We start from the raw sequence: 85,398 nt of genomic DNA on the forward strand, positions 1-85,398 counted from the left end.
TCAATGACGACCGGATTCCAGTTGCCCCCGGATAAAAGAAGGGGGTCACATCACAGGCGACCGAATCCGGGGCGGCGATTGGAAGATCGACAACTACATGAGCTCTCTCCGGCGTGGCGATGCGATTTCCGAAAAAGTGGCGTTCGTCCTGCAACGCACGAGCTCGGTTCCCATATAGGCAAAGTGGTTGTGTTTCGTGCCGCAGGTGAGCGATGCTATTCCAGCGTAATAAGACCGAGATGCCGACGGTGGAGACTGCGCTTCCGGGCCGCGCGACGGCGCTGCCGACTGCGGCCGAGCACGTCCTCTTCGGCCGTGCGCTCAAGGGGCCGTATCCGGCAGGGCTCGAGAGCGCCATGTTCGGCATGGGCTGCTTCTGGGGCGCGGAGCGCAAGTTCTGGCAGCTCGGCGCGGGCATCTGGGTCACCGCGGTCGGCTATGCCGGTGGATTTACGCCCAATGCCACCTACGAGGAGGTTTGCACGGGGCGCACCGGGCATGCCGAGGTCGTGCTCGTTGTGTTCGATCCCCGGACAATATCCTACGGGACGCTGCTCAAGACGTTCTGGGAAAGCCACGACCCGACGCAGGGGATGCGGCAGGGCAACGATGTCGGCACGCAGTACAGGTCCGGCATCTATATCTTTTCCGATGCGCAGCGGCAGGCGGCCGAGGCGTCCAGGGCGTCCTATCAGGAGCGGCTCACGGCGGCCGGATATGGCCCCATCACGACCGAGATCGTGCCGGCGCCGGCGTTCTATTTCGCCGAGGAGGACCATCAGCAGTATCTGGCCAAGGTCCCGCATGGCTATTGCGGCCTCGGGGGAACGGGCATTGCCTGTGCATTGCCGACCGGCGTGACGGCTGCGGGCTGAGGCTCCTCTAGGGTTTATCCCGTGACGCCTGCGTCATATTCTCCTGGTGCGAGCTTTTCATCTGCCCGGCACCGGCCTTTGCGCCGGCTGTGGCCCATCGATCCCACGGGGCGCCGCGGCCGGCCGCCCGAGGATCGGAAAATTCCTCCCTTTCCCAACGGCTTGTGGGACGGGCTGGACCGGTGCGCCAAATATGTCTCCCGCCATCAAGCCTGCTGTTGCCGAGGTGGCACTTATTTCCGCATTTAACCTTTTCCCCCAATTGGTTATCGCAATGCACAATGCAGCCGTTATCGTGCGGTGAAAGGGGCCGTAGATCCGTGTGAAGACGGGGGATGAAAATGCGTGCAAAGCGATCCTTGCTGGCCTGTGCAGGGCTTTTGGCAGCCGGTGCGGCCGGGGCCGAGGACTTCAAGCTTCCGCCCGAGGTCACGCCGTCTCTCAGAGCGGCCTGCGAGACCGATGTCCGGCGCCTCTGCATCGGGCAGAACCCGACCGTCGCGAAGGTCAAGCGCTGCGTGATGGTCAACTATTTCCAGCTCGGCAGGAAGTGCCAGGTCGAGCTGGCGTCCCTCGGCTTCGGGCGCTGAGCGTCGCAAGCGCGCCCTTCTCCGGCGCATTCGTCCGTCACGGGACGCGGTCCGACGCCGTCCGCGTGAAGGTGGCCCGAGGACGATGCGGGGTCTTTTCCCAGCTGTACGGTGTCGATACGAGCTGAAACAGGGCCCTGTAGGCGGCGAGCGAGATCAGGAGCCAGTAGGCCGGCATCATCCACGCCGATGCAGCGAGGCGCAGGCGTCGACGTCCGGCGACCGCCACGCACCCGAGCGCCACGCCCGTGACATAGCCGAGCACGAGGTTGGTGATGGAGAACACCTTGACGAAATCCGACAGGGGTCCGGGGTGCATCTTGAGGATCGGGCCGAATGTGAGCTCGGCTGCGGCGGCGATGTAGAACCAGGGATGGACCAGGGCGGAGAGGATGATGCCGCCCATGATGACCTGCAGGCCGAGAAACCGGAACCAGCCGAGATCGCGGATCGTAGCGCGGGGCAAGCGCATGTGCACGAGATAGGTCTGGATCCATCCCTTGAGCCAGCGCGTGCGCTGCTTCAGCCAGGCGCTGAAGGTTGCCGGCGCTTCCTCCCAAGTCGTCGAGGCCAGGACCTTCACGCCCCAGCCACCGCGCGCGAGCCGGATGCCGAGATCGGCGTCCTCGGTGACGTTGAACGGATCCCAGCCACCGACCTCCTCGAGGGCGGCCCGCGAGAAATGATTGGAGGTGCCGCCGAGTGGCACCGGCAGGCCGAGGCGGTCGAGCATCGGGAGCAGGCAGTCGAAAAGCACCGTATACTCGATCGCGAACTGGCGTGTGAGCCAGGTCTCCCTATCGTTCAGCACGTTGAGCTGCGCCTGGACGCAGCCGAGCCTGGGATCGGTCGCGAGACATGTGGCGGCACGGCGCAACTGGTCGGGATCGGGGACGTCCTCGGCGTCGTAGATGACGATCAGGTCTCCCGTCGCGCGGCGGAGCGCGAAGTTGAGTGCGCGCGGCTTGGTGCGCGGAACTCCGTCCGGGACGATGACGGCGCTCATGTATGGCGGCAGCGGGATCGCTGCGACAGCTTCGCGCGTCTCGGTGTCGGCGCGCTCCAGAACGAGCAGGATCTGCAGGCGGTCGGGCGGGTAGTCGATGGCGCTCAAGGCGGCAACCAGATCGGGCACGATGGCGGCCTCGTCGTAGACGGGAACGAGGACGGAGTAGCGCGGGAGTGGTGTGGGATCGACTATGGTCGCCTGCGAGATCGGCGGGGCCGAGGGAGGTACGGCGGTGCTCCACAGGGCGGCGGTCCGCAGCACAACGACGCAGGAGAACGGTACGATCAGAACGGCGGCGAGACCGAAGATGGCGAGCTTCGAATCGAGGAGCGCTGCAACGGCGAAAGCGGCCGGCGCCAGGAGAAGGATCCATTTCTGCCAGGCCCAGATGGGCTCGCCCGCCGACAGATCCGGCCGCGCTCGACGCAGGGCGTTGACGGCGAGGTCCAGATCCTGGGCGTCGCCGGGCTCCGACGTATTCGAAGCATCGGGACCAGCCGGCCGTGCGTGCGTGTCAGACGGCGAATGCAATTGGACCCGCGGCGCAAGCAGCGCGCGGCCGTCACGTCGTTTCTGCACCCGTCGATCGCTCCCCGAAGAACGCCGGTTTTTTGGGAGCGGGCGTTCACGCTGCTCGCCCCGCCGGCAATCTTGCCATATTGCTTTCGATGTTGAATAGGATTCTGCGCCATGCTCATCGCGAGGCCTGCCGCATCATGACAGCCAAGACCGTCGTTCGCGCGCGCGGGTGCCGAGCGCGCGCCTCTGGACGCCCGATCCATGGGCGATTGCTCCGTGAGCGATCGCTCGCCGGCGTCCTTCTGGCTGCTGCGTTCTTCTGCGTGGCGGTCGCGGCCGGCATGGCGGGTGCTGTCTACGCCCAGGAGGCGGGTCTCGCCGCCGGGAGTGCGGAAACCGATGCGGTGCCCACCGAGCCGAGGCGGTTCGTGATCCGCTTTCTCACGGAAGGCGAGTTTCCGCCGTTCAACTATTATGATGACGAAGGCGTCCTCTCCGGTTTCAACGTCGATCTTGCGCGGGCTATCTGTCTCGAGGCGAGCGCGGCGTGCGACATCAAGGTGAAGCCGTGGGAGGACTTGCTGGTCGCGCTTCGGCGCGGGGATGCGGATGCGGTGATCGCGGCTCACCGGGTTACCGCGGGCGCGCTGGCGGAGGTTGATTTTTCCGATCGCTACTTCTATACGCCCGGCCGTTTCGCGGCCCGCAAGGGAGACGCCCCGGAGGACGTGAGCCCCAACGGGCTCGACGGCGTCATGATCGGCGTCGCCAAAGGCACGGCACACGAGGCGTTCGTCAAGGCGTTCTATCGCGACAGCCGTGTCGTGCTGTTCGAGAATCCGGAGCTGGCGCGGGAAGCGCTGCAGCAGGGCAAGGTGGAACTTGTGTTCGACGATGCCATCAGCCTCGCGTTCTGGCTCAACGGGTCGTTGTCGCGACAGTGCTGCGAGTTCAAGGGCGAGGCCTTTCTCGAGCCCAAGTATTTCGGCGACGGCCTGGCGGTGGCGCTTCCGCGCAACGATCCGCAGATCAAGATGCTGATCAACAATGCGCTGAAGCGGGTACGCCAGAGCGGCCGGTTTCAGGAGCTGGTCGAGCGCTATTTTCCGGTTCGCATTTACTGATGGGCGACGCGCCACGATGCGGTCTGCGCGGTGCGCGCCGGCTCGCCGTTCTCGGCACCCCAGGCCATGACCTGACGCCCGTGCTCCACTTCGTGCGCTCACTGTCACCCGGCGGAGCGCAACCGCCTTACGGGAAACGTAAGGTGCGGGTCCGAATTTGCTCTGGCTCCCCCTTTTGAATTGGCTATTGTCACACGCTTCCGAGACAAGTTTGCCTCAAGGCGCGCACGCGGACGAGGGGGCCGAGGTGCGTTCTTTCGGCGGCGGGGGACAGATTTTGTGATGGCGTTGTTCTCGAGGTTCGGCCGCTCTCTGGCGATCGCCGTCGCATGCTGCATCGCGCCTTACGCAGCCGATGCGAAGTGCCGGATCAAAAATCCTGACATTTCAATTGCCGGTATTCTGCTCACCGACAGTGTCAGCGCGGCGAGGGTCGTCGGCGCGGGGGCGAAGCTCGAAGAGAGCGAGGACGATCTTCCGCACGCGCGCTTCGTGTCGAGCAACGGGGCGCAGGAAATGGTGCTGTTCGCCCACTACGGGGCGGACGACGACGAATATGCCGAGGTGGAAGTGCGCGTGGCCGGTCTCGAGGCGATCGCGCTCAACGACCTGCCCATCGAGAGCTTCAAGACCGGGAGAGGCGTGGAGCTCGGCGTGAGCGCCGCCGAGGTGCAGGCGCTGTTCGGCACCTGCTTCACGTCGCGACATAAAAACGGCGACGTCCTGTTCTTCGAATACGTGCTCGAGAACGCCGACCGCGAAGAGGACCTCAAGAACTTCGGGTTTCCCGTCTATTACGCAGAGTACGAGTTTAAACGCGATAAGCTCGTGCGGTTCCGCTTCGGGTTCGCGTTTCCGTAGCCGGCCGTCAGCGCGGACGGCGCGGGCCGCCGCCGGGGCCGACGGATGAAGGCGGTGGGCCGGAGCGGGCGTCCTTGTGGCGGAAGTTAATGCGGCCCTTGGTGAGGTCGTAGGGCGTCATCTCGACAGTGACCTTGTCGCCGGCGAGAATGCGGATGCGGTTCTTCTTCATGCGCCCGGACGTGTAGGCGATGACCTCATGTCCATTGTCGAGCTTCACGCGGCAGCGGGCGTCGGGAAGCACCTCTTCCACCACACCTTCGAACTCGAGCATCTCTTCTTTCGCCATTCACACTCCCGGGCGATCCCGTTCGCCGTACGATCAAATTAGAGGTCGTAGAAAAGCAACGGGGAGCAGGCATCGCCGCTCCCCGTGCCCATCCGTTTCCCGCGACTTAGAGCGGACGCAGGTTCACGGCAGCGATCTTGCCGTTACGTCCACGCTCAGTCTCGTAAGAAATTTTCTGTCCCTCGCGGAGAGTCTGCAGCCCGGCGCGCTCGACGGCCGAGATGTGCACGAAAACATCAGCCCCACCTTCCTCGGGCTGAATGAAGCCGTACCCTTTTTGACCGTTGAACCACTTTACGGTGCCGTTCGCCATTATAGTGCCTCCAAAGCAGGTCGTCATATCTCCGGACCCGATGACCGGAGATCATCAAATCGCGCGATGGAGACTTCAGTTTCAGCGTGGCGCGCTGTCGAGAGTGAACCAAGGCGTGTTCGATGGCCTTATATGAACCGGCTTTTCTGCAAAGGCAAGGTGTTGTAGGGGGCTCCGACGGTCATGTTCTCTAGACCTCGTCCCGGTTCTTCAAATTGAACGGCATGAGTAAATAATTTAAATAATTATAGTCTGCAGCAAGTCTCGAACCGAGACGGGAGGGAGCAGTCCAATGCTGCACCTGTCGCACTTCTTTTAAAATAGAGCCAAGACGGGCCACAATGATTGTCTAGTCAACTTGTGTAAAGCTCTCCGTCGCCTCAAGAATTTTGCCGCCTCAGGGATTCTTAAGTCGAGCGGGGCCGAGCCCGCTCAAGGGGTGCGGGCCTCCTGCCGGCGGAGAGCGCACGGAACTCCATGTTGCAAATGGGAAAGCGCGCCCGTATAAGTCGCGACTGAGCCGCCCGGCGGGGCATGCCGTGGCGGCTTTTATGCTTTTACAATCCGCGGTCTCCGCAAAAGCAGCCCGTTCTCTCGCTCCAAGGGCGAAGTGCAGGGTCCGCCCGCCGGTCTCTCGGCTGGGCGCGGGGCCGTCTCGAATGCAAGGAGAGCAAAATGCCCAAGATGAAGACCAAGAGCGGCGCAAAAAAGCGCTTCAAGATGACCGGCACCGGCAAAGTGAAGGCGGCGGCCCAGGGCAAACGGCATGGCATGATCAAGCGGCACGCGAAGTTCATTCGCGATGCGCGCGGCACGATGGTGCTCAACGACAGCGATGCCAAGATCGTCAAGAAATACATGCCCTACGCCCGCTGAGCTCGTGTTTCGAGATCGGCTCCCCTCACTTTTTTCCGACCCGTCATAAGGAAGCAGACCCATGGCTCGCGTCAAACGCGGCGTCACCGCCCACGCCAAGCACAAGAAGGTTCTGAAGGCCGCCAAAGGCTATTACGGCCGGCGCAAGAGCACCATCCGCGTCGCCAAGCAGGCCGTCGAGAAGGCCCAGCAGTACACGTATCGCGACCGCAAACGCAAGAAGCGCACGTTCCGCGCGCTCTGGATCCAGCGCATCAATGCGGCCACCCGCGAGCACGGCCTCACGTACGGCCGCTTCATCTTCGGGCTTTCCAAGGCCGGGATCGAGATCGACCGCAAGGTGCTGGCCGATCTCGCCGTTCACGATGCGGCCGCCTTCAAGGCGCTCGTCGATCAGGCTCAGTCCGCCGCCAAGGCCGCGGCTTGAGCCTGCGTTCCGCATCGTCCCAGGCCACGAGTTGCGGCGGGGATCGCCTTTCCGCCGCAGGCGCTGAAGCGCGGTTATTTCCTGTTTCGAACCGGACCCGCGCTCCGATCTTTTGACGAGACTTACGCGTGAGGCTTCGGACGGACAGGGCCCGAAGCGGTCACGGTCCAGGGCAGGGGCGCTCATGTCTGGCACATCCCAATCCGGCACATCCGAGCTCGAAACGCTCAAGGCCGAACTCATGGCGGACATCGCCGCGGCGACGGATCTCGCGGCGATCGAGGCCGTGCGCGTTGCGGCGCTCGGCAAAAAGGGGCGCATCGCCGGAGAGATGGCGAAGCTCGGCACGCTGCCGCCCGAAGAGCGCAAGACGTTCGGCGCCGCCACGAACGCGCTCAAGGACGCGGTGAGCCAGTCGCTCGAGGCGCGGCGCGCGGCACTCGAGGGGGCGCTCCTCGACGCGCGGCTCGCGAGCGAGCGGGCAGACGTGACATTGCCCGTGCGGCCGGGACCGGAGGCGCTGGGGCGCATCCATCCCGTGAGCCAGGTACTCGAGGAGTGCATCGAGATCTTCGCCGATCTCGGTTTCGACGTCGCCGAGGGGCCGGACATCGAGACCGACGAGATGAACTTCGGCAAGCTCAACATCCCGCCCGAGCATCCGGCGCGGCAGGAGCACGACACCTTCTACTTCCCGCCGAAGGCCGACGGCTCGCGGCTGCTTCTGCGCACGCACACGAGCCCGGTGCAGATCCGCACCATGGAGGCGCGCAAGCCCCCGATCCGCATCATCGCGCCGGGGCGTGTCTACCGCTGCGACAGCGACCAGACGCACACGCCGATGTTCCATCAGATCGAAGGGCTCGTCATCGACGAGACGACCCACATGGGGCATCTCAAGTGGGTGCTCCAAGAGTTCTGCAAGGCGTTCTTCGAGGTATCGGACGTGAAGATGCGCTTTCGCGCCTCGCACTTCCCCTTCACGGAGCCGTCGATGGAGGTCGACATCGGTGCCGAGGCGATCGGCAAGCCGGGACAGTGGCTCGAGATCCTCGGCTGCGGCATGGTGCATCCGAACGTGCTCAGGAACTGCGGGCTCGACCCCGAGGTCTATCAAGGCTTCGCGTTCGGCATGGGCCTCGACCGCCTGACGATGCTGAAATACGGCGTGCCGGATCTGCGCGCGTTCTTCTCCGCAGATCTGCGCTGGCTGCGCCACTACGGCTTTTCCGTGCTCGACGTGCCGACGCTGGCCGGCGGCTTGTCGAGCTGATTGAAGGCTTCAGGTGCACTGCGTTCGACAGTCCCAGAACCTTACCTCCGCCCTTAACCCCTCCCCGGGAGGGGGATACGTCGCGGCTTGTCTGAGGATGCGCCCATGAAGTTCACGCTCTCCTGGCTCAAGGATCATCTCAAGACCAAGGCGACGGTCGAGGAGATCGCGACGAAGTTGTCGGCCATCGGGCTCGAGGTGGAGAGCGTCGAGGATCCGGCCGAGAAGCTCGGTGCGTTCCGCGTGGCGCGCATCGTGGAAGCGAAGCGGCACCCGAACGCCGACAAGCTGCAGGTCGTCATGGTTGAGGTCGAGAAGGGTCAGCCCCTGCTCGAGGTCGTGTGCGGGGCGCCCAACGCGCGGGCGGGGCTCGTCGGCGTGTTCGCGCCGCTCGGCGCCTACATCCCGGGCTCGAAGATCACGCTCGAGAAGAAGCCGGTGCGCGGCGTCGTCTCGAACGGCATGATGTGCTCGGCGGCGGAGCTCGAGCTCTCCGAGGAGAGCGAGGGCATCATCGAGCTGCCGGCGGAGATGGCCTCTCAGGTCGGCGTTCCCTACATCGATGCGGCGGGTCTCAACGATCCCGTGTTCGAGGTGAAGCTGACGCCGAACCGGCCCGACTGCACGGGCGTACGCGGGATCGGGCGCGATCTGGCGGCGGCCGGCCTCGGCACGCTGAAGCCCGAGAAGGCGATCGCCGGCGTCGAGGGCGGCTTCGATACGCCGATCGAGATCCGGCTCGCGTTCCCGGATGGTGCCGAGGACGCGTGCCCCGTGTTCGCCGGCCGCCTGATCAAGGGCGTGACCAATGGGCCCTCGCCCGACTGGCTGCAGGCGCGGCTCAAGGCGGTGGGGCTGAGGCCGATCAATGCGCTGGTCGACGTCACCAACTACATCAGCCAGGATCGCGGGCGGCCGCTGCATGTCTACGACGCCGACAAGCTCAAGGGCGCGGTCGTCGCCCGGCTCGGCAGGCCCGGCGAGACGTTCCGCGCCCTCGACGGCAAGGACTACGCCGTCGACGAGACCATGTGCGTGATCGCCGACGACAGCGGGCCGCTGGGCCTCGGTGGCGTCATCGGCGGGGAAGCGTCCGGCTCGACGGAGACGACGAGAAACGTGCTCGTCGAAAGCGCGTATTTCGATCCGCTGCGGACGGCGGCCACGGGACGCAAGACGGGCCTCGTCACGGACGCGCGCTACCGCTTCGAGCGTGGCGTCGATCCCGAGAGCGTGCTGCCGGGGCTCGATCTCGCCACGCAGATGATCCTCAAGCTCTGCGGCGGAAAGCCCGCGAAAGCGACGGTTGCCGGCAAGGTCCCCGATCCGCGCCGCGCCATCGTGTTCGATCTCGGGCGCGTCGAGAAGCTGTCGGGGCTCTCGCTGCCGGTGGACGAGATCACGAGGATCCTCGAGGCGCTGGGATGCGTGCTGGTCGGCGAGGGGAGCGTACGCGAGGTCACACCGCCCTCGTGGCGGCCCGATATCCACGGCGGGGCCGATCTCGTCGAGGAGGTCGTGCGCATCGCGGGGATCGACCGCATTCCGGCGACGGCGCTACCGCGGACGAGCGGCGTCGCGCGTCCGGTGCTGACGGAGACGCAGAGGCGCGCGCGCCGGGCACGCCGCGCGCTGGCGGCGCGCGGCCTGGTCGAAGCCGTGACGTGGTCGTTCCTGCCGAAGGCGCAGGCGGAAGTGTTCGGCGCCGGCGCGACGCTGGTCGAGCTCGCCAATCCGATCTCGGTCGAGCTCGCCGTCATGCGGCCGAGCCTGCTCGCGGGTCTCGTGACGGCCGTCGAGCGCAACCGGAACCGCGGTTTCGCCGACGCGGCGCTGTTCGAGCTCGGCCAGGCGTATCGCGGGGAAGCGCCAAAAGACCAGTACCTGTCCGCTGCCGGCGTGCGTGCCGGGACGGCCAGCGTCTCGGGCGGCGGGCGGCACTGGGATGGGAAGGCGCAGGACGTGTCCGTGTTCGACGCCAAGGCGGATGCGGTTGGCGTGCTGGCGGCGCTCGGCATTGATGTCGCGAAAGCGCAGATCACCCGCGATGCGCCGGCTTGGTATCATCCGGGGCGCTCGGGCACGCTGCGGCTCGGCCCCAAGACGGTGCTGGCGTATTTCGGAGAGATCAATCCGCGGACGCTCGGCGCGCTCGACGTGGCGGGGCCCGTGGTCGGGTTCGAGGTGTTCCTCGACGCGTTGCCGCCGGAGAAGCGCAAGTCGCTCGCCAAGGCACCGCTGGCCCAGTCCGATCTGCTCCCAGTCCGGCGCGACTTCGCGTTCGTGCTCGACGGACGCGTCAACGCCGGCGACGTGGTCAAGGCCGCGCTGGGAGCGGACAAGGCGCTGATCGCGGCGGTATCCGTGTTCGACGTCTTCGAGGGTGGGGCGCTCGCGGCCGAGGGCAAGAAGTCGGTGGCGATCGAGGTCACGCTGCAGCCGGTCTCGGGGACGCTCACCGACAAGGACATCGAGGCGATCTCGCAGGCGGTCATCGCCAATGTGAAAAAGGCGACCGGCGGCGAGATCCGGAGCTGAGCCGAAGCCCGGTCTGCTCCTCACCGACCGAAACAGGGCTTTGCTCTGACGGGGAAAGGTGAAGGGCCGGGCTCACCTCCGCGCGCCCCGAAGGGTTACTCCATCGATAGTCTGTCAATGCTCCGGGGGTTCCTGCTACTCTCGAGGCTTCTGCTCGGGCGCGGTGATGTTCGAGCGGATTGGAGCCGTGCTCTAAGTTTTTGGTTGACGCGTTTTCTTAACGCGGAGTGGTGTCCACTTCTCTTGAAAACGCTTTAAAGTTTTTGATGAAACCGATGCGTGACGATCGGGGCCGATCGGGTCCGGGAGCGTCATGGTCCAAGAAACTATGTCACCAATCAGCGGCGGGAGAGGCGAGATGGGTGCGGATGTCACGACGGCAACGGAAGGCGCGAGACCTCTGGTCCTGCCCAAGCCCGATCTTCACCACATCGTCGTGGTGGGCGGGGGAGCGGGCGGGCTCGAGCTTGCGACGCGCCTTGGCGACAAGCTCGGGCGCGATACCTGGCTGCACAAGCGCCAGGCGGCCATCACGCTCGTCGACCGGTCCCGCACGCACATCTGGAAACCGCTGCTGCACGAGATCGCCGCCGGCAGCATGGAGGTCGACCGGCACGAGGTCGAGTATCAGGCGCACGCTCACTGGCACGGGGTCAAGTTCCGCTACGGCGAGATGATCGGCCTCGACCGGGCGAGGAAGCTCGTGCATCTCAAGCACACGCTCGATGAGGACGGCCGAGAGATCACGCCGGACCGCTGGATCCCCTACGACACGCTGGTCATCGCCGTCGGCAGCGTCTCCAACGATTTCGGCGTGCCGGGCGTCAAGGAGCATGCGCTGATGCTCGATACGCCGGAAGAGGCCGAGCGCTTCAACCGGCGGCTGCTCAATGCATGCGTGCGCGCCAACACGCAGTCCGAGCCTATCAGGCCGGAGCAGTTGCACGTTGCGATCATCGGCGCCGGGGCGACGGGGACAGAGCTCTCGGCCGAGCTGCACGGGACAGCGCGCGGCGTGGTCGCCTTCGGCCTCGACAAGATCGATCCCGAGAAGGACATCAGGATCACGCTGATCGAGGCGGCGCCCCGGATCGTGCCGGCCCTGCCGCCCCGCATCTCGGCGGCAACGACCGAGATCCTGACCAAGCTCAATGTCGACGTGCGCGTCGACGCGCGCGTGACCGAGGTCACGGCCAGCGGCGTAAAGCTCGCCAACGGCGATTTCATCGGCTCGGAGCTTGTCGTGTGGGCCGCCGGCGTCAAGGGGCCCGACGTTCTGGCCCACCTCGACGGCCTCGAGGTCAGCCACTCCAATCAGCTCCTGGTCAAGCCGACGCTCGAGACGACGGTCGATCCCGATATCTTCGCGCTCGGCGACTGCGCCTATCTCGTTCCGTCCGGAGAGACGGAGCCGATCCCGCCGCGCGCGCAGGCCGCGCATCAGGAAGCCTCCCACCTCGTGAAGCAGATCAAGGCGCGGCTGCGCGGGGAGCCGCTGAAGCCGTTCAAGTATCGCGACTTCGGCTCGCTGGTATCGCTCGGGCACTATTCGACCGTCGGCAGTCTCATGGGCTTCGTGACCGGGCGCAAGATGCTCATCGAAGGGTTCGCCGCCAAGCTCATGTACCGCTCGCTCTACAAGATGCACGAGACGGCGTTGCACGGGTACGGGAAGGTGACGCTGGATACGATCTCGCGGATTTTGACGCGGCGCACGGAGCCGCATGTGAAGCTGCATTGATGTGGGGGAGGCAGCGGGCAACAGGCAGGGGTGAGGGAGTGGGGAGGCTGGCGATGGCGCGGGAGGTGACTGCGGCCGGAGGATGCCTCTGCGGAGCGGTGCGCTTCAAGGTCTCGGGCGTCCCCATCCGCATGGCGCAGTGCCACTGCCGCGATTGCCAGCGTGCGTCGGGGACGGGGCATATGTCGAATGCGATCTTCGATGTGGCGGACGTCGAGATCGTGGGGGCGACGGCGTCCTATGCCAGCCCGTCCGACAGCGGCAATACGCTGACGCGGCATTTCTGCCCAACGTGCGGAAGCCGCCTCTTTCTCTACAGCGAGGCGCGGCCGGACATGATCGTGATGGCCGCGGGCGCGTTCGACGACAGCAGCTGGTTCGAGCCGGAGGTCGTCCTCTACACGAAAAGCCGGCCGCCGTGGGACATCACGACCGACCGGGTGCCGGGCTTCGAGGGAATGCCGCCCCGCAGGCCGAAGTAGGCTTTTCTGACCTCCGGCCGCCGGTTCCGGCGGGATGCCTCGAATTTTAGGGACCCCTTCAACCGGCGATTGACGAGGATTTGCTACCTTGGCGCTGCGGGCCCCGGCGGGCTCCGCGGGAGGACGCAAGCCTCATGTGCTCGCTCGGTGTCGTTCTGGCGTTCGTAATCGCGCATATCGTGGCCTGCTCGGCGCTCGGCGGCGGCTGGCGCGGGGCAGGGCGGGCTCCGTTCGCCGTCTTCTTTCCGGCGCTGGCGCTCCTGCTGCTCGATGCGGTGTGGAGCGATTCCTATGCCGATCTCGGCAGGAGGATCGGCCTGCTCGCGAGCTGGGAGATGCTCTATTTCTTCCTCTATGCCTGCCTGCGGATCGCGTTCAGGCCGGCGGCTCGCGCTCACGCCCTGCCGCGCAGATAGCCGATGTGTCCGCGCGAGACCTCGCGCAGGCGCTCGAGGTGGGCCAGCGTCTCGCGGGGGTGCAGCGGGAACCCCGTCATCTTCACGTGATCCGCATCGAGTGCGGCGAGTGCGGGCATCACCTCCTCGGCTGATTTGTGCAGCATGACGACGGTGGCGACGCACGAGCGCTTCATGTTGCGCGGCACTTTCGGTACGACGCTCGCCAGCAGGGTCTTGGCGTGCTCCGAGAGATGGCTCGAAAGGCGGCCGAAGACGGAGATGAGCTTGATGACGAACGTCTCCTCGAAACGGTCGCCGCGCGTCTCCATCCACTCGAAGAACTTGGTCATGATCATGTCCTGCCGGCGCAGCAGCGGCGTCAGGCGGTAGTCCTGCCATTCGGCAACGAGGTCGAAGCGCGGGTCGAGGTCGACGTCGCCGGGAGCAAAGGATTCCCTGGCCTTCACACCGACCGATCTCAGGAACACCTTGTTGCGGCGGTGATCGAAGCGCGTCATGAACGCGGGGAGCTGGACCGTCCCGTCGCTCGCATCGGCATAGGCCTGGGCGACGAGCTTGGCGCAGAACAGCTTGCGGCGCCCCCTCATGCGCATGGAGAAGTCGTAGGGGATGTGGGCGGTGGCCCCTATCGTGCTGGCGTGCACGCGATCGTAGGCGAGCTTGGCCGCGCGCTCGGCGAGGGCGGCGTCCTTGCAGCGGTAAAGCACGGCGCGGCCGAGCCCGTGGTCGAGCACGCGGGCAAGCGGGTTGATGATGGCGCCCTCCTCGATCAGCGCCTCGACCATCCAGTGCGTGCCTTCGGGGTCGATGTAGACGATGGCGATGTGGCTGAACTGGGTGTCCACATCGCCGATGCGGGCGATGGCGGCGCTGTTGTGGGCGCTGCCGCGCATGAGGATCAGATCGCCCGAGCGGAACGGAATGTCGCGGCCGGTGTCGTAGTCCGGGTGAACGAGCGTGTTCCAGGACGTTCCGGTGAAGGCGCGCCTGCTCTTCTCGCCCGGAAGGAGGCGGTCGTTGCCCGACGCGATCTCGCCCAGCATGTCGGAGGCGTAGCGGGCGATGCGGAAGAGGTCGCGCAGCGCGCTTTGCGCGGGGCGGGTGAACACGCCCTGGTCCTGCCATCCCGCGATGCGGTCGCGCAGGCGCATGCGGGCCAGGAAGAGCCGATGCAGGAGGAGCGGCGCCGCTTCAGCCACGGCGCGGCGGTCGGATTCTGCGATGTCGGTCTCGTCGATGTGACGGTAAGCGGCGCGGAGGGACGCCTCGAGCTCGTCGGCCGATGTCGCCGGCAGGTCGGCCACCCCGCCGATCGCGGCCAGTTGCTCCTCGAGCTCCCTCACGACGAATCGCTGCACGGTACGCCTCCCCTCTTCAGTCCGCCGTGCTTTCGACGGCGGGTCCCTCCGCCCGGATGGGCCCCGGCGCGCCGCCTCGCCGCCGTGGGCCGTGTCCCCGAGACCATCCGGCGCCCCCGCGCATCCGATCCCGCCGGCCCCGTCGGAGCCAGCCTCGCCGAAAGAGTGATAGGGGCTCGCGCGCGGCTGGTAAAGGCTTGGCCGGCGAGGCCGATGCGCGAAGCCGTCAGCCGTTGCGCAGCGCGGCCAGAAGCTCCGGCGTCGGATAGGAATCGGCAGGCAGCTTGTACTTCATCTGCATTGCCTTGATGGCCTGACGGCTCTTCAAGCCGATCAGGCCGTCGACCTCGCCCACGTCGTAGCCGCGCGCGATGAGCTGGCGCTGCAGCTCCTTGGCCTCGTCGATGCCAAGCGTCGGGATTCCCTCGCGACCGCGGCGCATGGGGGGCGCGCCGTTGATGCGCGTCGCCAGGTAGGCGGCGGTGGTGGCGTAGTTCAGGGACTGATTCCACTGCAGGTAAACGTCGAAGTTCGGCAGCGCGAGGAAGGCCGGTCCGAAGCGTCCCATCGGGAGCAGGAGCGACGCCTGCATCGCGTCGGTCTCGAGTGGCTCGCCGTTCGCCTTCGTCACGCCCCAGGCGGCCCACTGGGAGCGCGGGTGCTTGATCGTGAGGTCGGCCTGATCCCACGGCATTTCGCCCGGCACGCGAACCTCCTGCAGCCACGGCTCGTTCGGGCGCCAGCCCAGATGGGCCATGTAATTGGCGGTGGTGCCGATGATGTCGGTTGCGTTCGAGAAGAGATTCGGGCGGCCGTCGCCGTCGTAGTCGATGGCGTGCTCGAGGTAGCGCGTCGGCAGGAACTGGGTCTGGCCGATCTCGCCGGCCCAGGAGCCGATCATGGTCTCGGGTGTCATGTCGCCGCGGTCGATGATCTCCAGCGCGGCCAGAAGCTCGTCGCGGAACATGGGGCCGCGGCGGCAGTCGTAGGCGAGCGTCACGAGCGAGCGCATGATCGGCAGCTTGCCCATGCCGGCGCCGAAATCGCTTTCGAGCGCCCAGAAGCCGGTGATGACGCCCGGATCGACGCCGAACTCCTTGACCGCGCGATCGAACGCGGCGCGGTTCTTCTCGATTTGCGCGCGGCCGTTGGTGACCCGGTTCGAGGTCGCGAGCTTGGCCGAGAAATCGAGGAAGCTCTGGGCGAAGAAGCCTTGGCGGCGGTCGCGCGCGATGACGCCCTGATCGGGCGTCATGCCGTCGAGCGCGCGCGAGAGGGTGCGCTGGCTGATGCCGGCGGCGGCAGCCTCCTTGCGGAAGTCGCGCATCCAGGTGTCGAACGACCACGTCGTCTTGCAGTTGCGGGGTGCGGCCGGCGGCGGCATGCCCTTGGTCGAGACGCGCCCCGAAGAGGTCTGCGGCGCGGCCGGGGTTTCAGGTGCGACGGAGGTCTCCGGTGCGACGGGAGTCTGGGCGGCGGCCGGGGTCGCGGCCGGCGTACCACCATCGGCAGGTCCCTCCGGGATCGGGACGGCGGCCGGCGCCGGCGTCCGTTTCTTTTGCGCCTTGGGCGTTTCGTGGGCGGGGCCGAACTCGATGCCGCCGGCGGTCGCCGGGCTATCGTTGGCGGGGGCGACCAGGGCCATGAGGGCTGCTGCGGCGATCAGAGGTGGGGTGAAGCGCATTGTCCGTCCATTCCAGGGGCTCGATTTCGCCGCCACTCATGCCGAGCCATATGGCGCCGTCAAGACATGGGCGTCCCGTCCGCCGGCCGGTTTCCGCTCCTCGCCGATCGTTATCGAGGGAGGGCTTGAAATTTCTGGGGTATTTCTAGACTAAAGCGCAAACGGCGGCCGGGCGGCGCGGTCGATGGCCGCTCCGAACGCCCTTTTGCCCCGCTCTATGAGGTGATAAGCACGCGCGCATGACCGATATCTCCCTGATCCGCAACTTCTCCATCATCGCGCACATCGACCACGGCAAGTCCACGCTGTCGGACCGGCTGATCCAGATCTGCGGCAACGTCACCAACCGCGAGATGAAGGAGCAGATACTCGACTCGATGGACATCGAGCGCGAGCGCGGCATCACCATCAAGGCGCAGACGGTGCGCCTCGACTATCGGCATACGGACGGAAAGACCTATCAGCTCAACCTGATGGATACGCCCGGGCACGTGGACTTCGCCTATGAGGTGTCGCGGAGCTTGGCTGCCTGCGAAGGGGCGATCCTGGTCGTGGACGCGAGCCAGGGCGTGGAAGCCCAAACGCTCGCCAACGTCTACCAGGCGCTCGACAACAACCTCGAGATCCTCCCCGTCCTCAACAAGGTCGACCTGCCGTCGGCGGACGAGGACCGGGTCAAGACGCAGATCGAGGACGTGATCGGCCTCGACGCGTCGGACGCCATCGGCGTCTCGGCCAAGACCGGCCTCAACGTCGAAGCCGTGCTGGCGGCCATCGTCGAGCGCCTGCCGCCGCCCAAGGGCGACGCGTCGAAGCCGCTCAAGGCCATGCTGATCGACAGCTGGTACGACGCCTACCTCGGCGTCATCGTGCTCGTGCGCATCATCGACGGTACGCTCAAGCGCGGCCAGAAGGTCAAGATGATGGCGACCGGCGGCAGCTACCAGATTGAGCGGGTCGGCATTTTTCGCCCGAAGCAGGAAATGCTGCCGGAGCTCGGTCCCGGGGAGGTCGGCTTCTTCACGGCTGCGATCAAGGAGGTTGCCGACACGCGCGTCGGCGACACGATCACGGATGAGAAGAACCCGACGGCCGAGCCGCTGCCGGGCTTCAAGCCGGCGCAGCCGGTGGTGTTCTGCGGTCTCTTTCCCGTCGATGCGGCCGACTTCGAGGACCTGCGCGACGCGGTGGCGCGGCTCCGGCTCAACGATGCGAGTTTCTCGTTCGAGACGGAGAGCTCGGCGGCGCTCGGCTTCGGCTTCCGATGCGGCTTTCTCGGCCTCCTGCATCTTGAGATCATCACCGAGCGGCTCGAGCGGGAGTTCAATCTCGACCTCATCACCACGGCGCCGTCGGTCATCTACCATCTGCATATGACCGACGGATCGATGATCGAGATGCACAATCCGGCCGACATGCCGGATCAGGTGCGTATCGATCATATCGAGGAGCCGTGGATCGAGGCGACGATCCTGGTGCCGGACGAGTATCTCGGCGCGGTCCTGAAGCTCTGTCAGGACCGGCGCGGGCGGCAGAACCAGCTCACCTACGTGGGCAACCGCGCCATGCTGATCTATGAGCTGCCGCTCAACGAGGTGGTGTTCGATTTCTACGACCGGCTGAAGTCGGTCTCGCGCGGCTATGCGTCGTTCGACTATCACATCAAGGGCTACGAGGAGGGCGATCTCGTCAAGCTCACGATCCTGGTCAACGGCGAGCCGGTCGATGCGCTGTCGATCATCGTGCACCGGACGCGCGCCGAAAGCCGCGGCCGCTCGATGTGCGAGAAGCTCAAGGAGCTGATCCCGCCGCATATGTTCCAGATCCCGGTGCAGGCGGCGATCGGCGCCAAGGTCATCGCGCGCGAGACGATCAAGGCGCTGCGCAAGGATGTGCTGGCCAAATGCTACGGCGGCGATATCACGCGCAAGCGCAAGCTGCTCGACAAGCAGAAGGCCGGCAAGAAGAAGATGCGTGAGTTCGGCAAGGTCGAAATCCCCCAGGAAGCCTTCATCGCCGCGCTCAAGATGGACGAGAACTGATCGCGTCGCCGGACAGGCGCGTTTCGTCGCGAACGGTGACACCTCAGCTTTCACGCTCGCCGTCCGGCACGCAGCACCTCGGACGAGACGCTCGGGGACGGCCGCGCTGCTATTCGGCGGCGGTGTCGAACGCGGTGCTTTCCAGCATCGGCAGCGTGAGGGCGTCGATCTCGTCGAGCGCCTTGCCGGCGATGCCCTGGACGTCGCCGTACATGCCGACGGTCGCTTCGATGACGCCTTTGATCTGCGCCTCGCGCTTGGCCCAAAGCCGCATCATCGCCTTGCGCTCGCGGTCGAGGTCGGCCTGCATGTCGGTGAATTTCTCGACGATCGCCTCGACGCGGTGGCGGAACCGAGGGCCGGTCAGGTAGTCGTAAACCAGCTCCATCTTGGTTTCCTGGCCTTCGCGGGCATGGCGTGCGGACGCGAGCTCGATGAGCGATTGACGTAGGGCGATAGCGACGGGAATGGCGCAGCGCGGCTCCACGACCCAAACACCGTCGATGAGATCGAACCCTACGACCTCCCTGGGGAGTGCGTTCGAGACCAGGAGCGCCATGTCGGCCTTGGCCGCGCGCTGATCGCCGCGCAGCTTGGCGAGCCAGCCGTCGGTCCAGTTCTTGGTGCGCTTCGATTCCCAGAGGATTGTGCCGCAGGGCTGGTCCAGGGGACCGAGCACACGCTGCAGCACGTCGCCGCCGAACTCGCCCTTCGGCACCGGCTCGATGATGTCGCGCGGGAACCTGGCGCGGATCGCGGCTTCCAGCTCCAGTTCCAGGACTTCACCCTGGAGCTGCTGCGAGCCCTGCTCGGCCTTGCGTTTCAGCTCCTCGATCTGGCGCTGCATGGAGGACATCTGCTCCTCCTTCTCGAGCAGCTTGAGCTTGAGCCCTTCCTCGGCTTCCAGCCTGGCCTTGTCGCGGACGGCGGCCAGCGATTCCTGCACCTTTGTCTCGATGGTAAGATCCATCTCGCGCCGCGCGTCATCCAGCTCGCGCTGCTTGCGGATCAGCTCGGCTTGCGCCTTCTGCGCGTCGGCCAGCTTGGCGTCGCGCTCGCGCAGCACGTCCTGGAGATCGGCAAGCTCCTTTTTCTTCTGCTCCATGTCGGCCGCGGCCAGGAGCTTTGCCTTCCTGGCTTCCTCGGCCGCGATGCGCGCGCGCTCGGCCGCGACGCGCTCGGCGACCTGCTCGCCAATGGCCGCCTTCTCCTGTTCGAGGGCCGCGAGCTGGCTGCGGACCTGCGTCTCGCGCCTGGCGATCTCCGCGTCCTTCTGCGTGAGGGCGTGCTCGTACCGCCGACGCGTGTCCGCGATCAGCGGCGCGGCGAGGGACTCCGTCAGCTTGATCTCGGTGCTGCAGCTCGGGCACGTGATCGTTGGCTCTGCCATGGGTCTTATTCCAACTCACTGGAATGAAATGGAGAATCTCACGGTCCAGATTCGGACTCGCTGATATTGTTCTCTAAATGTTCTCAGCTATTCGCGGCTGTGTCAAGGCGGGCGTTCGGCCCGTCCACCGCTAAGGACACGTTTGTGGTAGCTGCAACTTGTGGCGTGGGACGATCAGCCGAGGGCCATCAACGTCTTCAGCTCCGCCGAGGACATCACGTTGCAGTAGATCATGTTGATGATCTCGAGCTCCTTGCGATGCAGCTCGTCGCTGCCGGCGGCGCAGCAGTCCTCGACGACTACGACGTTGAAACTCTCGTCGGCCAGGCTGCGCACGGTCGAGGAGACGCACTGATCGGTGAAGATCCCGCAGCAGACCACAGTCTTGATGCCGAGGTTGGTCAGGATCAGGCGCAGGTTGGTTCCGGTCAGGGCGCTGTCGGTCGTCTTGGTGACGACGATCTCGTCGCCGACCGGCGCGAGCGCATCCGGAATCTGCGACGGCGCCTCGTCTTTCGGCAGCAGCAGGTTGTTCCAGCCGGGCATCTTCTGCGAGAGAGACCGGTCGCGGCCGTCCTTCGTGTGGCAGGCGATGCGCGCGAACAGGCATTCGATGCCGTGCTCGCGGAACCTGGCGAGGAGATCCCGGGTGCGTGGAATCACAGTCGCGTGCATGCGGTCGTGGAAGGGCGTCCACGCGTCATAGTCCGCCTGCGCGGCGGGAGGCAGTGCCGCGCGCTCAGGGCGCGCGAGGTAGACGTTCTGCACGTCGATGACGAGGAGCGCGGTATGGGCCTTGCCGAGATCCGGGTCGGCGGGCTCGGGCGCGCCGCGGTAATAGATCGACCGGTAGGCGGTTTTCCAACTCATGCAAGGCTCCCCAGACTCAAACGTCACGCTCCTGGCTCGAGCTTAGAGAGTTTTCAGCGTCGGCGGGTGCGCAAATCGTCATGCAAAAAAGAGCCCCGGCGTGGGGCGCCGGGGCTCTATCGTTCGGGAAGGATTGCGTCACCGATGATCGCGGCGGTCGTCGCGCCGGTCGTCCCTGTGGTCACGTCGATCGTGAGGGCGTTCCATGCGCCGCCACTTGTTGGGGGGCGGTCCCATGCCGACCGGTGCGCGATAGTCCTTGCGCCACCAGCCGGCGTTGCGCGGACCCGGGGGAGGCGCGTGCCATCCGGCGCGTGGGCGCACGTTGTAGGCGTACCAGCGATCGCGATCGCGATACCACGGGCGGCCGACGTAATAGCGATCCCAATAGTCCCGCGCGACGAAGGTCACGAAGGGAATGTGAAACGCCGCGGGGCCCACGTCCGGCAGCGACACGTAACCGCCGCGTTGCTCGAAGGCGAGATATTCGCTGTAGACCCAGCCGCGGTTTCCTGCCCAGATCACATCGCACCAGGATTCATCGCGCAGGCAGCCTGCGATCTCGATCTCGTCGCCTTCCGGAATGACGCCGACGCTCGGGAACTCGGTATCGGGGCCGGTCCGGATGTTCACGTCCGCCGTCGAAAATCCCGGGGCGGCTTGCGCCGAGGCCAAGCCCAACACCATCAGGCTGGCCACAGCGCCGATGAGGCGTCTGATTTTCATGTTCACTCCAATCTCGGCGTGCGCGTACAGCATTCACGCGAACGCGACGCGACGATGGTCGTCCGTCTTCACGCCATCGAGAAAGGAACGAATGCGGCGGGAGGTTCCGTCGTGCCGCGGAATTGTCCCGCCGGTGTCACGGACGGGCTACGCGCGTCTCGCAGTATCTTCCTTGCAAGCCGTTTCGACGGCCCGCGCAGTTATGCTCGGCGCCGTGCCTGTCTGCGAGGGGAGCGGAACCGCTCACATACTTCGGACGGACAGGGTCCGAGGCGGTCCGGGACGAGCCGCAGTGGTCATTCGCCGCGCCAGCGGCGGCGCAGGCGCTCGACCTGCGGCAGGTCGAAGACATCGAAATGGGGGCTGGTGCCGGGCGGATAGTCTTCGGCGAATTTCCAACCTCCGTCACACCACGGATTGCCTTGGAAGCCGGAGGGGCCGTTGAAGGGTCTGCAGTCCCGCTCGACGACGGGGCGGGCGCCTTTCATCCGTCTGCCGGCGGCATCGGCTGTCGTCAGGGGGACCGTCAGGAAGGCTACCGTGCCGATTGCCGCGGCCACCCAGTATCTCGTCGTCATCGGTTGGCTCCTTGCCTCAGGACGCGCCCTGGGACCCAACGGGACACCGAGAGGCATCACCAGGAATCCGCACGTCGGAAGCTACAAGGCCCTGAGGGTGCCGGGAGGGCGACCTTTGATCTCCGCCGCATTTTCCGTCCGGGCCGTGACCCATTCACCACGCGTATGCTCAGAGCTTCACGCGGTTGAGCCGCAGCGCGTTGGCGACGACGCTCACCGAGGAGAGCGACATGGCGGCTGCCGCGATCATCGGCGACAGGAGTAGGCCGAAGACGGGATAGAGCACGCCGGCCGCGATGGGCACGCCGGCGGCGTTATAGATGAAGGCGAAGAACAGGTTCTGGCGAATGTTGGACATGGTGGCGGCCGAAAGCGTCCGCGCGCGCACGATGCCCGTCAGGTCGCCCTTGAGGAGCGTCACGGCCGCGCTTTCCATCGCCACGTCCGTGCCGGTGCCCATGGCGATGCCGACATCGGCGGCGGCGAGCGCGGGCGCGTCGTTGATGCCGTCGCCGGCCATGGCGACGATGCGGCCCTCGCGCTTCAAGCGGGCGACGACGGCGCTCTTGTCCTCGGGCAGCACCTCGGCCTCGACGTCCGTGATGCCGAGCGTCCGTGCGACGGCGTTCGCCGTGGTGCGCTGGTCGCCGGTCAGCATGACGACGCGGATGCCGTCCTCCCTGAGCGCGGCGATGGCGGCGGGCGTCGTCGCCTTGATGGGATCGGCGATGGCGACGATGCCGGCGGGCTTGCCGTCGACGGCGACGTAGATGGCGGTTGCGCCGTCGCGGCGTAGCTCGTCCGCGGTGGCGTCAAGGTCTGCCGTATCGATGGAGGCGTCGGCCATGATGTGGCGGTTGCCGATGACGAGGCGCTTGCCGTCGACCGTGCCGATGACGCCCTTGCCGACCGGGGTTTCGAACCCTTGCGGCTCCGAGAGCGGCAGGCCGCGTGCCTCGGCCGACTGCACGATGGCTGCTGCGAGGGGGTGCTCGCTCGCACGCTCGAGACCCGCGGCGAGGCGCAGGAGCTCGGTCTCGTCGACGCCCCGGACGGGGCGGATGGCGACGACCCGCGGCTTGCCCTCGGTCAGCGTGCCGGTCTTGTCGACGAGCAGCGTGTCGACCTTCTCCATGCGCTCGATGGCTTCCGCGTTGCGGATCAGGACGCCCGATCCGGCACCGCGCCCGATGCCGACCATGATCGACATCGGCGTCGCGAGGCCCAAGGCGCACGGGCAGGCGATGATGAGGACGGAGACTGCGGCGATGAGCGCGGTGGAGAAGCGCGGCTCCGGTCCCCAGACCGACCAGGCCGCGAAGGCCAGTGCGGCGACCGCGATGACGGCCGGCACGAACCAGGCCGACACCTGATCGACAAGGCGCTGGATCGGCGCGCGGCTGCGCTGGGCATCGGCCACCATCTGCACGATGCGCGCCAGCATGGTATCGCGGCCCACCTTCTCGGCGCGCATGACGAAAGCGCCCGATTGGTTGGTGGTGCCGCCGATGACGGCTTCGCCCGCGGCTTTGGTCACGGGCATGGATTCGCCGGTCACGAGGGATTCGTCGATCGTGCTGCGGCCTTCGAGGATCTTGCCGTCGACGGGGATGTGCTCGCCGGGGCGCACCCTCAGGCGGTCGCCGGCTGCGACGCTCTCGAGGCTCACGTCCTCGTCGGTGCCGTCGGCGCGGATGCGGCGCGCCGTTTTCGGCGACAGGTCGAGAAGCGCGCGAATGGCGCCGCTCGTGCGCTCGCGCGCGCGCAGCTCCAGCACCTGCCCCACCAGCACGAGCACGGTGATGACGGCGGCCGCCTCGAAATAGACGGGGACGGCGCCGTCGTGACCGCGCATGGAGGCGGGGAACAGACCGGGCCAGAGCGTGGCGACGATGCTGTAGATCCAGGCAACGCCCGTGCCCATGGCGACGAGCGTGAACATATTGAGGTTGCGGGTCCGGATCGAAGCCCAGCCGCGGGTGAAGAACGGCCAGCCGGCCCAGAGGACGACGGGGGTCGCGAGCACGAGCTGGATCACATTCGACGTCTGCCGGCCGAGCCAGTGCTCCAGCCCCGTCAGGTGTCCGCCCATCTCGATCAGGAAAACGGGGAGTGCGAGCGCGAGGCCGATCCACAGGCGGCGCGTCATGTCGACCAGCTCGGGGTTGGGTCCGGCGTCGGCGGTCGGCGTCTCCGGCTCGAGGGCCATGCCGCAGATCGGGCACGCGTCGGGCCCCTCCCGGCGGATCTCGGGGTGCATGGGACAGGTGTAGATCGTGCCCGGAGGCGGGGCGGGCTCAGGCTCGGCTTGGCCGGGATCGAGGTAGCGCTCCGGGTTCGCGATGAACTTCTCGCGACAGCGGGCCGCGCAGAAATAGTAGGTCTTGCCGTTGTGGGCCGTGTGGTGCTTGGCGGTCAACGGATCCACCGTCATGCCGCAGACCGGATCCTTCTCCACCTGAGCGCCGGGCGTGGCGGCCGGAGCGTGAGATTTGTGCGCTGAGCAGCATGATCCGTGCGTCTGGCTCTCGTGCGTGCGCTCGGCCATGGTGTCTTCTCCCTTCGTAACCCGTCTTCGCAATCCGTCGCCCATACCCCCATGGGGTATCTATTGACAGGTATACCCCATGGGGGTATGAATCAAGGCATGACGAAGGTCTCCAAAGCCGGCCGCCTGAAACGCCTGTCTCGCATCGAGGGACAGGTGCGCGGGCTCGCCCGTATGGTCGAGGAGGATCGCTACTGCATCGACATCGTCACCCAGATCGCGGCCGTGCGGGCGGCGCTGAGGCGTGTCGAGGAGGAGGTGCTGCGGGACCATATCTCGCATTGCGTCGCGCATGCGATGGCGAGCGGAGACAAGGCCGAGCAGACGCAGAAGATCGACGAGTTGATGGGCGTGCTTGCGCGTAGCGCGCGTTAGGCTCGTGACCTCATGCTCCGAGGGAGCAGTGATGGGCCGCTGCAGGCCGCGCGAAAGTCCTCGCATCAGTGCCCATCCAATCATAAGGTTGCATCCTCGCGTATCTGGCGGGGAGAGCGCAGGGAGATCGGCAACATGAGTGCCAGCCGGCGTGACATGCTTCGTTGGGCTATTGCGGTGCCGGCACTCGTCGCCACCGGGGCGCGGGCCGAGGCTGCGGTGCGCGTGATCGTGTTTCGCGATCCCGGCTGCGGCTGTTGCCATAAGTGGGTCGAGCATCTCGAGGCGAACGGCTTTGCCGTCACGGTCCATGACACGCCGGAGATGACGGCCGTCAAGGCGCGGCTCGGCGTGCCGCCGGAGGTCGCGTCGTGCCACACCGCCGAGGTCGGCGGTTACGTGATCGAGGGCCATGTGCCTGCCGTCGCGATCCGGCGCCTGCTGGCAGAGAAGCCCCAAGGGCGGGGGCTCGCGGTGCCGGGGATGCCGGTCGGATCGCCCGGCATGGAGGGCGGCGTGCCCGTGACCTATGAGGTCTTGCTGTTCGGGGCCGGCGCGCCGACTCGTTTCGGCCGGTTTCGTGAAGACAGGGCCGTGTAATCTCCGGGCTCACGCGCGAGACCTTCGAGCGTAACCCGCGCGCCTCAGGCGATCACGTCGACCTTCGGGATCGGGACGATGAATTTGCCGCCCCAGTCGCGGATGAAGCTCAGCGTCTCCATGATCTCGTCGCGGATGTTCCAGGGCAGGATCAACACGTAATCCGGCCGCGACTCGGCGATGGCGTCGGGGTGTCTCACCGGAATCCGCGTGCCGGGCAACAGGCGGCCCTGCTTCACGGGGTTGCGGTCGACGACGAAATCCACGAAATCCTGGCGGATGCCGCAATAGTTGAGCAACGTATTGCCTTTGGCGGCGGCGCCGTAGCCGGCGATGCGCTTGCCGTCTCGCTTGGCCGCGATGAGGAAGGCGATGAGGTCGCGCTTCACCTCGCGGACGCGCGGCTCGAAGCCGGTGTAGCCGGCGATGGTGGCGAGGCCGGCGGCCCGCTCGCGCGCGAGCAGGGCTGCGACGCGCGGCGTGCGCTCGGGGGCCGGCTCACCGGTGTGGCGGGCGTAGATGCGGAGCGAGCCACCGTGGGTCGCGAGCTCGTCGACGTCGAAGATCGCGAGGCCGTGGTGCGTGAAGATGCGCTCGACGGAGGTCAGCGACAGGTAGGAATAGTGCTCGTGATAGATGGTGTCGAACTGGACGCCTTCGATCAGCCGGGCGAGATGGGGGAACTCCATCGTGATGACGCCGGCCGGCTTCAGGGCGATCTTCATGCCGGCCACGAAATCGTTGATGTCGGGCACATGCGCCAGCACGTTGTTGCCGAGCAGGAGATCGGCCGATCGCCCGGCGGCCGAGAGATCCGCCGCCAGCCTCCGCGTGAAGAATTTCGTGAGCGTGGGCACGCCCTTCGCCTCCGCCGCGGCCGCCACATTGGCCGCGGGCTCGATGCCGAGCGCAGGAATCCCCATTGCAGTGAAATATTGCAGCAGATAGCCGTCGTTCGAGGCGATCTCGATCACCTGCGAGGTCTTGCCGAGCGAGAACCTCTCCGCGGCCATTTCGCAGTAAGCCTTGGCGTGGGCGAGCCAGCTCTCGGAAAATGACGAGAAGTAGACGTAGTCGTCGCCGAAGATCCGGTCCGCGCGCGTGTGCTCGGGGAGCTGGACCAGAAGGCAGGTGCCGCAGACGTAGACGTTGAGCGGGTAGAATGGCTCGGGCCTCAGGGCATCCTCGGGCTTGATGAAAGCGTTCGAGAGGGGCTGCGCGCCGAGATCACAGAACGATTGCGTCAGAGCTGCGCCGCAGTGCCGGCAGGCGAGGACCGTCATCCCGCGCTCCGCAAGGCTTGATAGCGCTCGATCTGTCGCACGGTCACGGTTCGCATGTCGCGTTCCTCGCCGTGGGCGCGGTGCCATTCGACCACCCAGGCGAGCGCCTTGTCGAGGGAAAGCCGTGGGGACCAGCCGAGCATGGCGCGCGCCTTCGATGCGTCGAGCGTGAGATGGCGCGCCTCGTGGGGGCCTTTCTCCGGATCCTCCGTCCAGCGTCCTCCGCCCCACAGCGTCGCCATCCGCCCGACGATGTCGCCGACGGAGCGGGCATCGTCGGCGGAAGGGCCGAAATTGAAGCTCTCGGCCATTGTCTGCGGCTCCTCGTAGAGCCGCTCGGCAAGGGCAAAATAGCCGGCGAGCGCATCGAGCACGTGTTGCCACGGGCGGACGGCGCCGGGATTGCGGATGGCGACCGCTTCGCCGGCCGCAAAGCTTCTCACGACGTCGGAGATCAGGCGATCCTCGGCCCAGTCGCCGCCGCCGATCACGTTGCCGGCGCGAGCGCTCGCGAGCCCCATGCCGGCGGTCGCGAAATACGCGTGGCGATAGGCGGCGATGACGAGCTCGGTACAGCCCTTGGAGCTGGAGTAAGGGTCATCGCCGCCCATCGGCGCGTCCTCGCGGAAGGGCTCGGCCTCATCCCGGTTCCGGTAGCACTTGTCGCTCGTCACGACGACGACGGCGCGGGCGTTCGATCGGCGGCGGAGGGCATCGAGCAGATGCACGGTGCCTTGCACGTTGGTGGCATAGGTGCCGACGGGATCGCGGTAGCCGCGGCGCACGAGTGCCTGGGCGGCCATGTGGAGCACGATGTCGGGCTTGGCCGCATTGACAGCGGCGTCGACGGCGGCGAGGTCGCGCACGTCGCCCAGGATCGATTGGATCCCGTGTCCCGCGCGCGCTGCATCGAAGAGGTTGGGTGACGTGTCGGGCGGGAGAGCGAAGCCCGTGACGCGGGCGCCCATGGAGGCGAGCCACAGGCTCGCCCAGGCGCCCTTGAACCCCGTGTGCCCGGTGACGAGGACGCGCTTGGCGTTCCAGAAGGCCGCGGTCATGTCATGGCCGCTCTCATGGCCACGTTCGCCACGGGGCCTTGCCGCGGCTCCAGAGGTCTTCCAGATAGTTCTTGTCGCGCAGCGTATCGAGCGGGTGCCAGAAGCCGCTGTGGGTATAGGCCGCGAGCTGCCCGTCCGCGGCCAGCTGCTCGAGGGGGCCCGCCTCCCAGACCGTGTCGTCGCCCTCAATGTAGTCGAGCGCCTTGGGCGAAGCGACGAAGAAGCCGCCGTTGATCCAGTTGCCGTCGCCGCGCGGCTTCTCGACGAAACGGGAGACGCGCGTCGCGTCGAGCTCGACCGCGCCGAAGCGGCCGGGCGGCTGCGTTGCGGTCATGGTGACGAGGCGGCCTTCGCTCAGGTGAAAGGCGACGAGGCTGTCGATGTCGATGTCGGCCACGCCGTCGCCATAGGTGAAGCAGAACGCCGGCTCATCGGCGACGTAGCTTCGGATGCGCCTGAGGCGCCCACCCGTCATGCTGTCGTCGCCGGTGTTGACGAGCGTCACGCGCCATGGCTCCGCCTTGGCCTCGTGCACGGTCATCTGGTTTTTGGCGATGTCGAACGTCACGTCCGACATGTGCAGGAAGTAGTTCGCGAAGTATTCCTTGATGACGTAGCCCTTGTAGCCCAGGCAGATCACGAAATCCGTCGCGCCGTAAGACGCGTAGATCTTCATGATGTGCCACAGAATGGGGCGGCCGCCGACCTCCACCATCGGCTTCGGGCGAACCTGCGTCTCCTCGCCAATGCGCGTGCCGAGACCTCCGGCTAGGATCACCACTTTCACAGGAGCACCGTGTGCGGCTGTCGGTTGAAGAACGGGGTAGGACTAAAGCGAATCGGGCCACCGAACAAGGATCGTCCCCGACCGTTGCACGCCGGACCATCGCTGCGCCGGGCACGACCTAGCCGTCCCGGACGAAGATGTCCCGGATCATGCCGTTCCAATCCTGCGACGGGTCATAGAGGGTCCCGCCGGCCAGCTTGATCAGCATGGTGGCTCTTGAGTGCTGTGACTGGGGAGGCTTGATGCGCTCAAGCGGCATCCAGCGGGCGCGCGGTCAGCATCGTCATGAATTCCGCCCGCGTTGACGGGTCGGTCCGGAAGCATCCGGTCATGCGGCTCGTGATCGTCACCACGCCGGGCTTCTTGATGCCGCGCGTCGTCATGCACTGGTGCGCCGCCTCGATGATGACGGCCACACCCTTCGGCTTCAGGACCTCATTGATGGTGTCGGCAATCTGCGCCGTCAGCACTTCCTGGATCTGCAGCCGCTTGGCGTAGATCTCGACGAGGCGGGCGAGCTTGGAGATGCCCACAACGCGTCCCTCTGGCAGATAGGCGACATGAGCCCGGCCGATGATCGGCACCATGTGATGCTCACAATGCGATTCAAGGCGGATGTCGCGCAGCATGACGATTTCGTCGTAGCCGGCCGTTTCCTCGAACGTCCGCTCGAGGATTGCCACCGGGTTTTCGGTATAGCCGGCGTAGAACTCTTCATAGGCGCTCACCACACGATCCGGCGTGGCAAGCAACCCTTCGCGATCCGGGTCGTCTCCTGCCCACTCGATCAGCGTGCGAACCGCCGTCTCTGCCGCTTCGCGACTGGGGCGCTTGCGGGGCGCCTTTGGCTGCAGATGTGCCACGCGCATGTCCATTCGTATGATCCTTCACTCACCTTCCAAACTCGTTTCAAGCAGCCGAGCTTTTTCTGCTGCCGCTGATCCGGGGCGACCGATGCACGAGAGTTCTCTTGTCTGACAGAACGCGCGCCCCGCGTTCTACGCCGCCTCCCGCGCCCACGTCGGGAAAGGATCGGGGAGCTTTGACCAGGCGCTCGTGTCGACCGGTCCGGTCTCGGGCACCTGCATCAGGCACGCGTCGAGTTCCGCGCTCATTGCGGCCTTGTCCATCTCGCGGGTGCCGATGAACACGATCTCCTGTCGGCGGTCCCCCCAGAGCTTGTGCCAGGTCTTATTGATGCGGCTGACGAGGTCCTCGTCCTCCGGCCAGTTCTTCTTCGGCACCGCCGCCCACCAGTAGCCAATCGCCTCGTGCTGCACGAGCGAGCCCGCTTGCGCGATCTCACCGACCCACTGCGGCCGCGTCGCGAGCCAGAAGAACCCTTTGGCGCGCACCACGCCCGGCCAGGACTTGTTGAAGAACGCATGGATCTTCGCCGGCTCGAACGGCGCGCGGGCGCGGTAGACGAAGCTCGAGATGCCGTATTCCTCGGTCTCCGGCTGATGGTCCCTGAAGCCATTGAGCTCCTTGAACCAGGTTGGATGACGATGCGCGGTCTCGAAGCTGAAGAGACCCGTATCCAGGATCTCCCGAGGCGCAACGCGTGCATGGCTCGTCTCGACGATGCGGGCGTCCGCGTTGAGCGAGCGGATGATCGACCGCGCCGCCACGAGCTGCTCCGGTGTCGCGATGTCGACCTTGTTCAGAACGATGACGTCCGCGAACTCGATCTGATCGACGAGCAACTGGACCAGCGATCTCTCGTCGGCATCGCCCGCGATCTCGCCCCGGTCCTTGAGGAAGTCCTGCGAAGCATAATCCTTCAGTAAATGGGCCGCATCGACGACCGTCACCATGGTGTCAAGCCGCGCCACATCCGAAAGGCTTTGCCCGTCCTCGTCGCGAAACTCGAACGTCGTGGCGACCGGAAGCGGTTCCGCGATGCCAGTCGACTCGATCAGGAGATAGTTGAACCGGCCCTCGGCCGACAGGCGGCGCACCTCCTTCAAGAGATCGTCGCGCAAGGTGCAGCAGATGCATCCATTGGACATCTCGACCAGCGTCTCATCGGTCCGCGAGAGGTTCGCGCCGCCCTTCTCGACCAGATCGGCGTCGATGTTGACCTCGCTCATATCGTTGACGATGACCGCGACCTTGAGGCCTTCGCGGTTGTTCAGGACGTGGTTGAGCAGCGTGGTTTTTCCGGCGCCGAGAAAGCCCGAAAGCACGGTGACGGGCAGGCGTTTGTCGACGCGCTTTGCCGATTTATCGAGGTGGGCCGCAAGTTCAGGATCCATTCTCTAACCCTTTCCAGCGTTGATAAAATTGTTTTGGATATTATAACATCCATAAGATTAGCCATCAATCGCCATGAAAGGGCAGCGGAGACATCATCGAGGATCGCGCCTCCGCCAGTCATCGGGCGCGGCGAGGGAGAAGGTCCGATCAGTTGAGGTTGATGCTGCCGAACAGGCGCACGCTGGCCCCAGGCAGAAGCACATCCTCGCGACGCTTGAAGGAGGCGTGGTTCAAGACCTCATCATCAGCGAGGTTCTCGCCCTTGATGCCGATGGTCGCGATGGGCGTTATGCCCGCGATCGACTTCTCCTGGAACGTGTAGCTCAACTCAGCCGAGACCAGCGTGTAGCCCGGCGTGGCGATTTCCTCCTCGCCGAACTGATTCTGGTCGAACGCGTGAAGCACGCCCGCGCGCGCAAACCAGTTAGGATCGCGGTAGTAGATGCCGCCGCCCAGACGATGCGGAGGGATGCGCGGCACATACTCGCCACCATCGAACTTGGCGTGAACGAAGTCATACTGGCCATCGATGCCCCATAGGCCGTTCCAGATCGGCGCCACGTCGTACTGGAAGGACAGCTCCGCACCATAGAAATTGGCGTCGCGCTGGCGGAAGAAGACGAGATCGAAGGCGTGATCATGCTCGTCGGCGTCATCGTCATCATGATCGTGGCCGGCATGGCAATGGAATTCCCCACCCACGGCCACGGGGTCGCACTCGAGACCCTGCAGCGCCCGATAGATAAAACCATTATAGCGCGTGTAGTAGGCCGACGCGTCGAACCGGAAGGCGCCCCTGGCCTTTCTCAGGCCGATCTCCGCTGTCGTGGACTTCTCCACATCAAGGAAGGGATTGCCGACCTCGAACGTGCCCGTTGCCTCGTGCATGCCCTTGGAGAACAGCTCCGCGGCATCGGGGGCGCGCTCGACATAAGAGCCCGTCAGACGCCCCTCCATATCGAACGGTAGTTTCTGGAGCAGTCCCAAGCTGGCGCCAAACGGGGTGAAGCTGCGCTCGCCATCGAAGAGATGACCATGCATGTGGGCATGGTCGCCATGATCCTCGACGTGGACCTCTTCCCAACCCGTGCCGTCTACCGCCGTGTGCTCGATGCGGACCGCAGCCTGCAGACGAAGGAACGGATTGAGCTCGATCTCTTCGAACCAGAAAGCCGCGATGGTGTCTGTCTCGGCCGGCTCCAGCAGCGATTCTCCCTCGAAGGACTGGCCGCGCGTCTTGCGGTGGCCCCAGTGTGCGCCGATTGCGCCCGACATCTCGCCCAGCGTCGTGCCGACCGGCACGTGCTGAATCTCGATGCGCCCCTCCTGCTCCCTGTTGGTGAAGCGAGACCCGAGCGAGAAGCCGTGCTCGTGCTCCTCCTCTTCGTCCTCGTCCTCATCGTCATGGTGTTCGTGCCTGGCCATCTCGTTGTGCCGGTAGTCGGATGCGCCAAACCACACGCGGATCGCATCGATGCCGAAATCGCGCACGCGCCATTCGCCTTTCGCGAGCACTTTATCCTGGACCATGTCGATGTACGGATCGACACCTTCCTCGGCCTCCTCTCCGGGAATGCCATACTCGCTCTCGATGCGGGCGTAGGAGACGCCGAAGAACCCATCGCTGCCGATCAGCGAGGCTCCGAGCGAACCGCCTTTGCTCTCGACGAAGCTGTTTACGACGGTGCCGCGCGGTGAATCGTAGTCGTCGGCATCGCGCCAGAACCCGTCGGCGTGCACGGCGACGCCGTTCGATCCGGCGGTGGCCTTGAAGGATCCATCCAGACCGTCGTCGACCGAGGTGCCGGCACCCGTAACGGCTCCGCTGAACCCGCCCTTCGGCATATAGGTGGGGATGCGCTGGTTCTCGACCGACACGACACCGCCAATCGCTTGCGAGCCATAGCGCAACGTCGCCGGACCGCGCACGACCTCGATCCGATCCGCCGCATTGGGATCGATGGGAACGGCATGATCCTCGGAGATGGCGGCGACGTCATGCGTGCCGATGCCGTTCTCCTGCGTACGGACACGATAGCTGTCGAGGCCGCGGATGATGGGGCGGTTGGCGCCCGGCGCGAACGTGCTGCCGATGATGCCGGGCTTGGTCTGCAGGGAGTCCGTGATCGTCTGGCCGCTCGTGGACAGAACCTCGCGCTCCGTGACGACGGTCACCGAGCTGAAGGTGTCCTCGGTGACGATCAGCGTGCCGGGCAACGGCTCGAGGACCGGAGTTTCCTCTGCCTGGACCGCGGGCGCTGCCGATGCACTCGGTGCAGGGCCGCTCGTCCGCCGGGCAGACTTTTTAACCGGGCTCGGTGTCGTCACCTCGATCGGCGGCAATTCGGTCGCCGCTGCCTGAGCCGACGCGGGATTTGAGTGGGCCAGCAGCGCCATCGCCGGAAGCACGCTCGCAGTCGCCCACAGGCTGCTACGTCTCTGTAAGGACACCAGAAAAAACCCCAAATCAGTGGATGTTATAATATCCATACTATCGTCGGTTATAGATGCTGACAACCGAACTCAGAGTACGGTACCGACATTTGCTTTCGCCCGTGTCCGAACAGGCACAAGGTCGAACAGGTGCTCGGTCGACGGGTGGAGGCGCGTGGACGTCGCTGTGATCACCGCCTATGCGCGTCGTGTGCGCGATCTTGAACCGCACAAGGCGTCGGCGACCGCATCGCTGCTTGCGCCAAGCCACAGGCCTCGTTTGAAGAGACTTATGGAACCGCTAAAATCTCAATGCCCTTCAAACTGAAGGCGAAGAGAATCTGTGCAAGACCGGATTGGTGGAGCCGAGGGGAATCGAACCCCTGACCTCTGCAGTGCGATCGTATCCGGATTGACTTACGCAGTTTCCTTCACGTGCCGTCACGCGATGCGATGTTTCATATAACATATTGATTCAGCCTCGCTAATTGTGATGCTTCTTTGTCGCCTGCCATCTTATCGCCGCGCTTGACGCTCTTACTTGGTGTGTGACGGTGTGTGACGGGATTCAGATGTGCCCGCGGGACGGGGATCTGACCCCTGACCTTCTTTCGTGACAGCGATGCCAACTCTGAAAGCAAATCATCGCGTGATTGCCGCCGCGCCTGCCATCGGCGGGAAGCGCACGCGTTACCGCATCGAGGGTGTCGACGGGCTCTGGCTCGATGTCAGCCCCAAAGGCAAACGCGTCTGGTATGTGCGCTATCAGCCCGGGGGACGCGGGACCCGGCACTTCCGCTACTTCAGGATCGGCGATCTCGCGCAGCATGGCCTGGCCGCCGCGACGGGCCGCGCAAGGCAGGTCATGGGCAAGGTTTACGGACCCGAGCGGCTCGATCCGCAGGCCGAGCGCAACGAGAAAACGGAAGCCGCCAGGATCGAAGGTGTGACCTTCGGCGATCTGTTCGAGGACTGGTACGCGCGCCATGCGGAGCCCACCCTGGCGCGGGCCGAGACCGACCGGATCATTTATCGCTGTCACATCGAGCCGCGCTTCGCCAGGAACCGCATCGCGCAGCTGAAGCGCATCGAGATCGGGCGTTTCCGCGACAGGGTGGCGAAAGAGGCGTCGCCGCTCACGTCCAATAGCGTCGTTGAGCTGATCAACCGCGTGCTCAACTGGGCCGTCGATGAAGGCGTCATCGAGGTCAATCCCGCAGCACGCCTCCGAAAGGTCGGCATCAAGCGCCCGCGCGAGCGCGTGCTGTCCGAAGGCGACATCCCGAAATTCTGGAACGCGCTCGCGGCCATGGAGCGCATGACCGGCGAACACATGGCCCGTGCCGAAAAGGGCCGCATGCTTTCGCCGGCAACACGATCCATCCTCCGGCTTCTGCTGCTGACCGGGCAGCGGCGCAGCGAAGTGGTCGAAGCGCAGAAATCCGAACTCGAACTCGATGGAAAAGAGCCGGTCTGGACCATCCCCGGCGCCCGGACCAAGAACGGCCTGCTGCACAGGCTGCCGCTCTGCCCGATGGCCGCGGCCGAGTTTCGCATGGCGGTGCAGGCAGCGCCGAAGCCAAGCCCGTTCGTCTTTCCCTCGAGCACCGATCCGGCGAAACGTCCCCTGTCGGCGGAGGCAGTGACGCGCGCGATGGCGCGCCTGATCGCAGAGCTGAAGATACCGACCGTATCGCCGCATGATCTCAGACGCACCGTCGGCACGGAGATGGCGCGGCTGGGCCTGCCGGTTCACGTCCGTTCGCTTGTGCTCAACCATTCACCGATGAGCCGCGGCATCACGGATGCCGTTTACAACCGCTATGCCTACGACCGCGAAAAGCGGGAGGCGCTGCTGGCCTGGGAGAATCGCCTCAAGGGGCTGATCATGCGCAGGCAACCTGAGGCTTCCGCCATCGCGGCAGAGTGATGGGCCTGCATCCGCTCACCCGCCGTTGCGAATGAGCTACGGAACACCGCTTTCGCGCCCAAATCTGTGTAAATCTTGCAAGGCACGTTTACACGCATGACGAACCGTGCGATCGATCGCGCGTCAACCGCACTAAAGCGCGAGCCGATCATCATGGCCGTCAAGCCGCCGGGCGAAAAGCTCAAGATCTCTTCGTTGCTGAGGCAGATCCCGCAAGAGGCTCTGGCGAAGCGTCGCGCTGCCCGGGCCGAGCGCGCACGCGCGGCCAACGAGCAGGACGATCTCGAATTGCTGCGCCAGATCAGGGACGTAACTCAAAAGCTCAACGCGCTTGAGCAACAGGTGATGAGCCGCTCGGCGGCCGTGCGCGACACGCTTACCCCCCGACCGCCACCTCAAAACCCCTCCGATCACGACCTCCGCTCTGTCCCACTCTGGTCCGAGCGCGAGAACAACAAAAGTTTGAATCCTGTCGCGTTTATCCGGACCCATTATGCCCCCTGGATCGGCAAGGGTCTGACGCGCGCCCATATCCGCCGCCGCGACATGCCCCTCTATCGCGCTTTTGCCGTCTGGGTGCACCGCCACCCTGAAGACGACATTGAAGAGTTGCCGAGCCGCTCGTCCACTGTCGACCAGACGCTCGATCGCCTCACGCGTGACATCGATCCCGAGGACATCAGGAAACTTGGCCTCGCCCTCCAAAGCCGGCGCCGGCGGCAGCTGTAAAATTAGCTAGACGACATTTACATTCCATATTATCGTTTACACATGGCGATGCTGATCGCCGTGTGTTCCCGCGTCCCCCGACAATTTGCGCGAACTGCTTGAGCCACCCCGCTGGCCCATGGAGGACCCCTTATGCCTGAAAGGAAGAGAGACGATCCCCTCGCCCATCTGCGCCTGCTGACCATCAAAGAAGTCTGCGCCCTCACCCGCTATACGCCGCAGCACATCTACCGCCTTATGCGTCAGGCCAAGTTCCCGCAGCGCATCCGCATCGGTGAGAACCGCGTCGGCTGGCGGCTTACTGAAATCGAAGCCTGGTTCGCTGCACGGCCTGTCGTAGTGGCGACGATCGATGACTCCGAAGCCCACGTCACGTAGCAACCTGCCCGCCACTCTTTCGCGGGAGTGGCGGGCGAGCCAGTCGAGCGCCCATGCCTCCCCTCTATGAGCAGGCCGCCCATCTGCTGCTGTTCCTGACCCGTGCCGGTCTCGTCATCAGCCCGGGTGATTACCACGCCGTGCTGATGCGCCTTTCCGAGTTGTTGCTTGAAGCCCTTTCGAGGCGCGGTCCGTTTTCTCACTACCAGGCCGCAGCCGACATCCTCGGCGATCTCGAGGCACGTAAGCTTGTCACCCGGGCCACATCTGCGCGCCGCAAGATCCTTGCCGTGCTCGGCACCGGCATCGGCAACCTCGCGCCTCAAGGTCAAAAGTGAGCTATTGGGCGGAGTGCCGAGTCGCCCCAGTCAAGCTGCGGCTTTGGCCGGAATCCATCGGTGAGTTATTGGGCGGCGCCAAAAGTGAGTCTTCGGGATAAGAACCGACTCACTCTTGACCGTCCCGGAATTGATCGACACGCTTTGAACTTGTGAAGAAGCGCGGATTTACCACTTCCCTCATCGGGACCTACGAGGATCAGGAGCCGGCGGCGCGGCCGTCAGGCAGTTTTCTCGCAACCGACATGAAAGTGACGGGACAGCCGCTCGATCCCCATAACGAAGGGCGCATCATCAAGCCGCGCGAGCTTGTCGACATCGTCGAGCTCACCCCCCTCACCCGCAACGAAACGATTCTTTACAACCAGCTCCTCGCCCATGCCTGGAACAACATCCGCACCTCGCCCGTGCACAAGGTCCTCAAGGCCAGCCTGCGGGGAAGTCATGAAAGCAATGACCGGCTGCACGAGGCCTTCGACAACCTGATGTCGGCCTGGGTGAAGATCCGGGCGAAGGATCCGCAGACCGGCCAGTTCGCGACCTTCCGCGTGCACCTGCTCGGCACAAACAAGGAAGAGGACAAGGACGACGGCTATTTTACCTATACCTTCCCGCCTGACCTGCTGACCGTCATTTCCCAGTCCCGCGCCTGGGCGACGCTCAAATCCCACATCATGTATACGCTGCGCTCGAAATACTCGATCCGGCTCTACGAGATGATCGAGCGCCGCATCGGGCTGGACAAGCAGCATGACGAGTTCACCGTCGACGAGCTGCGCTCCATGCTCGGCGTGCCCGACGGCAAGCTCGAGCGCTACGCCGATTTCAACAAATACTGCCTCAAGCCGGCCATCGAGGAGGTCAACCTGCTGAGCGACTTCATCGTCGAGATCTCGGCCGTGAAAATCGGACGCTCCGTTGCGAAGCTCATCGTGATGTGGTTCCGCAAATCCGAGGAAGAGCGCCGGCAGGCGCATGACGAGCGCGAGAAAAGCCGGGTCGGCCGCAAGGCGCGCATGACCGGCCGCGTCGAACGCATCTCCGTCGATGCCCCGGCCCCCTGATCATCCGCCCGTTTTCTCACTTCTGTGCGTGGCCGCGCGCTGCTTTCGCCCAATTCCTCACCGTCCGCCGCCCAAAGTTTCACGTGACTCCGCCCGTTCACTCACGCGAATCCGCCCCATTTCTCACCCATCCCGCCCATTATCTCACTTCTGGGCTGACAAGCCCCTGATCGCAAAGGCGGATTCAGCGCCTGAAATAGAATCTTGAATCAATGAATAAAGAGAAGCGCGCAACGGTTGCCCAGAGCGTGTGGACAACAAGACAGGCTGATCGTTTCGCTGCGCCTGAAACCCTGCCGTCCGTGCAACCCGACTCACCTGCAACTGGCTTGGCGGGGGATCACCTCAAGGCGATATCGCACCCGAAGAACTTGCCACCGCGCCACTGGCATGGTCACAGGGAGCCCTGGAGCGGTCCCTGATGCGTTCCGGGCAGGCGAACGCCCCCTTCCCTACGCCTCAAGGTACTGCGCATCCGGGGGGCTCTCTTCGCCTCGTCTGATGACAGGGTGAGTTGCCGCCCAAATCCTCACCTTTCCTTCGGCTGACCTTCCTTCGGGGCGGCGCACGCCAACCCATTGGCGCGAAAGGTGAGTCGACGCCCAATGACTCACTTTTGGCGCGCGGAAGGAGCGTTCCCGGGCAGGCGCGGCACTCCGCCAGCCCCTTACCCTTCCTTCGGCCAGACTTTTTCATGTCGGATCCCGGGTTGCCATTCGTTTTCATGGCCCGTGAGTGTTTTTCATGGTAGCATTGGCTTCGCGCACAGATTTCGGAGCCAGAGATCGTTTTTCATGACCGAAAAGGGAAGCCATCGTTTTTCAGGGCCGGTGACGGTTTTTCACGAGAGAACCCTCCCCGAGAAGGCGACTCCGGCCGGCTACGCTGCGCTCATTGACGCCTTCCGCCTTGAGGTCCCCCTTCCCCTGACGCTGAGCGCCATCGCCACCCGCCACAAATCCCTGGAGCGGGATGGCTGGCGGCTGCTTACCCCGCGCCACGCGCCGGCGGCCACCCTCGAAGGCCATCTGACCTTCGCCCTCAAATACGAGGGGCTGGATCTCGCTGTCCTGAAGCGCCTGTTTCTCACGACAGGGCCCGCGCCCATCGAGGCCCTGATCCGCGCCAAGCCGACCGGCAGCTATGCCCGGCGCATCTGGTTTCTCTATGAATGGCTCACCGGCGGCCGGCTTGACCTGCCCCCTCCCCGCAAAGTCGCCTATGTCGACGTTGTCGACCCCAAACAGCAATTCCCCGGCGCCAGCCAGGATTCACCGCGCCACCGGGTGCGCAACAACCTGCCGGGCACCCCCGCATTCTGTCCCCTCGTCTTCCGCACCCCCGCGCTCGAGGCGTTTCTCAAACTCGATCTTGCCGATCGCGCAAAAGCGCTTGCCGCCGAGGTTCCGGCCGATCTGCTCGCCCGCACCGCAGCCTTCCTGCTGCTCAAGGATTCACGCGCAAGCTACGTCATTGAAGGCGAAGATCCGCCCCTCGACCGGGTCCAACGCTGGGGGCGCGCCATTGGCCAGGCCGGCCGCAAGCCGCTCACGCTCGACGAGCTCCTGCGCCTGCAGCATATCGTCATCGGCGACAGCCGCTTCGTTGATCTCGGCCTGCGCAGCGAAGGCGGCTTCGTCGGCGAGCATGATCGGGACGCCCGCACCCCCATCCCCGACCATATCAGCGCCCGCCATCAGGATCTGCCCGCGCTCATGGACGGCCTGATCGCTTTCGACCGCGAGACATCCGGCGCGCTCGATGCCGTCATTGCCGCCTCCGTGCTGGCCTTCGGGTTTGTCTTCATTCACCCGTTCGAGGACGGAAACGGCCGAATCCACCGCTATCTCATCCATCACGTTTTGGCGGCGCGCGGATTCAATCCGCCCGGCATCGTCTTCCCGGTCTCCGCCACCATCCTGGAGCGGATCGATCAGTATCGCGAGGTGCTTGAGACCTACTCCCGCCGCGTCCTTCCCCTGGTGAAGTGGAAGCCGACCCCGGATGGCAATGTCGAGGTGCTGAACGACACCGCGGATTACTACCGCTATTTCGACGCGACGCCGCAGGCCGAGTTTCTGTATGACTGCGTGCGCAAGACGGCGCTTGAGGATCTCCCCGCCGAGACGGATTACCTGCGCCGCTACGATGCCTTCAAGGCGCGCGTGGAGGCCATCGTGGAGATGCCGGACCGCACCGTCGACCTCCTCTTCCGCATGCTGCGGCAGAATAGCGGCAGGTTCTCCAAGCGCGCGAGAGAGAAGGAATTCGCAAAGCTTGAGCCGGACGAGGCGCGCCGCATCGAGCTTGCCTGGGACGAGACGTTCGCCGGCGGATAAATCTGCAAATCCACAAATGTGCAAATCCGCAACCGCGCATCAGTGATGCCGACGGCGCGAGGCGGCCGTGGCTGCGCGCATGATGGCCAGGCGGCAGAATGCCCTGCCCTTCCCGCGAAGGAGCTGGGACAGTGGTTCGCCGCGCCTCCTCCATGTGCCAGGGCTGTTTTCGCTGTCGCAAGCCCTTCTCGCTGTCCGTGGCCGCGCTTATCACTCAGCAAATATAGAAATACGGAATTGCGGCTTTGAAGGAGGCCGCATTTGGGCAAATGCCCATGGCGTTATTTGCTGTTTTGTATTCTTGTCCATCTTCGCAATCTGCGACTTACACCATTTCACAATTGCGGAACGCTGCAAAATTCGACTTGGCGGATTGAACGAATCCGGTAGCCTTAAAATGTTGAAGTGTTCAGATGTACATTTACCCAAGTCCATATTTGCTCAATTGATGTTCCGGTCTTTTGCATGATTGTCACGTTTGCGTCCTCCAAGGGTGGGGTAGGGAAGTCGACCACCTGCGCCTGCATCGCCGCCGCGCTCGCCCTCGAAGGCGCCCGCGTCCTGCTCATCGATCTCGACCAGAACCGCACGCTCGACCGATGGGCGCGCAAGGCGCCCATCGAGAATTTGACCGTCGCCGCCATCGATCCGCAGAAATTCGGAGAGTTCTTCCGCGAGGCCGAAGGCTCCGGCCGCTATGACCATATCTGCATCGATCTGCCGGGCAGCCGGGAGGTCACCTTGTTCAAGGCGCTGGCGCGCTCCGACCTCGTCGTCATTCCCGCCCAGGCATCCGAGCCGGATCTGCGCGAAGCGCTCGTGGTCATCAGCGATATCCGCGACGTGCGCGAGACCACCAGCCGGCCAATCCCGTATCGCCTGCTGCTCACCAAGGTCTATCCACTGCGCACGCGCGTCGCTGACTTCGCCTATGCGGAGCTTGCGCGGCTCGGCGTGCCGCTGTTCCGCACCGCGCTGGTCGAGCGTTCGGCCTATCGCGAGATGTTCCTGAACGGCCAGCCGCCGACCATCACCGAGACAGGGAAGGGGGCAGGGGCCGAGGTGCTGAGTCTCCTCGCCGAGATCCGCGCCATTGTTGAAGAACACGGCACAGAAGAGCTTCGGAAGGCAGGGTGACCATGAAACAGCAACGCCCGGCCTTCATGCCCGTGACCAATGATCTCGATGCGGAGCTAGAGCGTCTTGCCCGTGACAAGGGCGTCGGCGCGCTGGTCAAACCCAAAGAGCGCGGGGCAGGGGAGGCGCCCACCGCAGCGCCCGCGCCGAAGCAGAAACCGGATCCGGTGGAAGAGGCCGCTGTTGTCCCCGAAAGCGCCGCAACGCCGCGCAGCCGCATGAAGGCGCTCAGTGTCGAGCTTCCCGACTATGTCTGGACCGATCTGAAGATTCGCGCCGCCCACGGGCAGACGAGCGTGCGTCATGTCATCATGAGCGCCTTGCAGGCTTACGGCGTCTCCATTGCAGAGCCCGACATGATCGAGGATGGCCGCCGCATCCGGGGCAACAATCGGACCGGGTAACGACTGAAATCGGAGCGCCTCGACGCTTCGCGCCATGCCTTCCGGCTGTGTCACCTGGCGCGTAAAAAATTCTCTCAGTGCCACTGGACAATGAATGCACCGCTTCCATGTCATCGGAAGCGGAGCCTGCTGCCCGCCTCTGTTTGCAATCATGCAAACCGAGATTTGCCCGATTGCCGAAAAGCCGGGCCGAATGCCCAAACCTAATTGACCCCTCACCGATAAATGCCGTACACTGAACAATAGCTGACATACGTCAGCTGGGGCGTGATAACCCCATGATGTTGCGGCAGACACAGCCGGATTTTGTGTCGCTTCTCGGTCTCTTGGCCGGGAGGCGGCGTTATATGTCCAAGCCTCGCGGCCAAAAAGCGCCGCGCCGTCTCAACATCGCGGTTATCAACTCCCGGCCACCAGCCCGCAAATTTGGTGTCGGTCTGGTGGCTCATTGAGTCGAACCGGGGGGACCATGACGCGCGCGCGCGGTTGTGCCATTCGCATGATGGGAACAGGCTTTGCCGCGGGCATGCTTGGCGCCGCTCTTGCGGCCTATGCCTCCGATCGCGCATCGGCCGGATCAGCTTGTCACGCTTCCGTCCCCGAGGCGCTTCGCCTTGCCCGCGCCGCTTCCAACGATGACGCTGTTGCCTGTCTTATCGAGGTGGTAGCCGCGTTGGATGCGCGGCTCACGGGGTTGAGCGATGGATCCATCGCGTTCGACGGGCAGATCCATCTGCCCCAGGGTTTCGTCATCAGCAAACCGCCAGCCAGCGAGGGTGAGTGAGCTGGCGGAATGTGTACAGAGTCCGGCCGCCCGGCTGCATGCACCCACAAAACGTGTGGTCGGGCGTCCGGACTCTGTGCATTGCAATCCTTCTATCGTGCCTATCGGCGAATCCCGGGCAGGCCGATTGTCCTGCCGCGCCGCTCGAAACAGCGACCGATCTGGTGGTGAGCTTTCTGACGGACAGCACCACGCAGGCAGGCCCGGCGACATTGTTCGCCTCGACGGTCGAAAAGGGGATGCTCGTTTATGACGGCAACGCCAATGCGCTCAAGTTCTGCGACGGGACAAACTGGCTGACACTGGCGGATACGGGCGGGGCAGGGGCCAATGCCGCAGGACCGGCAGGCTATGTCCAGATCTCCGACGGATCGGGCGGGCTTACCTACTCAGGCAGCACAGCAGGGCAGGAATTCTTCTGGGACAACACCAACAAACGCCTCGGCATCGGAACCGCGACGCCGCCAAGCAGGCTTACGGTGCATGGTGGCGGACTGGCGCTTTCTGCTGCTGAAGGCGATGTGACGCTTTCCTTCAGGCCGGAGGATCAGTCTGCTGCGTATTCGAATACGGCTGACGAACGGCGTCTGGACTTCATGCAGACGGGCATGAATGGTGGTGTATTCGGCTACAAGCTTGCCTGGCGAAATGCGGACGGAAGCGCTCGGCTCGATGCACTGTCCTTCCACAAGGATGGCGGCATCGGCATAGGCGTTACCTCTCCAAATCCGTCCGCGCTGCTGACGTTGAATTCCACCACCAGGGGCTTCCTGCCGCCGCGCATGACAGAGGCGGATCGCGATGCGATTGCGAGCCCTGCGACGGGGCTTGTTGTTTACAACACCGATTCGGATGCGCTGAACTATTACGACGGCGATTCATGGGAAGCGGTCGGCACGGGTGCAGCTGGTAGCCCTTCCGTCTACTTTCATGTCAAAGGGGAGGCGAACAAGGGTGGCGGGACCCTGAAATCATTCCCCACCGTGGTTTCTAACGAGGGCGGCGCTTACAACAACACGACAGGTGTCTTTACCGCGCCCAAAACCGGCGTTTACTTCTTCAACGCTTCTGTCCTTCCGACGGGTGCCAGCACAATAAACCTCTATTTGCGCAAGAACGGCGCCAGCCTCCAAAGCTCCTATGCCCACACGGGCGAGTTTGAGCAATTGCAGGTCAGTTCCATCGCTCACATGAGCGCCGGCGATACGGTTGATGTTGTTGTATCCGGCGCCGGTCTTCACACCAACAGTTGGGATTCCTTCTACGGTTCGATCATCGAAGGCGGCGGTGGAGGAGGGGGTTCGACCACGCTGGCGGGACTCACCGATGTCGATCTGACCGGCCTTGCCGATGGCAACACCCTGGTGTGGAACACATCGACAAGTTCATGGGAGCCAGGTACGGCGGCGGGCGGCGGTTCGGGTTCCGGCGGCGGAAGCTTCATGAGCAAAACGCTCAGCGCCACTTGGACGGTTGTAAGTGGCGCCGTGGTTCCATTCAACACCGTGCTTTCAAGCCATGGCAGCAACATCACCCAGTCTGGCAACCAGATCACGCTCAAGGCTGGCAGCAGCTACATGCTCATCGCCGATCTGCGCGCGGGCAGTATGGCGAACGAAGCGTTTGATTACAACTTCTACGACGTTACAGCGTCGGCGTTTGTCGGCTCGAATGGCAGCGAGGCTGACGGCGCGAACCTCGAATCCAATGCCTATGCACTGGTGCGTCCGAGCGTCGACACGACGTATGAATTGCGCGTACTCGGAGTAGCGGGCAGTGTGACTGCCCTGCCGGGATATTCCACCATAACCGCCGTGGAGCTTGGAGGCGGCGGTGGTTCAGCGACAGCCGCAGGTTCGGTCGCGGGGGCGGTCCAGTTCAACGACGGCAGCGATGCTTTTGCTGCGGACGACGTGAACCTTGTCTGGGACAACACGAACAAGCGTCTCGGCATCGGGACGGCAACGCCCGTCAGGGCGCTCGATGTACGTGCCGGGAATGGTTTTCTGGCGAGGCTAATTGGAACAGCCGACTCGAATAATACGTATCTTGAACTTCACAATGACGGTGTGACGCCGCTTAGTACCGGGATCGTGGTCGGGGAAGGCTCTGCAGGTCTGGGCTATCTTCGCTACGCATTTCAGGACTCGGAATGGCAAGTCTACGCGGGAGGCGGCACCTCGGCCGACCGCAAGATGGTTATAGAGGCGACCGGCAATGTCGGCGTTGGGACAACGACGCCGCGGTCCAGGCTGCACGTGGATGGCGGGATTCAACTCGGCGACGACAGCGATACGTGCCCCGGCGCTTCAAACGTCAAACTCGGCACACTGCGCTTTAACAGCGGCGCTTTGCAAATCTGCACGATCGGCGGTTGGAGGGGTGTCGGTGGCGGCGTACCTACCGGAACCATTGCTGCCTTTGCTGCAGCGTCATGTCCCGACGGATGGGCGGAATACACACCGGCCAGAGGGCGCTTCCTTCGCGGCATCGATAATGGTGCCGGTATTGATGGGGCGGGAACACGGGCGCCCGGACATCAGCAGGAAGCAACGGAAGTCCTTTACAGATGGGGGCGGAGCGTCGGATGGCACTATGCGGTCGGCGACTTCCCGGATCAAACTGCGGGATTTGACAGCACACGCCAGATTAGCTCCCTGTCAGCCAACTATATCAACAGCGACGGTTCGAACAACGACACCTATGTACGTCTCGGCAAAATTCGCCCGGCCAACGTCGCCGTTCTCTTCTGCCAGTACACGGGCACGGGTGGCGGCGGCACCGATACGCTTGCCGGACTGTCATGCTCTACCAACGAGATTCCGAAATGGAACGGCTCGGCCTGGGCCTGCGCGGCTGATGAAGAGGGCGGCGCTTCTGCCGAAGCCGCAGGCGACGACGGGCAGATTCAGTTCAACGACGGGTCGGACGCTTTCGCCGCTGACACCAATCTGCACTGGGACAATACGAACAAACGCCTCGGCATCGGGACGGCAAACCCCGGGGCGCTTCTGCATGTCAACCAAGCCACGATAACAGTAGGCTCCGGTGTCGGCGACAGCTCCGAATTGCTTCAATTGAGTGGCAGTGCTGGCAACAATGCATACTTGAAAACCAAGCTCTACCGGTCGACGGCAGGCACCGGTTGGACAGGTGTGGCTATCCGAATCCAATCAGGTGTCGACAGTACGGATATGGGGTATATCGACTTCAATCCGGGCGTCGCCAGCCAGGGGTTGGCGTTCGGCAATGCCGGCTCGGAATACATGCGCATTAGTTCCGCCGGCAACGTCGGCATCGGGACAACAAGCCCGGACCATCGCCTCGATGTCAATGGCAATATCAGAGGTTCGCTCGTAGTGAAGCCCGGCGGGACTTACACGGATGGCAGCATATTTTCTGACGGCAACTGGGGCATGCTGTTCCGCTCAGCCCAGAGCAGCCCTGCAATAGCTGCGTTTTCGTTCGCCGATACTGCAAATAATAAACTCTTGAGCATTCTAAACAACGGCAATGTCGGCATCGGGACGACAGCGCCGACACAGCGATTGCAGGTGGGCGGCGCGATCGTTGCAAGCGGGGCAGCGGATACATTAACCGCGGATGGCCTCTATCTGCAGAACAAGGGCTCCAGCATCTTTGATATTGGCGCATGGCGCACCGGTGCAAGCGCCGGCGTGCTGACATTCTCGACGGATAGCGGGTCGGATGCCGCGCCCGTGGAGAGAATGCGGATCGATCAAAACGGCAACGTCGGTATCGGGACGACAAACCCGGTCCACAAATTGGATATTGCCAACTCGGCCGGCAGCACGAACGGTATAAGGATAGTGAATAGCGGCAGTGGCAGTAGTGATGCCGCGTGGCTGAGTAATACGACCCCGGGAGGTCGCGTGCTGGCGCTCCACAAGACCGGGGGCACGGGCGACATCATGCAAGCCTTTTACAACGACGGCAGCGGGTACTCTTTCAGATTGACGCTTGGCAATACCGGGGCGATGTGGATCGCCGGCACCCTCACCCAAAACTCAGACATGACTTTGAAAAAAGATATTGCCGACATACCTGACGCACTCGAAAGGATATCCCGACTCCGCGGCGTGTCCTATCGATGGAAAGACCCTCAGCGCGGTGCGGAGCAACAACTCGGGCTTCTGGCGCAGGAGGTCGAAAAGATATTTCCCGAAGTCGTAAGCACCCAGGCCGATGGTACAAAAGGCGTAGCTTACACCTCTCTCATCGGCCCGCTCATTGAATCGATCAAAGAACTCAAGGCCGACAATGACAATCTGCGCGCCGAGCTCAAAGCCGCGAACGACAACTACCAAGATCTCCGCCGTGAGATCGATGCGCTGAAGGTTGCACGCTAGTTTCCATATTCATTCGACCAACCATGATTTGCCCTCCGCCTCTGCGGCGTGGCCGAGCCCGTGCCGCACGGGGCTAGGGAACACGCCACGGCGAACGGGCGTGTGGGACGAACCCGGTGGGGCAGCCGGTCAGGGCTCGCAGGGCCTGCTGTCACTCTGCAAGACGCTGAGTGATCCAACTCTCCAATTCGTTGGCAGTCCGTTGAAACGTGGGGTTGTCATCGAGCATCCATTCAGTATGTCCAGCGCCCTCAATCCAATACTCCGTCACGCTTCCGGCATAAGCCGACGCCAGCGAGCGTGTCTCGTTTGGAGAGTGCAGTTCATTGTTGGTTCCGTGCGCGAGCCACAAGGGGACATGCATGTGCGGTGCGATCGCCTCCGGCTTCCACGTGAGAAGCGAGTCTGCAAATGCCATTGAGAAGCTCTCTTCCGAATAGTTGGGGAATTTCCTGAGTTCATCATGGACATATGTTTCGCTCAACGGATCAAGCGGATAAATATCAAACGGGTTGGCGAGGGGCCATTCTCCGGTCTTTGTCGCCTGAATACGCGCATTAAAAACCCACGACTCGTAATTCTTCATTGCGCTATCGTTCTTATGAAGCGCCAGAAATCGACGACCGTCGTAAAGCCCGTTCAAACCGGCAATGCCGCATATCTGAGGTTCGTTACAAGCAGCTTCCAGGATTACGCCCGCGCCCATCGCCCAACCCACGAGGATAATCCCGGACCGGCTGACAAGACCGCTTCCGGTGACATGAGCGATCGCATTCCTTACATCGCGCACCTGTTCTCGCAGAATCAGATGTCCCTTGCGTCCCTCGCTGCGCGCAAATCCCCTGTAATCAAATGAAAAACACCGATGACCGCGAGCGGTCAGGAAACGGGAAAATCGCGCCGGATGTATCTCCTTCAATCCAGTGAAGCCGGACATGATAACAATCAGTGGTCGCGAGGAGTCGAGATTGTCGCTGTCCGGGCAAAAGAATTCTGCGTCAAGTTTGCAGCCATCACTCATGAACGATGTCAGTTTGTTTTTCATTTCACCTCTTCAGCTAAATGTGAGTGTTTGAAAAGTGTCAATTATACGCATGCGGCAGAATTATAATCTGGATTAAATTAAAACGGAAAAAAATATTGCCTGCTCTAATGGGGCGTGTCGTCGCCATTGGTCGGATGTCAGGCGGACGCGATTGGCTCTATTACAGACTTAGGAAAAAAATCGTTGCGCATCATGTACCGCCCTTGGTTTCCCATGACTCATTCAGCCCCGGCAAATTTTGCTTTTGCGCCCCCCCGAACTGCCATGACTGACGCAATCCCAACAAAGGAGTATGCGTGCGTTTTGGTGCTGATTGCCTGCTGTGTGAGTATTTCAACAAGAATGGCCGCCGCATCGAGCAGATCGGCATCGCGGATGGGGACACAGACGAGGCTACCCGACTGCTTCGCGAGAGGCTGGCAAAGAAGATCGGGAAAGTGCTCCTTCAGAGAATGCGCGCCGAGGCGGAAGCCTCAGGCGCTTTGACCAGCCTCGACGACGCGGCGATGGCGCTGCACGCGCTGATCCATGATGTGGCTGAAGACCGCATCCCAATCGACGAAGCTCGTAAGGTCACGTCTGTAAGCGTCAACTACTGCAGGGCCGTGGCCGTCGCAGACATCGTGCCGACACTTGAGGCCAGGTTTGGCGGCAACGCGGCAAGCTGGGTGCGGGGCATCTTCCCTCATTTAAACTTTGGGCCTGCCGGCCTGAACTAGCGTTCGCAGGCTTCCGACGAGGTTTCCGCCTCAGGTATTCAGCCCTAGATCCGGGACCACTCCCTTGCGCATCTGCTCGGTCCGGCGGTGTGATCTGATGATCTCCTTCAGCAGTTCCCGATACTGCTTCTGGTTCTGCCCATCGGTGAGCGCGATGGCGACGCCGCCGAATGCCGGCGAGACCATGGCGGTCTTAGCGCCGAGTTCGAAAAGGACGGAACCTGCCGTAGTTCCCAGCCCCAAGAGCATCTCCGCACCGCCGGCGACGCAAACGCCACCGACAGCGGCAACCACAGTCGTTTTCACGAATGCTTTAGCGGCTGACCGCGGCGTCGCCAGGGATGTGAGAGCCTGAAGCATGGCCTCCCGGCGGCGAAGCGCTATCTTCTCCGGCACATAGCGTCGTAGCTCTTCGGTTTCGGCATCGACCAGATTTTCAAGGCTGGCTCTGTCCGTAAATTCGTTTCTCGAAATGCCCATATTCCAAATCTCTGTTTTGCTTTGCATAAAATAAAGCAAATCTTGGGGATTTCACGCAATAGGACCATATTCCTGCAAAACGCCAATTTCGGTAAACTAGTAAAGCGCTGAATTGATACGGTTATTGCGCCGGTCTAAGAATATGGTCCTGATGCAATGAAGGCGGACTCCGGCTATAATATGAAAACAATTAATGCGTACTGCGAAAGGGGCTATTTATGTCCATTCCTAAAAAGCCAATTCATGCTACTGGAAACCCGGGTTCCCACCTGTCGTTGCTGCTCCAGGCGGTGTTTCCGACCGCTGAAGTCGTGCGCGTCATGGCGCAAAGCGCGTTCAATGAAGCAATCGGCTGGGCGCGAGCGAAAACGGTCTCGCCGCTGCGCGCTCCGACGACCACACGACAGCCGCGGGCATAGCATGGAGGTGCAGAGGCCAAGTATGTTCAATCATCGATGAGCGTGACGGGGAGGGCTGCCAATGTCGTTTTACGACAAGGATTTCAGGGAAAAGGCTAAACTTGCCGCACCGGCTCAGTCCGATATCTGCGGCTGGCAGGATTACCTGTCACGTAGCGAGCTGAAAGAGTACGACCGCGCCAGAGCAAACATGTACCGAGGCAACGCCGCCGCCATTGGTCTGTTCCTCGCCAAGACAGGCGCAGCGGTGTTCCTGACCGCATCTGTCGCCCCGGCGTTTTCTCTGGTCATGGGCGTAGCGGCGGCTGTCGCCGGAACCTACGGACTCGCCAGCTGGGCAAAGGCTGTGCGCATCCAAAAACGGGGCGAGCGGCGCGAGGCGGAGGCTGAAGTGGCAGTCCGCCGGGCTATGCCAGGAGGTCCGCATGCCAAGATTTGAGCGGAACTTCGGGAGCGATCGGCCTGCATCAAGCCATCAAGGCAAAGCGGCTGGAGCGTCATGCCAAGCGCCGGGAGGCGGATGCGGAAGTGGCCGGGCGCGTGAACAAGCCCGCGGCACCGGGGCGCGAGTGGTAAGGGGGATTTCTGTGAGCGATTTTGATAAGCGATTTGCATCGAACACCAAGCTGGCAGCGCCTATCCAATTGGACAGGCAAGGGTGGAAACTGCGCGCCTTGCGGCAGCTATCAGCCCGCAACGACCTGTCAGCTGGCGGCGCGATGATAGTCGTCGGCGGTCTCCTGCTGACCTCCACCATTGCCCCATACTTTGCGGTCGGCGCCGCGGTTGTTGGTGCCGGCAGTGTTCTTATTGGCAGGGCCGTTCGTAAAAATGGCATCAGAAGCTTTTTCGCTGCGGCGGCCGACATGAGCCTTCCAAGGCCGGAGGCGGAGGTGACTGCGAGGCACGCAAAGACACCGCAGGGACCGCGCGTATGATCGGGATTTTTCTGGTCAATCACGATGACGCTCTCTGTTTCGCCCAGTACGGCGATCACAAGGACATTGCAGGGTTCCGCTACCACACCGACACGGGCATGTGCATTGCCATCCGCGGCTCAGGTGATGAGGAGGTGTTCGTGGATGCCATGCACGAGCAAATCCGTGATTATCTTTCCAAGGATCAGCCAGTGCTGGTCGCTGATATTGACGACGAGGGAGCGCTGACCCGGGAATATTCCGTGCCGCTCACCGTCTCGCGGTGACATGCCGAAGGTTGCGCGCGGATCCCTGGACGGCCCGGAGCCATTCTCCGCCATGGACATTCACATGGCCCGGATCTGTGTCGAGCATGCCGGTCAGCTTAAGCTGACCAATGGCGAGACCTCGGCCTGCGCGGCCATCCTTGAGCATGCCCGTTGTGGAACAGCTGTTGAACCCGGCCATATCCGCGCTGCCAAATCACTGTTCAACGCCATGCTGAATGGCAGGGGAAACTCGGCGAGACCGGGCAGGGCATTTGCCGCCCGCGACGTCAATCTCGCGCGCGTCTGCCTGATCCCTGTTGCCGAGCCGTATTCCTTTCATATTACTGAGCCGGAGCGCCGCGCCTGTCTCGCTGTCCTCCGCAACGCTGATCTGAATCTGCCGATTGCAGAGGAAGAGTTGCGCATCGCCAAGGCCCTGTTCCGGGCGATTGCGGAGGAGGAGAGCAGGACCGGATGGTCGCCGGCCTGTTGACATAAGAATGGAATGATAATGTTTCTTATGGGAAATATCCGCATATTTGATACGTATACAGAATAATGATATATTGGATATATGCGCAATACATCATCCATGTCTCAGAACGGCCAATCAAAACGGCGCCCCATTACCGTCACCGTGCGTGAAACGATCATCGATGAAGCTCGAGCGTACGGTCTCAACACGTCTCGTGCGGCAGAGGCTGGCATTGAGGCAGCGCTGAAGCGCGCCAAGGAAGAAGCCTGGCTGACGGAGAATAAGGCGGCGATCGAAGCGTATAACGAGCGCATCGAACGTTCCGGCACGCTGATCAAGCCTATGTGGCTCGTCGATTGATGGCGCGGTTCGATGTCTACCGCCTGGAGGGCTTCAGGCACTACGTTGTGGACGTGCAAGCCGATATCCTGCGCGATCTCAGCACCCGCGTCGTTGTTCCCCTCGTCGCGTTGGACGAGCAGAAGAGCGAAACTAGTCCACGGCTGCGGCCGCTCTTGACGATCTCAGGCACGGACTACGTGCTCAACACGCCCGAGCTTGCGGCGGTGCCTTCGTCGAGGCTCGCTGAGCGCGTCGCAAACCTCGATCATCAGCATGAGACCATCGTCGACGCCCTCGACTTCCTGATGCAGGGGTTCTGATGCCGGTCGTCTGGCGGCGCGCCGTCCAGAGCGCCAAAGCCTTACAGATCCGCAAAAAGGTTGGAGCAAATCTCGACGATCTCCGGATCCCGGCCGTTCGCAAGTGGCGTGCTCAGGCCGAGCGCTGTGTTCCGGTCGGGCACCAGCTCCAATGCCCTGAGTGCCGTCTCGGGTTTGGAGTCGCCTTCCGGCGTGCCGGCGGGGTAATAGCTTTCTATCGCGCCTCTTGAGAGGATGTTCACGCCGGCGCCCCGCAGCGTATCGAGCGTTGGCACGAGTGCGCCGCGGGCCTGATCGTCCACCCGGCAGACGTGATCGCGTGCAATGTCCTTTTCCCACTCGAATAACTGATCGATGACACCCATCTCGTCGGCGGTGATCTGGCCATTCGCCTGCACTTGCCGGAGCGTCTGCTTCGCCGTGTCATAACGCTGTCGCCATCCGGCGCTCTTTGCGCGGGCCACTATCTGCCTTGGCTCCGGTTCAGCTTTCAGATTGAGCGCCGCGATGCGCGCATCGCAGGCCTGTATGGCTGCGGAGCGGAGATCCTGCGCTGCCGCGGGGCCGCCAAGGTGATGGTAGCCGTCGAACAGTGCATCCAGATCGGCAACGATCCTGACGTCGATGCCGAATGCTTCGAAGAACTGGCGGAAGCGTGCGAAATTGCCTTTACCAGACACCCGCACCATCGCGATGTTCTTCGCCTCAAAATCCCAGTCGGGATTCAGGAGCCGCGCCACGTGCTTGAAAAACGCATCGTCGGATTCCCCCTCGAACAGCACCACCCGGCGGCTGAAAAAGGCTGCATCCGCGTTCTCGAACCGCGCGATACGGAAGACCGCCGCGTTTGCCGCATCAAGATCAAACTGCACCGGGTACAGTCTGCCGACGGGCTTCGGATCGGCGGCCTCCTTGGCGACGCGCACGAAGGAAGCGGTTACGCCCGGCGCGAAAAACAGCGGTGAATGCGTGGTCACGATGACCTGATGCCGCTCGGCGATGCGTGACAATGTCGAGAACAGCGTGCGCTGCGACTTCGGATGCAGGTAGAGCTCAGGTTCCTCGAACAGGAACACGAGCGGGCGTCTTGCCACGCCGTTCTCCTCCTCTGCGCCGTTCGCATCGTGACGCGCCACGTAGCATTGCAGCAATGCGAAGGTCAGCGAGCGCTTGATGCCGTCGCCCTTGTTCTCGACGAGATCGCGTGAGCCGTCGTCGATATAGATCTGCGCCGTGTTCAGGATCGCTTTCAGCTCGGGCGGCGGGACTTTCAGTTCGATTCTGGCCTGGGGGAAGTTTTCCTTGAGGAATCCTTCGACCGTCGATTCCAGAGCCTTCACCTTGTCATGGCGGTTGTCGACGACGGCTCCGTCTTCCTCGACACGGTTGAAAAGTGCGTTCAGCTGCTGAAGAGAATTCGAGATCTGTTCAAGATCGGGCGCCATATCCTCGAGCAGAAGACCCAGCAGGCGGCCGAACGAAGTTGATTGCGCCGTTTTGAGATCGTCCGCGAGGTCCTTTACGGCCGGTATGTAAATCGGTTCAGGCAACAGCGCGGATATGGACTGCGGGACACCCGCAGGCAGCGGACCTTCCGCCCGCGTGAACTGATCCGCAGGCAGCGCCGCAACCCTGCCGCCGATGTAGTCACGCGCCGCCGTGATGTTCAGCTGTTCCGGCGCCCCTTCTGCAAACTCCGGGTAGGTCTCCACAAGGGCCTGCCGGACGGCATTGCCCGTCTTGCCCTTGAACACCTCCTTGATGGCGTCTTCCCGGTAGCGCTGATCAACCGGGACGACGCGCTCGATCTGGATCTCGAGCTTTTCGCCAGGGCGATAGCGCATGACCAGAACAAGCGTCCCGTCGATCACGAGAGGAGCCATCTTCGTGCGGTGCTCTTCGGCAAGGCGGTTGAGATCACCGTCGCCGATGTCCGACAGCTCCAGCCTGAACTGAACAGGGACCGCCGGATCATAATAATGTTCTGACTGCAGTTGCGGCGTCCGTTTGAGCGCTATGACCAGAGCCTGCAGCGCGGTCGATTTGCCGGCATTGTTCTCGCCGACCAGACAGGCGAAGCTTCCGGGCCTGAACTCCGCTTCGCGCAGCCCTTTGAAGTTGCGGATTTCAATCTTGTTGATGCGCATTTCTTCCCCCCGGCCGCTTACGCGTTCTCGACGTCCGGCGCCTCGAGCGCCGGCAGGGTCAAAGATTCGATCTCCTGCAGCGCCTGACCGGCGATGCCCTGCAGATCTCCGTACATGCCCACCGTCGCTTCAATGACGCCCCGGATCTGCGCCTCGCGCTTTGCCCATTGACGCAATGTGGCTTTGCGCTCCCTGTCGAGATCTGACTGCATGTCGGAGAACTTCTCCACGATCGCCTCGATGCGATGCCGGAAGCGCGGCCCCGTCAGATACTCGTAGACCAGCTCCATTTTGGTCTGCTGGCCATCTTGGGCCTGTCTCACCTTGGCGATCTCGATCAGGGATTGTCGAAGCGCCATGGCAACCGGGATCGCGCAGCGCGGCTCGGCAACCCACACCCCGTCGACGTGATCAAAGCTGTTCAGGCCGCGGGGAAGAGCGTTGGACACAAGCAGCGCCAGTTCTGCCTTGGCAGCCCTTTGATCGTCGCGCAGTTTCGACAGCCAGCCATCGCTCCAGTTCTTGGTGCGCTTCGATTCCCACAATATCGTTCCGCAGGGCTGGCCGGCGACGCCAAGGACTTTCTGGATCACGTCGCCGCCGAATTCGCCTTTCGGCACCGGCTCGATGAGGTCCATCGGAAATTTGGAACGCAGCAGGGATTCCAGCTCCAGCTCCTGTGCCTCGCCCTGCAATTGCTGCGAGCCCTGCTCCGCCTTGCGCTTCAGCTCCTCGATCTGCCGCTGCATCGACGCGATCTGCTCTTCCTTCTCCAGAACGCGCAGCTTGAGCGCCTCCTCGGCCTCCTGCCTGGCTTTGTCCCGGATCACCGCCTGCGATTCCTGCACCTTCTTTTCAATGGTGAGATCCATTTCGCGCCTGGCATCATCGAGCTCGCGCTGCTTGCGCATGATCTCGGCCTGCGCCTTCTGCGCCTCGGCCAGTTTCGCGTCGCGCTCTTTCAGCACCTCCTGCAGTTCGCTGACCTCTTTCGCTTTCTGTTCGAGATCCGATGCTGCCCGCTCTTTCGCCTTCCTTGCTTCGTCGGCCGCTATGACCTCGCGCTCTGCTTTCACCTTGGCAGCGACCTGCTCGTCGATCGCGGTCTTGGCCTTCTCCAGTTCCGATTCCTTCGCACAGATAGCCGCTTCCCTGATGGCGACCTGGCTTTCCTTGCTGGCGAGAATGTCCTGGTACTGACGGCGCGTGGCTTCGATGAGCGGCGCCGCAAGCGACTCCGTCAGCTTGATCTCGCTGCGGCAGCTCGGACAGTGGATGACGGGCTCATTCATGCAGACCCCCTAATAAAAATGGCTTGGTTTCTCAGTCCGGCAGCTCGTTGCGCGGACCATGCAATGACGGGCAGTGTAGGCGATCGTTCCCGTATTGTTCCATAGGAAAGTCGGGGTTTTCCCCGTTGCCGTGCCGCACCCGGCCTCGCGGCCGGACCGGGCTGTCGTGAACGGAACCCCGCGGATGAAAGCGTGTGCCTCGCCCGCCCGGCAGGCGGGTTTCCGCCATGCGGCGTCCATCCCTTGCGGGATGCTGCGGGGCAGCGTGCATTCGATGACACGGGCGCTAGTGTCCGCTGCGATGACTGATCCCGATCTTCAGGGCATCGCGGACTTTGCCCTCCATCCCGACGCAGAATTATTGTGCGGGTTCGACCATCCGCATACCCATCTGCGCCGCTGGAAAGGCCTGCTCACCGCCAAGGCCTGGCTCGGGCGGGATCTCGCCTGCTTCTTCGCCGGGCAGGCGGATGATGGCGGACGCATCGTGGTGCTGCTTCAGGGCGGCAATTGCTTCTGCCCGCGTTTGGGCGGCGCGGACATGCGCGGCGCCGTGATCGGTGCCCTCTATGAGCTCGATGTGTTTGTGCCGCATGGGCAGACGCCCATCGTCGATCGCGCCGAGCGCATTGCTGTCTTTGCATAACTCTTGCTGCGCCGCATCGTGACATGTGCGGACGGCTTGCCACGATTGAATCGCCATAACCAAAAAAAGGAGATGATCATGGCAATCAACGCATTGAAGTACACAACCCACGAAGGTGTCCTGCGCACCGTTCCGCTCGATACGGTGCGGCTCATCCGGCCGCTCACCGATGAGGACAAGGAGCGCGCCAAAGAAAGCCTGAAGGAAAAACGCGGCATCGATATTGATCCTGCCCGCGTCAGCATCCGCATCGAGTTCGGGGACAAGTCCTCCAAACTCGCGCGCGAGAATCTGGAAGGCCTGCGCGCGCAGGGCATCGCCCTCGTCAACATGGGCTCGGAGCGCTACGTGCCGGCCGCCAATATCACCGGCGCCGAATCCTTCACCAAGGAAGATGCCGACCGGCTCAAGGAAGAGGACTACACCCTGTCGCAGAACTTCCGCGCCAAGGTCGATACCAAGGCCGGCACGGTGCTCTCCTCGGCAACGCCGCAGCAGGTGATGGATCGCCGCGCCAAAGCGCTCGAGGCGGCCAACAGCAACACGCCTGGCGCCAACGTCAAGGCGAGACCGACCTAGTTGGAAGGGCTCTGAACCCACCAAGGGGATGAGCCCATCCCTCTTACGCCGCCGTCGCCCGCCAGCTTTTATAAGCGGGCGACGGACGGCTCCGAGGGGATGAGAGGCGCGATGTCTGCGCCTTTACGGCGCGAGCCCCCTTTTGCATCCATCTTTCACATGACCAACGATCCTGTCCTCATCGCCTACCACGCACGGCGCACCAAATCCGGACGCGCCGCGTGGACCCGCATCGGCCGCGCCTATCCGCATGAGACCGGCGCCGGGCTGACCGTCATCCTCGATTTCTTTCCGCGGGACGGCCGCATCATCCTGCTCGAGCTTGATGACGATGATGATGAGCGCCTGCTGCGCGAGGCGGCCAGGCGCCATCCGGCGCGATCCCCTAAGACAGACAAGACAGACTGACCATTCCGGCAAATCCGCAATTGCACAGATGCGCACTGGCTTACGGTCAGGGCACGCAGAGAATCTCGTCCCAGTCCGTCGTATAGCGCGGCGACCGCCGTTCGGCGCGCAGCGACCAGTCGCGCCGTATCCCCGAGGCGGCAAGCCGCATCGTATCGCGGCCGTAGTCGGCGTTGATCCGATCAACTGCGCGCATCAGTGCCTGTTGCCGCTTCGTGTCAGGGCCCGACCAGAGATCCCCCTGCACCGCGCCCGCCGCGCAGAGGTCGAGCAGCGCAATGCCCGCCTTCTTGTAACGGTATCCATCGCGCCAGATCATCGAGGCCGCCCGCAGCGCGACGCGGGTGAGCATGCGCGTGTCGGCGCTTGCGACCGGCAGGCCGATCGTGCGCGAGGCTGAATACTGCGCATCCTGCCCGCAGAACGGATTGGTGTGGGCGAAGACCATCACCGCATTGGCCGCAAGAGATTGACGGCGCAGCTTCTCTGCCGCGCGGGCGACATGCGAGGCAACCGCCTCCTCAAGCCCCTGGCGCTGCAAGACGGGGCGGCCGAAGGAGCGCGAGGCGAGAATGGTTTTGTTGGCCGGAACGGCAAGCGTAAGCGCCTGGCAGGGCATGCCACGCAGCTCCGCGGCGATGCGTTGCACGACCACGCCCAGATGCGTGCGCAGGATCGCCGGATCGGCATCGCGAAGCTGCAACGGCGTGCGGATGCCGAGTTCGCCGAGACGTTTGGCCAGGCGGCCTGCAACGCCCCAGAGATCGGTCAGCGCGAGCTGCTCCAGGGCCTGCGTCTGCTCTGCCTCGCTCATCAGCGCATGGACGCCGTCCCGCCCCTGCCCTTTCTTGGCCAGACGGTTCGCCACCTTGGCCAGTGTCTTGGTGGGCGCGATGCCGACCGACACGGGGATCCCCGTCCATTGCAGCACCGTTGCGCGCAGCCCCGCGGCATGCGCGTCCGGATCGGCAAACCCGCGCAAGGACAAAAAGGCTTCGTCGATGGAATAGACCTCAAGCTCCGGCGTGAAGCCGCGTAACACGTCAACCACGCGGCTGCTGATGTCGCCGTACAGCGTATAGTTGGACGAGCGCACCATGACGCCGTGCTCCGTGAACTTGTCCCTGTTGAGATGCCAGGGATCACCCATGGAGATGCCGAGCGCCTTGGCCTCGTTGGAGCGCGCAATCACACAGCCGTCGTTGTTGGACAGCACGACCACGGGCCTGCCCCGCAGGCGCGGCTCGAACAGCCGCTCGCAGGAGGCGTAGAAATTGTTGCAATCCACAAGCGCGATCGGATCGGCCATCGCCTAAAGCCTGCGGATCACATGGCGCACGACGCCCCAGACCTCGAACACCCGGTCCTGGTCGATGGGCACAGGCGCAAAATCGGGATTGGCGGCTTCGAGCCAGAGCGCGCTCCCTCTGCGCCGGTAGCGCTTGATGGTGAACTCGCCATCGAGGATGCCCAGGATGACCGCGCCGTCGGTTGCGGCGATCGCGCGGTCCACGACCGCGATGTCGCCCGGAAAGATCCCGATGCCGGTCATGCTCTCGCCCGTGATTCTGACCGCGAAGGTCGCCGCCGGATGGGCAATCAGCAGCTCGTTGAAGTCGAGCGGATGATCGAGATAGTCCTCGGCCGGCGACGGAAACCCGGCCGGTACGCGGCAGACGAACACCGGCACGCTGACCCGCGTCCTTGCCTCACAAGCCTGTAGTGCCGGTAGCCGCATGCCTTCCCCCCCGCGTGGTGATGTTCTGTTTTTGTTCTTGATGCCGCTTGCTGTCAAGCACAGACGGATCAGGGGCTTTCACCGTCACCGACACGATAGGCCCGCTCCGGCCTTCCCGATGCGCTCCGCCTGTTGGACCTGGCCGCCGCTTCAGCTTGAGCCGGCCGGCAGCCCCCCGCCGCCATGAGGCCATCGCCCGCACGCCCCGCAAGGCCGCTCGCTTCGGTCTGCGCCCTGCAGCTTCGCGCCGCTGCCGCGGTGCGGCGTGCGCCGCAGCCGTGCCGGCCGCGCTCATCGGCGATGGCGGTGATGCGGCGTGAAGGGGCCGCGATCGGCGCGGCTCCCGCACCAGAAGGACGCCACGCCATGACCAAAACCCTGATCAAATCCGATCTCAGCCAGTTCACCGGAACCGAGCACATCTATCGCCATGGCCTGATCCGCCACATCGTCTATACCGACGGCGTGCGCCATGTCGCAGAAGCCGGCGAAGCCTGGTGGCTGCTCGACAAAATCGCCTGCGCGCAGCTCGAGGCCCATATCGCAGCGGAGGCGTTTCAGCTCTGGACGCTGAGCGTCAACGCCGATGCCTCGGCCGATCTCGTCTGCTCCGACGGCAAAGGTGTCGCCGTGTCCTCCGAGCGCATTGCCTTTACGGATTTTCCGCTGGCGGAGATCAAGTTCTACGTCACCGACAACACGATCCTGTTGCCGAGCGAGTATTGACCCGCTCAAGGGCGTCCCGTTGCCCGGATCAGCGGGGCGCCCATCGCTTTCATCACCTACCCTTATCCACATTACATAATGTCAGTTCGCGCAGACGGTTGACGTCATACGTCATCGTTCGGCATGGTCCTGTTGCGGCCTCGGGGAGGGCTGCTCCATGCCACGTCCCGCCATTCATCCAGGCAAAGTGCTTGCCGAAGAGCTTGCAGAAATCGGTGTTTCACCCACCGAGCTCGCACGGCAGATAGACGTGCCTCCCAACCGCATCAGCCAGATCATCAACGGAAAGCGCGCGATCAGCGGCGACACAGCGCTGCGCCTCGCGCATTGGTTCGGAACGAAGCCTGAGTTCTGGGTCAGCCTGCAAGGCTCATACGAAGTAAGCGTCGCCCGAGACAAAGCCGGGCCACAGATCGGGAAGCTGCCGATAAGGCCGTGTCCCCCAAAGAGCGGTATCGCGGATCGAACGAAGCCGACGCTGCGCCAGAAATGAGAAGGAAGCTGACTTGTCGCGCCTCACCGATCTGATCGCACAAACCAAGGCAAAAGACTTGGCGCTCGGCCAGGAGCTCGAGCGCGAGTTCAAAGTCCTGTCCGCGCGCCGCGCGTTCGGTCTGAACTTCGAACGTCACCGCCCGGAAAGCGTAGAGCTACCTGGGCGCCCAATCCGTAAGGGCGAGAAGGTTCGCATATTGCCGCCGCGTGGCTCGACTACCAAGGGTGACCAACGGCTTTGGAAGGTCGTCGGGTTTGAGCGAGTAAAAGACCAGAGGCTTGCCCGCCTTGAGCTTTTGAGCACTGAAGAGCCGGGCGGCAAATCAGTGCCGTTGGACGACTTAGTCGTGGTCGCCGAGTTCCGTGACTACATCTACCCCGGACTCGTCAGCACGGGGAAGGTCGACAGCGGTGTCGATAAGCCGTTTCACACGATCATTAACGGTGAAAATTTTCATGTTCTGGAAGCCTTAACGTTCACCCATCGTGGGAAGATCGACGCGATTTACATCGACCCTCCATATAATTCCGGCGCGCAGGACTGGAAATACAACAACAACTACGTTGAAAAGGACGATCTCTACCGCCATTCAAAGTGGCTCGCCATGATGGAGCGGCGATTAAGGGTCGCAAGAGAACTTTTAAATCCGCTAAATAGCGTTCTTATTGTCGCAATCGATGACAAGGAATTTGCGCGTCTGGCGCTGCTGTTGGAGCAAACATTTCCCGACGCCCGGCAAGAAATGATTACGACCGTTATCAATCCGAGAGGAAAGTACAGGCAGGGAGAATTCGCCCGCTGCGAAGAGTATATTTTCTTCCTGGCGTTTGGCGCTGCGAAAGTGCTTGGGGAACCTGATGGAGACTTCGCTGCCGGATCAACGGTCAGCTGGAGGACGTTGCGCAGGAGCGACCTGTCTTCAGCGCGGGGCACGAAGAAGGGCGGAACATCTCAATTCTATCCCATCTACATTGGCAGTAGTGGGCGGATCGAGCGCATCGGGGAGGCCCTCGATCACGCGGTTGATCGAAAGACCGCACCCCAGTTGCCTGGATGCGTAGCTGTTTTCCCTGTCCGTGATGATGGTACAGAAATGAACTGGGGGCTTACCGGGCCTTCTCTTCAGTCTCTCCTGGACAACGGATATGTCCGCGTTGGACGCGCTACACCAGATAGGCCGCAGAAATTTGAAGTATCCTACCTCACGTCTGGAAGAATTGCAGATATACAAAGCGGCAGAGCGAAAGTCGTTGGCAGAGCCGAAGATGGAAGCGTGATCGCAAAATATGAAACTAGCAAAATAAAGATGCCTGTTTCTACATGGGTCAGGCCTTCGCATAATGCTGAAATTTATGGAACAGACCTACTCAAGTCGCTCATTGGGGATCGCGCGTTTCCGTTTCCCAAGAGCTTGCATGCTGTGGAGGATTGTTTGCGTCTTTTCGTTGCGGACAAGCAAAAAGCAATAATTCTCGACTTTTTCAGTGGTTCAGGCACCACCGCCCACGCCGTAATGCGTTTAAACCGTGAGGATGGCGGCCGCCGCCAATGCATCTCTGTAACGAACAACGAGGTCGCAGCAGAAGAACAGGCTGCGCTTCGCAAGAAGAAGCTGCGCCCGGGTGATGCCGATTGGGAAGATTGGGGCATCTGTGAATATATCACGAAGCCCCGTATCGCCGCTGCTATCACGGGCAAGTCGCCTGACGGCAAAGAGATCGAGAGCGATTACAAAGTCACTGATGAATTCCCTATGGCCGAAGGGTTTGAGGAGAACGCAGAGTTCTTCACGCTGACCTATGAGACGCCGGTAGCCGTCAGCCATAACCGCGCTTATGCCCGCATTGCTCCGCTCCTTTGGATGCGCGCAGGTAGCGAAGGAAGACGGATCGATGCGCTGCCGGCCAAGGGATGGGAAATTGCTGACACCTATGGCCTGTTGACCGACCTGGACAAGGCAGCCCCCTTCTGCAAGGCCATTGCGAGAAAGGATGCAGTCCGGTTCGCCTATATTGTGACTGACGACGATCGGCGCTTCCAATCTGTGGCACGCCGTCTGCCCGTTACCGTCGAACCCGTGCGGCTCTACGAGTCGTACCTGACCAACTTCCGCTTCTCGATGGGACGGTGACACATGAAGTTTACGCTGAAGGATTATCAGGACGAAGCCGTCAAGGAAGTGCTCGATCGGCTCAAGAAGGGTCGCAAGCGCTGGCACGAGGATGGCGATAAACACGCCTTCTCACTCACCGCGACAACTGGCGCGGGGAAGACGGTGATGGCGGCAGCTGTCTTCGAGGCACTGTTCTTCGGCAACGACGACTATGACTTTGAAGCGGACCCAGGCGCCGTAGTAGTCTGGTTCAGCGACGATCCATCCCTCAACGAGCAGTCGCGCTGGCGGCTTCAAGAGGCATCCGACAAGCTCACCATCTCTGATCTAGTGCCCGTCGGGAATTCCTTTGCTGGGGAGACGTTTCAACCAGGTAAGATCTACTTCCTGAACACGCAGAAACTCTCGAAGAACAGCCTGCTTGTTCGAGGCCACGACGAGGATGATCCTGCACTGGAGACCGCAGACGGTCAGCGCATCATGCCCGATATGCGCTCGCACACGATCTGGGACACGATACGTAACACCATCGACGATCCGGATATGACCCTCTACCTCGTACTCGACGAAGCTCACCGGGGCATGAGGGAAGGCGCAAGGTCAAACGGCGACGGAAAGCCAACCATCGTAAAGCAGTTGATCAACGGCTCAGGCGGCGTGCCGGGTATACCCGTCGTTTGGGGGATCTCGGCAACAGTACAACGCTTCAACGATGCAATCGCAGGGATGCAGGGCCGCGATACATTGTCTCCTGTAATCGTCGACCCCAAGAAGGTCCAGGAATCCGGACTTCTCAAAGATACGATCAATCTCGACATCCCAGCCGAAGCCGGCGATGTCTCAACTGTGCTGCTGCGGCGCGGAACGGACAAGCTGCGCGAGATTTCCGAAGCATGGGCAGACTACGCCAAGCAGCAGGACGACGCTGATCTTGTCTTGCCGCTCATGGTCTTGCAGGTCCCCAACTCGCCAGACCCGAAGGATATCGCCAAGTGGCTTGATACTATTTTCGAGCAATGGCCGGACTTGCCGCATGACTGCATCGCCAATGTCTTTGGCGAACACAAGACGGAAACATTTGGCAGGCACACGGTTCCGTACATCGCCCCGGAGCGCGTCCAGGAATCAAACTGGGTACGAATCCTTGTTGCAAAGGATGCAATCAGCACAGGTTGGGACTGCCCCCGCGCCGAAGTAATGGTCTCCTTCCGTGCGGCATCGGACAGGACGCACATCACGCAATTGCTTGGACGCATGGTACGCACACCGTTAGCGCGCCGCATCCCAGGCAACGAGCGTCTGAATGCGGTGGATTGCCTGCTTCCGCACTTTGACAAGAAGTCGGTCGAGGCCGTGGTCACGGCACTGATGACAGGCGGCGAGGCCGGCGAAGAGCTGCCAGGCCGCCGGGTCCTGATTAATCCGCAAGAGATGAAGCCCAATCCAGCCATCCCGGAGGATGTTTGGCAGAAACTGCTTTCGTTGCCATCTCAAACACTCCCGAAGCGACACACCCGTCCGATCAAGCGCTTGACGGCTCTCGCCCATGAGCTGGCTGCGGATGGTCTCATAGCCGACGCCGGCAAGAAGGCGCACTCGGAAATGCACAAGGTTCTCGATGGGGCACGAGTCCGCTATGCCGAAGAAATCAAGAAGGCCCGCGAAGCTGTGCTCACGGTTGAAGGCAAGACAGTAAAGGCCGATGTCGAAACCAGAGGCATGACCTTCAACGATTTCGTTGAAGCCGCAGACTATGCTGTCATTGAGGATGCCTACAAACGCGCAGCCCGCGTGATCAGCCCGGATCTGGCGACCACCTACAGCGAGCACCTGGCCAGAAAAGCGTCGAACGACGAAGATCCTGATGAAGCGCTCATCGAGGCTCATACGGTGGTCGCTGCCATGGGCCTTGTTTCAGACATCAAGGACGATCTCGATGCAGCTGCAGCGAAGCTCGCGAACCAATGGCTCACGCAGCATCGCGTACCGATCAAAGCTCTGTCAGACGAGCGGCAAGAGGTCTATCGCCAGATCCGCGAAATGAGCGCTGATCCTCTACCTGTCGATCTTGCACGGCCCAATACCTGGCTTCAGATGACGTCCGCACGCAAAGCCGACGGAAAAGAAGAGCCTCTTCCCCGGTTCGCAAAGCATCTTCTTTGTGACGAGGACGGCTTTTTTCCGGGTGATTTCAACTCTTGGGAAGCCAAGGTCGTTAGCGACGAGCTGACGCGGGGGACAACAATCGGTTGGTATCGAAACCCGGCCCGGCCGACGCAGGATTCGCTCGGAGTAATTTACGAGAATGGAGGCGAGGCGAATATTGTCCGGCCTGACTTCATTTTCTTCGCTCGCATGCCCGATGGGTCGATTGCAGCCGACATTGTCGATCCGCACGGGGACCAATACGCCGATGCACTACCCAAACTGAAGGGCCTTGCGAAGTATGCCGAGGAGAACGCTGATCATTTTCGACGGGTTGAAGTGCTAGCCGAGGTCGTAGGAAAGTTCCGCGTGATTGACCTTATGCAAGCTTCGGTCCGCAAAGCAGTGCAGTCGGCCACCACGATCGGCGAACTCTATGGAAGTGATGCCGCCAGCGACTACGCCTAGGGCATTGCTACGCAGCCATCGTCGGCGAGCTTGCCGGCATGTTCCCCGCGGTCATCCTCCTACTCCAATAGTCCGGCCCGCGAAAGCGCTCTCTCATGATGCCGAGACTGCGCCGGTGCGCGCTCGCTTCAAGGGCATGCCCTCGGCTTGCGGCTTCGCCGGCCGCCGGCCCGTGTTTGTACCGGGCCGGTTCCGCTCCCGCCTGGCCCGTCGCCTTCGTCCGGCATCGAGACCGCCATCCCGGCGGGCTCGCAAGACGAAGGAGACAGTCAATGACCGACACCATCACCATTCCGCTGAACAGGCTTGCGCCATGGGACGGCAATGTCCGCAGGACAGCCATCCATGACGGCATCGCCGAGCTTGCAGCCTCAATCGCGGCCCATGGGCTGCTGCAGTCACTGGTCGTGCGCAAGAGCACCCGCGGCAAATACGAGATCGTCGCCGGGCAGCGCCGCTATCTTGCCCTGACCGCCCTCGTCAAGGCCGGGACCATCGCAAAGGACCATCCGGTTCCCTGCATGCTTGCGACGGACAACGTCAATGCAACGGAGATCAGTCTCGCCGAGAACGTCGTGCGGGCCCCCATGCACCCGGCCGACCAGTTCGAGGCGTTCCGGATTCTCATCGATGACGGCGCGACGATTCCTGAAGTCGCGGCGCGCTTCGGCATCACGGAAACCGTGGTCGCCAAGCGTCTGAAGCTCGGGCGTCTGTCATCCGTTATCCTCGACGCCTATCGCAATGGCGATATCGGGCTCGAGGCGGCCCAGGCCTTCGCCGTCACCGACGACCGCGAGGCGCAGGAACGGGTGTTTGCCGAGCTCGCGCCCTGGAACCGCGATCCCTACGCCATCCGCCGGGCGCTGACCGAGGAGGACATTCCAACCTCTGACAAGCGCGTCCGCTTTGTCGGTGTCGTGGCGTATCAGGCCGCAGGCGGTGTTATCCGTCAGGATCTCTTCTCGGAGGAAGGCGCCGGTTATCTCCAGGACAATGTCCTGCTCGACCGCCTTGTAACCGAGAAGCTCGATGCCATCGCCGCCGGGGTCAAGGCCGAGGGCTGGCACTGGGTCGATATCCTGGCCGATGCCGACTACCGGGCCTTCGCCCGCTTCGAGCGGCGGCTGCCTGAGCAGATCCCGCTCTGCGATGCCGATCAGGCTGAATACGATCGACTGTCGGAAGAGTATGATGCGCTCGTTGACAGCGACGACCCTGACCAAGCGCGTCTCGACGAGATCGAAGCCCGCATGGACGAGCTGACCCTGAAGACGGAGACGTGGTCCACCGACACGCTTGCCCTCGCCGGCGCGATGGTCTCCCTGGAGTATGATGGCGATGTCCGTATCGAGCGCGGCCTGGTGCGCAAGGAAGACGCCCGCAAGGCTGAGCTTGCCTCGATTGACGCCACGGACACCGACGATCGCACTGAAACTCCTGCACCGTCCGGGCTTTCACCGCGACTTACCGAGGATCTGACGGCCCAGAAAACCGCCGCCATCGGGGCTGTGCTGATGTCCCAGCCGGACATTGCCCTGGTGGCCGTCGTGCATTGCCTGACTCTCGATATGTTCTATCCGGGATGCGGCACGGAAAGCTGCCTCAAACTGTCATCACGATCCCCGGCCCTCAGCAGCGCCATGGCGAAACCCGAGGCCTGCAAGGGGCTTGAGGCCATCGAGCAGGAGCGTGCCTGCATTGGCGACCGCCTCCCCGGTGATGCTGATGACCTTTGGGCATGGTGCCTCGAACGCCCGCGTGACGAGCTGCTTGGCATTCTGGCGTTCATCGCGGCGAAATCCGTGGACGGCGTGCAGCGCAAATCCTACAGGCCGCATGCGTCGCGTCTCATCAACGCGACGCAGCTTGCCGAAGCCCTGCGCGTCGACATGACCGAATGGTTCACGCCGACCGCCGAGAGCTACTTCAAGCGCATCAACCGCACGCAGATCCTCGCCGCCATCGACGAGGCCAACGGCACACACGCGCCGGCTCTTGAGAAGCTCAAGAAGTCCGAGCTTGCGATGCGGGCCGAGCAGCTGCTTGCGGGCACGTTCTGGCTGCCGGAGCCGCTGCGCCTGGCCGTCAACGACAACAACGACGCCAATCTCAGTCACGCCGCTGAATAGGCTGCTTGCTTCCGGCTGCGCCGCAAGGTGCAGCCGGATCTTTCATCCCCGCAACACCGCCACGTAATTACGCATGGGCTGGGCTTGCCGCCGCGGGATAAATGATGCTCCCGTCATCCCGAACCATGGCGCCCGGCGTCAGACGGGCAGGTTCCAGTCGTCCCACACCCATGATGTGCATGACCGTCTCGCCGCCTGCGATCAGGTAATCAGCGATGATGCGGCGGTGGCAGCGCCACCATACGGCCTCCGAGCACATGATCGCGCAGCGCCGGCGATGTCCTTCGCGACGCAGATGCTCCAGCCCCGTCTTGAAGGGCTCGGTGAGTGCATAATCCGCATAGTTCCTGAAGCTCTCATTCGACCAAAAGCCGTTAAGGCCCTGCGAAGCGTGGCGCGCTTTTCCGCGAAGCCCGCCTAGAGCCGCCATATGCTCGTAGGCAATCCCGCGCGGTGCGAGAGTCTCCGGCAGCGTCTCCCTGTTGAATTGCGGGTTGGTCCGCGACTTCGGGATGGTCCTGACGTCAGCCAGAAGCTCGATACGGTTTTTGCGGAGCAAATCGACGAGGGCGTCAATGCTGCGGGTGGAATGACCGACTGTGAAGAACGGATTGCTCACGCGCCCTCTCCGGCATCTGGCGTCCGAGCGCCTGCATCCCTCACGTAGTGCGTCCACTGGCCCGTGCAATGGGCAGCCTCGTTCCGGCACAGGCCGGCGTTCCGGCTGGCCGGGCTGCCGCCAGTTCCTTCGAGCCCTGCAAGCGCATTCCGCGCACCGCCCGGGCGGTCTCTTCACGATGCCAAGCATGGCAGCGGGCGCGTCCGCTGCAAGGGCAAGCCCTCGGCCTTCGGCTGCGCCGGGCCGCCTCGCCGCCGGCGGGCTTCGGTTCCGCGTCCGCTCCGTTCCCGCCGCCCTTCGTCCGGCATCGAGACCGCCATCGGGGCGGGTTCGCGAACGAAGGACAACATCATGCCCGCAAGAAAGGACAACACCCCGCGCCGCGATCTCCATGCCGAAATCACCGGCAAGCTCGTTGCTGCCATCAAGGCCGATCCCGGCAAGCCCTGCATGCCCTGGCGGCGATCGTCCGGGCCTCTGTTCATGCCCGTGAACGCGCTGACCCGTAACGCCTATAACGGCATCAACATCGTCAGCCTCTGGGTCGCCGCCGAATGCTCTGGTTTCAGCGCGCCTGTCTGGGCCACCTACCGGCAATGGGCCGAGCTTGGCTGCCAGGTGCGCAAGGGCGAGAAATCCTCGCTCGTCGTCTTCTACAAGGAGTACGACTCCGAACCTGATCCCGATAACGCCGACGATGACGGCAAGCGCCGCGTGGCGCGCGCCTCCTGCGTCTTCAACGCATCGCAGGTGGACGGCTACACCGCCCCGGATGCGCCGCAGCCGCTCGGGCCCATCGAACGCCTTGCGGCCGCCGATCGCTTCATTGCCGCCACGGGCGCCCGCATCGAGCATGGCGGCGATCGCGCCTTCTACCGCCCGTCGACCGATCACATCCAGATGCCCGACGAAACCCTGTTCTGCGGCACCGATACGATGACGCGCAGCGAAGGCTACTACGCGACCGTCACGCATGAGCTCACCCACTGGACCGGCGCGAAGCACCGCCTTGCACGTGAATTCGGGAAGCGTTTCGGCGACGCCGCCTATGCCGCCGAGGAGCTGGTCGCGGAGATCGCATCCGCTTTCCTGTGCAGCGAGCTTGGCATCACGCAGGATTGCCGAGCCGATCATGCGCAGTATCTCGCGCAATGGCTCAAGCTGATGAAGGAAGACAGCCGCGCCATCTTCACTGCCGCCGCGCGCGCGTCCGAGGCTGTCGCCTATCTCAAGTCTGCGCAAGCACCCGCATAGCGGGCGTTACGCACCGCTTCCAGCATTGCAGCGCCGTTATTGGTCCATGGCGTCCATATCGCTCCCCGCTTCACGATTCGCCGGCGTGCCGGTCCTTTGGGGAATTTTAAGAGCGCCCTTCGGTTCTGTTCGACCCAAGGCCGAAGCTGCTTGCCGCACTTGGCCTGATCGCTCTCTATCAGCGGCGGCGGCGCCCGATCTTCGGATCGGTGCCCGGATTGCCGTTGGGGTACCGGTGTGAAGCTCAAGCACAACCGCGTCCCTCGATGATGGGGCCTAACCGAGCCCGATCGCTATGGGTCAACGGGCTGCCCGATCCGTTCGCGCCCCGGGGGAAACCCGGGCGCTCCCGCGTGGCCCGTATGACCCGCTCGCGGGCATCGGTTTTCTCGTCCCCATCGGGACGGGCGTGGTGCTCGTCCCACAACGACAACAACGGAAGATCATCATGAGCACCAAATCCAAAGACACCAAACGGCCGACCCACGCCCTCTGGCATGTGGAGGGCGAAGGCGAGAAAGCGCGGTGGACACGCATCGGCGCCGCCTGGATCCACAAGGACCTCAAGGGCGCGAATCTCAAATTCGATCTGTTTCCCACCTCGAACGCCGGCCGCGTCGTCGTGCGCGAGGTAAGCGACAAGGACGACGCCAACAATTCCTCCAACGGCGCAAGCCAGGGAGGTCAGCGATGAGCACCGCTCCCTTCAACCCCTATGCCGATGACGCCTTCGAGATCTTCATCGGCACCAGCATCAACCGCGCCGAGGATCTCTACGAGCTTGACGGCGAAACGCTCTTCCGCCGCCGCGGTGGCCAGGTCGAGACCTTCGATGCGGAGCTGCTCACCCGGCGGTGATGATCCGGCGGGTCCGGCCCGGGGCGCGAACGCGCCCCGGGTCTTCGTGCAAGATCACTGGCTCTTCCTCAGCACGAGCCCCACGCGCCTGCCGGCCTGCCCGTCTTCGTGCAGACGCGCCGCCGCAGATTCGGCCATGGCCTCGAACGCGTCCCAGGCCGCCTCGTGGTCCTCGCCGTTCATGCCGATGAGCAGACGCAGCGCATCCGCAACCAGCTCGCAGGCCAGGGCGTGACCGCATACGGTCAGCCCGTCCCCGAGATAATGCACGGGATAGCCAATCTCGATGCGAGACCCCTTCACCGCCATGCCATCCCCCCTGTTCTGTTGGCGTCCCCCGGTAGTGCGGCCGCGTTGCGCGTTCTGGTATTGCCGGCGCGCGGGGACGCCATGGAAGCGCGGATGTCCTGGAAGGCGAGGTTGAGCTGCGTGCTCACGATCTTCGCGTCGAGCTCGTGGGGCAGATGCCGCGCCACCGTGATGGTCTGCCCGTCGAGGAGGTTGAAATCCACGCAGAGATTGGGGTGCCACAGATAGGCGGGCGCGTAATAGGACTTTATCTCTATGCTCGCGATCATGTCGGGCCGGAGGGGAACGGGCTCGTAAACCGGCTCCCTGCTGGCCTTGCCCTTGGCGTAGAGCACGGTGTCATCCGCGCCGAAGATGAGGATGCAGCGCCAGCAGGTCCGCCGGATTGCTGTCTTCCCCCTGAACCATCGCATAAACATGACGGTGAACAGCCCCGCGCTCGCCGCCGCGATCTGCGCGGCCGTGCCGAGCGTGCCGTGTGCGATGAACACCAGGAGCGCCGCCGGAACGGCGAAGAAGGCCACGATAAAGGAAATGGCCGCGGGGAGTCCAAGAAGCCAGAGTTTGAGAAGGCGCGGCTCGTACCAGGTCATGCCGGCCTGCAGAAGCTTCCCGTCGCTGCCGAGCGTGCGGACTCTGAATTCATCCATATCGATCATGCGTCACCCCGGGGGAGTCGGAAGCCGCTCGAAATACGCAGGGCGCTCGCCGGGGACCAGGACGAGCTGGCGGCCGGTTTCGCGCGCGAAATGCATCGTGATCTCCGCAGGCGCGAGCAGCGGCACCGAACGGATGTTCTGACGCGTTCCGAAATCGCCCTGCGCGCGCTGCGCGGCCGTCACGAAATGCGCGTGCTCCTCGATGATGGTCGTCTGCCCGAGAAGCGCCGACAGATATTTCGTGGTGGTCTCGTCCATATTGGCGAAGGCCTGGATCGTGCCCGCATTGCCGAGGAAGGTTTCCCAGGAGTCGCGGTAGTGCCGCTTCAGCTGCGTCAAATCCTGCAGCACGCTCCAGAGCTTGACGCCGAACCCGGCCATCAGGCCGGCAGCCGTCTCGATGGAGCGCATATGGCCGAGCGCCGGGAATTCCTCGAGCACGAACAGGACCGGCAGATGTCCGCGCGGGACCGGCGCGCGTTCCATGGCGTTGAGCGCCTGCTGGATGACGAGGCGCAGCCACCGGTAATGCGTGCCCATGCGCATGCCGGGCAGCACGAGATAGAGGCTCATCCTGCCCGATCGCAGATCCGAGAGCCGGAAATCCGATTGCGCGGTGATGCCCAGAATGTCGTCGAGCGGCGCGGTCTGCTCCTGCGCGGTCGAAAGGATGCTCTGCAGTTCGCGTCCGCCGGCTTCGCTCTTGCCGAGGAACGCCGCGCCGATATTGGCGACGACGCCGTCAAAGGCCGCCGACTCCGCCATGGACGCGAAGAGCCTGTCCAGTTCCGCGGGGACGTAATGCAAACATCTGCGCAGTTCGCGCAGGCCTGCCGCCTGGGGCTCGCGGTCCATGAGATGCAATGTGATGCCGCGGGCCAGGTTCTTCGCGCTGTCGGTCCAGTGCGGATCCTTGGCGTTGTTGATGATGAGCGCGTCCGCCAGCTGCGCGGCATCCGCGGCGACATGCTCGGGCCGGCCCATGCCAAGCTCGGAGAACGGATTATGCGAGGCCGAGGCGATGCCGGTCTCGCCGAACGGATCGAGCACGAAGACGCGCTGCCCCATGCGGGCGCGGGCTGCGGCTGTCGCACGCGCCAGCTCGCCCTTGGGGTCAAGCACGACCACCGAGCCCGGATAATGCAGCAGGTTCGGAATGAGCACGGTGGTGGATTTGCCTGCGCGCGATCCCGCAACAGTGACGACGTGGCGGTCATCGTCGCGGCCAAGCACGCGACGCTTCCATTGTCCGAGCATGACCATGCCCGGTGTCCAGTCCCAGCCGGGACCAAGCTCCCAGGGATGGCCCCAGATCTGCGAGGGCGGCGCCTCGGGGCAGCCGGCCGCGGCCGAGCCGCGCGGCGGGAAATCCGTATCGTGCATTGTCCCGTCTCCACGTGATGAGATCCGGCGGCAGGGCCTGGCCCGCCGCCCCCATGAGACGCAAACAACAGACGCAAGCAACGCGATTGCTGCAGGTGGCTCGGGATGCGGCTGGAGCGTGCTCGCGCCATATCGGGAGCTTCGAGAAAAGAATAGCGATGGAATTACGGACGTAAACGCGTCGGGAAATTCAGCGGTGATAGGAAAAGCGCGGCCATGCGCCGGCATGTTTTCAATAAAATAATTGGATGGTGGTGCGAATTTTTCGGCGTCGTGTTCAGGACGGCATCGCATATCCTTTTGTTCGACCTGAAAGCACCCATCCTTCCGCCCCGACCCACGCACTAATCAAGCCGCACGCGCGCCGCATCGCGCAAGGACGCAGCCGCAAAGCGGAAACCGAGCCGCAGGGACCCGCGCGGCGCATGCCGCGCGGGTGGGCGCAGGTTGTCCTTGCGCGGTGCAAGCGCGGCGGCAGCGTGGATCCGGTCGGGGTGGCGCTGATGAAAATAAATATGCGCGAACTCCCGCGCGATGTTCTTCCACGTTATGCCAAAAGCCGGGACATTGCCGATGTTATGGCAGGTTCCAGATATTGCCTTTTGCATATGCCCATAACAAAACTTGGGAATAACTGGACAAAAGCAAATGAGACAGACGATGCAATGCACGTACGGTAAGGCAGAGGGGTAGCGAGATGTGGATTTGATATCGATATTACCCGCTTACGCGGATATCGAATTCAAATCCCTCTCGCCGGGGAGAGGGCTCCGCCACTCCCCTGGACCCCTCCGGTCAGTGCGTGAGCCTGTGCCGTACCCAGCCATGAACAGAGGCTTCAGTGCCAAAGCGACGGACACACGAAAAAGGCGCCCGGACGAAGATGGTCTGTATCCGCTTGACGGAGGACGACCACGCGCGCTGCAGCCGGCAGGCGCGCGAGCTTGGCCTCACGCTGTCGGGACTGTGCGAACGCCTTGTCCTTGACGGCAAGGTCGACATGAGCGCGCGCCCTGCCTACCGCGTCATGGATCCGGCGCTGTTCACCGAGCTTCGGCGCATCGGCAACAACGTCAACCAGATCGCCCACGCAACCAACAGCAACCTTCCCACCGATGTGATGTTCGCGTGGCGGACGCTCAACAAGCTCCTGAGCATGTTGCTGGCCCAGGAGCTCATCAACCAGAAGGCCCAAACCCTCGGGACGAGGACCACCGACGATGATACCCCGCCTCCACAAACGCGGGCAGAGTTTCAAAGGAGCGTGCGGGTACATCCTGCGCGACGCAGCGACGACTTCCCCTGACCGCGTCCTTTGGACAGATACGCGCAACATCGTCTCGCATCCCGATGATGCGTGGTTCGAGATGTTCTGCGTCGCCCGTGACCAGGCCATGCTCAAGCAGCAGGCGGGCCGGGACGCGCGCGGGCGCAAGAATACAAAGCCCGTTCTGCATTACAGCCTCTCCTGGGCGATCAGCGACAACCCCTCCCCCGAACATATGCGCGCTACGGCGCTCTCCAGCCTCAAGGCGCTCGGCCTTCTCGACCACCAGGTGTTGATGGCGGCGCATGGCGACAAGGAGCATCTCCACGTTCATATCGTCGTCAACACCGTCCACCCGGATACCGGGCTCACCGCGCCGCTCAAATACACCAAGGAAAGGCTTTCGCGATGGGCCGAGGCCTATGAGCGCGAACACGGCATCCATTGCGAGGAGCGGATCAGGAACAATGCCGAGCGCGCGCGCCTCAAGGCCGAACGCGAGTCCAGCCGCTTCGCCGAGCCCCAAGACTCTGCCAACCGGAACGAGGCCCCCTATGTGCCGGTGAAGCACCGGGCCAGGAACCGCAAGCAGTGGCTTGAGCGGCAGGACATCATCGATCGCATGGTGCGGCACCGCGCCGAGCTTGATCGCCGGCACCTGACCGAACGCGACGTCACGTGGGGGCGCCACCGCCAGGAATTTGCAGCCCTGATGGAAACAACGAAGAAGGCAACCGACAACGCAAGGAGCCATGTCAGCGATCAATACCGGCGGCGATGGCGGGCGCTCTATGCCGCCCAACGCAAGGAGTTGCGTCAGGTCACCGGCAACGATAGCCACATCTTCGAGCGCGCCGTCTATGTGTTCGTGAACAGCGAGCGCCTCGGCAGCGGCAAGCCGTTATCGATGAATCGCAAGCTGCAGCTGATCCTTTCACCGAGGAAGCTGGAAGATGCGGTCGGGCGCATGCACCGGCGGGAGCGCAACCGCCTTGCCCAGGTGCAGAAGGCGGACACGCATGAGCTGGTCGAACGCGTCTGGGGCGCGCACGCGCCGCGCTTCGAGGCGCTGAAAACCCGGCATGCCGCCGAACGATCGGCAGAGCGGCTCCAGCAGGCGGAGGTCACGCGCCGATCGGTTGGATTCCTCCGCGCCAAAAACGAACTCATCCTCGAGCGCGAATACGGACGCCCGGTGCGCGTGGCGGCCGATGCGCCGCCCTTCGAGACGGATCAGGCATACGTGGCGCGCATCCGGGCCGAGAGGCAGGCTTTCTATGACCGTCAGAGACGGCCGGAGACCCCGGAGCTCAGGCGGCCGTCGGCCACGCCTGCACCGGCGAAGCAGCCGGACAATGATGCCGGGCCCCCCTCTTCCGCGGTTCCCTTCAACGAGACAGCGGCGCCACAAGCGGGTGACAGAGCGGCCGGGATCCGCCGCGATATGGAAGAGTGGCGACGGAAGAATCGCGGCCGCGACTTCGGGCGGGAGCTTGATCCATAGCGGATCAGAGATCGAAGAACGCCGTCGGCGCGAAGTTGCGCGCCGACGGGTCCTTGCCTTCGAAGCCCCGGCAATTCACGTATACCCCGGTTTGCCCGATGCGGTAGACACGCCGGATGTGCGTGTGCCCATGCACCCACGCCACAACACTGCCCATCTTCATGACGGCTCCGTCGAGATTGCTCGCGAACGCCCCATCAAGCCCGTTGCCAAGTTGCATCGGGTTAAGGCCCTGACAGCTCGGCGCGTGATGCGAGATCACAACGTGGCGCTTCCCTTCTCCGGCACGAACCTCAGCCAGCAAGGCCGCCCATGCCTGATCGTGCGCGGCCAGCGCGTGCTCCGGCTGGAACTTCACCAGCGTCTCCTGCCCATCGGCACCCATCACGCGCGTCTTGACGAAGAAATATTCGCCCAAGCGGCGACGTACCCCGTTCACGCTCGCCGCGCTGCGTCCCTCGAAATCCGACCAGAGCGTGGTGCCGAAGAAGCGTACGTCGTCAATCTCGGCCACTTCATTATCGAGCACGGTCAAGCCTGGCAGGTGCTCTCGCAGGAGCCCCGCTGTCTCCTCAAACACGCCGTCGTAGTGTTCGTGATTGCCGGCAACCACGAGCACGTGTGCAAAATTCGCACGTGCCGCATCAACGAAGCGCATCACGCGCGTCCGCTGATCGATGCTGTACTTGTCCTGCCGGGCGGGATCGATGCACCGCGCGTGGCACAAATCCCCGGCGATGATGAGCACATCGCCTTCGGGCAGCGTCCATTGAAAGTCTTGGGACTCGAGATGAAGGTCGCTCAGATAGTGGCAGCGCATCGGTACCGGCCCGCGAATCGGATTCCACGGATCGAGACTGCACTGCCGGGCGCAGGTTGTCGGTTAAGCGGCATTAACACGCCGCCTGCCGATCGAAACCCACAGCACCGCGCGCACCGGATTCCCGCCCGCGCTCAGCGGACGCACGGTCACACACCGCGCTGAAGTTACGGCACGCGCGCGCATGTCCAGCGAGGCCACGAATCTGCATCCGTGTGTGACCGGTGTGTGACCGAGAGGTTTTGAGATTCGCGCTGTTGGGCTAAGCGCTTGAAGTCATTGGTGGACCTCTCAGGAAAAACATCGAACCAAATCTTTGATGAACTTGCCAATTGGGAGGAGGTTCTGAAGGGGTCCTCACTGGCAGACCCGACGCCGCCAGCGTCATGAAAAGTACCTCCCTAATTCAGCACCGCAGAGCGGAGACCTCGGGCAAGCGTGAAACGATCCGGTTCTGGATCGCCATTCCCGTGAGATCGCCAATTGTCGATCTGGTGTATGAGCCCGCTAAGCTTCTTCCTTTCTGTCCCGACGCCTGAGAAGGCGCGCAACACCTTCTTCGTCATCCTCGATCAAGGCGCCCAGATCGGATGGGGTAGTGTCGGGTCGTCGATCTTGATGCGCAGATAGGTATCTTCGGTTCACCGCTCCGGCGCCACCGATGCGTCGGCTATCGGACAGGGCCATGATGCCGGAGAGGCTGATGCTGAGTGAATGAGGAAACGCTGCAATAAGTGGGAACGATAGGGAGTTCTAAGCAAGACGTAGGAAGGTGTTCACGAGTAAGCAGATCGGCGTCGCTCCAGCCCCGGAGAAGCGAGCACTCAGAAAGCGGGCGTTTAGCTCAGCCGAAGCCTTCATCAAGATTGGCCATGCCAAGAGGCCTTGTGAAAGCGCGCCCGATCTCGCGAAGCAAGTGCGACTCCTCTTATGGCAAGCGGACCATCGAATGGGTCGGTCGATCGAGAGCGCCAATCGTTCACAGACAACGTTTCTGCCATTGACGGCTACGTATTCAGGGCAAGCTTGTGAAGTAGCTGGAGATGACCCTACCGCGTGGAGGCGGACCTGGACCAAATTGTATACTTGGAACAGCCTCAAACCGACATCGATCGACCATGGATGGAACCACGGCTGTGCAAGCGTGGTCTTCCGCGCTTAATGATCAAGGGTTCTGCAGCACAAAGCGCGCATTGAGCTGGCGAAGTGCCTCGAAGGTGTTCATCCACGGCACATGAAGGGCGTTGCAGACGTCAGGTATCTTGACCCTTCGGCGCGAAAGCGGTTCCGGCAGTTCGTGGGTAATGAGGGTATGGCCCCCGGCGAGGCAGAAGGCGATGAGCCATGGGTCCGCGCCGGCCATAAAGTCGGCGATTGCCGCGTCTGTATAGGGGTTTCCACGGCGGCCCTCGACATGGGCAACTACCTGCCGGTAAGCCTGTTGGACCTCTTCCGTGTCGATGGCCATGAGCCAAGCATGGGCGCGACGGTCGCGCATCCAGGCGGCGAGATCGTCGCCACCGCCCTCGATTTCGTCATAAATGGCGCGGACGCAGAGGATTTCACCCGTTTCGCGTTGCGCATCGAGCCAGTCCCAGAACGCCGGGCAGAAGTCGAGGCCGTAGTAACGGTTCTTCGCCTCGATGAAGGTGTTGGCGTCCAGGCATCTTGCCACGGGTTAGGTCTCCAGCTTCCGGGCAAGCTGTTTGAGCTTGTCCGGCTTGATGGAGAGCAACTGGCCCGCGTCACGCAGGAGCATCCGGCCTTCTAAGGCCTCGTTCAAGACGGCGCGGGCGAAGGTCGGGCTGTTGCGCATCCGGGACAGCGTATAAAAGTCGGGGCCTCCCCCCTTCCCTTCCTTCTCCGGAGGCTTTGCGAACTCGGCGGCAGCCTGTTGGTAGAAGGCTAGATAGTCGGCGCGAGGGATGCGGCCAAGGTCCAATGCGCGCCGCGCGATGACAAGGCCACTGACACGGAATTCCCGTGCCAGCGCGTCGGCGTTTTGCGCGAGGGTGAGCTGGGGGTTCCAAAGGGCGAGGAATTCAGCGCGGGCTACGAGGAATTCCGCCGCGACGCGGTTGCAGAACACTTCGACGGGGTCGAAGCCCTCGGCGGCATTATGCAAGCCGAAGTTGGAGATGGCGCTGATGGCCAACCAGATATGTCCAAGTTCGTGCGCAAGGGAGAAGATTTGCGCCGCCTGCGCGTCGGCGGAATTGATGAAGACCAAAGGCGCTATGGGGTCGGTCAAAGCAAAGCCGCGAAATTCCTGCACCGAAAGAGGCCGATGGGTGTTGTTGCCGACGATGCTGTTGCGGAGCACGAGGACGCCTGCAGCCTCGGTCTTCTTCACCATGTCGCGGAACATGTCCTCCCAGTTGGCCGTGGCGCGCCGCCATTCCGGGGTGACGCCCAACACGGCGCGCATGTCGGCCGCGACCTCGGCGGGGTCGTCGTCGGTGGTGAAGCTGCCGACGAAGGGCAAGTGCTCTACCCCGTGCTGGCGCTGGAAATCGCGGTACCAGTCCTGTTTGGCGACGGCGTCTTTGTAGACGTCGCGGAAGTCAGGTCCGAGGCTTTCGACGGGTTCGCCACCGATGCGTCGGAGGTCCGGTATGGCGATCTCCTCGCCGGGAGGCCGGTCGAGGAAAAGGTAGCCGAAGGGCACGCGGAGATACTTGGCGAGGTCGCGCGCCTTGGCGAAGCTCGGGAGCGTGTCTCCACTTTCCCAGGCGTTGACGTCGGCTGGCTCGACCTTAAGCTTGTCCGCCACGGCATCGATGGTCGCGCCGGCGCGCTGCCGCGCCCAGCGGATAACCTCTGCGGTGACGAGTGCCTGGCTCATGCGCGAATCTTAGATGACGTGAGGCCTCAAAGGAATCGGATTGGGCTTAAAAAGTACCGGTGTGTCGTATGGGGATTCAACTTTGGTGAACGCCGGGGGCGTGATGTTTGTCTAATACCTTCTTGGCGTTAGCCTGCTGTGATCCAGTTCACTAGGCGTAGGCGCAGTAGGTTGCAAGGATAGTTGAGATCGGAAGACTGCGCCGATCCACGCGGCGGTTTTGTCAACGAAATCGCCCCATCATTGACTTGCTTTGATCGACCGCAAGGTCCCAATAGCTGCCATCGCGTGAGGTGTAATCGACAACGCTGCGAGCGGCGCCGACCGTGTCCGGATTTGGATGAAGAGCGTCAGTCGCTCAGATATCGATCTTCTCGGCGATTTCGATCGCGTCGTCGACCTCGATGCCGAGGTACCTAACAGTGCTTTCGATCTTCGAATGCCCAAGCAGGAGTTGGACGGCTCGGAGGTTTCCGGTCCGCCGATAGATCAGCACCGCCTTGGTTCGGCGCAGCGAGTGTGTACCGAACTTGACCGGGTCGAGACCGATACTGGCGATCCACTCAAGAACCAGGCGAGCGTACTGCCGCGTTGTCAGCCCAGCTCTGTCGCCACGACCTGCGAAGAGGAACTGGCCCGGCTTGCGTCCGGTCAAGCGCAGATACTCGTCAATTGCCTGGCGGGTCTGATCGGTCAGCTCAAACCGTACCGGTCTGCCAGTCTTCTTTTGTCGGATTGTTGCGCGGTCCATCGAGTATCCGCTCGGCGCAACATCATGTACGCGGACTGCGACCACATCACAGCCGCGCAGCTTGCTGTCGATTGCCAGGTTGAAGAGGGCCAGATCTCTCTTCTTTCCGTCGATCTGGAGCTTGGTGCGGATCGACCAGACGTGGCTCGGGCGCAAGGGCGGCTTCGCGCCCACCAGCTTGCCCTTGTTCCAGGGGACGCGAGCGCGCTTGGCATCCGGTTCGATAGCAGTAGGTGCACGAGGATAGTCTTCCATGGCCTGTCTCCTTTGCTGAGAGACAAACCAGCATGCGCCTCCGTCCACCTAACCTGCTGATCTCACGACCGGTCTCGGCCCAATTCTTCCTTCAGAAGGTTACTAAGCGTCGATTTTGACACGTTGCAGACCTTTTCGATCCAAGCGTGACACGAGAGGGAACGTGGGCGCCGGAAGCTGTTTACGCGAGCGATACTCAAGACTGTCGTGCAATGGCGGACAAATGCCACCTTCTGGCGATATCCTGCCATATCGTGTCGGCTTCCTGACGTATTGGAGTCGGGTAAATGGCCTTCCGCTTTCGCCCCAGGGTGAGGTTCAATCGATGCGCAACAGCAACAAGAGGACCTCCATGAAATGTGATGCCGACAAGCTCTCCGAGTTGCGCACGAAGGCGTGCCTCACCCAAGAGGCTCTCGCAGGTCGAGCGCATGTGAGCCCGCGAACAATCCAGCGCGCTGAAGCCGGTGAACTGATCTCACTGAACAACATCCAGGAGATCGCGAGCGCACTCGGCGTTACGGCGAACGAGTTGTTCGCGCCAGAAGCGTTGGAGCAGCCGGAAGAGCTGGTCGATCAGGATGAGACCCAGACCATCGCCGTAGTGCTGAGGCCGCAATTGACGGCCCGGTCGCTACTCGACGCCATGAGCGACTGTGAAGCCACCGACCTACGGCACATGCTGGAGCTAACAAGCGAGACGTCCGAGGCCGTGATCGCGTTTCTTGAGTGTCTTGGTCCATCCCTTCCAGAGCTTTGCCCAGGTTATCCTGATCCGCCAGAACAGCACCCAGGATCAGGGGGGGCGAGTGGCCCGGCTCAAACGATAATTCATCGCATCCGTCGGGAGGGGGAGCTCAATGAGCAACTGAAGATACTTCATAGTGCCGGTATCGGCGTCTACGTCGGCACGTTTGTCGACTTCAGGACCGTTCCCCGATGGGACCCCGAAGAGCTGTGCTGGTACACAAGATCTAACCAAGTACCTGAGCACGTGAAGGTGGCGGTCATTCGGTTGGCGCCGGTGCAGCAGAGGCACTTGGGCGTCAGAGTCAAAGATCCGCTCCCCTTCTGAGGGCAGCGGCCCCGCTGCCGGAAGCAACCACACCGGCGGCGGGGCGCGCCATCAGCGCCGACAGAGGACGTCCGGCGCCCGAGCTTGGCCCTCACGCGCGGCGGCTCGCCCGGAACTCCTGGAACCGGCGCTCGCGCTCAGCGGCATCCTGCGCCGTGAAGGCCTCACATCCCCTCTTGATCTCGCTGCTTTCGCGGCTCCTATTCGCAGTGAGGGACCAGTTGGTCCCCGATCCAGCTCCCATACGAAAACGCGACGGCCGGGTAGCGGCGCATTTCCGGCTCGAGCTTTATGACAACCGTCTCAAAGCCGCCACTAGGCGCGACATGAAGAGCGCAGAGATTGACGAGCCACGCCTCGAACGCGTCAACAAGAAAGCCGATGACCCATGTGTGATAGTCGCCAATATCGGTCTCCGACAATGGTGCGTCTTGCTCGACGACCGTGATGGTCGGGGCATACACCCGCCCGTCGGCCTTAAGCCGATAGTCTTGGAACACGACCTTCTGGCCGGGCTTGGGATGCTCAACGGCATTGCGCGTCTTGCGCAGGAGTGTGAAGCCGGGAGAGAACTGGTCGGCCATCCTGGCTAATTCCTTCGCCTTGTCATCGCCCTCCTCGAGCCGGCGCTTGAGCTTGGGCCAAGAGACCTCCTCCGGCAGGCCCCTGTCGAACGCGCATACCAGCTGCCACAGGTTTCGCACGGCGTGGTCTGCCGATTGGACGAACGCCTTCCCTCGCGCGTTAACGTTGCCGATGGCCGGCACGCTGAACCCTTCGCGCCGAAGGGCCGTTACACTGAACTCTCGCCCAAGGTCCTCCGTTAGGCGTCGAAAATCGTCGGCCTCAGTCTGAAGCGTGGCGAGTTCATGCAGGAAGGCTAGGCTTGCGTGCAAACCTGCGACGGGGTCACAGGTGCTCGGCAGCGCGTCGGGATCGAGGAGCCGTTTGGCCTGGAGCAGAATCCGGCCCACAAGCGGATCAGACGTCCCACGCGCCAGGATGCGTTGCTGACTGTGCGGAATGGCGGCATTGGTGCGGTCAGGATCGATCTGATCGGCAAGCGCGACCTCCCAGAGGCTTCGTTCCTTGACAATCAGTATCCGCTCGCCCAAAGGCACGAACTCCATGACGGGTGACGCATCGGCCGCGTCACCGACATTCATCACGAAGGCGCCATCACGGATATGGTCGATTGGCCTTTTTTTGGCACCGTGCATCGACATCTCACCGTTTTTTGATGCCCATATTAGGGCTCGTTCAATCCCTGTTCACGCAGTATGATGTACCAACATCGAATCACGTCTGATCCTTTATCGCGTTTGACATGGCAACGGCTCAACAGATCATCGCGCTGCTCAACAGCCACGTGCGGGGAGACCAGGAACAACTCCTGTCGATCGCCCTGCAAGTGGCTGCCGGCGAGGCGCGCTCTGGCCGCAAGGATAATGCCGAGCAGCTGCGGAAGCTCGTCCAAGCTGCCCGCAGCGGTCAGTCGCGACAGAAGCCTGCCGGCGAGACTGCCGCGATCCCAATCGCGCGGCCCAAGGGCGAGTTGCAGGCCCTCCTGTCCGTCCAATACCCCAAGTCGACGCTGGATGAGATGGCGTTGGACGCTAAGATCGCCGCCCGTCTCCGGGGTATCCTGGAGCAGCAGAGCCAGCGCGAGCTGCTGCGGTCGTTTGGCAAGGTGCCGAGTACCCGCTTGCTCCTAGCCGGCCCGCCTGGGTCGGGCAAGACGATGACCGCGGCCGCTCTTGCGGGCGAACTGCACATCCCGCTGTTTACGGTTCGGCTCGATACTTTAATTACGCGCTATCTGGGTGAGACGGCCGCCAAGCTGCGACTGATTTTCGACCACATCGCGACGACCCGCGGGGTGTTCCTGTTTGACGAGTTCGACGCCATCGGCGGAGATCGCGGTGCAGACAATGATATTGGCGAAATGCGGCGCATCCTGAACTCGTTCCTCCAGTTCATGGAGGAGGAGACCCGCTCCGATAGCCTGATCGTCGCCGCGACCAACTACCCTGAGCTTCTTGACTTTGCGCTCGCACGCCGCTTCGACGACGTTGTCGTGTACGCGATGCCGGACACCAAGGCCGCGCGGAAGGTCATCGAGCGCCACCTCGGCCTGTTCCGCCCGCGACAGTTGCAATGGGCCAAGATCCTGCCCGCCTGTGAAGGCCTCAGCCACGCCGAGATTGCACGCGCTGTCGACGATGTCATCAAGCGGGCGATCCTCGATGGAGAAGCGAAAGCCTCTTCAGCGAAGCTTCTCGCCGCACTCCGCGAACGTGCGTCCGCCAAGCAGGCCCTTTCGGGACGGCGCGAGCCTTAGCGGCGCGGACCTCTTGTGTCTGCGTCGTAAGTCTCCCCTCTCGAAAGTGATACTGCCATGGCTGACAAGCCTGACGTGCCGTCTTCGGCCTATTCTCATCCACACCTCCGTATCGATCGTTTCTGGCGGCGCGCCGACTATCGGCCGCCGCCGCGCGGATTCTCCGATAAGGACTCCGGCCGCGAGCGATTCTCTCACGGCGGGAGGCTCTCGGGCGAGCTTGCGCAAGCGCTGGCTGCGGCGCGTCGCATGCTGGAGGAACGAGATCCGCAGGTAGCTGAAGGCGAGCCCGGCGTCTACGTCGAGATCTGGTCGGAAGCCGAGAAGGCGCTGCCCGATTCCGCGTGGCAGCGCGAGGGCATTCGGATCGCTGCCGTTAGGACGGATGACACTGGGACACAGATCGGCGGTCTGTTCGTTCCCGCGAAAGCGGAGCCGTTCCTCCAGAAGACACTGGCCGACTACACCGCCGGCGGCGGCACCGACGCGGCCAAGGCGCGGCTGGAGCAGATCGAACCGTTTGCGCCGGCAACGGTTGCGACGCTGTGGTTCGATCGCAGACCCTTGCCCCTGCCGGGCCAGAGCATCTGGTGGGAATGCTGGTGTTGGAAAGACCGCGCACACCATCTCGCCGGCCCCGCAGAGCGGCTCGGCCTTCGCGTCAGCGAGCAGCGGCTGATCTTTCCCGAATGCGTCGTGGTGCCTGTCTATGGAACTGCAGCCGACATCGAACGGCTCCTGGTGCACACCGACGCCATCGAAAAGCTCAGAAACGCCTCGGACACGCCGCACGTTTTTCTGACGGAGATGGCCGACGAGCAGGTGCCACTGGTCCGCGACCTCGAGCGCCGCATCACGGCGGCCCCTGAGTCCGCGCCGGTCGCCTGTGTCCTCGACACGGGCGCGAACCGTGCGCATCCTCTGATCCAAGGCTCTCTTGCCGAGGAGGACCAGCACGCGATCGATGACGACTGGGGTGTTGACGACCACTACCCCGGTGGCCACGGCACACAAATGGCGGGCATGGCGTTGCTCGGCGACCTGACACACGTGGTCGCCGATTCACGGCCGATCGAGCTTGTGCATCGGCTGGAGACCGTGACGCTGTTGCCGCCGAACGGGTTCCCCCCTACCAAGCCGGCAAACTATGGCTTTGTCACACAACAGGCGATCAGCAAGCCGGAGATCCAGGCGCCGGAGCGCGCCCGCGTCTTCTGCATGGCTGTGACCAATGAGGACGTGCCAGGTGATCGGCCGACGAGTTGGAGCGCGGCCATGGACCAGGCGGCTGTTGGGAAGATGGATGGGGAGAAGGACGACCCTACGGCGCCAAGACGCTTGATCATGATCTCGGGCGGCAACATCCAGGACGATGCAACACTTGCCGAAATAGCTGATCCAGATGCCCGTCCCATGGAGGACCCGGTGCAAGCCTGGAATCCCGTTGGCGTTGGAGGTTTCACCGATCGCGATCAGGTCCTTGGCTCCTACGTTAAGGGCTATGAGCCGGTCGCGTCCGTAGGCGATCGGAGCCCGTACAGTCGGACATCGACTGCCTGGCCCGGATCCACACCACTTAAGCCAGAAGTGGTATTTGAGGCCGGGAACAAAGCGATGAGCCCAGGCGGATCGACCATCATACCCGGGCTGCCGTCACTGTCCGTGCTGACCACGAACAAGGATTTCGTCGTCGACCCGCTCACGGCCTTCTGGGCGACGAGCGCGGCAACTGGCGAGGCCACGCGGTTTGCGGCAACAATCGCGGCCGAGCATCCGAATCTGTGGCCGGAGACAGTGCGCGCATTGATGGTTCATAGCGCCCGCTGGACTCCCAAGATGAGCGTGCATATCGCGGCCGCCAAGAAGAGGAAATCGGCCCACATCGCGCTCGCGCGCCAATTCGGATACGGCGTTCCAGGCCTTGATCGCGCATTGTCGTCGGCCAGCAGTGACCTTGCACGCCGAGGCCGAAATCCAGCCATTTATGCGCCGTACCAAGATGGGCAAACGTGGTCGCCTCATCGACGACGGGGATCCCAAATTCCACGACATCCACATCTACGATCTCCCCTGGCCCGTCGAAAAGCTCGAGCAGCTTGGCGAGCATCGCGTTGAGCTCAAGATCACGCTCTCCTACTTCATCGAGCCGAGCCCGGGACAACTGAAGCCAATCACACCGGCGCGGTACCGGTCGCACGGTTTGCGTTTCGATCTGCAAAGACGCCTGGAGAAAAGTAGCGTCTTCTTGGCGCGCATCAACGGCCTCGCCGCAGCTTCAGAGAGCGACGACGACACCTCCGAAGAGACATTGGAGGAGGAAGTTGAGGACCTCGAGATCGAGACGGAAGCCGATCAAGGCTGGATGTTCGGCGCCAACAGCCGCGCGCAGAAGGTGGCCGGATCGTTGCACTGTGATGTCTGGCGAGGATCCGGGGCCGACCTGGCCACACGTCGAACTGTCGCGATTTATCCGGTGTCCGGCTGGTGGAAGTACCGCCTCCCGCAGAAGCGCTACAACGACAAAACGCGCTACGCCCTCGTGATGACCTTGCGCTCTATAGAGCAGGATGTCGATCTCTACACAGATATTGAAACTCTGATCTCCGCAAAGCTCAGTGCATCACCGCTCGAAACCTGATCCGACGCATGTCATCAATCAGCGTCAACGGGCTCGAATAAGGCGCGGCTCCTGATCCAATGGGCTCGGGGGGGGTGAGCGTGAAGACATTGAACCGCCCCGGGTTTGCCGGAGGCTGGTTGGTTTGAGTCAGGCGGCGCGTGC

Annotated in this window: 80 protein-coding genes; 49 read left to right on the forward strand and 31 right to left on the reverse strand. The window is 63.1% G+C overall.

Annotated features, from left to right (window positions below; all coding sequences use genetic code 11):
• Positions 1-212 precede the first annotated feature (212 nt).
• Both msrA and V7082_RS03285 read left to right on the forward strand, forming a co-directional pair.
• Positions 213-875, forward strand: a complete 663-nt coding sequence (gene msrA, locus V7082_RS03280; protein ID WP_334146192.1) for a peptide-methionine (S)-S-oxide reductase MsrA — start codon at positions 213-215, stop codon at positions 873-875.
• Between the two features lie 335 nt (positions 876-1,210).
• A complete protein-coding gene (locus V7082_RS03285; protein ID WP_334146193.1) occupies positions 1,211-1,465 on the forward strand; it encodes a hypothetical protein in 255 nt (84 codons plus the stop codon).
• 37 nt (positions 1,466-1,502) lie between these two features.
• On the opposite strand, the gene V7082_RS03290 is transcribed toward V7082_RS03285, so the two are convergent.
• A complete protein-coding gene (locus tag V7082_RS03290) occupies positions 1,503-3,053 on the reverse strand; it encodes a glycosyltransferase (protein ID WP_334146194.1) in 1,551 nt (516 codons plus the stop codon).
• A 137-nt stretch (positions 3,054-3,190) separates the two neighbouring features.
• On the opposite strand from V7082_RS03290, the gene V7082_RS03295 reads away from it, so the two are divergent.
• Positions 3,191-4,117 (forward strand): transporter substrate-binding domain-containing protein, encoded by a 927-nt coding sequence (locus V7082_RS03295; RefSeq protein ID WP_334146195.1) that lies wholly within the window; start codon positions 3,191-3,193, stop codon positions 4,115-4,117.
• Positions 4,118-4,399: 282 nt separating this feature from the next.
• Positions 4,400-4,978, forward strand: a complete 579-nt coding sequence (locus V7082_RS03300; protein ID WP_334146196.1) for a hypothetical protein — start codon at positions 4,400-4,402, stop codon at positions 4,976-4,978.
• A 7-nt stretch (positions 4,979-4,985) separates the two neighbouring features.
• Here V7082_RS03300 and infA read toward each other — a convergent pair whose 3' ends face one another.
• The gene (infA, locus tag V7082_RS03305) at positions 4,986-5,267 is read right to left on the reverse strand and encodes a translation initiation factor IF-1 (protein WP_026867740.1); all 282 of its coding nucleotides are present in this window, start codon (positions 5,265-5,267) and stop codon (positions 4,986-4,988) included.
• A gap of 106 nt (positions 5,268-5,373) precedes the next feature.
• Entirely contained in the window at positions 5,374-5,580 is a 207-nt protein-coding gene (locus tag V7082_RS03310) for a cold-shock protein (protein WP_295559759.1), read from the reverse strand.
• Between the two features lie 675 nt (positions 5,581-6,255).
• Between V7082_RS03310 and rpmI the strand changes: the two genes are divergently transcribed.
• From rpmI to V7082_RS03345, 7 genes are all read left to right on the forward strand, one after another.
• Complete coding sequence (gene rpmI / locus V7082_RS03315; RefSeq protein ID WP_020084060.1) at positions 6,256-6,456, forward strand: 50S ribosomal protein L35; 201 nt, start codon at positions 6,256-6,258, stop codon at positions 6,454-6,456.
• A gap of 61 nt (positions 6,457-6,517) precedes the next feature.
• Complete coding sequence (gene rplT, locus V7082_RS03320; RefSeq protein ID WP_334146197.1) at positions 6,518-6,883, forward strand: 50S ribosomal protein L20; 366 nt, start codon at positions 6,518-6,520, stop codon at positions 6,881-6,883.
• A gap of 184 nt (positions 6,884-7,067) precedes the next feature.
• Positions 7,068-8,156, forward strand: coding sequence for a phenylalanine--tRNA ligase subunit alpha (pheS, locus tag V7082_RS03325; protein WP_334146198.1), 1,089 nt, complete (start codon positions 7,068-7,070; stop codon positions 8,154-8,156).
• Between the two features lie 105 nt (positions 8,157-8,261).
• Positions 8,262-10,694 (forward strand): phenylalanine--tRNA ligase subunit beta, encoded by a 2,433-nt coding sequence (pheT, locus tag V7082_RS03330; protein ID WP_334146199.1) that lies wholly within the window; start codon positions 8,262-8,264, stop codon positions 10,692-10,694.
• Positions 10,695-11,052: 358 nt separating this feature from the next.
• Positions 11,053-12,435, forward strand: a complete 1,383-nt coding sequence (locus V7082_RS03335; RefSeq protein WP_334146200.1) for an NAD(P)/FAD-dependent oxidoreductase — start codon at positions 11,053-11,055, stop codon at positions 12,433-12,435.
• A 53-nt stretch (positions 12,436-12,488) separates the two neighbouring features.
• Entirely contained in the window at positions 12,489-12,917 is a 429-nt protein-coding gene (locus V7082_RS03340; protein ID WP_334146201.1) for a GFA family protein, read from the forward strand.
• 134 nt (positions 12,918-13,051) lie between these two features.
• Positions 13,052-13,333, forward strand: coding sequence for a hypothetical protein (locus V7082_RS03345; RefSeq protein ID WP_334146202.1), 282 nt, complete (start codon positions 13,052-13,054; stop codon positions 13,331-13,333).
• Here the strand turns inward: V7082_RS03345 and V7082_RS03350 are convergent.
• Positions 13,312-14,694 (reverse strand): YiiX/YebB-like N1pC/P60 family cysteine hydrolase, encoded by a 1,383-nt coding sequence (locus V7082_RS03350; RefSeq protein ID WP_334146203.1) that lies wholly within the window; start codon positions 14,692-14,694, stop codon positions 13,312-13,314. The genes V7082_RS03345 and V7082_RS03350 overlap by 22 nt on opposite strands.
• A 226-nt stretch (positions 14,695-14,920) precedes the next feature.
• Positions 14,921-16,378 carry a lytic murein transglycosylase gene (locus V7082_RS03355; RefSeq protein ID WP_334146204.1) on the reverse strand — a complete coding sequence of 486 codons (1,458 nt, stop codon included), beginning with the start codon at positions 16,376-16,378 and terminating at the stop codon, positions 14,921-14,923.
• Between the two features lie 239 nt (positions 16,379-16,617).
• Between V7082_RS03355 and lepA the strand changes: the two genes are divergently transcribed.
• On the forward strand, positions 16,618-18,420 hold the full coding sequence (lepA, locus tag V7082_RS03360; RefSeq protein WP_334146205.1) for a translation elongation factor 4: 1,803 nt from the start codon (positions 16,618-16,620) through the stop codon (positions 18,418-18,420).
• Positions 18,421-18,529: 109 nt separating this feature from the next.
• Here the strand turns inward: lepA and V7082_RS03365 are convergent, their stop codons facing one another.
• The 5 genes from V7082_RS03365 to V7082_RS03385 all read right to left on the reverse strand — a co-directional run bounded on the left by V7082_RS03365 (position 18,530) and on the right by V7082_RS03385 (position 24,532).
• Positions 18,530-19,810 carry a DUF2130 domain-containing protein gene (locus V7082_RS03365; RefSeq protein ID WP_334146206.1) on the reverse strand — a complete coding sequence of 427 codons (1,281 nt, stop codon included), beginning with the start codon at positions 19,808-19,810 and terminating at the stop codon, positions 18,530-18,532.
• Between the two features lie 174 nt (positions 19,811-19,984).
• Positions 19,985-20,680, reverse strand: coding sequence for a cysteine hydrolase family protein (locus V7082_RS03370; RefSeq protein WP_334146207.1), 696 nt, complete (start codon positions 20,678-20,680; stop codon positions 19,985-19,987).
• A 138-nt stretch (positions 20,681-20,818) separates the two neighbouring features.
• Positions 20,819-21,406 (reverse strand): SH3 domain-containing protein, encoded by a 588-nt coding sequence (locus V7082_RS03375; RefSeq protein WP_334146208.1) that lies wholly within the window; start codon positions 21,404-21,406, stop codon positions 20,819-20,821.
• Between the two features lie 296 nt (positions 21,407-21,702).
• Positions 21,703-21,984: a hypothetical protein gene (locus V7082_RS03380; protein ID WP_334146209.1), complete on the reverse strand. Its 282-nt coding sequence runs from the start codon at positions 21,982-21,984 to the stop codon at positions 21,703-21,705.
• 169 nt (positions 21,985-22,153) lie between these two features.
• A complete protein-coding gene (locus V7082_RS03385) occupies positions 22,154-24,532 on the reverse strand; it encodes a heavy metal translocating P-type ATPase (protein WP_334146210.1) in 2,379 nt (792 codons plus the stop codon).
• A 99-nt stretch (positions 24,533-24,631) separates the two neighbouring features.
• On the opposite strand from V7082_RS03385, the gene V7082_RS03390 reads away from it, so the two are divergent.
• Positions 24,632-24,907 (forward strand): metal-sensitive transcriptional regulator, encoded by a 276-nt coding sequence (locus V7082_RS03390; protein ID WP_334146211.1) that lies wholly within the window; start codon positions 24,632-24,634, stop codon positions 24,905-24,907.
• Between the two features lie 135 nt (positions 24,908-25,042).
• Positions 25,043-25,507, forward strand: a complete 465-nt coding sequence (locus tag V7082_RS03395) for a DUF411 domain-containing protein (protein WP_334146212.1) — start codon at positions 25,043-25,045, stop codon at positions 25,505-25,507.
• A 44-nt stretch (positions 25,508-25,551) separates the two neighbouring features.
• Here V7082_RS03395 and V7082_RS03400 read toward each other — a convergent pair whose 3' ends face one another.
• The 6 genes from V7082_RS03400 to V7082_RS03425 form a co-directional block, all read right to left on the reverse strand.
• A complete protein-coding gene (locus tag V7082_RS03400; protein WP_334146213.1) occupies positions 25,552-26,790 on the reverse strand; it encodes a class I SAM-dependent methyltransferase in 1,239 nt (412 codons plus the stop codon).
• Positions 26,787-27,848 carry a CDP-glucose 4,6-dehydratase gene (gene rfbG / locus V7082_RS03405; RefSeq protein ID WP_334146214.1) on the reverse strand — a complete coding sequence of 354 codons (1,062 nt, stop codon included), beginning with the start codon at positions 27,846-27,848 and terminating at the stop codon, positions 26,787-26,789. The genes V7082_RS03400 and rfbG overlap by 4 nt, the downstream gene beginning before the upstream one ends.
• A gap of 13 nt (positions 27,849-27,861) precedes the next feature.
• The gene (gene rfbF / locus V7082_RS03410; protein WP_334146215.1) at positions 27,862-28,635 is read right to left on the reverse strand and encodes a glucose-1-phosphate cytidylyltransferase; all 774 of its coding nucleotides are present in this window, start codon (positions 28,633-28,635) and stop codon (positions 27,862-27,864) included.
• 248 nt (positions 28,636-28,883) lie between these two features.
• Positions 28,884-29,510 (reverse strand): GTP cyclohydrolase I FolE, encoded by a 627-nt coding sequence (folE, locus tag V7082_RS03415; RefSeq protein ID WP_442909748.1) that lies wholly within the window; start codon positions 29,508-29,510, stop codon positions 28,884-28,886.
• A gap of 123 nt (positions 29,511-29,633) precedes the next feature.
• Positions 29,634-30,893 carry a zinc metallochaperone GTPase ZigA gene (gene zigA, locus V7082_RS03420; protein WP_334146216.1) on the reverse strand — a complete coding sequence of 420 codons (1,260 nt, stop codon included), beginning with the start codon at positions 30,891-30,893 and terminating at the stop codon, positions 29,634-29,636.
• A gap of 148 nt (positions 30,894-31,041) precedes the next feature.
• On the reverse strand, positions 31,042-33,345 hold the full coding sequence (locus V7082_RS03425; protein ID WP_334146217.1) for a TonB-dependent receptor: 2,304 nt from the start codon (positions 33,343-33,345) through the stop codon (positions 31,042-31,044).
• 631 nt (positions 33,346-33,976) lie between these two features.
• Between V7082_RS03425 and V7082_RS03430 the strand changes: the two genes are divergently transcribed.
• The 10 genes from V7082_RS03430 (at position 33,977) to V7082_RS03475 (ending at position 46,800) form a co-directional block, all read left to right on the forward strand.
• The gene (locus V7082_RS03430) at positions 33,977-35,257 is read left to right on the forward strand and encodes a tyrosine-type recombinase/integrase (RefSeq protein ID WP_334146218.1); all 1,281 of its coding nucleotides are present in this window, start codon (positions 33,977-33,979) and stop codon (positions 35,255-35,257) included.
• A gap of 153 nt (positions 35,258-35,410) precedes the next feature.
• Positions 35,411-35,986: a hypothetical protein gene (locus V7082_RS03435; RefSeq protein WP_334146219.1), complete on the forward strand. Its 576-nt coding sequence runs from the start codon at positions 35,411-35,413 to the stop codon at positions 35,984-35,986.
• Between the two features lie 132 nt (positions 35,987-36,118).
• Complete coding sequence (locus tag V7082_RS03440; RefSeq protein WP_334146220.1) at positions 36,119-36,364, forward strand: helix-turn-helix transcriptional regulator; 246 nt, start codon at positions 36,119-36,121, stop codon at positions 36,362-36,364.
• 53 nt (positions 36,365-36,417) lie between these two features.
• Positions 36,418-36,702, forward strand: coding sequence for a hypothetical protein (locus tag V7082_RS03445; protein ID WP_334146221.1), 285 nt, complete (start codon positions 36,418-36,420; stop codon positions 36,700-36,702).
• A 152-nt stretch (positions 36,703-36,854) separates the two neighbouring features.
• Complete coding sequence (locus tag V7082_RS03450; protein WP_334146222.1) at positions 36,855-37,766, forward strand: replication initiation protein; 912 nt, start codon at positions 36,855-36,857, stop codon at positions 37,764-37,766.
• Positions 37,767-38,560: 794 nt separating this feature from the next.
• A complete protein-coding gene (locus V7082_RS03455) occupies positions 38,561-40,105 on the forward strand; it encodes a Fic family protein (RefSeq protein ID WP_334146223.1) in 1,545 nt (514 codons plus the stop codon).
• 465 nt (positions 40,106-40,570) lie between these two features.
• A complete protein-coding gene (locus V7082_RS03460) occupies positions 40,571-41,242 on the forward strand; it encodes a ParA family protein (protein ID WP_334146224.1) in 672 nt (223 codons plus the stop codon).
• A 2-nt stretch (positions 41,243-41,244) separates the two neighbouring features.
• Positions 41,245-41,646, forward strand: coding sequence for a hypothetical protein (locus tag V7082_RS03465; RefSeq protein ID WP_334146225.1), 402 nt, complete (start codon positions 41,245-41,247; stop codon positions 41,644-41,646).
• Positions 41,647-42,115: 469 nt separating this feature from the next.
• Positions 42,116-42,430 carry a hypothetical protein gene (locus V7082_RS03470; protein ID WP_334146226.1) on the forward strand — a complete coding sequence of 105 codons (315 nt, stop codon included), beginning with the start codon at positions 42,116-42,118 and terminating at the stop codon, positions 42,428-42,430.
• A gap of 167 nt (positions 42,431-42,597) precedes the next feature.
• Positions 42,598-46,800: a tail fiber domain-containing protein gene (locus V7082_RS03475; protein ID WP_334146227.1), complete on the forward strand. Its 4,203-nt coding sequence runs from the start codon at positions 42,598-42,600 to the stop codon at positions 46,798-46,800.
• Positions 46,801-46,951: 151 nt separating this feature from the next.
• On the opposite strand, the gene V7082_RS03480 is transcribed toward V7082_RS03475, so the two are convergent.
• Positions 46,952-47,845 carry an alpha/beta hydrolase gene (locus V7082_RS03480; RefSeq protein ID WP_334146228.1) on the reverse strand — a complete coding sequence of 298 codons (894 nt, stop codon included), beginning with the start codon at positions 47,843-47,845 and terminating at the stop codon, positions 46,952-46,954.
• 296 nt (positions 47,846-48,141) lie between these two features.
• Between V7082_RS03480 and V7082_RS03485 the strand changes: the two genes are divergently transcribed.
• Entirely contained in the window at positions 48,142-48,564 is a 423-nt protein-coding gene (locus V7082_RS03485) for a hypothetical protein (RefSeq protein WP_334146229.1), read from the forward strand.
• A 30-nt stretch (positions 48,565-48,594) separates the two neighbouring features.
• On the opposite strand, the gene V7082_RS03490 is transcribed toward V7082_RS03485, so the two are convergent.
• Positions 48,595-49,044: a hypothetical protein gene (locus V7082_RS03490; protein ID WP_334146230.1), complete on the reverse strand. Its 450-nt coding sequence runs from the start codon at positions 49,042-49,044 to the stop codon at positions 48,595-48,597.
• A 480-nt stretch (positions 49,045-49,524) separates the two neighbouring features.
• Here V7082_RS03490 and V7082_RS03495 point away from each other — a divergent pair, with 480 nt between their 5' ends.
• The 6 genes from V7082_RS03495 (at position 49,525) to V7082_RS03520 (ending at position 51,786) form a co-directional block, all read left to right on the forward strand.
• Complete coding sequence (locus V7082_RS03495) at positions 49,525-49,902, forward strand: hypothetical protein (RefSeq protein WP_334146231.1); 378 nt, start codon at positions 49,525-49,527, stop codon at positions 49,900-49,902.
• A 148-nt stretch (positions 49,903-50,050) separates the two neighbouring features.
• On the forward strand, positions 50,051-50,401 hold the full coding sequence (locus tag V7082_RS03500; protein WP_334146232.1) for a hypothetical protein: 351 nt from the start codon (positions 50,051-50,053) through the stop codon (positions 50,399-50,401).
• Complete coding sequence (locus tag V7082_RS03505) at positions 50,398-50,667, forward strand: hypothetical protein (protein WP_334146233.1); 270 nt, start codon at positions 50,398-50,400, stop codon at positions 50,665-50,667. The genes V7082_RS03500 and V7082_RS03505 overlap by 4 nt, the downstream gene beginning before the upstream one ends.
• Before the next feature lie 52 nt (positions 50,668-50,719).
• Entirely contained in the window at positions 50,720-51,142 is a 423-nt protein-coding gene (locus V7082_RS03510) for a hypothetical protein (protein ID WP_334146234.1), read from the forward strand.
• A gap of 81 nt (positions 51,143-51,223) precedes the next feature.
• Positions 51,224-51,484 (forward strand): type II toxin-antitoxin system CcdA family antitoxin, encoded by a 261-nt coding sequence (locus V7082_RS03515; RefSeq protein WP_334146235.1) that lies wholly within the window; start codon positions 51,224-51,226, stop codon positions 51,482-51,484.
• Complete coding sequence (locus V7082_RS03520) at positions 51,484-51,786, forward strand: CcdB family protein (protein ID WP_334146236.1); 303 nt, start codon at positions 51,484-51,486, stop codon at positions 51,784-51,786. The genes V7082_RS03515 and V7082_RS03520 overlap by 1 nt, the downstream gene beginning before the upstream one ends.
• Before the next feature lie 41 nt (positions 51,787-51,827).
• Here the strand turns inward: V7082_RS03520 and V7082_RS03525 are convergent, their stop codons facing one another.
• On the reverse strand, positions 51,828-53,933 hold the full coding sequence (locus tag V7082_RS03525; RefSeq protein WP_334146237.1) for an ATP-dependent nuclease: 2,106 nt from the start codon (positions 53,931-53,933) through the stop codon (positions 51,828-51,830).
• 17 nt (positions 53,934-53,950) lie between these two features.
• Entirely contained in the window at positions 53,951-55,225 is a 1,275-nt protein-coding gene (locus tag V7082_RS03530; RefSeq protein WP_334146238.1) for a DUF2130 domain-containing protein, read from the reverse strand.
• A gap of 301 nt (positions 55,226-55,526) precedes the next feature.
• On the opposite strand from V7082_RS03530, the gene V7082_RS03535 reads away from it, so the two are divergent.
• From V7082_RS03535 to V7082_RS03545, 3 genes are all read left to right on the forward strand, one after another.
• Positions 55,527-55,871: a hypothetical protein gene (locus V7082_RS03535; protein ID WP_334146239.1), complete on the forward strand. Its 345-nt coding sequence runs from the start codon at positions 55,527-55,529 to the stop codon at positions 55,869-55,871.
• Between the two features lie 3 nt (positions 55,872-55,874).
• Complete coding sequence (locus tag V7082_RS03540; protein WP_334146240.1) at positions 55,875-56,450, forward strand: hypothetical protein; 576 nt, start codon at positions 55,875-55,877, stop codon at positions 56,448-56,450.
• A 159-nt stretch (positions 56,451-56,609) separates the two neighbouring features.
• Entirely contained in the window at positions 56,610-56,858 is a 249-nt protein-coding gene (locus V7082_RS03545) for a hypothetical protein (protein ID WP_334146241.1), read from the forward strand.
• Positions 56,859-56,904: 46 nt separating this feature from the next.
• Here the strand turns inward: V7082_RS03545 and V7082_RS03550 are convergent, their stop codons facing one another.
• Positions 56,905-58,167 carry a Y-family DNA polymerase gene (locus tag V7082_RS03550; protein ID WP_334146242.1) on the reverse strand — a complete coding sequence of 421 codons (1,263 nt, stop codon included), beginning with the start codon at positions 58,165-58,167 and terminating at the stop codon, positions 56,905-56,907.
• 3 nt (positions 58,168-58,170) lie between these two features.
• Positions 58,171-58,548 carry a LexA family protein gene (locus tag V7082_RS03555; RefSeq protein WP_334146243.1) on the reverse strand — a complete coding sequence of 126 codons (378 nt, stop codon included), beginning with the start codon at positions 58,546-58,548 and terminating at the stop codon, positions 58,171-58,173.
• A gap of 414 nt (positions 58,549-58,962) precedes the next feature.
• Here V7082_RS03555 and V7082_RS03560 point away from each other — a divergent pair, with 414 nt between their 5' ends.
• The 5 genes from V7082_RS03560 (at position 58,963) to V7082_RS03580 (ending at position 66,676) form a co-directional block, all read left to right on the forward strand.
• Positions 58,963-59,322 carry a DUF6876 family protein gene (locus tag V7082_RS03560; protein ID WP_334146244.1) on the forward strand — a complete coding sequence of 120 codons (360 nt, stop codon included), beginning with the start codon at positions 58,963-58,965 and terminating at the stop codon, positions 59,320-59,322.
• Between the two features lie 157 nt (positions 59,323-59,479).
• Positions 59,480-59,815, forward strand: coding sequence for a HigA family addiction module antitoxin (locus V7082_RS03565; RefSeq protein WP_334146245.1), 336 nt, complete (start codon positions 59,480-59,482; stop codon positions 59,813-59,815).
• Between the two features lie 13 nt (positions 59,816-59,828).
• Positions 59,829-61,949, forward strand: a complete 2,121-nt coding sequence (locus tag V7082_RS03570; RefSeq protein ID WP_334146246.1) for a site-specific DNA-methyltransferase — start codon at positions 59,829-59,831, stop codon at positions 61,947-61,949.
• Between the two features lie 3 nt (positions 61,950-61,952).
• Entirely contained in the window at positions 61,953-64,544 is a 2,592-nt protein-coding gene (locus V7082_RS03575; protein WP_334146247.1) for a DEAD/DEAH box helicase, read from the forward strand.
• A gap of 272 nt (positions 64,545-64,816) precedes the next feature.
• Positions 64,817-66,676: a ParB/RepB/Spo0J family partition protein gene (locus V7082_RS03580; protein WP_334146248.1), complete on the forward strand. Its 1,860-nt coding sequence runs from the start codon at positions 64,817-64,819 to the stop codon at positions 66,674-66,676.
• A gap of 67 nt (positions 66,677-66,743) precedes the next feature.
• Here the strand turns inward: V7082_RS03580 and V7082_RS03585 are convergent, their stop codons facing one another.
• Positions 66,744-67,295, reverse strand: coding sequence for a DUF488 domain-containing protein (locus V7082_RS03585; RefSeq protein ID WP_334146249.1), 552 nt, complete (start codon positions 67,293-67,295; stop codon positions 66,744-66,746).
• Between the two features lie 351 nt (positions 67,296-67,646).
• Between V7082_RS03585 and V7082_RS03590 the strand changes: the two genes are divergently transcribed.
• The 3 genes from V7082_RS03590 to V7082_RS03600 all read left to right on the forward strand — a co-directional run bounded on the left by V7082_RS03590 (position 67,647) and on the right by V7082_RS03600 (position 69,407).
• Positions 67,647-68,549, forward strand: coding sequence for an ArdC family protein (locus V7082_RS03590; RefSeq protein WP_334146250.1), 903 nt, complete (start codon positions 67,647-67,649; stop codon positions 68,547-68,549).
• 448 nt (positions 68,550-68,997) lie between these two features.
• Positions 68,998-69,243 (forward strand): hypothetical protein, encoded by a 246-nt coding sequence (locus tag V7082_RS03595; protein ID WP_334146251.1) that lies wholly within the window; start codon positions 68,998-69,000, stop codon positions 69,241-69,243.
• Complete coding sequence (locus V7082_RS03600; RefSeq protein ID WP_334146252.1) at positions 69,240-69,407, forward strand: hypothetical protein; 168 nt, start codon at positions 69,240-69,242, stop codon at positions 69,405-69,407. The genes V7082_RS03595 and V7082_RS03600 overlap by 4 nt, the downstream gene beginning before the upstream one ends.
• 54 nt (positions 69,408-69,461) lie before the next feature.
• Here V7082_RS03600 and V7082_RS03605 read toward each other — a convergent pair whose 3' ends face one another.
• From V7082_RS03605 to V7082_RS03615, 3 genes are read right to left on the reverse strand one after another with little or no spacing between them, the layout of a single operon-like run.
• Positions 69,462-69,716, reverse strand: coding sequence for a DinB/UmuC family translesion DNA polymerase (locus V7082_RS03605; protein WP_334146253.1), 255 nt, complete (start codon positions 69,714-69,716; stop codon positions 69,462-69,464).
• Positions 69,707-70,375, reverse strand: a complete 669-nt coding sequence (locus V7082_RS03610; RefSeq protein ID WP_334146254.1) for a hypothetical protein — start codon at positions 70,373-70,375, stop codon at positions 69,707-69,709. Before V7082_RS03610 ends, V7082_RS03605 begins: the two co-directional genes overlap by 10 nt.
• 3 nt (positions 70,376-70,378) lie before the next feature.
• Positions 70,379-71,758: a type IV secretory system conjugative DNA transfer family protein gene (locus tag V7082_RS03615; protein ID WP_334146255.1), complete on the reverse strand. Its 1,380-nt coding sequence runs from the start codon at positions 71,756-71,758 to the stop codon at positions 70,379-70,381.
• 248 nt (positions 71,759-72,006) lie between these two features.
• Between V7082_RS03615 and V7082_RS03620 the strand changes: the two genes are divergently transcribed.
• From V7082_RS03620 to V7082_RS03630, 3 genes are all read left to right on the forward strand, one after another.
• On the forward strand, positions 72,007-72,438 hold the full coding sequence (locus V7082_RS03620; protein ID WP_334146256.1) for a hypothetical protein: 432 nt from the start codon (positions 72,007-72,009) through the stop codon (positions 72,436-72,438).
• Between the two features lie 203 nt (positions 72,439-72,641).
• Positions 72,642-73,064: a MobC family plasmid mobilization relaxosome protein gene (locus V7082_RS03625; RefSeq protein ID WP_334146257.1), complete on the forward strand. Its 423-nt coding sequence runs from the start codon at positions 72,642-72,644 to the stop codon at positions 73,062-73,064.
• Positions 72,979-74,529, forward strand: coding sequence for a relaxase/mobilization nuclease domain-containing protein (locus V7082_RS03630; protein ID WP_334146258.1), 1,551 nt, complete (start codon positions 72,979-72,981; stop codon positions 74,527-74,529). Before V7082_RS03625 ends, V7082_RS03630 begins: the two co-directional genes overlap by 86 nt.
• Before the next feature lie 4 nt (positions 74,530-74,533).
• Here the strand turns inward: V7082_RS03630 and V7082_RS03635 are convergent, their stop codons facing one another.
• The 4 genes from V7082_RS03635 to V7082_RS03650 form a co-directional block, all read right to left on the reverse strand.
• On the reverse strand, positions 74,534-75,349 hold the full coding sequence (locus V7082_RS03635) for a metallophosphoesterase (RefSeq protein WP_334146259.1): 816 nt from the start codon (positions 75,347-75,349) through the stop codon (positions 74,534-74,536).
• 1,165 nt (positions 75,350-76,514) lie between these two features.
• On the reverse strand, positions 76,515-77,024 hold the full coding sequence (locus V7082_RS03640) for a DUF4411 family protein (protein ID WP_334146260.1): 510 nt from the start codon (positions 77,022-77,024) through the stop codon (positions 76,515-76,517).
• Positions 77,025-77,027: 3 nt separating this feature from the next.
• A complete protein-coding gene (locus tag V7082_RS03645; RefSeq protein ID WP_334146261.1) occupies positions 77,028-78,194 on the reverse strand; it encodes an XRE family transcriptional regulator in 1,167 nt (388 codons plus the stop codon).
• Positions 78,195-78,552: 358 nt separating this feature from the next.
• Positions 78,553-79,200, reverse strand: a complete 648-nt coding sequence (locus tag V7082_RS03650; RefSeq protein WP_334146262.1) for a tyrosine-type recombinase/integrase — start codon at positions 79,198-79,200, stop codon at positions 78,553-78,555.
• Between the two features lie 325 nt (positions 79,201-79,525).
• On the opposite strand from V7082_RS03650, the gene V7082_RS03655 reads away from it, so the two are divergent.
• Complete coding sequence (locus V7082_RS03655; protein ID WP_334146263.1) at positions 79,526-80,275, forward strand: helix-turn-helix domain-containing protein; 750 nt, start codon at positions 79,526-79,528, stop codon at positions 80,273-80,275.
• Between the two features lie 200 nt (positions 80,276-80,475).
• On the opposite strand, the gene V7082_RS03660 is transcribed toward V7082_RS03655, so the two are convergent.
• Positions 80,476-81,501: a hypothetical protein gene (locus V7082_RS03660; protein WP_334146264.1), complete on the reverse strand. Its 1,026-nt coding sequence runs from the start codon at positions 81,499-81,501 to the stop codon at positions 80,476-80,478.
• 185 nt (positions 81,502-81,686) lie between these two features.
• Between V7082_RS03660 and V7082_RS03665 the strand changes: the two genes are divergently transcribed.
• The 3 genes from V7082_RS03665 to V7082_RS03675 all read left to right on the forward strand — a co-directional run bounded on the left by V7082_RS03665 (position 81,687) and on the right by V7082_RS03675 (position 85,254).
• On the forward strand, positions 81,687-82,616 hold the full coding sequence (locus V7082_RS03665; RefSeq protein ID WP_334146265.1) for an AAA family ATPase: 930 nt from the start codon (positions 81,687-81,689) through the stop codon (positions 82,614-82,616).
• Between the two features lie 57 nt (positions 82,617-82,673).
• Positions 82,674-84,731, forward strand: a complete 2,058-nt coding sequence (locus tag V7082_RS03670; protein ID WP_334146266.1) for a S8 family peptidase — start codon at positions 82,674-82,676, stop codon at positions 84,729-84,731.
• Positions 84,732-84,861: 130 nt separating this feature from the next.
• Positions 84,862-85,254: a hypothetical protein gene (locus V7082_RS03675; RefSeq protein WP_334146267.1), complete on the forward strand. Its 393-nt coding sequence runs from the start codon at positions 84,862-84,864 to the stop codon at positions 85,252-85,254.
• The last annotated feature ends 144 nt before the right edge of the window (positions 85,255-85,398 follow it).

Source organism: Hyphomicrobium sp. (assembly GCF_036833075.1).
Lineage (GTDB): Bacteria > Pseudomonadota > Alphaproteobacteria > Rhizobiales > Hyphomicrobiaceae > Hyphomicrobium_C.

Bases quoted from the DNA above. Each gene is read 5' to 3' on its own strand.
- V7082_RS03655 (WP_334146263.1), top strand. From the start codon at position 79,526: ATGCGCAACAGCAACAAGAGGACCTCCATGAAATGTGATGCCGACAAG.
- V7082_RS03620 (WP_334146256.1), top strand. From the start codon at position 72,007: ATGGTGGTGCGAATTTTTCGGCGTCGTGTTCAGGACGGCATCGCATAT.
- V7082_RS03610 (WP_334146254.1), bottom strand. From the start codon at position 70,375: ATGATCGATATGGATGAATTCAGAGTCCGCACGCTCGGCAGCGACGGG.
- V7082_RS03635 (WP_334146259.1), bottom strand. From the start codon at position 75,349: ATGCGCTGCCACTATCTGAGCGACCTTCATCTCGAGTCCCAAGACTTT.
- V7082_RS03595 (WP_334146251.1), top strand. From the start codon at position 68,998: ATGAGCACCAAATCCAAAGACACCAAACGGCCGACCCACGCCCTCTGG.
- V7082_RS03645 (WP_334146261.1), bottom strand. From the start codon at position 78,194: ATGAGCCAGGCACTCGTCACCGCAGAGGTTATCCGCTGGGCGCGGCAG.
- V7082_RS03490 (WP_334146230.1), bottom strand. From the start codon at position 49,044: ATGGGCATTTCGAGAAACGAATTTACGGACAGAGCCAGCCTTGAAAAT.
- V7082_RS03285 (WP_334146193.1), top strand. From the start codon at position 1,211: ATGAAAATGCGTGCAAAGCGATCCTTGCTGGCCTGTGCAGGGCTTTTG.
- V7082_RS03560 (WP_334146244.1), top strand. From the start codon at position 58,963: ATGACCAAAACCCTGATCAAATCCGATCTCAGCCAGTTCACCGGAACC.
- V7082_RS03345 (WP_334146202.1), top strand. From the start codon at position 13,052: ATGTGCTCGCTCGGTGTCGTTCTGGCGTTCGTAATCGCGCATATCGTG.
- pheT (WP_334146199.1), top strand. From the start codon at position 8,262: ATGAAGTTCACGCTCTCCTGGCTCAAGGATCATCTCAAGACCAAGGCG.
- V7082_RS03440 (WP_334146220.1), top strand. From the start codon at position 36,119: ATGCCTGAAAGGAAGAGAGACGATCCCCTCGCCCATCTGCGCCTGCTG.
- V7082_RS03505 (WP_334146233.1), top strand. From the start codon at position 50,398: ATGATCGGGATTTTTCTGGTCAATCACGATGACGCTCTCTGTTTCGCC.
- V7082_RS03335 (WP_334146200.1), top strand. From the start codon at position 11,053: ATGGGTGCGGATGTCACGACGGCAACGGAAGGCGCGAGACCTCTGGTC.
- V7082_RS03660 (WP_334146264.1), bottom strand. From the start codon at position 81,501: ATGTCGATGCACGGTGCCAAAAAAAGGCCAATCGACCATATCCGTGAT.
- V7082_RS03300 (WP_334146196.1), top strand. From the start codon at position 4,400: ATGGCGTTGTTCTCGAGGTTCGGCCGCTCTCTGGCGATCGCCGTCGCA.
- V7082_RS03510 (WP_334146234.1), top strand. From the start codon at position 50,720: ATGGACATTCACATGGCCCGGATCTGTGTCGAGCATGCCGGTCAGCTT.
- V7082_RS03545 (WP_334146241.1), top strand. From the start codon at position 56,610: ATGACCAACGATCCTGTCCTCATCGCCTACCACGCACGGCGCACCAAA.
- V7082_RS03515 (WP_334146235.1), top strand. From the start codon at position 51,224: ATGCGCAATACATCATCCATGTCTCAGAACGGCCAATCAAAACGGCGC.
- V7082_RS03480 (WP_334146228.1), bottom strand. From the start codon at position 47,845: ATGAAAAACAAACTGACATCGTTCATGAGTGATGGCTGCAAACTTGAC.
- V7082_RS03295 (WP_334146195.1), top strand. From the start codon at position 3,191: ATGACAGCCAAGACCGTCGTTCGCGCGCGCGGGTGCCGAGCGCGCGCC.
- V7082_RS03390 (WP_334146211.1), top strand. From the start codon at position 24,632: ATGACGAAGGTCTCCAAAGCCGGCCGCCTGAAACGCCTGTCTCGCATC.
- V7082_RS03395 (WP_334146212.1), top strand. From the start codon at position 25,043: ATGAGTGCCAGCCGGCGTGACATGCTTCGTTGGGCTATTGCGGTGCCG.
- rpmI (WP_020084060.1), top strand. From the start codon at position 6,256: ATGCCCAAGATGAAGACCAAGAGCGGCGCAAAAAAGCGCTTCAAGATG.
- V7082_RS03580 (WP_334146248.1), top strand. From the start codon at position 64,817: ATGACCGACACCATCACCATTCCGCTGAACAGGCTTGCGCCATGGGAC.
- V7082_RS03445 (WP_334146221.1), top strand. From the start codon at position 36,418: ATGCCTCCCCTCTATGAGCAGGCCGCCCATCTGCTGCTGTTCCTGACC.
- V7082_RS03520 (WP_334146236.1), top strand. From the start codon at position 51,484: ATGGCGCGGTTCGATGTCTACCGCCTGGAGGGCTTCAGGCACTACGTT.
- V7082_RS03465 (WP_334146225.1), top strand. From the start codon at position 41,245: ATGAAACAGCAACGCCCGGCCTTCATGCCCGTGACCAATGATCTCGAT.
- V7082_RS03670 (WP_334146266.1), top strand. From the start codon at position 82,674: ATGGCTGACAAGCCTGACGTGCCGTCTTCGGCCTATTCTCATCCACAC.
- V7082_RS03525 (WP_334146237.1), bottom strand. From the start codon at position 53,933: ATGCGCATCAACAAGATTGAAATCCGCAACTTCAAAGGGCTGCGCGAA.
- zigA (WP_334146216.1), bottom strand. From the start codon at position 30,893: ATGGATCCTGAACTTGCGGCCCACCTCGATAAATCGGCAAAGCGCGTC.
- V7082_RS03310 (WP_295559759.1), bottom strand. From the start codon at position 5,580: ATGGCGAACGGCACCGTAAAGTGGTTCAACGGTCAAAAAGGGTACGGC.
- V7082_RS03650 (WP_334146262.1), bottom strand. From the start codon at position 79,200: ATGGAAGACTATCCTCGTGCACCTACTGCTATCGAACCGGATGCCAAG.
- V7082_RS03605 (WP_334146253.1), bottom strand. From the start codon at position 69,716: ATGGCGGTGAAGGGGTCTCGCATCGAGATTGGCTATCCCGTGCATTAT.
- V7082_RS03530 (WP_334146238.1), bottom strand. From the start codon at position 55,225: ATGAATGAGCCCGTCATCCACTGTCCGAGCTGCCGCAGCGAGATCAAG.
- V7082_RS03565 (WP_334146245.1), top strand. From the start codon at position 59,480: ATGCCACGTCCCGCCATTCATCCAGGCAAAGTGCTTGCCGAAGAGCTT.
- V7082_RS03600 (WP_334146252.1), top strand. From the start codon at position 69,240: ATGAGCACCGCTCCCTTCAACCCCTATGCCGATGACGCCTTCGAGATC.
- V7082_RS03380 (WP_334146209.1), bottom strand. From the start codon at position 21,984: ATGACGACGAGATACTGGGTGGCCGCGGCAATCGGCACGGTAGCCTTC.
- pheS (WP_334146198.1), top strand. From the start codon at position 7,068: ATGTCTGGCACATCCCAATCCGGCACATCCGAGCTCGAAACGCTCAAG.
- folE (WP_442909748.1), bottom strand. From the start codon at position 29,510: ATGGACATGCGCGTGGCACATCTGCAGCCAAAGGCGCCCCGCAAGCGC.
- V7082_RS03400 (WP_334146213.1), bottom strand. From the start codon at position 26,790: ATGACGGTCCTCGCCTGCCGGCACTGCGGCGCAGCTCTGACGCAATCG.
- V7082_RS03575 (WP_334146247.1), top strand. From the start codon at position 61,953: ATGAAGTTTACGCTGAAGGATTATCAGGACGAAGCCGTCAAGGAAGTG.
- V7082_RS03630 (WP_334146258.1), top strand. From the start codon at position 72,979: ATGATACCCCGCCTCCACAAACGCGGGCAGAGTTTCAAAGGAGCGTGC.
- V7082_RS03535 (WP_334146239.1), top strand. From the start codon at position 55,527: ATGACTGATCCCGATCTTCAGGGCATCGCGGACTTTGCCCTCCATCCC.
- V7082_RS03435 (WP_334146219.1), top strand. From the start codon at position 35,411: ATGGCCGTCAAGCCGCCGGGCGAAAAGCTCAAGATCTCTTCGTTGCTG.
- V7082_RS03365 (WP_334146206.1), bottom strand. From the start codon at position 19,810: ATGGCAGAGCCAACGATCACGTGCCCGAGCTGCAGCACCGAGATCAAG.
- V7082_RS03370 (WP_334146207.1), bottom strand. From the start codon at position 20,680: ATGAGTTGGAAAACCGCCTACCGGTCGATCTATTACCGCGGCGCGCCC.
- lepA (WP_334146205.1), top strand. From the start codon at position 16,618: ATGACCGATATCTCCCTGATCCGCAACTTCTCCATCATCGCGCACATC.
- msrA (WP_334146192.1), top strand. From the start codon at position 213: ATGCTATTCCAGCGTAATAAGACCGAGATGCCGACGGTGGAGACTGCG.
- V7082_RS03460 (WP_334146224.1), top strand. From the start codon at position 40,571: ATGATTGTCACGTTTGCGTCCTCCAAGGGTGGGGTAGGGAAGTCGACC.
- V7082_RS03340 (WP_334146201.1), top strand. From the start codon at position 12,489: ATGGCGCGGGAGGTGACTGCGGCCGGAGGATGCCTCTGCGGAGCGGTG.
- V7082_RS03375 (WP_334146208.1), bottom strand. From the start codon at position 21,406: ATGAAAATCAGACGCCTCATCGGCGCTGTGGCCAGCCTGATGGTGTTG.
- V7082_RS03625 (WP_334146257.1), top strand. From the start codon at position 72,642: ATGGTCTGTATCCGCTTGACGGAGGACGACCACGCGCGCTGCAGCCGG.
- V7082_RS03355 (WP_334146204.1), bottom strand. From the start codon at position 16,378: ATGCGCTTCACCCCACCTCTGATCGCCGCAGCAGCCCTCATGGCCCTG.
- V7082_RS03470 (WP_334146226.1), top strand. From the start codon at position 42,116: ATGACGCGCGCGCGCGGTTGTGCCATTCGCATGATGGGAACAGGCTTT.
- V7082_RS03495 (WP_334146231.1), top strand. From the start codon at position 49,525: ATGTCGTTTTACGACAAGGATTTCAGGGAAAAGGCTAAACTTGCCGCA.
- V7082_RS03455 (WP_334146223.1), top strand. From the start codon at position 38,561: ATGACCGAAAAGGGAAGCCATCGTTTTTCAGGGCCGGTGACGGTTTTT.
- V7082_RS03590 (WP_334146250.1), top strand. From the start codon at position 67,647: ATGCCCGCAAGAAAGGACAACACCCCGCGCCGCGATCTCCATGCCGAA.
- rplT (WP_334146197.1), top strand. From the start codon at position 6,518: ATGGCTCGCGTCAAACGCGGCGTCACCGCCCACGCCAAGCACAAGAAG.
- rfbG (WP_334146214.1), bottom strand. From the start codon at position 27,848: ATGACCGCGGCCTTCTGGAACGCCAAGCGCGTCCTCGTCACCGGGCAC.
- V7082_RS03385 (WP_334146210.1), bottom strand. From the start codon at position 24,532: ATGGCCGAGCGCACGCACGAGAGCCAGACGCACGGATCATGCTGCTCA.
- V7082_RS03615 (WP_334146255.1), bottom strand. From the start codon at position 71,758: ATGCACGATACGGATTTCCCGCCGCGCGGCTCGGCCGCGGCCGGCTGC.
- V7082_RS03550 (WP_334146242.1), bottom strand. From the start codon at position 58,167: ATGGCCGATCCGATCGCGCTTGTGGATTGCAACAATTTCTACGCCTCC.
- infA (WP_026867740.1), bottom strand. From the start codon at position 5,267: ATGGCGAAAGAAGAGATGCTCGAGTTCGAAGGTGTGGTGGAAGAGGTG.